Annotated in this window: 78 protein-coding genes and 6 pseudogenes; 47 read left to right on the top strand and 37 right to left on the bottom strand. The window is 54.1% G+C overall.

Annotated elements, in window-relative coordinates; all coding sequences use genetic code 11:
• Positions 1-127: 127 nt before the first annotated feature.
• Positions 128-751 (bottom strand): response regulator, encoded by a 624-nt coding sequence (locus tag AC5S26_RS26465; protein WP_494187950.1) that lies wholly within the window; start codon positions 749-751, stop codon positions 128-130.
• A 990-nt stretch (positions 752-1,741) separates the two neighbouring features.
• On the opposite strand from AC5S26_RS26465, the gene AC5S26_RS26460 reads away from it, so the two are divergent.
• Positions 1,742-2,659, top strand: coding sequence for a sigma-70 family RNA polymerase sigma factor (locus tag AC5S26_RS26460; protein WP_494187949.1), 918 nt, complete (start codon positions 1,742-1,744; stop codon positions 2,657-2,659).
• A gap of 340 nt (positions 2,660-2,999) precedes the next feature.
• On the opposite strand, the gene AC5S26_RS26455 is transcribed toward AC5S26_RS26460, so the two are convergent.
• A complete protein-coding gene (locus tag AC5S26_RS26455; protein WP_494187948.1) occupies positions 3,000-6,134 on the bottom strand; it encodes a sensor histidine kinase in 3,135 nt (1,044 codons plus the stop codon).
• 1,125 nt (positions 6,135-7,259) lie between these two features.
• Between AC5S26_RS26455 and AC5S26_RS26450 the strand changes: the two genes are divergently transcribed.
• Together AC5S26_RS26450 and AC5S26_RS26445 are read left to right on the top strand one after the other, a co-directional pair.
• Positions 7,260-8,348, top strand: coding sequence for a ferritin-like domain-containing protein (locus AC5S26_RS26450; protein ID WP_494187947.1), 1,089 nt, complete (start codon positions 7,260-7,262; stop codon positions 8,346-8,348).
• Positions 8,349-8,952: 604 nt separating this feature from the next.
• Positions 8,953-9,552 (top strand): hypothetical protein, encoded by a 600-nt coding sequence (locus tag AC5S26_RS26445; RefSeq protein ID WP_494187946.1) that lies wholly within the window; start codon positions 8,953-8,955, stop codon positions 9,550-9,552.
• Here AC5S26_RS26445 and AC5S26_RS26440 read toward each other — a convergent pair.
• Both AC5S26_RS26440 and AC5S26_RS26435 read right to left on the bottom strand, forming a co-directional pair.
• Complete coding sequence (locus AC5S26_RS26440) at positions 9,496-10,122, bottom strand: site-specific integrase (protein WP_494187974.1); 627 nt, start codon at positions 10,120-10,122, stop codon at positions 9,496-9,498. The genes AC5S26_RS26445 and AC5S26_RS26440 overlap by 57 nt on opposite strands.
• Before the next feature lie 256 nt (positions 10,123-10,378).
• Entirely contained in the window at positions 10,379-12,637 is a 2,259-nt protein-coding gene (locus AC5S26_RS26435; protein ID WP_494187945.1) for a TonB-dependent receptor plug domain-containing protein, read from the bottom strand.
• Positions 12,638-13,103: 466 nt separating this feature from the next.
• Between AC5S26_RS26435 and AC5S26_RS26430 the strand changes: the two genes are divergently transcribed.
• From AC5S26_RS26430 to AC5S26_RS26415, 4 genes are all read left to right on the top strand, one after another.
• Positions 13,104-13,877, top strand: a complete 774-nt coding sequence (locus AC5S26_RS26430; protein WP_494187944.1) for an ATP-binding protein — start codon at positions 13,104-13,106, stop codon at positions 13,875-13,877.
• Positions 13,878-13,925: 48 nt separating this feature from the next.
• The gene (locus tag AC5S26_RS26425; protein WP_494187943.1) at positions 13,926-15,491 is read left to right on the top strand and encodes a sigma-54-dependent transcriptional regulator; all 1,566 of its coding nucleotides are present in this window, start codon (positions 13,926-13,928) and stop codon (positions 15,489-15,491) included.
• 172 nt (positions 15,492-15,663) lie between these two features.
• On the top strand, positions 15,664-17,988 hold the full coding sequence (locus tag AC5S26_RS26420; RefSeq protein ID WP_494187942.1) for a DUF1800 family protein: 2,325 nt from the start codon (positions 15,664-15,666) through the stop codon (positions 17,986-17,988).
• 9 nt (positions 17,989-17,997) lie between these two features.
• The gene (locus AC5S26_RS26415) at positions 17,998-19,335 is read left to right on the top strand and encodes a DUF1501 domain-containing protein (protein WP_494187941.1); all 1,338 of its coding nucleotides are present in this window, start codon (positions 17,998-18,000) and stop codon (positions 19,333-19,335) included.
• A gap of 799 nt (positions 19,336-20,134) precedes the next feature.
• Here the strand turns inward: AC5S26_RS26415 and AC5S26_RS26410 are convergent.
• Both AC5S26_RS26410 and AC5S26_RS26405 read right to left on the bottom strand, forming a co-directional pair.
• Positions 20,135-20,509: a hypothetical protein gene (locus AC5S26_RS26410; RefSeq protein ID WP_494187940.1), complete on the bottom strand. Its 375-nt coding sequence runs from the start codon at positions 20,507-20,509 to the stop codon at positions 20,135-20,137.
• A gap of 100 nt (positions 20,510-20,609) precedes the next feature.
• On the bottom strand, positions 20,610-21,182 hold the full coding sequence (locus AC5S26_RS26405; RefSeq protein WP_494187939.1) for an outer membrane beta-barrel protein: 573 nt from the start codon (positions 21,180-21,182) through the stop codon (positions 20,610-20,612).
• Positions 21,183-21,287: 105 nt separating this feature from the next.
• Here AC5S26_RS26405 and AC5S26_RS26400 point away from each other — a divergent pair, with 105 nt between their 5' ends.
• From AC5S26_RS26400 to AC5S26_RS26385, 4 genes and pseudogenes are all read left to right on the top strand, one after another.
• Positions 21,288-21,767, top strand: a complete 480-nt coding sequence (locus tag AC5S26_RS26400) for a hypothetical protein (protein WP_494187938.1) — start codon at positions 21,288-21,290, stop codon at positions 21,765-21,767.
• A gap of 867 nt (positions 21,768-22,634) precedes the next feature.
• Positions 22,635-23,555 carry a sensor histidine kinase gene (locus tag AC5S26_RS26395; RefSeq protein ID WP_494187937.1) on the top strand — a complete coding sequence of 307 codons (921 nt, stop codon included), beginning with the start codon at positions 22,635-22,637 and terminating at the stop codon, positions 23,553-23,555.
• Positions 23,552-24,301 (top strand): annotated as a pseudogene (locus AC5S26_RS26390) (LytR/AlgR family response regulator transcription factor). Before AC5S26_RS26395 ends, AC5S26_RS26390 begins: the two are co-directional and overlap by 4 nt.
• Positions 24,298-24,906 carry a hypothetical protein gene (locus tag AC5S26_RS26385; RefSeq protein ID WP_494187936.1) on the top strand — a complete coding sequence of 203 codons (609 nt, stop codon included), beginning with the start codon at positions 24,298-24,300 and terminating at the stop codon, positions 24,904-24,906. The pseudogene AC5S26_RS26390 and the gene AC5S26_RS26385 overlap by 4 nt, the downstream one beginning before the upstream one ends.
• Before the next feature lie 143 nt (positions 24,907-25,049).
• On the opposite strand, the pseudogene AC5S26_RS26380 reads toward AC5S26_RS26385, so the two are convergent.
• The 4 genes and pseudogenes from AC5S26_RS26380 to AC5S26_RS26365 all read right to left on the bottom strand — a co-directional run.
• Positions 25,050-26,334: pseudogene (locus tag AC5S26_RS26380) on the bottom strand (ISNCY family transposase); the annotation flags it as partial.
• Positions 26,335-26,575: 241 nt separating this feature from the next.
• Positions 26,576-27,859: pseudogene (locus tag AC5S26_RS26375) on the bottom strand (ISNCY family transposase); the annotation flags it as partial.
• Between the two features lie 417 nt (positions 27,860-28,276).
• Positions 28,277-28,549 (bottom strand): L-rhamnose mutarotase, encoded by a 273-nt coding sequence (locus AC5S26_RS26370; protein WP_494187935.1) that lies wholly within the window; start codon positions 28,547-28,549, stop codon positions 28,277-28,279.
• A 145-nt stretch (positions 28,550-28,694) separates the two neighbouring features.
• A complete protein-coding gene (locus tag AC5S26_RS26365) occupies positions 28,695-32,051 on the bottom strand; it encodes a TonB-dependent receptor (protein ID WP_494187934.1) in 3,357 nt (1,118 codons plus the stop codon).
• A 243-nt stretch (positions 32,052-32,294) separates the two neighbouring features.
• On the opposite strand from AC5S26_RS26365, the gene AC5S26_RS26360 reads away from it, so the two are divergent.
• From AC5S26_RS26360 to AC5S26_RS26325, 8 genes and pseudogenes are all read left to right on the top strand, one after another.
• Entirely contained in the window at positions 32,295-33,479 is a 1,185-nt protein-coding gene (locus tag AC5S26_RS26360) for a sugar ABC transporter substrate-binding protein (RefSeq protein WP_494187933.1), read from the top strand.
• 134 nt (positions 33,480-33,613) lie between these two features.
• Positions 33,614-33,991: pseudogene (locus AC5S26_RS26355) on the top strand (c-type cytochrome domain-containing protein); the annotation flags it as partial.
• 6 nt (positions 33,992-33,997) lie between these two features.
• Entirely contained in the window at positions 33,998-36,997 is a 3,000-nt protein-coding gene (locus AC5S26_RS26350; protein ID WP_494187973.1) for a DUF1553 domain-containing protein, read from the top strand.
• A 25-nt stretch (positions 36,998-37,022) separates the two neighbouring features.
• On the top strand, positions 37,023-38,570 hold the full coding sequence (locus AC5S26_RS26345) for a DUF1501 domain-containing protein (protein ID WP_494187932.1): 1,548 nt from the start codon (positions 37,023-37,025) through the stop codon (positions 38,568-38,570).
• The gene (locus tag AC5S26_RS26340; protein ID WP_494187931.1) at positions 38,567-39,991 is read left to right on the top strand and encodes a DUF2231 domain-containing protein; all 1,425 of its coding nucleotides are present in this window, start codon (positions 38,567-38,569) and stop codon (positions 39,989-39,991) included. Before AC5S26_RS26345 ends, AC5S26_RS26340 begins: the two co-directional genes overlap by 4 nt.
• Positions 39,992-40,003: 12 nt before the next feature.
• Positions 40,004-41,077, top strand: coding sequence for an NHL repeat-containing protein (locus tag AC5S26_RS26335; RefSeq protein WP_494187930.1), 1,074 nt, complete (start codon positions 40,004-40,006; stop codon positions 41,075-41,077).
• A 307-nt stretch (positions 41,078-41,384) separates the two neighbouring features.
• Positions 41,385-42,215 (top strand): helix-turn-helix domain-containing protein, encoded by an 831-nt coding sequence (locus AC5S26_RS26330; protein WP_494187929.1) that lies wholly within the window; start codon positions 41,385-41,387, stop codon positions 42,213-42,215.
• Positions 42,216-42,354: 139 nt separating this feature from the next.
• Positions 42,355-43,506: an MFS transporter gene (locus AC5S26_RS26325; protein ID WP_494187928.1), complete on the top strand. Its 1,152-nt coding sequence runs from the start codon at positions 42,355-42,357 to the stop codon at positions 43,504-43,506.
• A 115-nt stretch (positions 43,507-43,621) separates the two neighbouring features.
• Here AC5S26_RS26325 and AC5S26_RS26320 read toward each other — a convergent pair whose 3' ends face one another.
• The 7 genes from AC5S26_RS26320 to AC5S26_RS26290 form a co-directional block, all read right to left on the bottom strand.
• Positions 43,622-44,011, bottom strand: a complete 390-nt coding sequence (locus AC5S26_RS26320) for a hypothetical protein (protein ID WP_494187927.1) — start codon at positions 44,009-44,011, stop codon at positions 43,622-43,624.
• A 428-nt stretch (positions 44,012-44,439) separates the two neighbouring features.
• On the bottom strand, positions 44,440-46,563 hold the full coding sequence (locus AC5S26_RS26315; RefSeq protein WP_494187926.1) for an alpha-L-arabinofuranosidase family protein: 2,124 nt from the start codon (positions 46,561-46,563) through the stop codon (positions 44,440-44,442).
• A 371-nt stretch (positions 46,564-46,934) separates the two neighbouring features.
• The gene (locus AC5S26_RS26310) at positions 46,935-48,434 is read right to left on the bottom strand and encodes a family 43 glycosylhydrolase (RefSeq protein ID WP_494187925.1); all 1,500 of its coding nucleotides are present in this window, start codon (positions 48,432-48,434) and stop codon (positions 46,935-46,937) included.
• A 151-nt stretch (positions 48,435-48,585) separates the two neighbouring features.
• Entirely contained in the window at positions 48,586-49,830 is a 1,245-nt protein-coding gene (locus AC5S26_RS26305; protein ID WP_494187924.1) for a sialidase family protein, read from the bottom strand.
• A gap of 116 nt (positions 49,831-49,946) precedes the next feature.
• Positions 49,947-52,064, bottom strand: a complete 2,118-nt coding sequence (locus AC5S26_RS26300) for a glutaminase family protein (protein ID WP_494187923.1) — start codon at positions 52,062-52,064, stop codon at positions 49,947-49,949.
• 113 nt (positions 52,065-52,177) lie between these two features.
• Positions 52,178-53,188, bottom strand: a complete 1,011-nt coding sequence (locus AC5S26_RS26295; RefSeq protein WP_494187922.1) for a family 43 glycosylhydrolase — start codon at positions 53,186-53,188, stop codon at positions 52,178-52,180.
• Between the two features lie 116 nt (positions 53,189-53,304).
• Positions 53,305-56,925, bottom strand: a complete 3,621-nt coding sequence (locus AC5S26_RS26290) for a TonB-dependent receptor (RefSeq protein WP_494187921.1) — start codon at positions 56,923-56,925, stop codon at positions 53,305-53,307.
• Between the two features lie 231 nt (positions 56,926-57,156).
• On the opposite strand from AC5S26_RS26290, the gene AC5S26_RS26285 reads away from it, so the two are divergent.
• On the top strand, positions 57,157-57,801 hold the full coding sequence (locus tag AC5S26_RS26285) for a response regulator transcription factor (RefSeq protein WP_494187920.1): 645 nt from the start codon (positions 57,157-57,159) through the stop codon (positions 57,799-57,801).
• Here AC5S26_RS26285 and AC5S26_RS26280 read toward each other — a convergent pair.
• Positions 57,785-59,812 carry an ATP-binding protein gene (locus AC5S26_RS26280; protein ID WP_494187919.1) on the bottom strand — a complete coding sequence of 676 codons (2,028 nt, stop codon included), beginning with the start codon at positions 59,810-59,812 and terminating at the stop codon, positions 57,785-57,787. The genes AC5S26_RS26285 and AC5S26_RS26280 overlap by 17 nt on opposite strands.
• 128 nt (positions 59,813-59,940) lie before the next feature.
• On the bottom strand, positions 59,941-60,873 hold the full coding sequence (locus AC5S26_RS26275; protein ID WP_494187972.1) for a substrate-binding domain-containing protein: 933 nt from the start codon (positions 60,871-60,873) through the stop codon (positions 59,941-59,943).
• A 196-nt stretch (positions 60,874-61,069) separates the two neighbouring features.
• Between AC5S26_RS26275 and AC5S26_RS26270 the strand changes: the two genes are divergently transcribed.
• Positions 61,070-61,249, top strand: coding sequence for a hypothetical protein (locus AC5S26_RS26270; RefSeq protein WP_494187918.1), 180 nt, complete (start codon positions 61,070-61,072; stop codon positions 61,247-61,249).
• Positions 61,250-62,509: 1,260 nt separating this feature from the next.
• Here the strand turns inward: AC5S26_RS26270 and AC5S26_RS26265 are convergent.
• The 3 genes from AC5S26_RS26265 to AC5S26_RS26255 all read right to left on the bottom strand — a co-directional run bounded on the left by AC5S26_RS26265 (position 62,510) and on the right by AC5S26_RS26255 (position 65,251).
• Complete coding sequence (locus AC5S26_RS26265) at positions 62,510-63,076, bottom strand: DUF1579 family protein (RefSeq protein WP_494187917.1); 567 nt, start codon at positions 63,074-63,076, stop codon at positions 62,510-62,512.
• A gap of 501 nt (positions 63,077-63,577) precedes the next feature.
• Complete coding sequence (locus AC5S26_RS26260; protein ID WP_494187971.1) at positions 63,578-63,742, bottom strand: helix-turn-helix domain-containing protein; 165 nt, start codon at positions 63,740-63,742, stop codon at positions 63,578-63,580.
• A 789-nt stretch (positions 63,743-64,531) separates the two neighbouring features.
• Positions 64,532-65,251, bottom strand: a complete 720-nt coding sequence (locus AC5S26_RS26255; RefSeq protein WP_494187916.1) for a phytanoyl-CoA dioxygenase family protein — start codon at positions 65,249-65,251, stop codon at positions 64,532-64,534.
• Between the two features lie 240 nt (positions 65,252-65,491).
• Between AC5S26_RS26255 and AC5S26_RS26250 the strand changes: the two genes are divergently transcribed.
• Together AC5S26_RS26250 and AC5S26_RS26245 are read left to right on the top strand one after the other, a co-directional pair.
• Entirely contained in the window at positions 65,492-66,889 is a 1,398-nt protein-coding gene (locus tag AC5S26_RS26250; protein WP_494187915.1) for a sialidase family protein, read from the top strand.
• A 3-nt stretch (positions 66,890-66,892) separates the two neighbouring features.
• Entirely contained in the window at positions 66,893-68,113 is a 1,221-nt protein-coding gene (locus AC5S26_RS26245) for an SGNH/GDSL hydrolase family protein (protein WP_494187914.1), read from the top strand.
• 41 nt (positions 68,114-68,154) lie between these two features.
• Here the strand turns inward: AC5S26_RS26245 and hisD are convergent, their stop codons facing one another.
• The 3 genes from hisD to AC5S26_RS26230 all read right to left on the bottom strand — a co-directional run bounded on the left by hisD (position 68,155) and on the right by AC5S26_RS26230 (position 71,630).
• On the bottom strand, positions 68,155-69,480 hold the full coding sequence (gene hisD / locus AC5S26_RS26240; RefSeq protein WP_494187913.1) for a histidinol dehydrogenase: 1,326 nt from the start codon (positions 69,478-69,480) through the stop codon (positions 68,155-68,157).
• A gap of 66 nt (positions 69,481-69,546) precedes the next feature.
• On the bottom strand, positions 69,547-70,722 hold the full coding sequence (locus AC5S26_RS26235) for a glycoside hydrolase family 27 protein (RefSeq protein ID WP_494187912.1): 1,176 nt from the start codon (positions 70,720-70,722) through the stop codon (positions 69,547-69,549).
• A 71-nt stretch (positions 70,723-70,793) separates the two neighbouring features.
• The gene (locus tag AC5S26_RS26230) at positions 70,794-71,630 is read right to left on the bottom strand and encodes an HpcH/HpaI aldolase family protein (RefSeq protein ID WP_494187911.1); all 837 of its coding nucleotides are present in this window, start codon (positions 71,628-71,630) and stop codon (positions 70,794-70,796) included.
• 251 nt (positions 71,631-71,881) lie between these two features.
• Between AC5S26_RS26230 and AC5S26_RS26225 the strand changes: the two genes are divergently transcribed.
• From AC5S26_RS26225 to AC5S26_RS26205, 5 genes and pseudogenes are all read left to right on the top strand, one after another.
• Entirely contained in the window at positions 71,882-72,997 is a 1,116-nt protein-coding gene (locus AC5S26_RS26225; protein ID WP_494187910.1) for a sialidase family protein, read from the top strand.
• 56 nt (positions 72,998-73,053) lie between these two features.
• The gene (locus AC5S26_RS26220) at positions 73,054-74,220 is read left to right on the top strand and encodes a sialidase family protein (RefSeq protein WP_494187909.1); all 1,167 of its coding nucleotides are present in this window, start codon (positions 73,054-73,056) and stop codon (positions 74,218-74,220) included.
• A 33-nt stretch (positions 74,221-74,253) separates the two neighbouring features.
• Positions 74,254-74,868 (top strand): annotated as a pseudogene (locus tag AC5S26_RS26215) (FG-GAP repeat domain-containing protein); the annotation flags it as partial.
• Entirely contained in the window at positions 74,802-75,701 is a 900-nt protein-coding gene (locus tag AC5S26_RS26210) for an FG-GAP repeat domain-containing protein (RefSeq protein ID WP_494187970.1), read from the top strand. The pseudogene AC5S26_RS26215 and the gene AC5S26_RS26210, both read left to right, overlap by 67 nt.
• 15 nt (positions 75,702-75,716) lie before the next feature.
• Positions 75,717-77,132, top strand: a complete 1,416-nt coding sequence (locus AC5S26_RS26205) for an FG-GAP repeat domain-containing protein (RefSeq protein WP_494187908.1) — start codon at positions 75,717-75,719, stop codon at positions 77,130-77,132.
• Between the two features lie 22 nt (positions 77,133-77,154).
• On the opposite strand, the gene AC5S26_RS26200 is transcribed toward AC5S26_RS26205, so the two are convergent.
• The 4 genes from AC5S26_RS26200 to AC5S26_RS26185 all read right to left on the bottom strand — a co-directional run bounded on the left by AC5S26_RS26200 (position 77,155) and on the right by AC5S26_RS26185 (position 84,452).
• Positions 77,155-78,141: a 3-hydroxyacyl-CoA dehydrogenase family protein gene (locus AC5S26_RS26200; protein WP_494187907.1), complete on the bottom strand. Its 987-nt coding sequence runs from the start codon at positions 78,139-78,141 to the stop codon at positions 77,155-77,157.
• Between the two features lie 61 nt (positions 78,142-78,202).
• Positions 78,203-79,261, bottom strand: a complete 1,059-nt coding sequence (locus tag AC5S26_RS26195) for a zinc-binding dehydrogenase (RefSeq protein ID WP_494187906.1) — start codon at positions 79,259-79,261, stop codon at positions 78,203-78,205.
• A 36-nt stretch (positions 79,262-79,297) separates the two neighbouring features.
• A complete protein-coding gene (locus tag AC5S26_RS26190; protein WP_494187905.1) occupies positions 79,298-82,825 on the bottom strand; it encodes a carboxypeptidase-like regulatory domain-containing protein in 3,528 nt (1,175 codons plus the stop codon).
• 361 nt (positions 82,826-83,186) lie between these two features.
• Complete coding sequence (locus tag AC5S26_RS26185) at positions 83,187-84,452, bottom strand: MFS transporter (RefSeq protein WP_494187904.1); 1,266 nt, start codon at positions 84,450-84,452, stop codon at positions 83,187-83,189.
• Positions 84,453-84,603: 151 nt separating this feature from the next.
• Between AC5S26_RS26185 and AC5S26_RS26180 the strand changes: the two genes are divergently transcribed.
• The 4 genes from AC5S26_RS26180 to AC5S26_RS26165 all read left to right on the top strand — a co-directional run bounded on the left by AC5S26_RS26180 (position 84,604) and on the right by AC5S26_RS26165 (position 88,145).
• Entirely contained in the window at positions 84,604-84,972 is a 369-nt protein-coding gene (locus tag AC5S26_RS26180; RefSeq protein WP_494187903.1) for a RidA family protein, read from the top strand.
• Between the two features lie 61 nt (positions 84,973-85,033).
• Positions 85,034-85,942: an aldo/keto reductase gene (locus AC5S26_RS26175; protein WP_494187902.1), complete on the top strand. Its 909-nt coding sequence runs from the start codon at positions 85,034-85,036 to the stop codon at positions 85,940-85,942.
• Positions 85,943-85,952: 10 nt separating this feature from the next.
• On the top strand, positions 85,953-87,050 hold the full coding sequence (locus AC5S26_RS26170) for an alanine racemase (RefSeq protein WP_494187901.1): 1,098 nt from the start codon (positions 85,953-85,955) through the stop codon (positions 87,048-87,050).
• A 36-nt stretch (positions 87,051-87,086) separates the two neighbouring features.
• Positions 87,087-88,145, top strand: coding sequence for a dipeptidase (locus tag AC5S26_RS26165; protein ID WP_494187900.1), 1,059 nt, complete (start codon positions 87,087-87,089; stop codon positions 88,143-88,145).
• A gap of 111 nt (positions 88,146-88,256) precedes the next feature.
• Here the strand turns inward: AC5S26_RS26165 and AC5S26_RS26160 are convergent, their stop codons facing one another.
• Positions 88,257-89,081 (bottom strand): IclR family transcriptional regulator, encoded by an 825-nt coding sequence (locus AC5S26_RS26160; protein WP_494187899.1) that lies wholly within the window; start codon positions 89,079-89,081, stop codon positions 88,257-88,259.
• 119 nt (positions 89,082-89,200) lie between these two features.
• Positions 89,201-90,046, bottom strand: coding sequence for an amidohydrolase family protein (locus AC5S26_RS26155; protein WP_494187898.1), 846 nt, complete (start codon positions 90,044-90,046; stop codon positions 89,201-89,203).
• A gap of 186 nt (positions 90,047-90,232) precedes the next feature.
• Between AC5S26_RS26155 and AC5S26_RS26150 the strand changes: the two genes are divergently transcribed.
• The 7 genes from AC5S26_RS26150 to AC5S26_RS26120 all read left to right on the top strand — a co-directional run bounded on the left by AC5S26_RS26150 (position 90,233) and on the right by AC5S26_RS26120 (position 98,545).
• Positions 90,233-91,591 (top strand): aspartate aminotransferase family protein, encoded by a 1,359-nt coding sequence (locus tag AC5S26_RS26150; protein ID WP_494187897.1) that lies wholly within the window; start codon positions 90,233-90,235, stop codon positions 91,589-91,591.
• A 40-nt stretch (positions 91,592-91,631) separates the two neighbouring features.
• Positions 91,632-92,393, top strand: coding sequence for a glucose 1-dehydrogenase (locus AC5S26_RS26145; RefSeq protein ID WP_494187896.1), 762 nt, complete (start codon positions 91,632-91,634; stop codon positions 92,391-92,393).
• 57 nt (positions 92,394-92,450) lie between these two features.
• A complete protein-coding gene (locus AC5S26_RS26140) occupies positions 92,451-93,905 on the top strand; it encodes a hypothetical protein (RefSeq protein ID WP_494187895.1) in 1,455 nt (484 codons plus the stop codon).
• Positions 93,906-94,049: 144 nt separating this feature from the next.
• Entirely contained in the window at positions 94,050-95,039 is a 990-nt protein-coding gene (locus tag AC5S26_RS26135) for a Kelch repeat-containing protein (protein WP_494187894.1), read from the top strand.
• A gap of 30 nt (positions 95,040-95,069) precedes the next feature.
• Entirely contained in the window at positions 95,070-96,287 is a 1,218-nt protein-coding gene (locus AC5S26_RS26130; protein WP_494187893.1) for a mandelate racemase/muconate lactonizing enzyme family protein, read from the top strand.
• Positions 96,288-97,298: a D-2-hydroxyacid dehydrogenase gene (locus tag AC5S26_RS26125; RefSeq protein WP_494187892.1), complete on the top strand. Its 1,011-nt coding sequence runs from the start codon at positions 96,288-96,290 to the stop codon at positions 97,296-97,298.
• A 92-nt stretch (positions 97,299-97,390) separates the two neighbouring features.
• Entirely contained in the window at positions 97,391-98,545 is a 1,155-nt protein-coding gene (locus tag AC5S26_RS26120) for a S41 family peptidase (protein WP_494187891.1), read from the top strand.
• A gap of 719 nt (positions 98,546-99,264) precedes the next feature.
• Here AC5S26_RS26120 and AC5S26_RS26115 read toward each other — a convergent pair.
• The 4 genes and pseudogenes from AC5S26_RS26115 to AC5S26_RS26100 form a co-directional block, all read right to left on the bottom strand.
• Positions 99,265-100,381, bottom strand: a pseudogene (locus AC5S26_RS26115) (CHAT domain-containing protein).
• Positions 100,382-102,143: 1,762 nt separating this feature from the next.
• Positions 102,144-102,563 (bottom strand): hypothetical protein, encoded by a 420-nt coding sequence (locus AC5S26_RS26110; protein ID WP_494187890.1) that lies wholly within the window; start codon positions 102,561-102,563, stop codon positions 102,144-102,146.
• Positions 102,518-103,267 (bottom strand): AAA family ATPase, encoded by a 750-nt coding sequence (locus AC5S26_RS26105; RefSeq protein ID WP_494187889.1) that lies wholly within the window; start codon positions 103,265-103,267, stop codon positions 102,518-102,520. Before AC5S26_RS26105 ends, AC5S26_RS26110 begins: the two co-directional genes overlap by 46 nt.
• A gap of 81 nt (positions 103,268-103,348) precedes the next feature.
• Entirely contained in the window at positions 103,349-103,990 is a 642-nt protein-coding gene (locus AC5S26_RS26100; RefSeq protein WP_494187888.1) for a hypothetical protein, read from the bottom strand.
• Positions 103,991-106,535: 2,545 nt separating this feature from the next.
• On the opposite strand from AC5S26_RS26100, the gene AC5S26_RS26095 reads away from it, so the two are divergent.
• The 4 genes from AC5S26_RS26095 (at position 106,536) to AC5S26_RS26080 (ending at position 110,713) form a co-directional block, all read left to right on the top strand.
• Positions 106,536-107,546, top strand: coding sequence for a replication protein RepA (locus tag AC5S26_RS26095; protein ID WP_494187887.1), 1,011 nt, complete (start codon positions 106,536-106,538; stop codon positions 107,544-107,546).
• Positions 107,547-108,171: 625 nt separating this feature from the next.
• Positions 108,172-108,534, top strand: coding sequence for a hypothetical protein (locus AC5S26_RS26090; RefSeq protein ID WP_494187886.1), 363 nt, complete (start codon positions 108,172-108,174; stop codon positions 108,532-108,534).
• A gap of 303 nt (positions 108,535-108,837) precedes the next feature.
• A complete protein-coding gene (locus tag AC5S26_RS26085; RefSeq protein WP_494187969.1) occupies positions 108,838-109,272 on the top strand; it encodes a DUF1016 N-terminal domain-containing protein in 435 nt (144 codons plus the stop codon).
• 385 nt (positions 109,273-109,657) lie between these two features.
• A complete protein-coding gene (locus AC5S26_RS26080) occupies positions 109,658-110,713 on the top strand; it encodes a PDDEXK nuclease domain-containing protein (RefSeq protein ID WP_494187885.1) in 1,056 nt (351 codons plus the stop codon).
• A 555-nt stretch (positions 110,714-111,268) separates the two neighbouring features.
• On the opposite strand, the gene AC5S26_RS26075 is transcribed toward AC5S26_RS26080, so the two are convergent.
• Positions 111,269-111,640 carry a single-stranded DNA-binding protein gene (locus AC5S26_RS26075; protein WP_494187884.1) on the bottom strand — a complete coding sequence of 124 codons (372 nt, stop codon included), beginning with the start codon at positions 111,638-111,640 and terminating at the stop codon, positions 111,269-111,271.
• Between the two features lie 566 nt (positions 111,641-112,206).
• Here AC5S26_RS26075 and AC5S26_RS26070 point away from each other — a divergent pair.
• The 4 genes from AC5S26_RS26070 to AC5S26_RS26055 all read left to right on the top strand — a co-directional run bounded on the left by AC5S26_RS26070 (position 112,207) and on the right by AC5S26_RS26055 (position 114,554).
• Positions 112,207-112,497 carry a hypothetical protein gene (locus tag AC5S26_RS26070; protein WP_494187883.1) on the top strand — a complete coding sequence of 97 codons (291 nt, stop codon included), beginning with the start codon at positions 112,207-112,209 and terminating at the stop codon, positions 112,495-112,497.
• Between the two features lie 263 nt (positions 112,498-112,760).
• Positions 112,761-113,204, top strand: a complete 444-nt coding sequence (locus AC5S26_RS26065) for a hypothetical protein (protein ID WP_494187882.1) — start codon at positions 112,761-112,763, stop codon at positions 113,202-113,204.
• Positions 113,205-113,541: 337 nt separating this feature from the next.
• Positions 113,542-113,949, top strand: coding sequence for a hypothetical protein (locus tag AC5S26_RS26060; RefSeq protein WP_494187881.1), 408 nt, complete (start codon positions 113,542-113,544; stop codon positions 113,947-113,949).
• Complete coding sequence (locus AC5S26_RS26055) at positions 113,946-114,554, top strand: hypothetical protein (RefSeq protein WP_494187880.1); 609 nt, start codon at positions 113,946-113,948, stop codon at positions 114,552-114,554. The genes AC5S26_RS26060 and AC5S26_RS26055 overlap by 4 nt, the downstream gene beginning before the upstream one ends.
• Positions 114,555-114,938: 384 nt before the next feature.
• Here AC5S26_RS26055 and AC5S26_RS26050 read toward each other — a convergent pair whose 3' ends face one another.
• A complete protein-coding gene (locus tag AC5S26_RS26050; RefSeq protein WP_494187879.1) occupies positions 114,939-115,199 on the bottom strand; it encodes a hypothetical protein in 261 nt (86 codons plus the stop codon).
• Between the last annotated feature and the right edge of the window lie 144 nt (positions 115,200-115,343).

Below are 115,343 nucleotides of genomic sequence, written 5' to 3'. Positions count from 1 at the left end.
TCGAAGACAACTTGAGGATTAGCAATATGCGAGTCAGCAGGTGGGTGCGGATGAAATTAGAGTAGTTGACCTAAGGTGGCAAGGGTTGTCATGTATTAATTCGGTGCCCTGTCATGGAGCTTTGTCGTTAACCATCTATAAAGCCACGCTTGATAGCGATAGTCACCGCATGAGTTCGATCGTTTGCGCCAAGTTTTGTCAGAATACTTTTCATGTGCCCTTTGATGGTGGCCTCGGATACGAACAACTGCGCCCCGATAATCTTGTTGGAATTTCCGGCCGCGACTCGTCGCAATACCTCGACCTCGCGGTCACTGAGAGCATCTTCCGTTACATGGTCAGCGAGTTCAGCCGCTATCTCGGGAGGTATTCTACGTCTCCCAGCATTCACTGTCCGGATTGTATCCAACAACTCTCTACGCAACATGTTCTTCAGAAGATAACCAGAAGCGCCAGCCTTCAAGGCTCGAAGAGCCTGCACATCTCCTTGGTAGGTTGTGAGCACGATGAATCGGGCGTTGGGAAATTCAGTTCGTATCGCAATCATTGTATCGATACCATTCAAGCCCGGCATTTGCAGGTCCATCAGCGTTACATCAGGACGATGCTGGCGAAACAATTCAATGGCCTCGCGTCCATCAACCGCTTCGGCGACGAGCTCGATGTCATCTTCGCCTTCGATCACGGCCGCAATCCCTTCGCGTAACAAAGGGTGATCATCCACTGCTAGAACTTTGATCCTTCTAGTCATAACGTTACACCTCGTAGCATTCTTCCGCCCTCCGCAATCCTTCCAAAGAGAATCGTGACTGTGGTACCGACAGATTATCTGGTCCGGAACCGTTAGTTTCGACTTCAGTGCGAATCATCGTTGCTCTAGAGATTATCTGTTTGCCGATCTTTTGGGTCGATCGTGCATTCCAAGCAATCCCCAATGTCCGGTCTTTCCGACCGTCAACATTTGCTGGCTCATTCCTATTCCAAATCCCTCCGCAACTCGCCAAGACGGGCGCGCAACGAATGCTCGGAGAATATTTATGACATATGGAAATTCATGGCATTGGCCTTCAATAGATTTCTGAAATTCAACGATACGCTAGGAGCACTGGCCGTTTGGGCGCTCTAAAGGATATGCAAAGACCCCTACTTTCGAGATTGCCTAGATCTCTTGTTGTCGCTAACCTTCCGATGTGCAGAGACTATTTTCTATGTTTCCTGCGGGACTGGTCGGGGTGGCACTCCTCATATTGCGGGTTTCCGTAGCCATAACAATATTGATCAACGCGGCTGAACGCTGGGTGTTGGCAACTTCCTTCTGGATCGTGGTTGGATTAGGATTGGCTGCATTGTCCTTGTTCCTTGGCCTACTAACTCCATACTTGTCGCTAATCTCCGTAGCTCTTCAGATGACTGTACTTGCATCAGGGAGTGGCAATCGCTTTCAGTTGCTCACGTCTATTGTTGGGAGTGGAATCATCTCTGTGCTTGGGCCCGGAGCATACTCCCTGGACTCTCGGATCTTCGGGAGAAGACTTCTGGAGCTGCCCCCTAAAAGGTAGGATGACGGCGGCGCCAAACGTTCCGAGTGATTATGTCAAGCTTTACATCGCTTTAAGGCAAGTTGAGGGAGGTACTCCTTCAGTATCCGAAAGAGGCTGATTTGCCTAGCCTAAATGGGGATTTTCCTTAGGTCGAACAAATCGGATACTCCAATCGAAGCCAATCGTTAGAGGAGGTCCAGATGGCTCAGCTCGAGGGAGTGCAGACCACAACAGCCAATGATTCTTCATTCTCAGCCAATCCGCATCGGGGGTTTACTGCGAAGACTAGTGAGTTTGATGACGGCCTTTCGGCCTTTCTCGCTGTACGTCGCAAGCTATTCGGGACTGCCTACCGCATGCTCAGAAGTGCAGCTGAGGCAGAGGACGTCATTCAGGACGTGTGGTTGCGGTGGCAGACTACAAATCGAAGCGACGTTCTCGATCCTCCGGCCTTTCTGATGACGATAACAATCCGGATGTGCATCAACCTATGTCGATCCGCCCGCTCACGCCGTGAAACATCCGTCGGGACGTGGCTTTCAGAGCCCATAGATAGTGGCGCTGATCCGTGTCAGGGTGCGGAGCGTATGGAGGCGCTCAAGTGCGCTGTCCTGATGCTCCTCGAGAAGCTCCTTCCGGCTGAACGAGCGGCGTACGTTCTTCGAGAAGCCTTTGATTATTCATCCCGTCAGATCGCCGAAGTCCTCCAACTGAAGGAAACAAATGTTCGACAGCTGCTCACCCGTGCCCGTAGACATATTGCTGAGGGGCGTCGAGCTTGGTCAAGTTCGGCAGAGCAACGCAGGCTTTTGGCTGCCTTCGCCGGTGCTGCCGAGAGTGGCAATTTGGCTGAACTGGAATGCCTTTTTGCGCCACATGCCTCTTTTGAGACAAGTGTTGGTAATAGCAGTGACACGAGGAACCAAGATTCCATGGTTAATCAGGAGCACTTTGCGCAAACTCTCACATGGTGTCACAAAACTACAGGGTATTCGGTCTTATCGAGTACAGCAGCCAGTTGTGAGGGCCTGGATGACAATCTTAGCGAAATGGAAATTAGCAATATCGATTTCCTACCTGTATGTGGGTTACTTAGTACAGGCATCGCTTGCGAGTGAGCAAATACACCTGTCTGGCTTATAGGTATTGCCGCAGTCTACCCGGGGCTGTGGCTAAGGCATGCAAACGCAGGGGAGCTGGGTTTTCGCGATTTCTCCAGCTTATCCTTGGTGAAGGAGAATCGCAGACAACTGAGGAACCCTGCGTGTTTGCATTTGAAGATAATAAGCCAAGTGTTACGGAGATAGGCTGACCGCTCGCTTTCGTCGTAGGTAGTTTGCTGGAAGGCTCTTTTAGTCGGAATGCTAAAGGCTCCAAACGAAAGAAGGTACGCACGTCAGGTCCGCCATTTGCACAAAATGACAGACCTGCTTATTGGCTTCCCATTTCAAAGATCCCCTACTCACCTACGCCTAATAGGCGTTTGATCCAGTGCCAACGGACTGTTTTGCCGTAGAGTGTATATGCGATCGCGGCTGGAATCGCAAGCTCAATCTCTGTACCAGCGCCCTCTTGGCTCCAAATCTTTAGCTGCCCGCCGATATTTTGGGTTCGCTCGCGCATGCCGGCCAGCCCCCAATGTCCGTCTTTGCCCCGAAGCAGTAGATCCTGATCAATCCCCACTCCATCATCTCGAACGCTTAGCCGTACACGGTTATGGTCATACGTGATTTCAACCTCGATTTTAGAGGACTTCGAATGTTGAAAAGCATTCGTGAGTGCTTCTTGCCCAATTCCGTATACCTCGTTGCCGACCGTTGGATCGAGTGGTTGCGGTGTCCCTATAACGCTAAGGCTGAAAGGGATTGCATGATTCTGTCTGAGCTCTTCTCCGCATGCAACCAGCCTGGCCTGGAGCTCGTTAGCGGATATCTCATCCTGACGAAGATCACGGACGCGTTCTCGACCCTCGAGTAGAACTCCGTCGGCGCGGTCTAGCACTTTCTCCATCAAATTGCGTGCAGGATGATCCTCAGGAATTGTCTTCATCACGGCTGCAAACCGCAACACTAAGCCCTGAAAGCCTTGCAGGAGCGTGTCATGCAACTCACGGGCGATGCGCGCTCGTTCTTCCATTCGTGCACCGAGGCGCTCATGAACCTGCGCTGTAACTTGTTTCAACCGCAGCAGGTAAAGCAACCACAGGCATCCGGCCAGGGCGACGATGCAAAGAATCCTGAACCATAATGTTTGATCGAAGGCAGGTAACACAACGAAACTTAGGGTTGATCCGTCATCGTTCCAGACGCCGTCGTTGTTACACGCGATCACACGAAATTGATAAGAGCCCGGATCAAGATTCGTGTAGAAAACTTCCCGGCGCGTTCCCGCCTCCTGCCACTCCTTGTCTTGTCCCTCAAGCTTATAGCGAAAGCGAACACGTTCGGGAATAGTAAGACTCGTGGCCGTATAGGCTATTTGCAAATTTCTAGTTCGGGGAGGCAATCTCAAAAATGGGAAAGTGTTATATTTCTTGCCATTAGCAACAACAGACTCAACCCATACGAGCGGGGCCACCGCATTCCGCACAACCCGCTTGGGATCAATCCAAGCTACCCCGTTCGTTGTGGCGAACCAAATGCGACCATCGGTTGTTTGCACGGCTGACGGTGAAGCGAGGGATCCCCTAAGTTCCGCAGTGAACCCATCCAGCAAGCCGAAACTCTCGAATTCCACTTTGCCGGAGTCCAACTGTTGAAGCTGAGCTTCTGGAACATGAATCACTCCCCGCTTTTCAGAGAACCATAGCCCGTCGTCAGGATCGGAAACGATTCCAGCAATGCCGCCGAAGGCGCTGCCATCCGATGGAGTTACTGGCCGAAAACGACTGCCATCAAAAAAATCCAGACCGAATTCGCCGCCAATCCAGATGTTAGTCCCTTTGCCCTGGATAGTCGTGACGACTCCTACGTGAACGCCGTCTTTGCCAGAAAAGATCTTGACTCCATCTTGATCCAACATCGCGATCGTATTCGCGAATCCAAACCATATACGTCCATGTGAATCCGTAAACTCACTGGTAGCGACACCCTGTGGACCACCGAGGCTTTCGAGCCTGGTCCAACCGGACCGTTCCAATCGAAAGGTTCCTGACTCCATAGATATCCACAACCTGCCCGATAGGTCTTGAGTGATAGCTTTGACGCGCGATTGGAGACTCACAGCGATCCCATCTGCTGTCGGCAGTTCGAGTCGGCGCAGCATTCGTCCCCGTCCCGCAGGCACAGCTACACCGTAGTCGTAGGCTACTCCTCGCTGGGTCGAGCCAATCGTATCCACCCGTTCGTCGGCAAGACGGAAGATTGACCACGGCGTCGCGACCCAGACAGAACCACTCGGATCGCGATAGACGCAATCAACGTACCGATCACGCAGTTGTGTAACAATTTTGTCATTCTGAATGTTCAACAGAACCTGAGGTCCAATACCCGCGGCCCAAAGCCCACCTTGGTCACCCGCCGCCAGCGCGCTTGTAGTAAAGGAGTGCAATGATGGGATCGGCAAAGCACCGTGATACGAAATTGGCTGGACGTGAACCGAGACGACAGGACTTTGCCGGAATCGATCTAGGCCGCCGTTCGTGCCGATCCATAGATTGCCCTCACGGTCTTCGAGCACGCAGTTTACGTAGTCACTTGTCAGGCCATTTTGCGGCGTGAACTCCTCCTCCTCAGGACTGTGGAACTGCCATGCAGACGGCCCGCTAACCTTCGGTCGTTGGAGACGATCCGGGTACGGAACTCGACGGATTCCATTTCCGAGAGTGGTAATCCAAAGACTCCCGTGATTGTCAAATGTAATTGCCTGTGACCCAACAAGGATTGCTGGCCCCGACCTTCCGATGTTTTTCCCAGGCAACGGAACGGGGCGTACGCCATAGCCCGTTTCGGCCATCCACAATGTGCCGTCTGATGACTCGGCAAAGCCTCTAACACGAAGGAGACCCTGTACGGCTACCTGAAACTGGTTTCCTCCCTCCACGAGAAAGGCAACGCTGGTTGGCGTGCCCACCCAAACCGTACCGGCACGACTCACGAAAACAGTATTGGCTGGACCTGCGAACCCCTGATCAGTTCCGATCTTTCTCCAGCGTGAACCCTCAAGTCTAGCGAGCCCATCCTTCCCGGCGGCTATCCAAATCGCACCCTGCCGGTCACGCGTAAATGCCAACACTGCACTAGAAGGAAGCCCCTCCGGCTTACCATAATTGGTCACCGTCCCATTCGTAATAAGGCTGACTCCTCCATACCGATAGCCGACCCACAGCCCGCCATCTGGTGTGGCAAATAGAGAGATCACATTGCGTTGCGTAAAGATCAGACCGGATTGCGATTTGAACGGTTGAAATTGAATTCCGTCGAAACGAAATAATCCGGTTGCAGTTCCTAGCCACAAAAAGCCATCTGTAGTTTGGGCCAACGCATGTACCTGGCCCGGCGCTCCCTCGATGTAGGTCCAGCCCGTGTGATAGAGCTGGTCGAGCGCTCGGTCACGGTCGATCCCATACACAGGATTGCAGAAAAACAGACTCACTAAGCAGAACCATAAACTCTGTTTTCTAAACCATTCGCTCGTCTTTTTCTCTGTTTGCTGAGTGCGACCTGTCATAGTGTGGATCGGTTAGGGACTTCATTCTGAATCATCGGATTCATCTTAGCTTTTGTCGGCTGCACTTGATGCCGAAGTTTGGCAGGACGAGAAAAATCCGAGTAGTATTTGACCTAACCGGAATATGATAAATTCCGGTTAGGGACGTCAATTGGAATTTCAACGCCTCGCACTGGCCCCTAGGAAGCGCCTGGCGACGAAGTTGAGTCGAATCGTCTCCGGTCCGCAGGCAGCCTATTCGATTACGATGGCGGGACGCAGAAGACGTATCAACGCATGGTCCAGGCAATGGACCTTTCGATAGGTCGTGAGATCGACGCACCGCGAGAGAAGGTTTGTCGGAAAATACGATCGTCGTCTTTAACAGCGACAACGGTGGGAAGCGATTCTCGGATACGTGGTCCATCACCGGCCGAAAGACGGAAGGAGCTCTGCGCATACCGGCAATCATCTCCTGGCCGGTGAGGCCTGCCTCAAACTTCTCCGAGTTGAACTGCACATTGTCATCATCGAATAGTGAAAAAGCGAGTTATATCCAATTTGTCCTCCATAGTGCGGCGCATCATAAACGACGGTTTATGAGTTCCTCTGAATCGCTCCATAAGCTATGTCACAAACAAACAGAGCGAGAGTCGAATGCATTGGGGAACCGAAACTCAGTTTGAATATCTTGGAAGAGTTGCTGAAGGGAAGCTGAACAGCAGTTTCCTGAAATCGGACTTGGGAAGCTATAAGGCCGTAGTTTCCCAAACGTGACTTTTCGGGCAGTTCGGCAGACCGTTCCGTTCCGTATGTTCCCACTCATCTTCCCCCAATGTTGGTTGCTGAACCATGAATATTCAGTCTGCCAGAGAGCGCCGCTTTGCTTCGGCTGTGTATGGAGGTGCACAGATTGGACCGACACTATCGAGAAAAGCGCAGTTACGAGGCAACCAAATCAGCAGGACAAGAACGAGACAAACACCTAACAACTCCATGACAAGCGAGCTCTAGAGCCCTCGTTAGGGTGTTTCCAGCGAGCCAGCTCATGGCTCGTCAAGGTGAAAACACATGGAAAAGCAAGCACGTATCACGGGAGATCCGCTCAACCGCCGCTCATTTATGAGGGGTGGTTTAGTGGCTGGTGGCGCTGCAGCTATGGGCGTCGGATTGTTGAGCAGTAATATTCCAGCCTTAGGACAGGATTTGGATGACAGAGGGCGGAATCTGAGCCGGGGCGATTCGGCGATTCTTCGATTTCTCGCGGCAGCGGAGCTGATCGAGGCCGACCTCTGGACGCAGTATGCCGAACTGGGAGGCGTGACCGGTAGCTCGATGAACGCCTATCAAACCGCCTTCACCAATCTGGATGGGGACGGCATGCAGTACATCACAAGCAACACGCTGGATGAAGTAAGTCATGCCGACTTCCTGAATGCTTACCTCGAATCCAACGGAGCAGATCCGGTGAACCTGGATGCCTTTCGGCAGTTGCAGGGAAGCAGGGCGACCGGAGCTAAGAATATCGGCCGTCTCACCAACCTCATGCACCTCACCGTAGACACAAGCTGGTACACGCGGTATCGCAGCACCACCAACCCGGACTTGGGCGCGAGCTTCCCACAGGCGCTTAACATCAACAACCGCTCGGCCATCCCGGTCACGGACGCCGACTTCGACAACTCCACACACATTCAGGCCATCGCAGATAGCGCTGCATTTCACTTCGGCTCGATCGAGCAAGGTGGCACAAGCCTCTACGCTGCAATGAGCCAGAAAGTCTCAAGCGCCGAGGTGCTCGAGATAACGCTGGGCATCGGTGGCAGTGAGATCGCTCACTTTCTCGAGTGGGTCGACTTTGCCGGCAACGCCGTTCAAGGACCACCCATCACCGATCAGGGTCTCACCTTCCCTAACTTCAACAATCCTCCTAATCCCCAGCTTCAGACAAACCTGATCTTCCCCATCCCTTGCGAATTCATCAACCCCAAACTGCCGAAATGTGCAGTCATCCGTCCACTGACCGACCAAAACGCTGGTGCGGTGGCTGCGGTGAAGAGTCTCGCCGGAAGCGGGCTTTTCATGGGGCAGTCGAAGCAGTTCTTTGCAACGCTGCAGCAGCTGGCCGTAGAAGCGGATGAAGCAAGACGGTCGTCTTAGTCTGACAGGCAGTCCTCCCCAACCAAACAAGGCTTTGAGCTGCGAGAGTAGCGCCAAACCGGTTGCCCGAAGTTGTCCATCCGGCGACGGAAAAGCAGCAGGGCATTGCGATGATTCGCGCAGCATTTGAGCCTTCTTCGATACTACGGAGGCGTACGCCCCTAGCCACGCTGCGGTGCAGGAAACAAACTAGTGCGGCAAGGAAGACTAGAGCAATGACAAGAAAACATGGGCCCACAATAAGGGCGGCTCGGCAGAAGACTCGTCGAAAATGCTCTATTGTTGCTTCTCCGTTCATGTCTGCAGGGTTGCAGTTCCTTGATTAGATTCACGAACTTCGTGACAAACGGGCTTATCGGCAACTTCAATTGAACTTGCCGATAACCCGACTTTCAAGGAACTCTAATCCCGCGCGACCGATTCCACGCCGAATGCGATCTGTAAATACGGTGCGACCTGTAAAACAGAAGCGCGATTACCGTTACTTACGTGCCGACTGACTGCCCGCAGCTATCGCTCATGGATTGGGGGTTTCTCGTCACTTGAGAAGTACTTCCAGCTTCTTCGGCACTAGCACATAATAAGGGGCAGGGACGCAATGCGTATGGCACGTCAACGTGCCTCCCAGCTCGTAGGTCTGTGTTATCGGATCGGAGTCGAGATGGCGCTTGAAACCTTTGGCGACGTGCGGAAAGAAGCAAAACATGTGATCCGTGGACTTCTACGGAGCCCTGGATTCACGCTCGTTGCTGTTCTGACAATGGCGCTGAGCATCGGCGCGAATACCGCTATCTTCAGCGTGATCGAGACTGTTCTCCTCCGCCCGCTCCCCTATCATGATCCGTCCAGTATCGTCATGCTTTGGTCCAGAGTACCCAGCAAAGACATTCAAAGAAACTGGACTTCCTATCCCGCTATTCTGGACTGGAGGAGCGAATCCCACAGCTTCACGCAAATTGCTGTGCTACTGCTCACTTTGAAGCAGGGTGTCAGCCTCACCCCCGCGAGTGTGTTGCTCGGAACGGTGCTCGGGTTACTCGCCGTGCGCTTTATGAAGAGCCTCCTATATGGCATTACGTCAAACAACCCAGTAACGTATTTAGGCGTCGTGGGCGTCGTCTCCTTAGTCGCCTTAGTAGCCAGCTTTCTACCTGCTCGGAGAGCGGCATCCGTCGATCCGGTTCGCTCGCTCCGCACCGAATAGCAAGAACTGCTGACACAATCGGATGGAGTACATAGATGCTGCTTGCTCTGGGATTCGAGGGTTTGGGATGCTCTTTGAGATAGCCCCCTTCGTCATACCACGCGATTCTGTATAGGAGAAAAAAGTGCGGAGCGTGAAAGAAAACCCAATTAGAGTGCGGGGTTTACAGCCATCAGCGCGCTTAGCTTCAAGGAAGTCACTAACGTCATTGGTCGTGACCTCAGCTAAAACGGCGTGACGTTTTGCAAGCCACCTCAAGAATTGCGCGAGTCTATTGCTGCAGCTAGTTAATGTCTGCTGCGCATATCCGTGAATCTTCAGAAAATCGTCAAATTCTTGGGATGTGTAACCAAAGGGTCCATTGGGAGGGGGAGATTGATCTATGAGGTTGTGAAATCGAAGCCACTTCTTCGCCACATAGGTAAATGTGTAGGTCGATGTTGCTCCAGGAGGCCTCGTCCGTCTCGAATCCGTATCGTTTAGCCAACGTAGGCCTGTTTCACGGATCTCTGCCTTACTGATCAATCTCAGACTCTGCAAATCGAAGAGTCGCACAATATTAAGCAACATTGACGCTACGGCTCTAAGCCGACTAATCTTTGCACCTTGCTGAAGAAGATAACGAAGATATTCCTCACGCTCTTTAAGAAGAGGTGCGCTACGTTGGCGTAAGCGAGTACTTTCGAAGACGAAAATATGATCGATCATTAGGTGCTTTTGCACAAGGCTTCGGTAGCAGTCACTAAGTAGTAGTTCGGATTTGCGAATTGAAACATCATGTTACTACCGACAGTTGAATGGTTTGCTTTAAGCGGATTCTGCCGAGCTAAAACTGATATTCAATTCCCCCATCTGGAAATCGGGGCATCTGACCTTGCTCGAGAATCCCGCACTTTGGACATCTTGGTCTCCATTGATTTGAATAAAAATTGTTGGTTCCTAGAGCGTTTTGAAGTCCAACGTGCCAGGTCATTGTTCCATGGCGGAGGTGTTGATTATTTTCAATCCGAAAATCCAATCTGCTGTAGGCGGAGGCTCTGATAGAGTTTATTTTTGACAAGTCGTAAACGTCACGATTCTGTGAAAAGCTCAATGTCTGGTTGTCGGGTGTATAGGGGCGACCAGACGCGCCGCTGTAGCGAATTGTCGTTAACGTACCCCGACCCATGTTCCAGATTGTGCCAAAGTTGGCGACTATTGGAAGATCGAAATTCCCCTTTCGTAGCACACCATCGAGTCCGCTGTACCAGCTTCGGGCGTACGCTAGTGTGGTGGTCAGTCGAATTCTTGAAGAAGCTCTAGCAGACAGAGAGAACTCGATACCCCTGGCTAAGCCATGTCCCTCGCTGGTCATTGGGAACATCAGGAAAGCCTGCCCAAAGGTGTCTGCGATGTTTGCCATCGATAATTGTGGGTAATTGATGGCAACGGGATAAGCTGAGTATCTCTTTTGATAGAGCTCTAGCGTTGCCTGAATATGCCGATTGTTTGCGACCTCTGTCCCGCCTGTAATCTGCTGGACGTGCATAGGTTTCAGGCGTTGCTGGTTATCAAAATTTAGCAGATAGAGTGTAGGAGGAGCTTGAGCGTATTCAGCATAACCCACATGTACTAATCGACCCTGAATGGGTGTTGCGACCAGAATCTTGGGTGTCCATTCTGAATGCCCTCCGAGTACCCAATGGGTTAGCCTTTGCCCAACGACAACTTTTGTTCGAAACGGAAGCAAAAGGGATGCCTGAGTGTATTCGGCTGTGCTAGCTGTCGTGAATCTTCGATCCAGCGAAGTCTTGTCCATTGGAAGAGGACTTTCACTGTACGGATTCTGCAGACCGATAGGCTGCTCGATCCTATAATTCATGCGATCGAGGCTGGTTCTCACGCCTGCGGTAAGCGTGAGCCACGAAAATACCTGTGTCATCCCGTCGTACTTGAGTGTTGTGATTCCGTCGCTTGTTTTCTCGTTGTAGACAGTCGTGTTCGATTGAAGCTGATCCGTTTGGAGCATTCGTTGTGATTGTTGCGAATTGGCTATGCTCGCGATTCCGAAGGCTCTAGTAGAGAACAGATGTTGCCAATTGAGCCCGGTTGCATTTCTCCAGCCGTGATACTCGATATCAAACGGATTGGTCTCCCAACGGTTTGTTGCGCTCGGGCTAATCTTGATTGAATCGATACCTGTCAACGACAACCCCCACCAATTGTCCTTTTCACTGATTCGATCGCCAGCCCGGATCAGCTCATTTTGGTATATGGGCACGCCGTTCAGTCCAATATCGTCGGTGAATAGGTGGAGCACACTGTGCCTTGCGGAAATTAAAAGTGATCCATCTCGACTCCAAGGTAGAGTTGTGGACCCACCTACTCCGGCCAGACCAAATTCAGCTGTGGAGTGGGCCTCCACTCGACCGTCGGGACGTGTCGATATCTCCAACACAGACGACAGACGCTGATCGAATTTGCTGTCATAAGCATCCGTATGGAGTGTCATGTGCCTGACAGCAGCATTGTCGATCATAGATACAAAACCACCAGTAGTATCTGAGAGCGCAAGTTGGTTGATAGAGGGGATTTCTATATTGTCGATGACAAAAAGATTCTCTGAGGGGTTTCCGCCGCGAACGAGAAAGTCATTTCGTTGGTCATTGTCGGAGACAACACCGGGCAGCATTTGAATGAAGCGCGATGGATCTCCGAACGTGCCGGCAGACGTCCTGATCTCATCCATCGTTATTCGACGCTCAAATCCTTCGTTACTATCTTGCTGGGTATGTGGAGCTTCTACATTGACGGATGATGTGACCATGCCGAATGCGCTTTCAGCAGCATGCGTCTTGGGAAGTTCGTCATTGTGTACCGTCTCCGCTGCAGACGGCTTTGCTGTAAACGGTGATAATGGAATGCCACCTGTTGCAACTCTTACGCCGCAACCGGGCCGATTATTTGATGTTGACTTTGGAGTATCGGCACACAGACGATCGTGTCCATTCATCAGTTTGAGCGGCATCACGGTTTTCTGTGCTCGCGACGGAAACCCATTTAACAAACAGAAGACGATGTGAATCTTGACCAGAGTCGAATGCACGATTTCGCCCTCCCGCTCTCGATGACACGGATATCGGCTTCCCCGCGAATTTCTTGATCTATAGTCGCCCGACCCTTTGCGGGATGATGTGAAGAAGAAATCAAAGAACCAAGATGGGGGCTTGGTAGTCCAAGAACTTCAAACCCTATCCGGAATGCCCTGACCCTACAACTTTTGGGCCATAAGATTCACTTCGTTTCGTTATTGGGTTGTTACCTTGGGGAGAATTTCCCGATCAGATCATCAAATTTTGCCGATAATCCGCGGATAAAGTATTGAATGCGCATTCATGGGAGCTGATTGTGGAGTTCCAGATTGGGACTGAGTACTCACTAAAAGACTTGATCCAAATGGGAACTGGCGTTACTAAAGTATATATACCTAGTAAAAAATTACCGAGTTAAGCGTAAAAATTACGCAACTTGTAGGGAACTTTAGTAACGAACATAAAATCGGGGAGTTTGAGATGCTGGCATCGCAGGGCTGTACGTCTTCTCAGGATCTTTCTATATCCACACTGGAATTGTTCAAGAGACACGATAAACAGAATTTTTGGCAAGAAGAATTGAATGTTGCGGAGGGCCGAGGTTTAGCGCACGACGCGGGAAATATTTTAGGCGCGCTTAGCCTTTATGCGGAATTGTTATCTGGTCCTGGCGTCTTGTTTGAGGAATACCGAGGATATGCGGAAGAAATACGGCTACTAGCTGAACGTAGCAATATTTTGATCGAGCGACTGGCTGGCTATGCGCGAGAACTCGATAGCAGTGTCGACAGTGCGATTCTTCCCCAGGTGGTGAACGACTATAAGGGCCTCTTGGCTCGAATCATTAAGCGCCCTGTCGAAGTCACGATTGGCCCATATTCGTCTTATCCAATTTGTGTCTCGAGCGAAATCATCGAGCGTATCTTGGTGAATCTTGCCAAAAATGCCGCGGCAGTAACACCGACCGCAGGGATGATTTCGGTGAATATCGAAGGCAGCAACAATATGGATGAAGATGGCAGGCATCGCGTTGTTATGACGGTACGAGATGATGGACCCGGTATGAGCAGATCGACTCAAAACAGATTACTTGGTTCCTCCTGGCATCCAAAAACTTATAGGCGTGGGCTCGGACTGCGCATCGTACGTGAATTGGTTGCCAAGTCCGGCGGTTATGTCGATGTTGACAGCTATCCAGGTTGCGGTACGAGGGTTTCGGTGACTTGGCTCGAAAAACGGGCAAACGCGGCATAGGCGGAAATTTTACGAGCAAGATTTAAGTAATCAGAAGGACGGGTATAGATGCTGGTGAAAGACACAGCTAACCGATCAAATCCACTCAAAACATCACAAGGAATCTTGGGGAATGCGGATGACTGCATAGCTAAGGCGAGCCAACGCACGAATGGACTCACTATAACGGAGCCTGCTCCGCTGCATGTTCTGCTCGTTGATGATGATCAGCAAATGCGATCGGCGTGCTGTCATATTTTGCTCCAAAAAGGCGCTCGGGTATCTGAGGCGGGCACACTGGCCGAAGCCGAAATGCTATTGCGAAATCACAAGACCGACCTCCTACTGTTAGATTTGAAGCTTCCTGACGGCGGTGGGCTGACGCTGCTGCAAAAAGCCAAGGTCCTCTATCCAGATACAGCCGTGGTGGTGATGACTGCGTATGCAACAGTCTCTTCCGCAATTGAGGCGATGCGAATTGGTGCTCGAGATTATCTGACAAAACCCTTCGCGCTTGAAGAGTTAGCGTCAGTACTGGAGAGCGCGAGCCAGCGGGTTCACTTCGATCGCGAAAGTCGCTTGTTACGCGAGAGGCTGCGCTCGCAAAAAGATACCGACGGACTGGTAGGGCGGTCTCCAGAGATGGAGAAGCTCTATCGTATTCTTTCGAAGGTCGCGTTTTCGACGCACCCAGTGCTGATCTTGGGGGAGAGTGGCACCGGAAAGGAAGTTGTAGCTCGGGCTATTCATTTCAACGGGCCAAACGCGACAAAGCCCTTTACTCAGGTAGATTGCAGTTCATCCTTTCCACAACTGATCGAAAGCGAGTTGTTCGGTCATGTGAAAGGAGCATTCAGCGGAGCAGATCAAGATAAGGACGGCTTGCTCGCAACAACTGGAGGCGGAACCGTATTTTTAGATGAGATTGCTCAACTACCTTCGGACTTGCAAACGAAGCTACTGCGCGCTCTGCAGGAAAAGGAAGTTCGACCATTGGGAGGATCCCAAGCGAAGCCAATTACGGGACGAGTCCTGGCTTCTACTGGCCGAGATCTTCCGGCAATGGTCGAGCAGGGAAAGTTTCGCAAGGATCTATTCTTTCGATTAAATGTCGTGAACCTCAGGGTGCCTGCACTACGTGAGCGCCGAGCAGATATTCCATTTTTAGTGATCCATTTCTTAGCAAGAATGGAAAAGGAGACCGGTGTCGAGAGGACGTTATCAGACGATTTGCTAAAACTGCTCATTGAACACAATTGGCCAGGTAACGTGCGTGAGCTTGAGAATGCAATCGAAGGAGCGTGTGCGCTAGCAAGCGGGCCAGTGTTGCACTTAAGCGACATGCCTATTTCTTTACAAGACAAGTTAATAGAACGAGGCGAGGAAATAACAGTGGAATCGATGACGGCGGCTTTTCCAACAGAAGCACTTCGTCACTCTCAGGTAAGAAATGGCGAGATCGTACCTATCATGGAAATGGAAAAGCAGGCGATTCTCGAGACAATTCGCCAACTAAACGGCGATAAGATTTTGGCTGCAAAGCTACTGGGAATAGGAAAGACAACACTATATCGCAAACTCAAAGAATATGAGCTGCACGATCATAGTGAAGATCCAAGCTTCTCGATTGTGTAATCGACTCGACAAGGTCTGACGCTCGACAGGCCTAGAGTTCTCCAATGGCTATCTCTCACTATAAATCTATCGACTAAACCTCCTTAAGTCTTGAGAGAGAGCAGTGTCGTAGGCTTCGTCTGATTTCAGGACGGCGTTAATTTCTTTAAAATCTGTGGCCGATATGAGTCGCATGAAGGCTCATATTGGCGACGATGTAGAAATCCGCCATCGATCAAAGCGGTGGTATCAGTTTTGTTTTAGGAACGCATTATGCTTGGCGACTTTGTTGGGAATGATCGGATGCGCTGGAAATTCTTCCAGCTCAACTTCCCTGACTATTTCAGCAAGCAGTGACACTGTTCGCGCCGGCGAAACCAGCATGTTCAAAGTAGAGGGTGCAGACGCAGGTCATGGGCAGTGGTCAGTTGCCGGAGCGGCAACCAATGGAAAAATCGACCAGACCGGACTATTCCATGCACCCGATGTCGTTCCAAAATTAAATTCCATTACTGTGAATTACATCGTAGGAAACAAGTCGTACACGCATTCAATCCAGATTCTTAATCCTATTCCCATTGTGGCAAGCATATCGCCTAGCACTCTTCGCACAACTATCACTACCATCAACATCAGTGGGAGCAAATTCGTTTCTAATTCCGCCATATTGGTCAATGGCAATGTTGTACCGACCGCATTTATAAATGCGGGAAATCTCCAAGCAACCATTGTCATTCCTGAGTCCCAGATTGCAACACTCAGCGTCGCGGTAGGTAATCCTGATCCGGGGCCAATTACAAGTTCGCCGATCGCGGTACCCGTGGCCCTTCAACCATTGTCTATCTCACCGTCGATCATCGCAGGTGGCGCAGTACACCTGACTGTTTCCGGTGTAAATTTCTCGAGCGACATTGAAGCGACTATCGATGATCGAGTGCTTAATATAAGCACATCATCGGACACATCGGTTTCGGCTACTGGATTTCTTCCGCCGTGGCATACAGGTACGGCAAAGATTCGGCTATTTTCGAAGAGAACCTCTACAGATCTAGCAGAGTTTCAACTGCCAATTGCTCAAACGGCAACTCCTTTTGATACGGCAGCACGATTTCTCACACAAGCCGCGTTTGGACCCCGCCCAGATCTTGTCCAACACGTTCAAACGGTGGGCCTGGAATCATTCATCACAGAACAACTATCGATGCCGGTCCAACCGTATAAGGCATCAGACCGTGGAACCATCACCATAATGGAACGGTCAGTTTTAGGGCCGAATCCGTTGCGTCTCCGAGTTGCATGGGCCCTTCAAACATTTCTGATGAGGTCCGGGATCTCCCAACAGGCCACCAATTTTCCTTTTGAACAGAAAATGGAAGCAGACGCCACTGGAAACTTTCGAGATCTGCTAACAGATGTCGCATCCGACGTTTCCATTGCGCAACTGCTTACACTTGCCGGGAATGCGGCGTTCAGCGATCCAAATCAGCATCCCAATCAAAATTTTGCGCGAGAACTTCTGCAACTGTTCACGGTTGGACCTTCAATGCTAAACGAGGACGGAACGATTCAGACGAATCCTGATGGTTCAACTGTTCCGACATATGACCAGGACACAATATTAGATTTGAGTCGAGTCTTTACCGGCTGGAACTATGGTCCACCAGTCGATCCTGGTTACACATTCTACGGCGTGGACTGGAGTGCTCCGCTTGTCGCAAATGAAGGCCAACATGATAAGGGACAAAAACGCCTCTTCAACGTTACGCTGCCCGCTGGTCAAACTACTTCTCAAGACAGGGCTATGGCTCTCGATGCTATCTTCGCGCATCCGAACGTACCGCCCTTTGTGAGCCGCATTCTCATCCAACGTCTTGTCAAAAGTGATCCATCACCCGACTACGTGAAGAGAATAAGCACTGTCTTCAAAGACGATGGCAAAGGCGTTCGTGGAAATCTTGCTGCTGTTGTAAAAGCGATCCTGCTCGATCCTGAGGCTCGGGTAGGAGACAATGCTCCTTCGCCTTCGGACGGATTCTTGCAAGAACCTTATCTATTCGAAACATTTGTGATGAGCATCACTGACTGGTCGAGCACAGATGTTCAACCGTCTTATTTACCTTGTACTCTCACAGAATGCATCTTTTACTCTCCAACAGTGTTTGGGTTTTACAGTCCTTCTTATCGGATCCCGGGGACTACGATCAATAGTCCTGAATTTCAAATGCTGAATGACATCACGATAGTTAATCGTAGCCAATCACTTTGGGGGATGCTCACAGGTCAGCAGGGTGGATTTCCCGCAGTTTCGACATCCTCGTGGCTTTTGAAGAATTTTTCGACAGTTCCAGATCTCGTGGATGCGCTAAATCACCTCGCATATCACGGCCAGATGTCTGAGGATGAACGGGATCTTATTGTTAGCTACTGTGCGGGGCTTCAAGCAAATGATCCGCTTCTACCGGCCCAGTCTGCTATCTTTCTTGCCCTGAATGCCGATAACTATGCGGTAGCTCATTAGGAGTTTGTGATGATTACCCGAAGAAATTTCTTAAAACTCGGTTACCGTGCTGGAATAACTGCCGCTACGATGCCGCTCTGGTCGAATGAGCTGTCCAGGCAGGCATTCGCTCAACTGTCCTCATCGGATTATAAGGCGGTGGTCGTGATCGCGCTCACTGGTGGAAACGATGGAAACAACATGGTTGTTCCAGTGAATGCAACTCAATATCAACAATACAGCCTACTCAGAGGAAAGGTCGCACTTCCACAGGCGTTGCTTCTTCCCCTCTATGGGAGCGAGAATTCACAGTTCGGTGCAGTGGGTCTGCATCCCTCTCTAGTGAATGTGGCAAGCAGGTTCAATCAGAGGCAAGCGGTAGTGGTTGCCAATGTTGGTCCGATGGTAAAGAAGTTCACCAAGTCGGAGTTACTTGGCAATAATGCATTTCAGCCCGAGGCTTTGTTGTCGCACCCTGCAGGCTTAGCACAATGGCAGAGTTCGACTACGAAGGCCCTGCCTGATACTGGATGGGGTGGACGCATCGCCGATATCTATTCTCGAAAATCCGGAAGCCTTCCCCCCGCATTCAGCGCATCAGGAAGTTCTATCTTCACTGTCGGCCGTACTGTTCAGGGTATAGCGGTGCAGGCGCAGGGAACGGGCGCGATTGCGATCCCCTCCGCATTACAAGCGGCATCCAAAACGTTAGCGGAGACTGATACGCAGTCAAGTAATTTTATCGTTTCGCAAGTCGCACGTTTACGCGAATCCTCACTGGCTGAACAGACATTGCTACAGCAGGCGGCACAATCAAAACCATCGTTGAGTGGGAAGTTCTCACCAAGCTCCGTTGGAGCCAGCCTGAAAATGATTGCTGAGATCATCAATGGGCGTTCAGTTATAGGCGCGTCGCGTCAATTGTTCTTTTGTGCTCAGGGCAATTACGACAATCATCAACAATTGGTCACCTCTCAAAGAGCAAACCTGTCTGACCTAGACATCAATTTAGGCGCATTCATGGATGCCCTGGACGAGATGGCGCTGACAAACCAAGTGTTGATATGCACTCACTCAGATTTTAATCGAACCATGCAAAGCAATATAAATTTGGGAACTGATCACGGGTGGGGTAATCATCAGCTTGTCTTAGGTGGAGGAATAGCAGGCGGTCGTATTATCGGAGATTTTCCAGATTTGGATCTGGGAGGTTGCCTCGATTTGGGAACTCAAGGCATTTGGATTCCAACGACCTCAGTTACGCAATTAACGGCGGGAATTGGTTTATGGATGGGATTAAGCGGAGACCAGGTCGACACAGTTTTCCCAGATCTCGCGAATTTCGAGGGCCCACTCGCGTTCCTATAGGGTGATTCCGAATAGTACTAAGCATAGTCTTCACCGTAAGCCACTTGAGCAAGGGGGCGTTCGACGTCGCCCCATATCATTAGCTCCGAGATTGCCTGAGGTCTCCAAGGCAGCAGGTCCCGCAGCCGACACAACTCGGGTGTACTTGTGATGGAGGGCGAGAATATCACGATGACGAAAATCACCTGGGACAATCCGCATCAAGCGACCATATGTCTCGATGGTGGCATCACTGACGTTTTCCGTAATGAGGTGACACTGATCGTAGGAGATTCGGTGGCCGACTCCGAGACAGTCCATCACCAGCTAAGAGAAGATTGTGCGGTCTCCTCGCGGCCTTCCCAATAACGTTGCCGCTCAAACCGCTATCGAATAAAAGTAGATTAAGTTCAAAATCCCGAAAAGTGTTCCTCTCGTTGGTTCGCAACCGAAGAGGCTGGCGGATGTAACTCATACCAAAGTTTGCGTAGAAAGTCTGGAGTGTGATTCGCGGTAATATTTTTCCGCTCAACCAAGTTAAAGCATTCTCTGCATAGGGAGAGCATATTGTTCTCATGGGAAGGATTGAGATGAATCGGGTAAACGGCAAGGGTGACCTCCACGCCGTCCCGATCGCAACCGCGACATCCATAATGATCTCTCCGTAGAATGCGACGTCGCATTCGTGACGATTCCGCTCTCACTGCTCGTGAGAGTTCTCTAGACTCCAAACGGTTCTCAAGATCCTCCACGATGCGACGTTCTTCTCGACCCCGTATGAATTGAGGAACAACAAAGCCGATCAGTGCTACTCCAGCCGCTACCGGCGAGGTTTTGAGTAGCCTCCGCCGTGAAAGAACAGCAGGTAAGCGCCAATAAAGACACACAACTCAGCAAACACCAGCCCGGCTGGCCGCTGCAGCTCTACCTGTTTCTTGCCCTCTGACCACAAGAACCAGATCGTCACAAAACACAACAGCATGGAAATGGCGATTTCGCTTTGAGTCGACAGGAAAGCACCAACAGCAAGAGCTGCCGCAAATGCTGACACATCGAGGATTGTCCTAATCCTCCATCCGGCCCGCTTCCACAACGATAGTCTTCGACGACGCAGGTCCGCTCGCATCCCTAGATACACCAGTATGGGAACAAACAGCACTGCGATCCGTTCCTCCTTTACCATTTCTTCCTCCAACTACGCCCTCATTGCGAGGGGGAATAAAGACAGAGAATTCCCTCCACCATGGAAAGGCTGTCTCGATGGTGGTTTGTTCAGATAACGAGGGAAGGTCAACTCAAAAGTGAAGTGCAGTCCCAACCATGAGGGAGGGATTATTTCTTCCGGTATTCAAGACCTTTGACGTCGTGGCTATATTTCGCAAGTCACCTCTGACACTCCAAAGGCGTGTGAGTCGAAAATCCAATCCGCCGCCATACGCGAAGGCTCCGCTCGTGCGTGAGCTTCCTGGAATAGTGGCGAAACCGAAGCCACCTGCCGCATAAACCACTACTCTTGATGACACGTTGAAGTGGTATCTGATTCCTGGTGTCACGAACAGTTTCAACGTATTCGACTCTCCGCTTTCCGCTGCGGGAATAATCAGCGGAACCTCGACATACAATCTTCCCGCGGGCCTCTCCCAAAACTGCCAGGCGTAATTTACTTGCGCGCCAAATCGCAGGCTCGAACCGGTGTAAGTCGGACCAATCAAGATCCCCAGGTCACTATTCTGAGCATGTGCAGTCAGGCTTGCAACGAACAACAGCATGATAAGTACGAGCTTTCGCATCAACTCCATCGTAGGGAGCGGATGCTCCCACGTCGAGCCATTTCCTATGAGCGGCTGATTTCGAAGGATCAGTGGCACAGCCTCATCCGGACAACGATCTGATAGCCACTCATTCCTCTATAACGACCACTCAGGGTAAAGTGATTGGTGTTTGCGAGGAAGGATTCTATCCTGAGATGACCAATGACCCGTCGCTCAAAGATATGGATCTCCCTCGCTCTTGCATGGAGCCTGCTCCCTGGGCAATCCGCTGCGGCGGCCGACCGATCTTGGAACAAGATTCGATATCAGAGCGGAACGGTTGATGTCAAAGTTAACCCCTTCGACTGGAATACCACCTTAAGAATCAGCGGAGCCCAGATTGAATTGAATTTCTCTGGGAGAAGAAAAATCACTATCGAGGGAAGGTCCGTAACGGTTCTTTCCAGAGGCGACATCGCTTACCGCCGAATCATTGATTTGATCTCTGGGAATGGGAGTTCCCGTCCAGTCCCTCTTTTTGGAATTCTTCAAAGCGATCGAGATCATCTGATCGGGGTTGAGTTCAACGGCTCCAACGGCTCGCATTCTGCTGTTCTTCTTTTGATTCAAAGGGACAGCTATAACGAGGTACTCGGGGCGCTCAGTGAGGCAACCAACCAACCCGTGAAGGAGAGCTTCTAGACAACGATGGGTGTACTCCTTCAATTCGTCACCCTTGTTGTCTTTGCATTCGCTGCCCCAGCGTTTACATTTCTTGCGCTCTCTTACTGGCGACAAGAGCGAAAGAGCAGTCGCCTATTCCAAACGTTCACAATTCTATGTGCCACATTGTTCGCAGCCAATCTTATTGGAACTGTCGTATTCATCGACTATCCATTTGTCTCGATGGCGCGCGGGCTGCTTGTCGGAATCGTGCCTGCAATGATGTTTCACATCATTCTTCAGGAGGAGTTCGACAAGCTCATACCAAGCGCCCTGCGAGCGATTGCGCTGCTGCTCTATCTCGCAGCAGTCCTCATCGCGGTCCTTCCGTTAACAAGCTGGAGAGGTCAATATAGCTCCGCATCTCCAGGTTTGATCGCTATCGCGGCTTCTTTATCCATTGTCGTCCTGGTATTTCATCGTTGTTACCGAACAGCCCATCACAGGCATCACTTCCTGTGGAAAGTAATCGTCTTCGCCATCTTGCTTCTCGCAGCATGGATGTCGGTATTGAGTGAGAATCCCTTCTTCGATCTTCTTCCCGATTACTGCGTCCTTCTATTTTTTTCGGTGCACCTCTACTACACAGAACGTTTGGCCTTTTTTGACGTCTTCATTCGAAGCGGTGCCTTTTTCACCATCGGCGCCATCTTGGTTGCCTTGACCTTGATTGCAGTCCCTTCCTTTCACACGACCTTTGGATATGACTGGCTTCGTGCATGGATTGCGATAGTTGCCCTCATGCCTGTGTGGTTGTTGGCTCCACTCGCATATAAGCGAGTAGGACGGTGGGTCGACCATGCATTAGATCGCAGGTATTCCGTAGCCCGGGCCGAACAATTGTTCATGCAGGCAGTCCAATCGAGCAACACGGAAGAACAACTATCAGACGCAGCGAGAATTGCCGCCCAGGACATCTTTCACTCATCTGCCGAAGTGATGATCGGTTCAACCAAGCCTGATGCTTCTCAGGACGAACTACTCGCACCTATAGGGGATCACGGCTACATCCGGTTGTTTGCCCGCACGAATAGGGTGCCTTTCTTAAGTGCTGATAGACGATTATTGTCATCCCTCTCGACCTCTCTGGATATCGTGCTTCAAAATGTCCGACTCCGAGAACAGGAAAGGGACCGGCAACAGCGTGAACGGGAGCTCGAGGCGCTAGCTACCAGAGCAGAGTTACGCGCCCTTCGCGCGCAGATCGATCCACATTTCCTATTCAACGCACTGAATGCAATTGCCGGATGGATCAGAACGGAGCCGGAGTTCGCCGACGAGACCCTTTCTCAGCTTGCGGAGGTCTTCCGGTACACCCTGCGCAGATCGCAGAAAGAATGGGTTCCCTTGAAGGAGGAGATCGAGTTTGTTGAATCTTACCTGGCCATCGAACGCGCTCGCTTCCGGGACCGGTTGAAAGTGGAGGTATCGGTGAGCTCCGAGGCTTCAAGAGTTTTCATTCCAGCAATGATTATTCAACCTCTCATCGAGAACGCAATCAAGCATGGGATTTCACAGTTAGGCGCGTCTGGTGAGCTATCGGTGCATGTCACAACCTGCGAAGACATGCTCAGAATTCACGTCCTCGACAATGGCCCCGGTTTCCCTCCGAACTTTTCGCTGGCAAACGGCCATTCGGGTCACGGGCTGCTTAGCGTACAGCAGCGTATCGAAGGTTACTTTGCTGAAAGAGGAATTGTGCGCTGGGGGCGGGAAGATGAAAAAACTTTCGTCGCAGTCGAAATCCCAAGAAAGGATCATGAATGATTCGAGTTGTCATTGCCGACGATGAGCTTCCGGCGCGTCAGAGACTCCGGCAGCTTCTGTCATTCCAGTCGCGTTTTGAAGTGGTTGGAGAGGCAGAGTCTGGAACCGAAGTGATGGAACTTGTCGAGGCTAAGAAGCCCGATCTCCTGTTACTGGACATACAGATGCCACATGGAACCGGTCTTGATGTCGTAGCTTGTCTGCCTGCGCCGAGGCCGGCTATTATCTTCTGCACCGCATACGATCAGCATGCGGTCGATGCCTTTGAGCTGAATGCACTGGACTACCTTTTGAAACCCGTGAGCCGGGTGAGATTAGAGAAGGCGCTATCAAAGGTTCCGTCTCCGTCCCCTACTGATGCAGACAAATCACTCAACGAATTGCTTGAACGACGCGATCAAAAATTGTCGCGCTTTCTCGTCAAGAATGCCTCCCGTCATCTGGTCATTCCTGTAGCGGAGGTTTCATACATCGAAGCGGTTGACGGTGTAACCCGCCTGGTCACAAGCGACAACAAGGAGTACTGGCTGGACCCGCCGCTGAATGAGCTTGAGGCACGCCTCGATGAGCAGCACTTCTAAAGGATTTCCCGACGAGCCATTGTCAACCTGAATGAGATAGATTCTGTCCAGCCTCTTCCAGGAGGGAGTGGAACCGCGCTCCTCAAGGGAAGAATCGAACTTGATGTCAGTCGACGACGATTGCGTGATTTACTGGGGCTTCTGGAAGGAACAACCGACAAATGAAAACCGTATCCATTGCTGAGCGTTCTATCGGTGACAATTCAACAGCTCGACGGCGGAATGCTTGTGAGGCAGAGCAAGATATAACGGGATGGAATGTTGAACAGAAGTTCCGTCGCTGCTGGCCGCTTTCACCTGAAGGAATATTCCCTCATACGAGGGCTAATTTCAGCATCTTGAGTTACCTATATGATATCTGCCATATGCTGAAATCGAGTCAGCAAATCATAAAAACTATTTTGTTATGTGGCGGTATTTGCCTTAGCGCTTCTTACGCCCAGCAACCGCTTTCGAAGAGGGCAACCGAGGTAAAAGAGAAAGTTGCCAAATTCAAGCTGAATCACCATATCAGTGTCATTCCTCTTCAGAGGCATGAAGAGTTCGGTTCATTTTTGTCCAGCACTGCCGACGCATTCACGTTTCACGATATAGACCAAAAGATTGATGTCACATTCAAATACGAAGAAGTCAAGAAAGTGGAAAATGGATATGGTGGCTATAACCCCATCCATCATCGTCATGTAGATAAGGACAGAAACCGAATCGTCGCTGCAATTTTTGCTGGCGTTGTAGTTGGATTAGTAGTCGCTCTTGTGGTCAGTATGTAACCAAGATATATAGACTTCCATCTTAAATTTGCCTCTTAGTTTTTCGAAAACGGGACTATCCGAAACTACGAGGGAATTGTGTAGACCGCGTGTTTCGCCGATTCACTCGTTTCGGCCTGTACCGCATATTCTGTCCCATAGACACGGCGTGGACGCTTCTTGTATCCAATCTTCTCACTGTTGGTCATAATAGTGATGGCCGACCTGCGATCCTGTTGGGCTTTAACGATGGAGAGCGCATGTCGGAGCCGTTTGTTCTCAACGATCGGAGTGGGATTCACACGTTGATCCTTGTTGAAGACGTGATAGGGAAGTAGATGACCTTGCCACCGAATCTCCAAGGGCTTCTCGGAGAAGTCGTAGACTTCAACATATCGGCCAGCCAGCCCCTTTGAAAGATCGGTCTGTTCCAGGATGATCTGCTTCCTGTCGTAATGGAACGTCAGTTGTGCTCCAACATAACGTTGTTCACGGTGGCAGAGGATATCACTCAACCTATTTGCTGTGATCTGTAGTGGACGGTGCAGATCATTGGTGTTTGCAGGGGCGACTGCAAACCGCTCATTGAAACGCTTCATGAAATCTGGCAGGAACGCGTTGCCGGTAGCGATATCATTGATTCCAGCCAGTCGCAGTTCTTTTACAAGCCGATCCTGCAATGTGCGATTCACCCGCTCCACTCGGCCTTTAGCTTGGCTGGAGTTGGCGCAAAGGATCTCGATGTTCAGCTCCGCAAGCGCACGTCCGAACTGAGTCATGCCAGGACCACCTTTTGCGTCTCTATTTACGCGAAACACTGTGTGTTTGTCAGAATAGAAAGCAACAGGAGCGCCATGCGTCACAAGGTAGCCGCGCAGGGCTTCAAAGTAGGACTCGGTGCTTTCACTGAGAACAAACTGCAGCTGCATCAGACGGCTTGTAGCATCGTCGATGAAGACCAGCAGGGTGCAAGGTTCACCCCGATCTTCAAACCAGCGGTGATCACTTCCGTCGATTTGGACTAACTCGCCACACTTTTCACGCCGTAGCCACGGCTGATGGAATCGCTTACGTTGTTTCCGTGAAAGCCACATGCCCTCCGCGATCATCCAGCGCTGGAGGGTCTCAGAGCCCAGCCGAATACCATGTTTTTCTGCAAGCACTTCAGCCGCAAAGGGTGGGACCGAAGTCGGAGTAACGCGCCTGGACCAACTCCACCGCATATTTCCGAATCCCGGGGTTATAGCTGCGGTTGGACTCACGACCTCGAGCTTTGTGTGCCATCCCGCTGCCGCCGTCCTGTTGATACCTCGCAAGCAGTCGGTACATCTGGCGTTCGCTGACCCCTAAAAGGGAGGCCGCCTCCGTCACCGTATGCCGTCCCACAAGTACTTCACTCAAAACCTCAATACGCTTCAAATCTCTGGTGCTCATTCTGATCAGGCCCATCCCTTGAACATGACATTTCTAATGGGCGGAACCCTGACATTTCTAAAGAAAGGCCTACAAATTTTGTTGCTGCAAAGCTCAGATGTCCGGACTTGTGCAAAGTAGAAATGTCCGTAGCAGTCGTGCGGTGCGTAATGTGGGAATCGAAGTTCTTTGTCGATTTCCAAGGGCTGTGGGAAGAGTGGGGGACAGTTTCATCGTTCCACACTTTCCATCAGGCCGTCATTTCCACCGCTTCAGATTTTCGTTCGCGTTTAAGATAATTGATCTTCTCACTATTGGTCTTGACCTTTGGGACATACTTTATATCCTGCTGGGCCTTGATGAGGGCGAGAGCATGTCCGAGCCGCTTGTTCTCAACGATAGCGGTGTGGCTGACTCGTCGGTCCTTGTCGAAGACCCGGTAGGGAAGCACCTGTCCCTTCCACCGCACCTCCAGCCTTCCATCCGCGAAGTCATACAGATCCACGTACTGGCCGCTTAGTTCTTCAGACACAGAACTGCGCTCGAGGATGAGCTGCTTGCGGTCATAGGCTAGAGTCAGCTGCTGACCGACATGACGCTGTTCGCGATGGCACAGGATATCGCTGAGTCGGTCAGCACTTAGGGTCAGTCGGCGATGCAGATCTTCCGGCTTCGCTGGTTGAACAGCGAACCTCTCGTTGAAGCGGTTCAGGAACGCCGGCAAAAAGTCGTTGCCAGCCTGCATGTCGCAGACGTTATCCAGTCGCAGCTCCTTCACCAAGCGATCCTGTAGGGTCCGGTTCACGCGCTCGACCCGGCCTTTGGCCTGGCTTGAGTTGGCACAGATGATCTCGATGTTCAGCTCTGCCAGTGCACGTCCGAACTGGGTCATGCCTGCTCCGCCCTTCGCGTCCCGGTTGATGCGGAACACGGTGTGCTTGTCTGAGTAGAAGGCAACAGGGCACCCGTGAGCGTCGAGGTATCCGCGCAGACAGTCGAAGTAGGACGACGTGCTCTCGCTCGGCACGAAGCGCAACTGCATTAGCTTGCCGGTGGCATCATCGATAAACACCAGCAACGAACATGCTGCACCGCGGTCCTCGAACCAGCGATGATCGCTGCCATCGATCTGGATCAGCTCGCCGTAGCTCTCGCGTCGCAGACGGGGCTGGTGGAAGCTACGGCGCTGCTTACGCGACAGCCAGAGCCCATCCTCGACCATCCACTTGCGCAGAGTCTCGCGCGACACCTTGACTCCATCCTTCGTGAGAAGCATCTCCGCCGCCAGGCTAGGACCAAAGTCTGTGTAGCGCAATCGCACAAGTTCGATCACGTACTCGCGGATCCCGGCGATCAGTTGGTTGTTCGAGGTGCGGCCGCGGGCCTTGTGGATCATCGCGCCGCCACCGCCATCGCGGTACGCTACCAGCAGCCGACGCGTCTGTCTGGTGCTCAGCCCCAGAACGGCTGCGGCCGAGATCTCGGTACGTCGCCTTGCCAGAACCTCAGATAAGACTTCGATCCGTTGCAGTTCCTGTCCACTCATGCTGAAAAAATCCAATCTCCGCCTCCGATATCTCTCGGAAGGGTAGTTTGGACATTTCAACTTTGCAGAAACCGGACACTTCTACTTTGCAGCTACAAGTTAACTATACATAACACTCATTATCAGACATATCTTTCTTATATAATTCATATGAAAATAGATGCTCGCATATTTCATAAGTTATGTCTGATAACGTAGCAACGCCTCTTTTCAATTCCCCTCGCATTCACACTCAACCATACTAACTCCGGGATAGCGTTCAGCACCCCGGAGTTTCATCTCTCATACTTTGAGGCGCTAACTTTCTGGGTGATCTCCGGCGGCCGTAATCAGCTTGCATTTGCGACCCCTCTTTAGTCACGTCACTACCGGTCTCAGAAGTTTGGTCCTTTGTCATGTGGAATACCTCCTCCATCATGGCGAAGCGCTCTCCTAATCGCAGAGATGGCACCTGGACGAACAAGTTAGCCATGTCTGCTGCCATCGCTTGTCTACGTCGCTTTTGTCGACATATGTGAGAAAAGAATCGAAAGATGAAACCTTCATATAGAGAACCAACTCCTGATTTCGGCGAAAGATCGAGTACTCGCTAACGCCAGCTGCTCTTAGCTCGGCGATCAGTTCAGGCCAGACTCTGCGATGAGCGTCATCGTACGCTTGCTCACAACCTTCCCGTATGCGTAATTGAAACGCCACCCGTTGCATTTTTCGACCCCCTATTTCCAAGTACAACCTGCAGGGATAAAAGTCGTTACGAAGACTGCATTTCTGAATGGCAGAATCATGATTCCCTTTCGGAGCCTGAAGGCCCATGGAGTGACGATAGCAGCGGTCAATTCATGGGCCTTGTTTAGAACTGGAACCTGCCGCCAACCTGAACAATTCGTGCGGCTCTAGTTGAGGTAATCGAACCAAAACCTGGACCGACCGACGTGTTGGCATATCCGAACTGTGTGTGATTGAACAAGTTGAATGCTTCTAACCGCAGCTGAAGGTAAGCTCTATCTTTTACTGGAAAAGCTTTGAACAGACTCGCGTCCCAGTTCTGGTATCCAGGCTGTTGAATGGAATTGCGTCCGGAATTGCCCGGCGTGCCAAAGCTAGGTTGAACGAAGGCCGCTGCGCTAAACCATTGTGTCGGTGCCTTCCTGCCTGCCGCTGGATCGCCAACTCTATCAGGACGAGACTGGCTGAAGGCACCAATGTTCAGATTGTCGCCTGCCAATGTGGGTGTGCTGAACTGACCGGAGCTGAATGTCGTTATCCCATTGAGCTGCCAACCTCCGACGATGTATTCCACGGGAAGCGGCGCGTTTGCGAGGAACTGTTTGCCTCGGCCGAATGGCAGCTGATACGTGTAACTGACGACCAGCCGATGCGGCACGTTGTAGTCCGAGACTCCACGGTCATATCTAAAGAAGTCGCGGGACAGCGCGGAGAAATCGTCTGTGGTACCGATATCGATAGCTTTCGAAAAAGTATAGGCAACGAGAAACGAATTCCCATGGCTCATGCGCTTTTCAAGCTTCGCTGTGAGTGCGTTGTAATTGGAGCGGCCATAGTTGCTGGCCACCAAAATGAAGCCGTATTGTGGAAACAGGACGCGAGACGAAAGGGGAATCTTCCCCGTCGTGTCGACAGCGCCGATATTCCCGTTGAATCGCTGCGCCAGCTTCTGCCCGCTGCCACCCGCATACTCAAGCTCGAACAAATAATCCGAAGCAAAGGATTGCTGTATATCTAGACCCCATTGGCTGATGTAAGGCGTTCGATTATTTTGATCGAAGGTAAAGATATTGGCATTTGCCGGCGGGAATACCGTCGAACTCGACGCAAATGGATTGAAGATAGAGACGGGAGTCGTCGAACTCGGTGTGTTGCTGCGGGAAGTATAGAAGGGGCTCCCCTGATTCTTGAACTGCTCCTCGTTGAAGTTGTCGGTGGCGTAATAGGTTCCGACACCACCGCGAAGAACTGTATTCGCAAAGAAGGATGGACGCCACGCGAAACCAACTCGCGGAGCAAAGTTGTTCAGGTCCGACTTTACTATCGATCGACGGATTGAAGAACCTGCATACAGGAACTGCCCAGTCGTGGTATCGAAAAACTGGCTACGATTGCGGGACTCGATAGGAGATCCGGCATACTCGTATCGCAGTCCTAGATTCAAAGTCAGAGAAGGAAGAACTTTCCAGTTATTTTGCGAGAAGAAACCGTAATAGGCTGTATGCAAATATTGGGTGGAATCGCCACTCGCAGCCGTGATGGAGTAGGGTTCGCCAAGCAAGAAGTCGCCAAGCCCGATACTGCTCACGCGATTCCCCGCAGCGTTGCGAGTCGAGTACCCGTTGTTATATGCGAGGTTCGGGTTGGACCCGAAATCGGTAATCTGGGTAAAGCTCTCATGGATGTATTGGAGGCCGTTGACGGAAGTCAACTTTCCTTTGGTCCATGTGAGGTTGTCTGAAACCTGGTAGTTCTTGTCATCAGCTCCGATCACTTCGGTGATGGAGCCTACTGGACCGAATCCTGAGATGCCAAAGTTAGGGACGCCATACGTGGCGGCATTCGCATTGTTCGCATACGGTAAGCCGAACAGATCGCCTGCATAATTCGGACCATAGGCGCTTTCTGCATTGCGGAAGGTCGCCGAGTCATTGACCCCGAAGCGGAATTCGTTGACAAGCGTCGGTGAGAACACGTGCGAGTAGGTTCCAGTCCACAGATGATCATTTAGGGGTGCCGTGTTACCCCCGAGCGGATTGATCGCTGGAGCATAAAGGATGTCATTGCTATTCGACCACGTGGCATAAATGCTATCCCGGTCCGTGAACCTATGATCAAGGCGAACATTGTACTGATTGATATTCTGCGTACTCCGCGGTGTACGGATCGTATTGAAGCTTGGAAAGATTACACTGCCAGCGCTTCCGAGGGTGGGGGCAGGAATGAACTGAAGTGCTTTCTGTGCAATCGCGTCTAGCTGTCCCTTTGGGATAACGTTGCCGGCAAATGGCTGGTTAGTTTGGGGATTGATCACGTCAACGCACTTCGTCGACGATGGATTCGTCGCACAGAATGGAGAATTGGTTGGATAGAGTCCCGTGCCGGCACTATCGTCCGCTAAATTGCCTTGTAATTGTGCTACTGACGGGTAGATACCGGTGAACGTTTGACCCTGAATGAGCCGGAAGGCTTCGAAGTTGAACATGAAAAACGTCTTGTCTCTGCCGTTGTAGAGCTTCGGAAGGATGACGGGCCCGCTAAACGTAGCGCCAAAGTTGTTCTGGTTGAGGGATGGCTGATCTGCTTTTGCCTGTTTGGCAAAATAGGTATTGGCGGCATAGGCACGATTGCGGTTCAGTTCGAATAGAACCAGATGGAATGGGTTTGCTCCCGCCAGTAACTCGGTGTTGACGATAGAAGCCGAATGGCCAAACTCCGCGCCGAAAGTCGTTCTTTGGACACGGAACTCCTGGATGGCATCAACCGAGGGACGGATGCCCGTATTGCCGAACCGAGAGTTTCGAGTCTCAATTCCATTCACCAAAAAGCTGGTGTCGCTCTCTCGAAGCCCCGCGAAGGAGACTGTCGTGTCGGTACGCCCGGTCCAGGTGGTAGCCGGCGAGGTGCCTCCGCCCACCGGCGTGGCACCTGTGGTCAGCTGTGTCAGTTGAATAAAATTTCGACCATTTAAAGGCAGCGTCTCTATGCTGGTCTTATTGATGACTTGTCCAACGGATGCACTCTCTGAGTTCAAGAGAGCAGCTTCGCTGGCTGAGACCGTCACGGTTTCATTGCTAGCTCCTACCTGCATTCGCACGTCCAGACTTGTGCGTTGTCCGATGACCACCGTGATATTGTTCAACTCCGTCTTCCGAAAACCGGATTGATTGGCCACGAGCTTGTAGTTCCCAGGCTTGAGTGAACTGAAGACAGCGAGGCCATTTCCATCCGAGTTGAGCTTGATCTGTTGGCCTGTTTCAATCTGGGTAAGTACCAACGGAGCATTTGGGACTGCGGCGCCAGAAGGATCCGTGACTGAAGCAACAATATCTCCGGTCGTCGATTGTGCTAGGCAAAACTGCGGAAGGAAGATCGGCAGACTAGCTACCAGCAATAGCAAAGTAGATCGTGATCGAAGATTGGGTTGCTGTCGCGTTAGCATCTCCCTTAAAGAACTCCATGCGGTTCGTGTGTAGTTCATACTGCCTCCTAGGTTCAGACCGGGATTGTGGGGCTCTGCCCTCTTGTCTGCGAACGACGGACATCCTAGGCAGCACGGTATAAATACTCCACGAGAAATATCCTCTCCAAACCTATTTCGCAATACGAAATAGTTACTAACCGACTTATCGCTATTCTTTCCAGAAACTACTCAACAATTGGTGAACACTCCTCGAATGTCAGGCGTATAGTATTTCGCAATGCGACATATCATGGACCGACGATGACATACTCGAAGAAAGCAACCGCACCCCGCAAGTCGCCGCAGGTTCGTGACAATACCGTGCAGTCCGTGGTGAGAGCATGCGAGATCCTCAAGTACGTACAAGCATGTAAGGAGGACATTAGCCTCGACGCAGTCTGCAAGAACACTGAACTCACTCGCCCCACTGCCTATCGCTTGCTTTCCACCCTCGTGAGTTGCGGCATGCTCGAGAGGGTTTCTAAAAACAACTACAGGCCACTAGAACAGCAGAACCGAAAGAAGAAGCTGCGGTTTGGATATGCAACCCAATCAGAGGAATTCTCTTTCTCAAGATTGGTTTCGGACAGTATCCGGAGCAGCGCCTACCATGCCAAAGTCGACTTACTGGTTCTGAACAACCAATACAGCCCAAAAATGGCGATTCGGAATGCGGACGTATTTGTGCGCGAACACGTGGATCTCGTCATAGAATTCCAGACAAATCACCAAAGCGCCTCACTCATAGCGTCTAAGATTCTTGAAGCGAGAATTCCAATGATCGCGATCGATATCCCGCACCCGGGAGCGACCTACTACGGTGCTGATAATTACAGTGCCGGTATTCTCGGGGGACGGGCATTAGGTCATAGCTGCGTCCAACAGTGGGGAGGTGCTGTGGATGAAGTGGTTTTACTGGAGCTGCCGATTGCCGGTCCACTGCCGCGCTCGCGCATGACCGCCACGCTTGCTGGCATACGTGAGGTGCTGCCCAAATTCCCGGACGAGAAAGCCATCTTTCTGGACGGTAAAGGAAGATTCGAAGACAGTTTAATTGTCATGCGCAAGTATCTGTCCAAGAGCAAATCGAGGAGAATTTTGCTCGCAGCCCTTAACGACCCGAGTTGCCTGGGAGGTTTGCAAGCCTTTGAAGAGTTTGGCCGCTTAGACCATTGTTTGGCCGTGGGTCAAAACGCAAGTATCGAAGCAAGACGTGAGATGAGGCGACCGTATTCTCGTCTCATTGGCTCTGTCGGATACTTCCCGGAAAGATATGGAGAGGCGGTAATTGCCTTGGCCCTGGATAGAGTGCACGGCCGAGAGATTCCGTCTGCCGCATTCGTTAAGCATCGGATGATTACACCTGCCAACGTCGACGTAGCCTATCCGAACGACTCCCAGATCAGTTCTGTAGATACTGATTCGTTACTCTTCAGCAAGCACTAGCAGCATGGCCGGTAAAATGGCAGCGGTAGACCCATTTGCTATCCCCTTGCTGCCTGCTATTTCGCACTGCGGAATTGCGAGTAGGCCGAAAAAAGGTATTGGCAAAAAACAAACGCATAGCATAACGTGCCGTGATGAGATTTAGTCACAATCCTACGTCACGCATGGCTTCGATAAATGCTAGAAACACTCTAGCAAGTTTTATCTGTTTGTCAGCAGTAGCGTGTATTTCTGCCTTGTGCATATTCGAGTCCGGCTGCTTTACTTCTAGTCGAAAATCTTCCGCCAGCCGAAATAGTTCGAGTCTCAATTTCAATGCCGATGTTCAGCCTATCCTGGCAAGTAACTGCTTCAGTTGCCACGGGCCAGATCCGGGCAACCGCAAAGGGGGGCTAAGACTTGATCTCGAGGAGACTGCGCTCAAGAAACGCCCCGGACGGAGAGACGCTATTGTTCCCGGTCATCCAGACCAAAGTGAAATGATTGCCCGCATTGAGTCTAAGGATCCTCATCACTTGATGCCCCAGACCGCCGAAGGCGAAGCCAAGCCCATGAAGCCTACGGACATTGCGATCCTGAAGAAATGGATCGCCGAGGGCGCTCACTACGAACCACACTGGGCCTTCGAGACACCAACCAAGCCTGACCTCCCTAAGGTCAAGGATAGGACGTGGACAAAAACACCAGTAGATTTATTCGTGCTGGCAAAGCTCGATTCGCAGAGCATGCGCCCCTCTGTAGAAGCTGATAAAGCGACTCTGATCCGGCGCGTGACACTCGACTTGACGGGTCTTCTGCCTACGACCGACGACGTCGATGCATTCGAAAAAGACAATTCTCCAAAGGCATACGAGAAGGTTGTCGACCGCCTTCTCGCCAGTCCCAAGTATGGTGAACAACGTGCCCGATACTGGCTCGATTATGCCCGCTACTCCGATACGCATGGCCTGCACTGGGATAACTTCCGCATGATATGGCCGTACCGTGACTACCTGATCAAGGCTTACAACGCGAATATGCCTTTCGATCGTTTCGTGAAGGAGCAGATCGCTGGCGATATGCTACCGGTCACTGACTACAACAGCCTTCTGGCCACGGGCTATGTTCGCGCAGGTATCAGCAGCAATGAGGGGGGGGCGATCCCCGAGGAATTGAGATTCAACCTGGCACGCGAAAGAACTGAAGCTTATGGAGCGGCGTTCCTAGGCTTGACAGTCGGCTGCGCCGTCTGCCATGACCACAAGTACGATCCGACAACGCAGAAGGACTTCTACCAGCTCTCGGCTTTTTTCAACAATATTGATGAAGACGCGTTTAATGGCGACCGGCCGGATTGGTGGCCGATTCTACGGCTTCCAAAGCCAGAGAACGCAGCTGCCTACAATCAACTGCTTGCGCAACGCTCCACCCTCAAGGCTCAATTAGATATCGAGAGGAGTAACGATCAGCAGAAGGTCAACGATTGGATCAATTCCAAGGGTACACCTCAGGCAGTCTCTGATGAGGGCTTGAAACTCCGTCTCCGCCTAGATGAAGGCCAAGGCACATTGATTAATAACAGTGCTCCGCATGCTGCTATCAGGGAGTTTCATACTACCAAGGTTCCGGCGATGTGGGGTGAGACGACGTGGCTGTGGCCTGACTTTCGTATGGATACTAATACTCAACTTCAGTTGGGTCAGACTGGAGATTTTGATCGTGATCAGGCGTTCTCGGTAGGTGGTTGGATCATGCCGCGTCTGGCGGGATCGACAAGGCGTCAACGTCTGAAGGAGTTTCCCGGGCCTGATCCGAATGATCCGAGCCTGAAGGCTGGCAAGATCGACGCCATGAAGGATAAGAAGAGAGGCATGGGCGAACTTATCGCAAAAAGCGATGCTTCGCAGGGTGGTCGTGGGTGGGAGATGTTCTACAATCGTGGAGCCGTTGTTATCAACCTGGTCAACCAGTGGCCAGAAAGAGCGATCAGCGTAAGTGCCGATCCGGCACTTACTCCTGTCGGCAATTGGAAGTACATCTTCTTTACCTATGTCGGCTCAGGCAAAGCCGCCGGCGTTCATCTTTATATAGATGGCAAAGGCGTTCCGACGAAAGTCGAAAGCGACACGCTGGATGGAACCATCCGTACCTCGGCGCCGATGCAGCTTGGCTGGCGCTCGCCCGACGCGGATCCTTTCCGCTTCACCCGCTTCCAGGACGTTCGGCTTTACGCTCGTGCTTTGAGTCCGGCTGAGGCGGCGCGCTTGCCTTACGAGAACTACATCGCAGAGCTCGCGAAGAAGCGCACTTCGCGGTGGAACCTCGATGAGCGTCATGCAGCGAGCCAGTACTACTTCACCTCGATCGATGACAAGGCGAAGGCGCTACAAGGTCAAATCGATAGCATCAATATTCAATTGCAGGCATTGGGGGATACCGACAATCCCTATTCCTTCTCCTTGGTGGCGGAAGAAAAGTCCTCGCTGGCCTATGCGAACGTCCTGGCACGTGGCGTCTATACGGATCGTCAGGAGCGAGTACTGGCGGATACACCGCATTTTCTGCCAACACTTGCCAAAAGTGAGCCGCACAATAGGCTGGGTCTTGCAGATTGGACTGTTAGCGCCCAGAATCCGCTGACCGCACGCGTAACAGTGAACCGAATGTGGAACGAGGTCTTCGGAACAGGTCTTGTTCCATCAACCGATGACTTCGGAATCATGGGACAGCGTCCCTCACATCCGGAGCTTCTCGATTGGCTCGCTGTCGAGTTTCGTGAGAGTGGCTGGAACGTGAAGCACATGTATAAGCTGCTTGTGATGTCAGCTACCTATAGACAAAGTGCGAAGGTATCTCCTGAGTTGCTGGCGAAGGATCCGAACAACATGCTGCTGGCGCGCGGGCCACGCTTTCGTATGGATGCTGAGATGCTGCGCGACATTGCACTTGAATCAAGCGGCCTGCTCGTCGACAAGATCGGGGGTCCCAGCGTGAAGACCTACATGCCTCCTAATGTTTGGGAGACCGTCAGCTATACGCTGAGCGATACATTGCACTACACCCAGGACCACGGCGACGCGCTCTACCGTAGAAGCCTCTATACCTTCTGGAAGCGGTTCGCCATCTCACCCGACATGGAGGCATTCGACGCTCCAGCACGCGACGTCGTGTGTACTCGAAGACAGCGCACCAATACCCCGCTTCAAGCGTTGGTCACAATGAACGATCCGCAGTGGGTCGAGGCGTCGCGCATGTTAGCCGAGCGATCAATCCGGGAAGGCGGTTCGACGGCAGCAGAGAGGATCAACTTCATGAGCCAGACACTGCTCTCACATCCAGCTTCGCCGAAGATGACGTCGACATTACAACGATCTTATCTAGATATTCGCAAGCACTATGGAGCGGACGGTCGCGCAGCAAACCAGTTGGTTGCTGTGGGAGAAAGGCCACGAGACATGAAGATTCCAGCATCAGAGCTCGCCGCATGGACGATGGTGGCGAGCGAGATGCTCAATCTGGACGAAACTCTAAATAAGTAATCAACAGGTTCCACAAGGAAACGCGATGAAACAGCACCCTCTTTGCACCGATACCGAACACAGCCCGACAGTTCTCGATTTACCCATCTCTGACGGTTTGAAAATGGAGTGGGCGGAGCTTCAGACCCGTCGTCATTTTCTAGGAAAGATGGGAAAAGTGATGGGCTGGGCAGCGATGGCGAGTTTGGTTGGCGGTGATGCATTGACTCGTTCAGCTCGCGGTTCGCTGACAAAAGCTCCCGCGCCGTCTCCCGAGACACTTCGTCTTCCGAACTTTGCGCCTAAGGCTCAAAGAGCGATCTACCTCTTTATGTCAGGAGGGCCTCCACAGATGGATCTCTTTGATTACAAACCAAGGCTTGCAGCACTATACGACACAGACATGCCCGACTCCGTGCGAGGGGCCCAGCGACTCACCGGTATGAGCTCAGGACAAGCCCGCTTCCCTGTTGCTCCATCGCACTGGAGCTTCAAGCAATACGGCAAACAGGGCGCGTGGATTAGTGATCTGCTGCCCTACACTGCGCGTATGGTCGACGACATCGCCATCATCCGCTCAACTAATACAGACGCCATCAATCACGAGCCGGCCATCATGCTGATGAACACAGGCAATATGAACTCTGGGAAGCCCTGTCTTGGTGCATGGCTCTCATACGGACTCGGCAGCATGAACGACAATCTCCCGACATTCATGGTGATGATGAGCAAGAAAAATGAGGAAGAAAACAACCAGCCCACATCGTCACGGTTGTGGAGTAGTGGTTTTCTTCCTTCGGAACATGCCGGCGTAAGTCTTCGGTCAGCTGGCGATCCTGTACTCTACCTTAACAATCCCGGCGGGGTGAACAGAGCAGTGCGCCGCAAGATGCTAGATGCGGTGAATGAACTGAATCGTGAAACTTATGAAGAACTAGGCGATCTAGAGACGAACACCCGTATTTCGCAGTACGAGATGGCATATCGTATGCAAACGTCTGTGCCGGAACTAACAGATCTGAGCAAGGAACCCAAAACAACCTGGGACCTGTACGGTGCGGACGCAAAGATTCCAGGAACATTTGCTAATAACTGCCTTATGGCCCGCCGTATGGCTGAACGTGGTATTCGCTTTACGCAGATCTATAAACGAGGATGGGATGTCCACACGCACGCCGTAGGTTTATTGCCAATGCTCTGCCAGGAGACAGACCGAGGCGCTTATGCTCTGGTCACCGATCTGAAACAGCGAGGGCTCCTCGACGACACACTCGTAATATGGTCTGGCGAGTTTGGCCGCACCGTCTACAGCCAGGGCGGACTGTCAAAGGAAGACTACGGACGCGACCATCATCCACGCTGCTTCACAACGTGGATGGCAGGCGGAGGCATTCGGCCCGGCATCACCTTTGGTGAAACGGATGACTTCAGTTACAACGTAGTGAAAGATTCTGTTCCGGTGCGCGACTTCAACGCAACAATTCTCCATAGCCTGGGCATTGATCACAACAAGCTAACGTTCAAATCGCAAGGGCTCGATCAAAAACTAACAGGGACCACGCCAGCGAGGGTAGTCGACGAGCTATTCGCATGAGTCTTGTCACACAGACGGGCCGGCAGACAAAATTGCCGGCCGGGTCTCCTATTGCCCTTTCATCAAGACTATTCTGGATCGCAGGCGGAATTGTGGGTGCACTGCTGCTTTCTCTGCCTTGGGTACTCTATCCCGACGGCCAGACACACGGAAATTGGCAGCAGTTTCTGGGGCGGTTTCATCCACTTGCAGTGCATCTTCCAATTGGTCTTCTGCTGCTCGTCCCGATCCTTGAGATCGCAGGCCGGGTTCGTCCCGCACTACGCGAAGCTGCGGGTGTTGTTCTTTGGTGCGCAGCCGTATGCAGCGTGGGAGCCGTTATTCTAGGCATGCTCCTGGTTCATGGTGGAGGCTTCGCCTACGATGCCGTTCGTCGGCATATGTGGACGGGCCTCTTCCTCACTTTAGGGGTAATGTTCTGTTCGTGGATTCGTTCGTCATGGGCGACCGGGGAAAAGAGCTGGATCTATCCCGTCTCGCTGATTGGCATCCTGCTGCTAATGGCGTGGACAGGCCATGAGGGTGGCACGCTAGTCTACGGCAAGACCTATCTAACGGAATTTGCTCCAGCATTCATCAAACAGCTGCAACCGCATAAAAAATATCCCCCGGTCGATCCATCATCAGTGTATGCAATGCGAATCCAACCGATCCTCGACTCAAATTGTCTGGCGTGTCATAGTGGTGCAAAGATCAAAGGCGGACTGCAGCTCGATACTTACGCCCACCTGATGGATGGCGGTAGCGAAGGTGAAGTGATCAATCCAGGACACCCGGACATCAGCGTGTTGCTCAAACGGATCTCGTTGCCCTCAGAACATCCTAAATTCATGCCCTCTGAAGGTAGGCCTCTGGCTGCCAAAGATATTGAATGGATCAAAGCGTGGGTTCAACAGGGAGCATCACCTGCCGCAATTACCCTAAGAGGCATGGAGGCACAAAGACCCCATGTCAACTACACGATACCGCAAGTAGGCGATTACAGCGCACTGACATTGCAAATGAATCAAATTGAAAAAACACTTGGCGTCCGCCTCGATCGCGTTTCTGCCAAAGCAGCTGACGGGTTGGTTCTGCGCACCATCGACGTTGCACAAACGTTCGGAGATGCTGACTTGGTGAAGCTCGAACCTTTCGCACCATTTATCGTAGACGCCGAACTCGGACACACAAAGGTGACAGGCACAGCCTTTGCCACGCTCTCAAAGTTCAAACACGCACGAGCCATTCATCTCGAAGATACTGCTGTCACCGGACGGGACCTGCAGAAGCTGGCTGGCCTCACCGACCTCCGCTATCTCAACCTCAGTAACACAAAAGTGACCCGCCAGGCACTGGATCAAATATCTTCTGTCAAGACGTTGCAGCACATCTACGCCTTCAATACGCCTGCGCAACCAATAAGCAATCCTATTCAATAAGGAGATACGGCTGTGAGCAACCATTTTGATTCGATAAGCACCTCGGTCGGCCGTCGAAGATTCTGTTTTCTTGGAGCGGCTTCGGCCGTTGCTACATCTATAGGTGGCTCGAATCTCCAGGCACAATCATCAAACTCCTCTTCGGATTCTCCGCGCCTTACAACGGGTAATGGCGAATGGACTTACAACGTTGTCCCTCGATGGGGCGCTCTTCCGGAAGGAAAGAAGTTTGGCGGAACCCACGGCGCCATCGCAACCGATAAAGCTGGAAACATGTACGTCAGCACGCAGAGTGATACTGGCATCCTCGTATACGCCCCAAATGGACAACTCTTTCGACAGATCGCTACGGATTATCCGGAAGTCCACTCGATGCACTATGCGGTAGAGGATGGAAACGAGGTCTTCTACACCGTCGTGCAAAGAGGCACCCCAAAGGAGAATTGGCTATTCCTCAAGATGAAAACAGACGGCTCCATTTTACAGAAGATCACGGCTCCGGCAGAGGCAGGCTTCAAAACTCCCAACGAGTGGCGTATTACCTCTGCGGTGCCCGGACCCGACGGCTCAATCTTCATCGCAAATGGCTATGGTGATTCGCGGATCTTCCGTTTCGACAAACAGGGAAACTATAAGTCGAGCTTTGCTGGCAAGGGAGACGCGGATGGCTTGTGCAACTGCAGTCATGGACTGGCTGTCGATATTCGTTATGACCAGCCTCTGCTGCTTGTGTGCGATCGCGAAAACTTCCGCTTAAGCCACTTTGACTTTGACGGAAAATTTGTACGACACGTGACGCAGCACATGCGCCGCCCCTGTCAAGTTAGTTTTCACGGGGAAAATGCGGTGGTCTCAGAGCTGCAAGGCCGTGTTACAGTCCTAGACAACAACAATGTGCCCGTTGCGTTTCCGGGAGACAACCCCAACAAGTCACAATGGGCAGGCTATAGGCTCGATCCCAACGACATTTTAGCCGCGGTCTTTAGCGCGGCACACGGCTGCCATATAGATATTGAATCCAATATTTATGTCTCTGACTGGAACAAGACCGGTCGCATTACTAAGCTGCAAAGGCACGCTAGCTGAGAGCTTCCAGCTCCGTCATCTTCTGTCGAGCCCACGAGTCATAGGTATTGGGCTGCACAGCTCATCGCCTTCAAAAAAGTCCAATCTCGCGAAAAGGAGATTTCGGTAAGCTTGACGCTTCCGAAGCTGGATATCCCGAAGATGCCTAAAACAATACTTTTCGGGCAGTTCGGTCTCACCTTTCCGGATAGCCGGTTTTTCGGCCACTTGAACTGGAGCACATCAGTAAACAGAAGCCAACTTCTCAGGACTAACCGACAAGGTCCGGTCTCTGCATATTGGCCAAAGACTTGAGCGTCTCCGTAGAATGGACTTTATTGGGAGGCGTCGCGCGATGGCTAAACTGCCCATAGATCGTCGATCGTTACGGCTCTCCTGGAGTGGCGCGGTTGCAGGAACGGAGCTATACGTCGGTAAGGATGTTACGGCCTTCGCATCAGACTGGCATTTTCACGAAGGCTGGCAAGTAGTAGCCGTTAGCAAAGGCGAGCGGCGTTACGGGTTCAAATCGGGCGCCGTCGTCGCTAAGCCTGGACGATTGGTCCTCATTCCTCCTCGGCTAGTCCACAGGGGTTTCTGCCCTGAAGCTGACAGTACCACGTTCAAGATAGCTACACTCCCGGGAGATTCAAGGGGCTTGGTTATGCCCGGAGTTCCGATGGTTTGCTTCACCTCCAAGCCCTTGGAAGTGTTTACGTCATATTTCGAATCGCTCAAAGTTTATGGGAAGCCGCTGCAAGCGACGGAAGGCATCTCCGGGCTGGAAGCAATCTTTCGCGAAAGCACACCTGTAGACACAGTGCAGGTTTCTGTCGCACCGGCCTTCGTTCTCCAACTGGAAGCGTATCTCCTGAGAGATCTGGAAAAGATCCCTTCGCTTGACTCTCTTTCGTTACTGGCAGGAGTCAGTCGTTATCACCTTGCGCACGCCTTTACGAAGCATATCGGCTTGTCGCCACTCGCTTATCACGCGCGAGCCCGACTGATGCGATCACGAAAGCTGATCGCAGAAGGAACATCTCTAGCCGACGCGTCTCTGCTCCTAAGGTTTTCTGACCAAAGCCATTTCGGACGGCAATTCAAGCGGGTTTACGGTATGACACCAGGAGAGTACCAGCAAAGCCTTGTTATGAGTTGAACGTGTCTGAATTGATTATGACATCCTGACCGCAAGATCGTTCTAGATCGCTTCGGCATTCTCCTCTGAAAATTGTTCTTGTTAGAGGCGAGGACGTGGCATGGCTGGTGGAAGCTCAGGATCTGCAGGCGCGAGGCGTATGCTAGCAGTCGCAAGCATTGCGCACGCCCTACATGACGGCTACGTGGACATGCTCTACGTGTTTTTACCGGTCTGGCAGGCGGAGTTCTCGCTCGACTATGCGGCTCTTGCCATCCTTAGGGCCATATATGTGGGAATATTGGCCGCATTGCAAATTCCATCCGCGTACCTTGCGAAGCGTATTGATCCGAGAACGGTTCTTGCCCTAGGAACATTGTTGAGTGCAACCGGCTATGCCGTGGCTGGTCTCTCAGGCGGTCTTGCTGGCTTAAGCGCCTCTTTAGCGTTGGCTGGCGTCGGCGGCAGCACCCAGCATCCACTTGCCTCCGGTGCCGTGTCGCGGGCGTATAGCGAGAGGTCACGCGGGCCGCTGGGCACATATAACTTCGCGGGTGACCTCGGGAAGGCGGCGCTTCCACCATTCATTTCTTTCTTGCTGACCGTGATGCATTGGCGCTCAACGCTCTGGGTGGCGGCGGGGCTGGGCCTGCTCGTTGCAGTCTCCATCCGGTTCTTCATGCCGCCCGTTCCAACCTCTGTAGGCGAAGTGGAAATCGTTGCACCGTCGTACGGGGAGGCAAAGGGCAAGGTGGGCTTCGCGCTGCTCTTTGTGATCGGCATCCTCGATACCGCCACACGAATGGGGTTTCTATTGTTTCTGCCGTTTCTCATGAAGACAAAGGGCGCATCGCTAACGACCGTTGGGTTTGCGTTGTCGTTTGTTTTTATCGGTGGAGCTTTCGGAAAGGCAGCCTGCGGCTGGCTCGGAGAGCATCTTGGGCTGCTGGCAACGGTCCTCGCTACAGAAATCGGTACCGGCATTGCGATCCTGTCGCTATTAATCCTGCCTCTTAGGCCAGGCATGATCCTATTGCCGTTCCTCGGGGTCATGCTCAATGGCACGTCGTCCGTGCTGTACGGCACGGTTCCGGAGCTTGTGGCTCCGCATGGCATTGAGCGAGGCTTCGCCATCTTCTACACGGGCATTCTCGGTTCGAGCGCACTGGCGCCTGTGCTGTACGGTCATCTGGGCGATGTGGCCGGCATCATCTGGGCCATGGTCGCTGCTGCCATTACGGCGCTCGCTGTTGTGCCGCTCATGTTGAATCTCGCACCGCGACTCACGAGAACATCGGAGGTTGTTGAATGAGCATCGTCTCGCAGGCGCGTTACTGCTTCTGTTACCGGCGGGGACTAATAGCTTTCTGAACCTTCTTGACTGCCTTCTTCTTGTCTTTATCTTTCGGCATATTCCCTCACAGTTATTACCGCCGTGTGGCAGCCTTTTTCGCAGTCTTCTTTACGGCTTTCTTAGCAGAATTCTTAGCCGGCGCCTTCTTAGCTGCAGTCTTATTGGTGGCCTTTTTAGGAACCTTAGTCGAAGTTATCTTTTTGGCAGCCGCTTGCGCGACGGGTTTCCTCGCAGTCTTTTTGGCAGGTGCTTTCTGAATAGCCGTCTTTTTTACGACCTTCTTCGTCGGCGTTTTGGTTACGGCCTTCTTGCCTGCAGCTTTCTTCGCCGGCTTCGGAACCTCCGTAGCCGTGGTCACGGCCGTACCAACTGCCGCTTTGATCCCGGCCGCCACATCTTCTGCCATAGCAATTCCATACCCAACCGCCTCACCCGCCTTTTCCAAGAACGTCTTTTCCACCATTTTCAAGTCCCTCAGTCTGTATGCGTTAATGCAGCTACGAATTGTACAGGGGAGCCTCCTTTACGCTGCTTCCCATGATCTAACTGGCAGGCACGTCCCGTTATCCCCGCAAATTGGTCCCATCTAGTTTCGATACGCTGCAGCCGATTCCCTGCCATCTATTATTGCCTGTAAAACTGCTCTGAAATGGTGTGTTTAGCGAATGACTGAGCGGTCCCTTGGCCATTTGGACTTCTCAGTTTCTACATGCACTCTTTGTTTCATGATTGCGAATGCAGTGGTACCCAGACCAGTGCATGGAATCACCTTGCAGCCGCTCACCGCTTTAAGGCGCCGCTATTGAGCAAATTTGGAGCCAGATACTGTCCGCAGGAACGCGCAATTGAGCAACTTGAGAATCGCTACCGCTTGCACAATCTGTCAACCTATCAGCCATTCTCGACGTCGAATTCGTAAACGCTAGCGCTAATAGGCGGAACTTGTACCTTGTTTGGAAGTGACGTCATCGAGCTCTCAACGATCTTAATAGGAGGCTCCTTGCCAGGCTCATTATCCGCCCCTACGCTGGACGCTGCCAGTAACGACAACTTGCCCGTCCCGCGCAGTTTCACCCCGTTTATCTGAGTCGTGAACTCTTGTGCCTGTATCGTTGGATTAACTACCGAAAGAATGAACTTCTTTCGGTCCGCCGAGAAAGCTGCGAGAACGTCCAAAGGATACGTGGGGCTGCCTGTCGGCTTTGTTCCTATGTCAACCCATGCTGTTCCGCTCACCATCGGCTGAGGTGAGTTGCCAGTGAGTTGTACAGGTAGCGCACCGGCGAAGTGAACCCGCATGAGCTTGATCATCAGTCCTGCGGCAGTGTGGCCCACACCGTCCCCCGTTTGATCGGTCACGATCAGGTTGAATGACGAGGTTGGGGTACTTGCCGCCACCATAGCTGAGTGACGGAACATCTCGTGCATAAATAGAGCGCAGCTCATAGGCATCACCATCCCGGTTCGCCGCGTCATTCCCGTTCCGTTCGCGTTGGGGAAGCGGGTTCCCCACTCATCGAAGATGAACTTGATGTTTTTCGACTCCAGCTCCGGCAGCTTCTCCTTATATATCTCCCACGCCTCAAAGGCCTGGCCCATGCGATTCGTCATGCGGCGGGCCTGCGTTTGCAGGGGATCGTGGAGGTCGACAAAGAGCTGGTTCTTTTCGTCGAACGACAATTCAGGATAGGCGTAGGTGTGCTCCGAGATGTGATCGATGTAGTCCGCACCGTTTTTGAGCATCCAGTAATCGTAATCATTGATGCTTTCGAACTTGTACGGCAGGTCATTGGGGAAGGGTGGCCACCAAAAATTCGGGATGAATTGCTTGTTCTCCTGGGTCATCATGGAGAGCTCAGAGGGGGTGGCGCCGGCGGATGTCACCTTGATGGTGGGGTCGACCTTCTTCATCGCTTTGACGATCCGGACGTGCTTCTCGGCATACTGGTGCGCCGCCATGTGGCCAGCCTGCCAGAAGCCATACATTTCATTGCCGATGCACCACAGGCGCACGTTGAACGGATCGGGATGCCCATTGGCCGCGCGCAGTTTACCCATCTGCGAGGTAGCAGGGCCATTCACGTACTCCACTTCCTGGCCCGCCGAATAGTCGTCGCCGTATCCGCTGTCGATCGCGAGATAGGGTTCGGCTCCAAGCAGGTTGCAGAAGGCAATGAACTCGTGGATGCCGACATCGTTGGATTCCCTGCCACGGGGTGGGCGCTTGTCACGATCACCCAGACCATCGCGCCAGTCATACTGAGAAACGAAGTTGCCGCCCGGCCACTTGGCCATGGCATAGCCTACATCCTTGAAGAGACTAACCATTCCAGGATGGAAGCCCTGCACGTTGTCGGAAGGCATCAGGGAAACAGTCCCGATATGGAAGCTGCCGCTGCCTGTTCCCACGATCTCCAGGCGGGCATCCTGCGTATCTACAGGTGATGTGAAGGTCAGCGGGACCTTGCGGTAGGCATGTGTGAGGGAAGGGATCGTGAAAACTTTCGAATCGGTTGCTCCGGTTCCCCACACCAGCCGGACCACGACCTTGGCTCCGGGATCGCCTGCGAGATAGATTCGGCCGACATAGGACTTGCCCTTGCCCAGCCGTATCCCTTCCTGCTGGATTCCGTGTGCTTCAGTCTGATCCAGCGCGATGCGTGGAGTGTGGTCACCGACGAACGGCTCGGCTTTGTCCATCTCCACGGCGGTCGCCAGCCCTACGGGTTTCCAATAGTGCAGCTGAACACGGCCGGAGTTGAAACCCGGTGGCGGGGGCGCAGTGTCGTTAATGGCGCGGAAAAACTTCCTGTCGGTAAGCATTTCGGCCCACACGCGAGTGGTGGCCGGCTCCATGTACCCACCGAACACTAGCGGGTTTACCGGCTCGCCGATCTTTGTTGCGTCTACCGTAACCTGCAAGTCTCCCGACGGCGCAAGCGCTATCATCTTCTGCTGCAGCATCGCGGCGCCCGCCACAGACGCCACCACAAACTCCCGTCGGTTCATTGTCATGTTCTTTCCATTTGCCCTGATCGGATGATTGGTGTTCACGCGGTTCTAGTCGGATCCGATTGTTTCCAACTACGGTGTGTTTCGAAGCGGTTGTCACTTTCGATCGTATGTAACTGCTCGGTCGTGAGTACCGGCCGGAAGCGCAGCGGATATGGACATGCGAGATCCGCACGTGTCAGCTGATGCGCAACTTTCGGAAGCGGAGAAGCCCACTAACCCTACACGGTTAATTCCAAAGCATTCAATATGTCGAAGGAACCAATCTTCTCTAGGACAAATGAACCATAGCCCGAGCAGTGAAGTGATGGATACGTGCACGAAGTGTACGAACGGTACGATTCTTATGGCTTATTTACCTCAGGCAGGTTTTTCTATTCCGCAGACTTTCCGAATACCGTGAACTCCAGAACTGCGAGTGGCGCTTCCGCCGGAATGCCCGGGACAGTGAGGCGCACGAAGCGGCAACGAACCGGTCTGAAATCGTCGAATTCTATAGTGGCGGCGTGCTCGTTGGCGGTGCGGTCCACCACGGTCCGAAACTCTTTGCCGTCCAGCGAGGTTTCCAAGCGGTACCGATATGGCGAAGGGGCGCCGGGCGGCTCTCCGAACCACCGCCGGTCGTGGCCCTCCACGTGAATCTCTCCTGAAGCTGGACGGTGCGGGGCGGCGTCGAAAATGACGCGGGCGGAATCGATCAGGAACTCCTGGTTGGGGTCATCGGAATTACGGGAGCCGAGGTCGAGCATGAGCCAGGGCTTGGCGTCGCCCTCGGCGGGTTCCCACCACGTGCGCACGTTGTTATCAAAGGCGTATTGCGGATCCCGCCCAGGTGCAGCGCTGCTTGCTGCATACGTGTAACGATTGATTGAGACGGCGATGGATTGCGAAGGGGCCGTCGGGTTCAAAACGGCTCGCGGCTCCTCGGATGGACCGTCCACGTACATGTTGCCCTGACTGTCGAAGTCGACCGGATCCATGCCGACACGGCGATCGAAACTGGACCAGTTACGGAACAGGATGGTGTAGAACGCCCATAGTTTCCCGTCGGGCCCTTCCACGACGGTGTGGTGGCCAGTGCCGTTGATCAAGCCATTGTGATGCACCAGCATCGGATTGCGGGGCGCGCAGACAAAACCTCCAAGTGGACTGGTGGAGGTGTAAACGCCAACTGAGTATGTCTTCCATTCGGTGCCCGGAGCGGAATACTGCAGGTAGTATTTGCCCTTGTGCTTGGTCATCCACGGAGCTTCCAGCCAGCTCACGTGGGTGCCTTCATTGTTATCGCCGTAGCGCTCCCACTTGTGCAAGGGATCGAATTTGATCAATTTTACGGGCGCGCCGCGAAAATGAGTGAGATCGTTGCCGTCCAGCTCCACGCCCCAGATACCGTCGACGTGCATCCCTGAGTAGTACATATAGACGTGGCCGTCGGTATCGACGAAGGTCATGGGATCGAACAGCCGCATGGATTTTCCCGACGCATCCTTGATGTCCCCGATGTAGGTCCAGGGGCCCAACGGATTGGGAGCTTTGAAGAAGCCGGTGTTATTGCCGGAGAGATAGACCGAGCCCTTGTACTCGAAGACGTTCGGCGCACTAGGCGTGCGTTGACCGGAGAGCATGGTTACATGTTCGTGCCGCCAAGTGACAAGATCGGCCGAAACCCAAACAATCCCTCCAGACAAAAACAGATAGTACTTACCCTGGAAAGGCAGTACGGTAGGGTCCGCTACGCTGCGCGAGTCTTCGATCGAAAGCGGGTTGACATAGCGTTTTTCCTGTCCGATCGCTGTTCTCGAAAGCAGTCCATAGCTCGCGACCGCAGCCAGAACGAGGAGTTTGACGATGCGGGCAAATCGAATGGTGTGCAAGTGAGTCGCCTCCACAAAAGATCAATCTGCTTACTACTGCTTCCTCGGCTGGCCACAATACCGAAGGGGTCGGACGTAGTCTCCACTTGTTTTGACTGTCGCCCCGAGCCTATGCACCGTGCCTACATGGCCGCCGTTTGCTTCCGAATCGTTACTGCGACGTCCTTTGAGCGTTCGCCATCATCTCTGCCCACGGTTTAGTGGCGAAATACATGCCACATTTATTCAGCGCATAGAAATCCGATGCAAATTCCAAAAGCGCCGCACCGTCTTGTACGGGCATCAGTGCAGACGAGTAGTTCGGACAGGGATTATCGTATGAGATCGGCACTTCGACAGGCGCGGGGATAGGAGTCCATGGGCCGGAACCATCCAGGAGCGCATTCATGAAGAGAACTTTTCCGTTCTGCTGTGCCACGGAGCCATCGGCATTGTGCAAGACTTGACCGACGACCAGGAGGACACCGTTAGGAGAGATTGGCGAAGGACTCCATATGCTCGCCGGCGCGTGCTCGAAGAACTGGCCACTCGCCGTCTCGATTCGCTTGCCAGGGTCGTTTGCATTTCCATAGCTCCAGCCATCCCTGGAAATGCGATAGTAGGCGGCGCACTTCGGACCCGTTTTCGGATCCCCACATATCTCGTAAGACATGAAATAGACGCCGGTCGGAAGCCTTCGCACGATGATCATGCCGGGGCGATCAGCCTGCGTTGTCGTAGCTACAACATCTGAAGAATCCTTCCAGGTCGCACCATCGACGGTGCGAATCTTAGATAGCTTTTGGCTGCAGCAGCTATGGGTTTCATCTGACCAGAACATCACCAGAGCGCCGTCGCGGGAGACTATAAACTCGGGCTCCCACAACCCCCCACTTCCTTTTTCTCCTCTGCCTGATACCGGTGTGGAATGATAGATCCAAGTCGCGCCCTGATCGCTGCTCGTATAAACCTCAATAGCTGGGGTACCGTCCTCTCTGAGATTCCTTGCCCTGGTAGCAACAGGTGCTCCCGGTGGAGGCGGTGTAATTCCAGAAGAGTAGGTCGCTGAATAGATAAGTGTTCCCGCAGAGAGATTGCCTACAGCCTGCGGAAGCTCATAAAGGCCCTCGCAGCACCTGACCCTACTTCCTTCGCGGGCCGGTGCATTCGTGAGAAATGTGAATGTCTTGCCATCATCTTTGCTCAGGAATAGTTTGCCGGTCGTGCTGGCCACGATCCACCCATTCGACGCTGCCGGTCCATGAGCTAAGCGAACAAGCCGGGGATATCCTACGCCTTGCGGAAGCAAAGTACCTGTAGCAGCCCGAAGCGGAAGGCAGCACGCAGCGCAAGCGAAGACGACAATCCTGCAGATTAGCCTGCAACTCATTTTGCCAAGTGACTCTTGTCTTACCATGACTCATCTCCTCGAAGGGGATCAATGACTGTGTATATGGCTGCCAGGCGCACGCTAAGAGAGTTCATAAGCGAGACTGCGTTGCGTAGCGTTCGTGTACAAAAGGGTGTTGCAGCTCATTGCTTCAGTTGCTTAGCAGGCGCCTTGTACTTCGCTTCAATTGCCGGATCCATGAGCGCTTTGATGAAGACACCTCCCACAACGGATCGAGCCTGAAAGCCGATCCGCTTGCCGCTCACTGTGTCATACCAATCCGTGGTGGGCACGCGAGATGGTGTCGCATCCATCCATACAACCAGGCGATGGATCAGGTCAGCAGATTGCGCGGAATCGCGGGTAAGCGTGGCCGTCCAGACTTCCCAATCCAGCTTGGTGAAGGTCTTACGATTATCGAGTGGAAGCCCATAAGCATTCATGTGTTTTGGATAAAAGGCCCACTCGGTTTCTGCTACCGAGTTCGGAAAGAGGTGTAGGCCCAGCCAATCGTCCCACACCAGGTTGTACTTCTGACTCCACGTTACCGGCTGATCAAAGGCTAGTTTGTAGTGGTCACCATCCAGTCCCATCTGCCGCCACTTGGCAGGTAATGGACGAACCACAGATTCATATCGACTAGCCAGCTCAATATCTCCTACACCGCGCGCGATCTGCACGAAAGCTCCAAGAGCTTCAATTGCCTTGATCGATAAATTTGTATTGTGAGCGAGATGTCCCGCAAAATCGTCGGTGCTGAGCTGATTCTCGGGATCCAATCCTTTCTCTTCCAGATAAGCTGCCCACTTTTTCAGCTGCGGCATAAAGCGTCGCGCAAACTCCCAGTTCCCTTCGCTGCGGCCCAACGCGGCAACCATGATCAGGAGGTTTCCACTTTCCTCCACCGGCATCTGGTTTAGTTCGTTCTCCTCGCCACCGCCATACACCTGACCGTTTGCCAGTGGATACGTGCCGAGGTCATGTGGCGCGAATGGGAACTTCCAACGTGGGAGGGCCGCATAGCGCATCAATGGCTCGAGCTGCGCCTCCAAAAGTTTCGGATTGAAGAGCAGGAAGAACGGCGACGAGGGGTAAGTTACGTCGACCGTGTCGATGCAGCCGTTGCTGTCGTTCTCTTTGGAAAACAGCATCGGTGTACCGTCTATATCGGCTACCAGCTTGTGCGCCGCAACGGTCTGCCGGAACAGCAGTGAAGTCATATACGCATAGTCGGCGCCTCCGACCTTGGTCATGTCTTCAACTAGCTTCGAATCGAATTCAACGCCACGTTGATCTAGTGCGGCGTAGTCGCTTTCAGCCTGGTTCAGCATGGCTGATTCGCTCATGCCGGTGTGTTGCCAGTAAGCGCTCAACTTGCGCCCAAGATACTCGATGCTGTAACCGTCGCTGTAACCTAGCAGTACATGCTTCTCAACAGCTTTGCTTCCAACTGAACCAAAAGGCACAGCAACAGCGAGGTGCGCCCCTGAAGCGCGGTTTCCCCTCATAGCTGGCAGTGGCAAACTAAGATCGTCGCTCCCGAAACTTCCTCCATCCACGAAGTGTTGCATGGCATTAGTAGAAAGCTCTGTGACAGCTCCAGCATCCTTGGGCACGCATAGGTCAAAGTAGCCCCAATCGATTCGGATTCGGTCTCCGCTCTGATGAAGCATCTGCTGATCCCGTGTTCCTACGCGCAGTACCGTTAGTGCACCTGCCTGCGCGCGAGTGGCAATTGTGGGTTGCGCTCGATCGTTCACAGCAACCATCGGAGACACATCAAGCAGAAGGTCCACCTTGTGCGACCGACCATCTGTGGAGACGGCAGACCATGAAAGGTAGGTCACCGGTCGAGACATCACGTCGAGGTCCTGGGGGAACAGGGGCGTAAAGAAAGTGACGCGCAGTTCAACACCCGCTGCAGAGAACCGATAGCGCGTGTGCAGCGGGGTAACTTCCAGTCCCGTTTGCTGCATGGCTTCTATAGGAGGCAAACCCCCACGCCCTGGTGGCTGCGCTCCCATCCAGCGAAGTATCTTGCCATCCACCCGCAGCAGTCCTATGAGCGTCTGAATGGCTTCTGACCAATGCATGGTCTGGCTGTCCGTCAGAGTATCGGACATAGACCAGATACTGAGGTAAGGGTCATTGACGATCAGCGGAACAGCCGGCGGACGGTGCGCGGTCTGTGCGCCAGCAAGAATTCCTACGAAAGACATGGCAGCAGCAATGCTGCGATGCCTCCACTGAGATATCTTCACGCGTCTCCTCCAAACAACTGAAGCACTTACTCATGCAGTGAATGTGCGGCACAAAATCCGCGGTTCTTTAATCGAATGCAAGCTAAGCTAGCTGCCACTGGCCTCGCGTACGATCAGAGTCTTGGTAAAACCGCCGAAACGATACCTGGCAGCGCTAATGGCTTGATTGGTCCATCCTTCTCCGGAGCCCCAAAGTTGGGTGTACCGTCGCCGTTCCATGTGAAACGTTGAGCGCGTGTCTCGCGCCGCACAGCGTTCGGAGCATCGCTGGTCTTCGCGGCGTACAGCAGCCACATGCTACCGTCTTTCGCCTTGGCAAAGGTACCGCGGCCCGGGCCGTAGATGCCGTTCGCCGGAGACCACTGAAAGACAGGGTGCGGCGTCTTCTTCCAATTCGTTGGCAGCATAGGATCGCGGCCTGTGAGCGTCAGCAGACCGAGGCAGTACCGTGGTGAGGCCGTGTCACTCGCGGAGAAGACGATGAACGTTTTGCCATTGTGGTACAAAGCCGTAGGCCCTTCATCGACCGGGTAATTTCTGGTCGAGTCTTCGCCCTTCTCCCAGCTCGCTTCAGGATGCGCGATCAACGCTGCCTCTCCCTCGAATTCCATTGGTGCCTTGAGTTTGCGTATGTAGGTGTCATTTGCACCGCTATCCACAGTCACATACATGAGGTAGCGCGATTTACCGGCCACCAGCAGCGATGGGTCGATTGACTGCCTTCCGGTCTCCAGCGGCCCTTTAAAGGTATATGTGCCCAGCACATCGTCCGTGTCGGACTGAAGCACATAGATCTTGTGCTTCTCGCCACGCATTTGCGCAGTGAAGTATACCCACCAGCGGCCGTCCATCTTCCACAGGGTCGGCGACCATGTCTGCGTCATGCCGTCCTTAGGAGTAAAGATGACATGAGCGGTAGCAGATGCAGTGGCTGGCGTCGTGCCGCTCCACAGAGTGATGTCACGGCCGGTAGCTGTCAGCACGTACTGACCGTCACGCGTAACGGGATCGTACGTAATGAACGGATCCGCGTGCGGAAGAATGGGATTAGTCGCCTGAGCAGCAGCAATCCCCACCAGACCGATGGTTCCAAACAAGATCGTTACAACTCTCCGTGCACGCATCTACCGTCCCTGTCTTTTCTCTGGGCTAAATGTTTATGGAAAAAGTGGCGGATGCGCTCGTGCCGCACTGGGACGCGAAGGAAGCAACATCCGCCCGGAGTTTGTCGGAGTCCGTGTTAGAACGCAACGCGGAACTGAATGTTGAGGTTACGCGGTGGAGAATCCGTGGTCGGCGTCGTGCCCTGGTTGATGGTGCCGAAAGTTGCGTTCGTTGGATCGATGACAAACTTCGCGGTTTCTAGATTGAAGTGGTTGAGCACGTTCGAAGCGGACATACGCAGCGTTGCCACGTACCGCTCGCGAATAAGGAAGGACTTCTGCAAGGCGGCGTCGGACATGATGACCGGCTTCATACGAACAGCGTCGGAGTACGTCGGATTGGTCTGTTCGTTGATCTGCGGGGTAACGATCGCCCAATCGTAGTTGGCGGTATCCGTGCCGCAACCGCGATTGACGCTGGCTGTCGTTGGTACAAGCGCTCCGGTAACGGGGGTCTTGTTCGCTACGCAGGTGCCCCATGCCTGGGCCGCCGTGTAGTTCTTCCAGTCTGGCTTGCGGAACTTGTTATGCGGGAGCATGATCGCGTTCGTCGGCAGGGTGGCAGCTTCTCCACTCTGGACCTGCAGGGAGGGTGAGAAATCCCAGCCACCGATGAAGCCGTCGATGATTCGGTTCTCGTTGAAATTAAAGAGGCGCTTGCGGCCGAAGGGCAGTTGGAAAACGCCTGAGACCTTGAAGACCTTCGGGATGCCAAACTGATACACACTGCGTTGCGGAATGTTAAGTGCCTGGCTCATCCAGCCCGTCTGGTAGATCATCTTCGACCAGACATAGCTTGTGTTGAAGGACACACCATGAGACATCCGATAGTTATAGGAGAGCTGTGCACCGTTGTACCAGGAGTAGCCACGGTTCAATGCATTGAGGGTGATCGTGCTGAACTGCGGATGCGGACGGGCGAGTTCGCGCGCCTGGAGTGTGTTGTTTGTGTAGTACGGCGTCCCGCTAAAGGCGGCAATGCCCTTGAACGGGTTGGCCTGCTGCGCGGTACAGACGCTGTTGCTGCCGTTAGCGTAGACTTCGTCGCACTTCTGCAGGAAGCTCCAAGGGGCCTGATTTAAATCCTCGGAAACCCCAAACCCACGGCCACGATTGCCGACATAGGCTGCCTCGAACACACTCGTCTTCGTCACGCGATACTGAACACCCACCGAGAATTCGTGCGCACTGGGTACCTTGAAGTTGCGGTTGAAGACGTTAATGCCGCCGGTCTGTCCGATGCTCGTGAGACTGCCGAGGGAAGAGCCGGAGGGCTGAATGATTCCATTCGGGAACGGGTTGCTGAGAACGTTCGACACAGGAGTAAGACCGCCGTCATTGGAAACATTCAGCGGCGTGGACTGCGCGAAGCCAAGGTTTTGAATCATGGCGTTGTTCTGAAAGTTCGTGTAAAACAGCCCATAGCCACCGCGGACGACAAGCTTGTCGGTAGCCGCATAGGCAAAGCCAAAGCGCGGTTGAAAGTTGTGGTACGTATTTTGGAGTGGACCGCGGGGCGCACCGTTCACATTGGCAAACGTCAATCCGCCAGTCAGACCCTGCAGGGCGCTCGGCATGTTCGGGTCGAAGCCGACGTTCAACCGATCCTTCTTATCGATCGGCGCCGTCAGCAGATCCCAGCGCAAACCCATGTTCAGGGTGAGCTTGTTGTTTATACGCCAATCATCCTGAAAGTATGGCGCCGTATACCAGCTCGAAACCTGGTATACCGAATTGAACGGCGTTGAACCGCTGGACGGAGTTCCCAAGAGGAAGGTCGCAAAACTATCGCCGCTGGTTGCGGTTGCGTTGGCGTTCGTGTAGTCCGTCGTCGTCCAGTCGCTGTTGGACGTGAACGTGAAATTGCCGGGGTTGATGAAGCTGAAGTGAACGAGGCGAACGTCCCACCCGAGGTGCAGGTTGTGTGCACCTGCCTGACGAGTGATGTTGCCTTCCCATGAGTACGTACCGGTATCTTCTACGTTCTGGAACCAGCCGAGTGGGCTGTAGTTCTGGAACGCATATTGACCGAAGAAGTTTGAACTTTGCTGCTGGCTGTTCAGCGAAGAGGGATAACCGAGGCCCGTGAGATCGAAATTTGAGTTATCCGGACTCGTCCACTTCACGCGGAAGAAGGCGTAACCGAAGCGGGCATTGAGGACCGTCTTCGGGCTCATCACATCGACGAAATCGACGAGATAGCCCTTGCTGGTGCGATGGAACGTACCGCCGTTTGCACCCGGACCGGTAACGCCGCCTGCATTGCTGACTTCCGAGAAGTCGGCATTGAACGGGCGCACGAAGAGCTTGTACTTCTCGCCAATGTTGAAGTCAAAGCGCCCGACAACGTTGTGAAAGTGCCAGTTGTAGTAGTTGTTCGGAATACTGAGGTTGCTGGTGCCAGGACGTTGATTGTTCGGGGTCGCTCCCACAGCCGGCAGAAGCCCCGCAATCTTCGCGGCGATGGGATTGATTCTGTTAGCAGGAATGATGTTGTTTGGGAATGGATTGCGGATGTAATGGTTGAAAGTGGGGGACCCGGGGGTCGTGTCGAGGTGCGTGGTTGAAGGATCCGCAATCACGATCGAATTCGCGTATCCGTTTGTTGGGTTGAGCAACTCTCCGAAGTCACCGCTGCGCATGCGGGCAGTCGGATAAGAAAGGATGAGGCTCCGTGGCAACAATTCGCTGTAGTGATCGAAGGCAAAAAAGAAGAACGGCTTATATTTATTCGACTTCTCCATAATCTTAGGGATAAAGATTGGACCGCCTACCTGGAAGCCAAGCTGCGTCTGCGAGTTGAAAGGGGTCGCGAGGTTAGTATGGTTGATCGAGTTGAGGTACTTGTTCTGCGAAGTGTTCGCGTTCCAGTCCGTGCGGCGGAATGAGCTCCAGAACATACCTTTGTACTGTGAGGTACCCGATGCGGTGGTCATGTTGATGGCACCGCCGCTGGTATGACCGTACTGCGCATCGTAATTGTTCGCGCTAACCGTGAACTCTTTGACCGCGAACTGCGGAAGTGTGTAGGCATAAGTGTTGAGACCGAGCTCCGCATCGTTCGGGCTACCGTCGATGAGAAACTCATTGAGGGACATCAGGCCGCCATTGATCTGGAATTGCGACGTGACCGTCCATGGATCTGTATACACGCCCAAGGGGCGCATGAAGACGCCCGGGACCGTCTGGCCGAGCATGACTGGGTTGCCGTTGATGACCGGCATGTCCTGTACTTCTTTCTGCTCGATGCTGTATGCACGGCTGGCCGACTCTGTTTCTAGCAGTGCGGGCTGTTCGGTCACGGTGACCTCGGAGGTCTGCGAACCAACCTGCAGAGTCACCGGGATGCTCGTCGCGGCGTACGCCACAAGCACGATATTGTTGATCTGTGCAGAAGCCATCCCCGGCGCGCTAACGTTCAGGGTGTAGGTGTCCGGCTCGAGGAACTGAAAGATGAACGCGCCTGATGCGTCGGTCTTGGCCGGCGTAGCCGTGTTGGTGCTGACCCTTGTCAGCCTAAGCGATGCCTCCGGCACCATGGCGCCAGAGGTGTCCCTGACCTCCACCGTGATCTTGGCGCGGTAGTCCTGTGCGGCAGCCTGTCTGGGAATCACTCCGATCCAAGCGAAAAATACGAATAAGGCAAGGATGGTGCGCGATCCGTGCATTTGCGCGTACTGCTTCTGTTTCACTTGCATTTGCCTCCTGGGCAGCACCGTACCCATGCGCAGGCATCGCAGCTCATCCACGATGTCGCATTCACGTTTACAACAGTGCTTGGAACAGCGAGAACCCTAGGCCTGTGTCAATACAACTGACAATCAGATGAATCGACCAATCTTTGATAGGACATATGTACTATCAAAGTTATGAGTTGCTTACGGTCACCGAACGGTCGTACCATCCGCAGATCTCTGAGAGGTTCGACGTTGGAGCAAGCTGCGGAAACAGAGCAGATAAGCATTTTGATTGTGGACGATCATCCGGTGGTGCGGCAGGGTTTGCGCGCCATGCTGTCGAGCGAACCCGACTTCGCGGTGATGGGCATGGCCGCCTCGGCTCGAGAAGCCCTTAACCTGCTCGAGCACAAGGAACCCGACGTCGTTCTCATGGACCTTCGTATGCCGGAGATGGAGGGCACCGAAGCTATTGTGGAATTGCGGCGAATCAGACCGAATATTCGTATTCTTGTACTGACGAACTACGGTTCGGATGAATACATCATGCGCGCCACGCAAGCCGGTGCAATGGGGTACCTGCTGAAAAACACACCGCAGGAAGAGATTGTCAAGGCTGTACGTATGGTTTATCGCAGCGAACGCTATGTTCCGAAAGATATTGCACAACGGTTGTTTGAAGCGATCGGACGTGAAGAGCTTAGCCCTCGGGAAATCGAGGTTCTCTCACTTGTTGCACAGGGATGCACGAACAAGGACGTGGCGCAGCGATTGTTCATCAGCGATAAAACCGTGCGCAACCATGTCACAAGCTGCCTGCTGAAGCTCCAAGCGAAAGATCGCACGGAGGCCGTGACACGTGCGATTGAGCGCGGACTTATTAGGCTTCAGGAATAGCGCTTGGGCGCGGGCGACGCTGCTTGAGCCGAGGCAGCATAAGCCACTTGGCGAGATCAAGACGCGGCAACGGAAAAGTCACGTCGACACGAGTTCCGACGCCCGGTGCACTCAGAATCTCTAATGATCCGCTAATATCTCTGGCCCGGTGACGCATGCCGAGAATACCGAATCCTTCCTCTTCCGGAGTCGCATCAAAACCTCGTCCATCGTCCACGATCATCATGGTGGCAGAACGTTTCTCATACCGCACCGTGAATGTGATCGTTGCTGGCATGCCGTGTGTAATCGCGTTCGAGATAGCTTCCTGCCCTATATTGAACAGCACCGCGCGAATACGAAGGCTAAAAGGACGAACAGTTCCCTGTTCTTCTGTATAGACCCGAATATTTCCCCCGGAAAGCTCATAGGTTCTTTCGGCGAGCATCCACAGAAGATCGCCTGCTTCTTCGGTTGAGGCCGCACCGAGCATTTCAATCGTGTGGCTCGCATCTGCATGGCACCGGCTTACCAGGTCTGACGTTGACGCCAATTCATGCGCGATCTCCTCGCGAGAGACACTTGCATTGCGAATGACGGACGTGCGCAGCCCCTGAATTTGGTATCCGATGCCAGCGAAACTTTGAGCCATGGTGTCGTGAATGTCGTGCGCAATACGTTCTCGCTCCCGCGAGATGGCATCTTTCTGCCACTGCCGAAATCGGAAGTACGAAAGTTGTATCGAGCATGCAAGGAGCACGGTGAAAAACGCGACGAATGCAAGATGCCATGGCGTCCACCATGGCGGTCCTTGCAGGACCTGCACATCATCCGACGAACGTAGAAAGATCAGAAAAGGGATGAGGTCCTGTGTGTAGACTTTGCCAAGAACGCACACGCCTCGTAAGCGCACCAAGCTGTTCACACGCAACTTATGCAGCGCTTGCCCGTAGTGGTCCGGATACAGCGCACGGAACGCCTCTCCGCCTTCGGTTAGGTCAAGTACCTGAAATCCGTTCTCTGAATGCACCTCATGCATGAGATGTCCTTGAATTTCAATGAAGCGGGCATCGTAGGCTCCAGAGGCGGCCTGCCATGGAGTGACTGAAAGTGGCGGAGCGGGCGTTCCGGTGGAGATGATGCGCAGTGAGCTTTGAGTGAGCTGCGCACTGTAGAGCAACGGGTGGACTTCACCGGAAATTTCGACACCCTCGCCTACGTTCACAGGCGGCCCTTGCGGATGCTTGATCATCGCGCCACCTGTCGAATCTTCGATGTAGATGTCGGGTTCAGTCAATGTGACCACACCACGCACTAATACGCGTGGCGGCGCATCCCGCCGCAGCCCTGCGAGATCGCCGAGATGCATGCTTGGTATGCGGAGCTGCGTATCTAATTCGCGTGCCGCCGGTTCGATCGGTTCGTAATGGGAGAAGTGCTTCGCGTAGGCAGCTTCCGTGGTGAGCGGCTGAGGATTCATTTCGCGCCCGGCCTGTGTGGCGATCGCATCAAGTTGTGCTTCCGTGCTTTGTGCAACCAAGACATTCCGCCATTGACCTCCGGTTGACAGAGAACGCAGGCCAATACGTCCTGAGGGGACACATTTATTCTCGTGGAGTAAGAGAAACGCAGTTTGATGCGTGGAGAGATTTTCTGCGGAAATGCCGAGCCTGCACCCATACATCACCAGTTGAAGGTGGTACCAAACACGTTCATGCACGCCTCCTGGCAGCGCAACAGGCGAAACTTCGCTCCAACTGTAGTTCGAGCGGCCAGCAATAAGAGTTCCTTCGAGTGCACGAAGGCCAGCGTAGTAACCGTTGTAGGCGTCCACACCAAGATCTTCGTCATTCGACCGGATCATCAGACCCACATCACCACCGCTTTGGTCCAGACGTACATCGGCGCTCAGTGCAACATTTCTCCACTCCAGTGAGCCGCTCATGAGCTTCGCTCCGCGTTCGTCGGAATTGTTGTCAAATACTCCGTTATCGAGAGCCCACACGCCGCCGTAAGACGTCCAGCCATCCATTCGGTCACTGCACAGGTGATAACTGTCGCGGCGTGCGCGCACCTGCGTGATAACAGCGACAGAGATCGAAGCTACGAGGAGAAGTGTTGCCCCTACAGCCAGCAGTCCGGGGTAATGTCTTAGCTTCCTCAGTTGGCACCTCCGTTGACGGCGAGGATCCACTGAATTTCAGGCAAATCTACATTCTGTTTCGTCACCAGCTTCGGCGGGACAAGAATAGTCTCGCCGATGACGGTCCCTTCGCGGCGCTGATGAATCCAATGCATAGCATCGCGCACCATTGTTCTTGTGTCTTTTGCGATGATTGAATCAATTTCACCGGTCCGCACCCGGTAGATGACATCGAAATCCTGCTCGCATCCGATGAGCGCAACCTTGCCTACGAGCTTTGCGCGAGAAAGAACATTGTAGGCGGCGCGTGTCTGGCTAACATTCAGTGTCACAATCGCCCGCAGCGCAGGGTGAGCTTCGAGCAGTTCCTCGGCTGACTCCTCTGCTTCGGTAGACCCGAACGTTGAACGCTGCTCTATAAAACGAATCCTGGGGTCATACCGCTGGAGCTCGTCCTTGATGGTGTCTGCCGCGACAATCGTTCCTAGAAAGTTCGGGTGAACACCGAGAATCGCAACCTCGTTGTGTGTCCCCTTCAGATAGTGGGACACTCGCTCCGCAGCGATGCGTCCTGTGGCGGCGTTGTCGTTCAGCACAAACACCACATTCTCCTTGGGAGAAACGGCCAGTGGATTATCAAGAATCGCAACGGGAATGTTTCTTTCCACAGCGGCGCGTACAGGGCTGATCAAGGCAACCGCGTGATCCGGCACAAGGATGATGCCGGCAACGCCCAAGTTTAGCTCCTTCTCCATGATCTGAATCTGTCGAAGCAGGTCGTCTTCCCGGCTGGGCCCATTCCAAAAGGTATCCCAACCCCACGCACTTGCGATCCTAGCCGCTTCAACATGCGCCGATTCCCAAACTTCCTGTGCAGTCGTTGCAGGGATAATTGCGATCAGGGGGCGTTCCGCTCGGCGACAACCGAGAAGTCCCCAACAGAAAAGCATCATGGCAGCGCACAGGAAACCGCTGCGTGACAAGGCGGTCATCGCACCGATTAGTATGCCACGCCTTGGATGGTGTTTGGCGGTGTAACTTTGATCTATCGGTCCTCCCCGTGAGAAAGCTCTTGCCAGACTCGAGCCCGCTCGTCGCTCATGAGTTTTGAGGATCTAAGCAAGTACCAATGCATTTTCCCAAGCATTGTTCGTCGCCGCCCTCTTCGTCGACCGCGAAATCATGTGGGTCATGCTTGCAGCGAGCGTGCTCTTCGATGCAGCGAACGCCGCCCTGATGGGGCTCAACAGCTTCTTGATAGCGTTCGTCGCTTCCTACCCGGCGGTCGCGTACGTCAACGAACTCGTACACCGGTTCGTGTTCTGAGACCCGGAAGCTGTCTTCCGCCAGTCAGAGTCCTTGAAGTGGTGGACTCAGCGATAACGGCGATCGGAATGCCGTGGATCGCGCTCCGAAGCTGGTTCCTCTCTTTTCACTGGTCACCTAGTTTGTCGTCTGCACGATAACATCACTGCACCTTTCTCTTCGCTTGAAACCCGCTCAGGGTCTGGAGGAGGCTAGCTTCTGCCTCTTCGGCTTGCTTCCGCGCAGCGTCAACGTCAGCCTGAGCCAGCCCACGTGGAAGTTCCTGTGCCATCTCCCGCGGCCCCGCAAGCACCTTGAATCGAGCTTTCGGACCAAATACGTCTTCGCGCTCATATCGGTAATTTCATGATTCGCCGAGATGTCTCTGTCTCATCACATAAATCCCACGAAGGAACTGCTTGGGGATTGCAAACTGTACTGGCGAGCATGGACGACAGTAATTCACAACTGTGGCTGGATTCTTCCCCGACTTGTGAAGAGTATCTAGAGCAGAGCACAAGTGGGAGCCCGACTCGAACGGGCGTCCCTTTTGTGCCGCTCAATGGACCTGATCATGATCTATGAGGATGTGACAAGTACTGTCCTAGAGGTCCGGGACACGTGGCAGCATTGTCACTAAAGTTGTTCGGGCACATTTCTCGAGCGGATGGCCCTCACGGGTGAGCAGTTGGCGAGTCGAAACCCATTCGCCTACTTTCCGGCACGCTCGATAAAGTCGGAGTTATGAACTGGAGAGCCTCCACATGAATTGCGTGACGAGCACTTATGTGTTTTTTCACTACCTTAGGCTTTCACCCTTCCAGAACAGAAGCAGGCGCCAGTCGTGCAGTGAGAATGAAGTCTTGAGCCCATACTCTGTCTTCGTTAGGATTGATTCCAATACTAGCGGCTTGCGTGTATACAGATGGACTAATAATGAGCAGGAAAGATCACACACCGGAGACAAGCACTTACAGAGAAGCTGGGTTATGATCGACGGAGCTCTTTCTGCGAAGTGGAGAGTTTATGAGTGATAACTGCCGGTTCCGCTGCAGTCTTCAGTACGTCCGCGTTTGGCACCTTGCTCAAAACTCTCCGTAGGATCTGTACTTATTCCGTAGGCTGACCGATCATCACTGACCCCTCAATTGGAGCCATCGAAGTCCCTGCTGCCAGCATCTCCGCGGCAACCTCGGCACAGTCCGCATCCTCCGCAGCCAACTGATTCCTAAGGTCCCGTCTTTGTTCCCATGGCCAGTGGCGGCAGATATGTGCTCATAATTATTTCTTCACGTACGTCCGATCGATAAACGTGACCCAGGAATCGCCCTGCTTGAATTCTATGGTGAGATTCAGTCCCCTTTCGGAGGTTAGTCGCCAACTCGCGCGGATGGTGCGCTCTCCCGGCGGGCGAGGAATCTGGAACGGTTTACTTACCATCTGGAGCTTGTCGCCCTCGAAACTGCCGCTGAGCTCCGAGACATTCGTATCCGTACCGCTGAACCACCACGCCCGCCAGAGCTTTTTGTCCGGATCGTAGGCGAGCATGTGTATACCCTCGACGCGCATACTCTCCACGTCCGGTTCGCCGGGCATATTGTGTACGTGCTTCACCTGTACGTAGCGCCCGCTCAGGACCCTCGAGATGGAGAGCCTGAAGGTGATGTCTCCCTTCTTGCCCGCGATTTCTCCGGTTTCTGACTTGGACCACTCACCGAGCATGAAATCCACCATCTTCAACTCGGTTGGTGGTGCGCCCCACGGTGGAGTCGAAGGCTGCTTGGCGTGCTCTTGGGCAATGCCTAGAAATGTGGAGGCACACAACATCGCAACAACGATCGCTCTCATAGAGGTTCCTCTCGGCTCGTCGAACGAGATGTTCGGCAGTATAGGCTCTCCCCCCCTATGAGCGACGACGGCAGATCTGCCCGGAACAGGGGTTGGCACCGTTTATTCTTGAGTAAGGACCTCATCACAAAGGATGCGTCCAGGTTCAAGGAGGCGCATTGGCGTATCGGCCTTCCATGTAACTTTCAATCCGTGCCTCGAAAAGAGCACACCATTCTCAGTGTAGGTCAGAGATTGAAATCCATTGTGGGTTTTCATTGCGATAGCGGTTTGAATTTCTTTCCGCTTCTGGTCGGAGATATCGTCAGGTCCTACACAGAACTCGTGGACTTCCCCCTGTAATCAGGAGCCTCACAGCTTCGGAAACAATGCGTTCCTTTTGAGCGACATTTACGGGCGAGAGCCATACGGAACGAAAGTAACGCTGGGTGCATTTCGATCACCTATTATTATTTGAGAAGACCCGATCAGGCATCGAATCACTTGCTAAAATTTTTAATCTCACATTTTGCGGCGATACTCGCTTGGGGTAACTCCGATGATCTGTCGAAACACTCGAGAAAGTTGGGCATGGCTCGAAAATCCACAGGCAAGAGCAACATCGACTAAGTGCATCGCTTTGTTCTTCATCATCTCCTGAGCCCGCGTCGCCCGGAGTTGTAACAGGTGTAGATGCCCGGAACATTCTTAGGAAATGAACGGAGCTGTACCCGCTCTCAACGGCGAGTGTTTTGAGGTAGAGATTTGCGTCCAGATCCGACTCCATTCGCGCTAGAACACGCTTTAGGCGTGGATAAGATAATCGATTGCTTGATACATGCGGTTCTTCGTTCCTCGTTCCAAAATTGAGAAGACGCAGCGTGAGCGCATAGGTTAAATGATCAAGATAGAGACGACCCGAGATTCCGCCGGATTTAGCTTCTCCTTCATACGTACCGATCAGCAGGAGTGTCAGACTGAAACCACAGAGCAGGCGGAATGTTCGTCCCATGACTCAGACATGTCGCATTTATACGCTGTTATTACTAAACTTATACGACATGCTCCAGCTATATGTCCGATAATGATCGGGCGGCGGCTTTGCAATGCAAAGTCATGACGTTTGAATGACGTCGGTTCTAATGAGCCCACCGGAATAATCTTTTGCAGATTCACCGCAACGACCGGCCCGGGTTCATGTCACACTCAGACTCAATGGAATTGATTTGGTGTCGACATGAGCCAGAAGGCTGCATCGTTCATGAAACCAATTTCAGCTCACTTACGTTAGAGCGAGCATGCTCCCATGAACGCGATACATGTTCGCAGCGATCCTCTTCTTGCCACTTTGTGCCCTTGCTCAGGAGTGTTCCCTTCATCAAAAGTGAGAAAAGATTTGCGCCGCAATTCTCATACGTCAATTCGGTGCAACTTACTGTTTCTAAGCAATATAAATGGAACCTTAAGTTCCGGCCACTAGCTGCTTACGACTGGAAAATCGCCAGAATGCTTAAGGCGGGATGGATCCGTGACGCGGACTCGATCTGACATGTAGATGTATATCAACCCTCGGCGTGGATTAGGAGTGCGATTTGCCTCGCTTCGATGGACCGTCAGACAGTGATGCAGAATGCATGAACCTCTACGAACCGGGACTGGGACCTCCGGTAAAGCCTTCCATCGTGGATTGTCAATGACTCCGAGCGAGTTGCCGACAACACCCGACGGAGCATGTGGCAACATACCAAGCTTGTGGGATCCGGCGATGTGACGGACGCATCCATTTTCGACTGTGGAGTCGTCAAGCGCAATCCATGCGCTGATCATCTCGTAGGGCTCGAAGGGCCAATATGGCATATCCTGATGGGCGGGCACGACCGTGCCAACAAGAGCCGGCTTGGCGAATACCTGGCTTCCGTAGAGGCGCAACGGCTTTCCCAAGATGCTTTCGAGAACACCGATCACACCAGGATTCTTGGCCCCCCGCAGAAAAACATCACTGAACCTATGCAGGTGGAACGCATTTCGGACGCGGGGCGGGTGAGTGTTTGGTTCATAGACGATACCGTCGGCGGGTAGATACTTCGCCCTGCCTTCAATGACACGGTTCACTTCGTCGGAAAGGGTCGCCAATTCTCGTCCGGAAAAGGCGTCTTCGACGACTACAAAGCCGTCGCGTTCAAAGTTGCTTCGCATGTCCGCCATCATATGAGCCCCTCAATCGAAACGGGCCGATTTTTCCCAGTTCGCGACAGGCGATCCAACTCGTTGGACAAAGTGCAGCAAAGCCCTTCGAGATCGAGCCCGTCGACGCGGGAACAATGAGAAACTCGATGGACATCGGAAGCTTCTGCTGATGAGTTGCCGGGCAATAGCGCTGGACGACATTGATTCAGCGAATTCCTGTCAGGCGACCTCAGGAAGAACCAAATACCTATGAAACATCACGCCCCTTCAAGAAGACGATTCGTACGCCAGTCCGGTCTGCTTATCGGCGGTTTTCAGCTCACCTTGTCCATCTCGAAAGCATGGGCCGCCGTGTCCCTGCCTGATGCCGATGCGGCTTCGAGGCCGGTGCACAATACCCCCACAGCACTGCAAACGGACCGCCGCGTGCGGCTTTCCTACGGCGAGGAACGGGTTGTGCTCGACGACGGATTGCAGCCCTCCATGCTCTGCGCGCGCAGGGGAACGCTTATCGTGCAGGCGCAGATATCGAAGAAGGCGCTGTCCCGCAGACGCATCTTCTATCCCTATGAGCTCGCGACCGTCATCTCCCACGACGGCGGCGACACCTGGGCGAGTGCGGCGCCTACAAACGCTAATGAGGTAAATCTCGAAGGCAGTGTTCATGAGTTGAAGGACGGCACCATCATGGTGCTAGACACCTACGTGGTGCCCGGCGACAAGCCCGATAGAGGTGTGGGACAGCTCTATCTTTCTAAAGACGGGTACGCGACGCTACAAGGCCCTATCGACATCAGCTTCCATATCCCGGGCGCGGATTTCTATGCTTCCACAGACGACGGCGGCAGACCACACCCGGCCATGCGGGTGCATCGACGCATCCTTGAACTGCCCGGAGGCGATCTGCTGGTGACCCTGTATGGCTTTCGGAAGGGTGACAATACTCCTTCCGGCTATGCGAAGACGATGATGAAGTCGAGGGTCATGCTATTCCGCTCGAAAGACAAGGGTCGGAACTGGAACTATGTTTCGACAGTTGCCGTTGACCCTTCTGTGGGTACAGAAGGGTTTGGTGAGCCGGTGATTACACGCGTATCGCATGGCCGGCATACTGGCAGACTGATCTGCATGATGCGAACAGGCCATGAACTCTATGAAACGGTATCAGATGACGATGGCGCCACATGGTCCAAACCGATACCGAGGATGTTCGCCGATCGCGACGTAAATAAGACAAGCGAATGGGCAGAGATGTTCAAAGATGTGAAGCGTAATGGGGTGTTGATCTCCCAGGATCCCGTCGAGTTTATTGGAGCGGTAGTCGATCCTGACCTGATCGAGTTGCGAAGCGGCGTGCTGGTGGCGGCCTTCGGTATTCGCATTCCGGCCCGAGCGAACTTTGCCCACCCCGAGCATCCATGGAATGGAAATTACCTGGCCTTCAGTCTCGACCACGGCGACTCCTGGAGTCAAGTTGTGCAACTGACGAGCGGAATCTCAACGACCCAATACATGGCGATCGAAGAAACGCCGGAAAAGGACGAATTCTTCGTGGTGTATGACTTCGGATATTGGGGCAGCAAGGTAGGCAGATATGTGTACGGCCGAAAGGTTAAGCTTGATCTTCTTGAAGGTCCGGTAAAGTAACGCATGATGAAGAAACTGCTTTTTGCCTCGGCATATCTTCTATGTACGGCGGTAAGTATATCGGCTGCCACCGCTACACGAGATGTGTGGATCGGCAGTTGGGCTAACTCCCCCATGCTGACACAGCTGAAGGAAGGGACTGCGAACCGTACGTTTCGATCCGTTGCGCATCTGAGTCTTGGCGGCTCAGCCATTCGCGTCACGCTGACCAACCAGTCCGGCACAACCTTCTTGCGCATCGGTTCGGCACATGTAGCTCTTGCGGCGGGTGCAGGCAAGATAGAATCCGGCTCGGATCATCAACTCCTCTTCAACCATCAGCCCTCTGTAGCGATTCCAGCCGGCAGCTTCGTGCTCAGCGATCCGCTTCCCATAGCCGTAGCCGCATTCGCCGACCTCACCATCAGCGTCTATGTTCCCCAACAAATGGTGGATGCTCCAACCTGCCACCCATGGGGCTTATGGAAGACATATGTCACCGACGGCGATCAAAGTGGCGAGATAGAGCTGCGCGCGGCGAAGACTCAAATCTCTACATGCTTCCTGCAAAGTGTGGCAGTTCGCACGGAGGACAAAAACAGTGTGGCTGTCGTCACTCTGGGCGACTCAATCACAGATGGCGCGTACTCCACGATGGATACCAACCGCAGCTATCCCGATGTCCTCGCGAGGCGCCTGCACGCGAATAAAAAGACTGCTCATATTTCGGTGCTCAACGAAGGGACCTCTGGAGGACGTGTCCTGTACGATGGCCACGGACCTAGCGTTCTGTCACGTTTTGACAGCGACGTATTGGCCCAGCCAGGCGCTCGATACGTTATCTATTTGGAGGGCATAAACGATATCGGCCAAATCCTCAGACCGGAATCAATTGAGAGAGATCTGGTGGTGAACGAGTTGATCTTCGCCGCAACGCAACTTGTGACGCGAGCGCATCAGCATGGCGTGAAAGTCATCGGAGGCACAGTGCTGCCGTTCGGCGCAAAAGATACTCCAAAGACCCCCGAGTGGCTTCGCGTGCGCCAAGTCATCAATCAATACAACGACTGGGTGCGCAACGGTCACGCGTTTGATGCGATTGTCGACTTCAACAAGGTCACTGCCGATCCAGAGGCGCCCGATACTCTGCTTCCTGCCTTTGATCATGGCGACCACACGCATCCGAACGATGCTGGCTACAAAGCCATGGCTGATGCTATCCGCCTGGATGACTTTCTAAGATGAGGGCCCTGCAGCCGCCGTCACTAAGCTCGGTTTCCGTTCGACTATCTATTTGGGGGGTGCTGGTCTACGGCAGAGCCGTAAGGAATATCTCGGCTTCCGTAACGCCGCACACGCAGATTCGCTTGTTCGCCATGGCCGACGAAGCCCTCCAGCGCGCAAAGACGAGAGCAGTAAGCACCAATCAAAGATGATGCCTCATCGGTAGTGACTCGTTGATAGGTACATGTCTTCAGGAACTTGCCCACCCACAGGCCACCGGTATAACGCGCCGCCTTCTTTGTGGGAAGTGTGTGGTTGGTTCCGATCACCTTATCGCCAAAAGCGACGTTTGTGCGCGGTCCGAGAAATAATGCTCCAAAGTTTGTCAGGCGCTCGAAGAAGTAATCCGGATTCGCCGTAAGCACCTGGACGTGCTCAAAGGCGAGTTCGTTCGCAATCCTGACCATCTCGTCGTAGCTTTCAGCCACAATGACCTCCCCATGCTTCTGCCATGACTTACTGGCGATAGCTGCGGTCGGCAAAACTTTGAGTATGCGCTCGATCTCCGCGACTGTCCCCACGCCCAAGCGTTCAGAATTGGTGAGCAGCACCGCGGGGGAGTCAGGTCCATGTTCCGCTTGCCCGAGCAGATCAGTGGCGCACATTTCTGCATCGACAGACTCGTCGGCGATAACGAGTATCTCTGTGGGGCCAGCAAACAAGTCGATGCCGACGCGGCCGAAGAGTTGGCGTTTGGCCTCCGCGACGAACGCATTGCCCGGGCCAACCAGCATGTCGACCGGTGCGATACGATCCGTCCCCAAGGCCATAGCCCCGATTGCCTGAATCCCGCCAAGGCAGTAGATGTCCGTTGCTCCGGCCAGATGTTGTGCTGCAACGATCGCAGGCGCGGGCTTACCCTGGAACGGCGGAGCACAGGTGATGATGCGTGAAACACCCGCCACACGAGCCGTGATAACGGACATGTGCGCCGACGCGAGGAGCGGATACTTTCCACCGGGCACGTAACAGCCGGCCGAATTGACCGGTATGTTCTTGTGGCCGAGCACGACTCCCGGCAATGTCTCCACTTCAATGTCACGGATGGTGTCGCGTTGATGACGCGCGAAGTTTTCGACCTGCGCCTGAGCAAACTGGATGTCCTCGATTGCCTGATGTGGCAGTCGCGCGATGCATGCCCCAATCTCATCAGGCGACAGACGATAGTCGTCGCGATCCATTCCGTCGAAACGGACGGCAAGTTCACGGACGGCCTGATCACCGCGTTTCTCAATATCGCCAAGGATTGCTTCGACAGTGTCACGGACGTCGCTGGCTGCCGATTGGACGGCCTCCGGTTCTGCGCCGCGCTTGAGCCAGATTGCCATATTTCACCTCCGAGTGCGGTGTTCCGTCAACTTTGAGTTTGCCTTACCGTAGTTCCCTGCCGTCCCTTATCGTGTTAGCCGCAGCAGGATAGCGCCGTGTCCAGGAAGGTTGAAGGTTGTGGGCCCGGAGGGGACGTGCGTCTCGGTTCCTGCCCAAACATCACGCATCTTTGCGCGATTGAACCCCAGCTTGCCAAGATCGACGGTCGCCTTCATCGGTCCGGGATGCCGATTGAATATACCTATCGCTGCTCCTCCATCAGCCAGTGGGCGTTCCCAAATCTCGACGGGCCCTTCAGCCTTCACCCGATCGCCCTCTTTGCCAGCGCGGTCCTGGTCGATTGCGATTAAGTCCCGATTGGTCAGCAACGCCTTCGTGTCAGGCGTCATCTGCGTGAGGTCATTGGTCGCGATCAGGGGCGCTGCAAGAATGGCCCACAGACTCACCTGAGTGCGGTACTCTTCGGTGTTCATGCCACCGTTGCCTACTTCAAGCAGGTCGGGATCATTCCAGTGCCCGGGGCCGGCAAACTTCGCCAGACCGGCCTGGCCGAAGCCAATCTCTGCCATGCTCTTGTAGTTGTCAAATACATCCTGCGTCGTACGCCAGAGGTTGCCGCCGACACTCGCACCCCACTCCCATACGGCGTCGTTGCCGTACTGGCAGAGACTGAAGACTATCGGCCTTCCGGTCGCCAGCAGGGCTTTGTGCATTTTGATGTAGGAATCCACCATCAACTTGTTCGCTGCTTCGGCTGAGCCCAGGGTTTTCATCGGCACGCGCAGCCCACAGAGATCGTACTTTACGTAATCGATCCCCCAAGCGGCGTAGGTCTTTGCGTCCTGCTCTTCGTGTCCGTAACTTCCCTCATACTTCTCGCAGGTCTTCGGCCCAGGTGAAGAGTAGATACCGAGCTTCAGTCCCCTGCTGTGCACAAAGTCGGCCAACGCCTTCATGTCCGGGAATCGCGCGTTCGCGTGGATGTGGCCCTCGGCATCCCGCTCGCCTTCCCAAGTGTCGTCGATAGTCACATAGATGTAGCCCTCATCGCGCATGCCGGTGGAGACCAGCGCCTCGGTTTGAGCTCGCACTGCCGCGTCGTCGATCTTGCCGTGGTAGTGGAGCCAACTGTTCCATCCCATCGGTGGCGTGGCTGCCAACTGAGACTGGCCACTCGCCATCACCGTACCGGCCGCCCATGCTGCCGCAGCGCAGCACATTACGACAGTCTTCTTGATCATCTGCAAAACCTCCAGCTTCAACGCATCGCATGCGAAACGCAGAGTGACCTCTGCTAATATCGCTATCGGTTTTAGTAGGGCCGCACGAAACCTGCTGCGTCCTCAGATGAAGCCTCACCTGGCGCAGCGTCGGGACGGGCAACCTCGCGAAAACTCTCAAACGATTGTCGAAAGCCATTGACGAGTGCTCCATGGTCGCCGCCAGCCGTAAACATCCGCGCTCCCAGATCTACGACATGCTGTGCGGCGGCTGCCGAACCGCTGGTCGTTGCCCACCACTTTCCATGCCGTTGGCAGGCCTCGTTGACCTTTACCATCGCCTGCTCGATCAGTGGATGATCGAACTGCATGGGAACGCCATAGCTGAGAGAGAGGTCGCCTGGACCAATGAACAACATGTCATAGCCGGGTACTGCCGCAATGGCGTCGATCTGGTCGATAGCCTCCTTATCTTCAATCTGAAACGCCAAAAACGTCTCGCGGTTCGCATGTTCGAGATAAGGCAGGATCGGGTCGAGTCCGTAGTCGCAATCGGCACCGGCGCCATCCAGACCGCGTTTGCCGAGCGGTGGAAAGCGGCACCACTCCACCCACTGCCGCGCTTCCTCTGCAGACCGGACGTGAGGAATCATCAGCCCGTTCGCGCCGAACTCCAGCGCCTGCATGGGGCTGTGATACCCTGACTTTTCGATCCGCACCATCAGGTCGATTCCGGCTAGCCGGCATGCGCGCGATATTCCGTCCACGAGCTCGAGGCCGAAGTCGCGATGTTCGAGATCGAGCCATATGACGTCGTAGCCGATCGATCCGATGACCTCGGCCAGCCAGGGATCCCTGACGCGGCTCACTCCGGCAACGCGAACCAACTCTCCACTACGTAACAGCTTCAAAACTCGACTTGGCGTCAACGCATTCCCCCTTACAACGGCCGTCTGCCGCTCTTCGAAGAATACAGCGGGCCTGGTACGCCATTCCGGCCCCGGATTGGGTTAGCTGCCTCGCGTCCAATGTATTGGATTCCCATGCCGCGGGAACGCGTAACGAAGACGCCGATCGTCATACACTTTGGCTGACGATCCCAGAAATTTTTCGAGGATCTCGAAAGGGTTCCAGGCAGCGCGGGATATGTTAGCCAGCGAAGCCCTAACGAGGAGTGGCGATGAAGCATCATGCACGTAAGTTCTTCGGCCTGGCATTAGCAGTCCTGGTCGGAATCCTGAGCACCGCAACATCATGGGCGCAGATTACGCCACGCATCGAGAAGCGCGTGGTCGTGACCGTGGGCGCGGGCTACTTCCCGGTGCTAATCCGGCTCAAAACCGGTCGGCTGCTCGTCGTCTATCGCTCCAATGCTCCGCACATCAGTGTTAGGGGCGAGCTTTCAGTCTCATGGTCCGACAACGACGGCAAGACCTGGTCGTCCTCGCTTGTGGTTGCTTCCGGCGAAAACGATCATCGTAACCCGGCGATGGTGGAGCTGCCGAACGGTGATGTGCTGCTCGCCTACTGCATCATGGACGGCTACGATCCAACAGGCCGCAAGTTCATGCCTAGTGTGAAGGGCATCGATCCGCGATCCGCCAAACCTTTGTGGATGATTCGGTCACGCGACCACGGCGCCACCTGGAGCGCTCCCCAGGAGATCGCCGGCACTCGCTCTCTGGCCGACCAAGGCGAGATGCTGAACGTCTTCGGCAAGATGAGTGTCGTGCCCGATGGAGGCATCCTGCTGTCCGTCTACACTACGCCGAGGGATCATCACACTACCTTTGAGCGCATCCTTCACTCTAACGACTCCGGCCACACATGGAGCCTTCTCTCCACGCTTGGGAGAGATGTGAACGAGACGAGCATCCTGGCGCTGCCCGGAGACAGCGTGCTCGCGGCGATGCGCACGAACAAGGACCAGAAGTTGCTCATGACCCACTCCTTCGATGGTGGCAAGACGTGGGACACACCCGTCGCTGTCACCGCACCCAACGAGCATCCCGCCGATCTCATCCAGTTGCAGAACGGCGACCTGTTGTTGACTTCCGGCGAGCGGAACGCACCGCATGGAGCGGTGGCTATGCTGAGCCACGATGGAGGCAAGACGTGGGATCCCAAGACTCGCATGGTGCTGGCCGATGACGCTCCGCTGTTCGATTGCGGCTATCCCAGCTCCGTGCAACTTCCCGATGGGCGAATCGTCACGGTGTACTACAAGGTTATGGATGCAGCCACTGCACCTGCTAGCGCGAGCCTCAACGCCGTCATTTGGAGGCTTCCGAAATAACTGTCACTTATTACTCGCATTTCATTTGAATCTCCTCCGTGATAAAGGAGAAATTATTGAACAGGCGCAAATTCACTCGCAATGCGCTCCTGGCAGCCGGCGAGCTCACGCTGCGGAGCCCGTCCCACCAACTCTTCGCTGCATCGATATGGCCGCACCGGGACAAGAAGCTAACGGTTCACGTGGGCAAGACAGTCGAGATCACGCGCGCGAAAGAGCGCTGCTGGTTTCCATCGCTCTACCAGTTCGGGAACAAGGATCTCATCGTAGACATGTCCCTTCACGCCGACAGCACCCATCCTGAAGGCGGCTTCCGCGAGGCCTACTGCATCTCACACGACGGCGGCGCAACCTGGACCGAGCGATATCCGGTAAACACGTTCCGCGGCGTTTGGGCCGAAATTCCCCACCCCGACAATAGCGTCTGGACAATCTCCGCGCACACCATAGGCAACGAGAGCGATCAGGACTTCCTCTTCGAACGGACGCAGCTCTTCGACCATCGGACAAGTGACAATGGTTCCGGTATCAGGATGGACAAGCGTTTCGACATCAAGCTGCACATGTCCGCTCCCACCCAGGGACTCATGTTTACCGGCACTATTCTTCCCTCGCGAGACGGAGGGCTGTTGACCTGCGTCTACACCAGAATCCAGGCTGCACCCGAGTACTATCACGTCTCATGTGCCCACTCGAAAGAGAACGGCCTCACCTGGCGTGAAGGTACCGTCATCGCTTCCGTGCCTAACCAAGACCAGCCGCTCCCGGGCATGGGCAAAGATGGACCCTGCGAAGCCGGCATCGTGCGCCTTCGCGACGGACGACTCTTCGTCATCTATCGCACCGGCAGCGACGGCTACCTCGGCGTCGCATGGTCCTCCGACGAAGGCTGCACCTGGACGCCACCCTCTCTGATTCCGTACAAGGGAGTGATGCCTCGTGTGCGCCTGCTTAGCAACGGCATTCTCGCGTGCAGCACAGGGAGGCCCGGCCCAGTTACCATGCTGTTTAGTCTCGACGGCACCGGCAAGACGTGGTCGAACGCGACGCCCATCTTCTCCGACATGAGCACGCGCTACACGGAGTTCCTCGAACTTGCTCCTGGCAAGTTATTCGTCGTTTACGATAGCGTGCCCTACGGCTGGAAAGACATTCCGTCAACCGATGAAAAATCCCAGAACGTGATCTACGGAACCTACGTGGACGTCGAATTGCATAAGTAACCGGGGCTCAGTAGTCTTTAGCGAGGATGCACTATGAAGACCAGGGCAACCGCGGTCTGCCTGTTGGCTCTGTTGGCCGGCGCTTCGCTGACGGGGCAGGACAAAGACAAGGGTATTGTTCAGTCCGGCTTCGAGGCCTTCTCGCATGGGACCTTCGGCAACGGCGGAGAGAACCTCTACGTCTCCCGTTCCGGCACCCTTCAGACCGTTAATCAATGGGACATCAATCGTGACGGTTACAACGATGTGCTGCTTAGCAACGATCACGACATCGACGAAACAGTAGATGCCTTCGTCTACTGGAACCAAAGCAAAGGCTTCAGATCCCTGATGCCCGAGCTTTGGCAGCGTGGTCCACTCGCGCATGTGATCTTCGATCTGCAGGACAAGCAAAGCGGCATGACCCGCCTGCCCACCATGGGCGGCGGGCGCGCGGCTGTCGCAGACTTGAACAACGACGGCTATCAAGACATCGTTTTTTGCAACTACATCCACAACACACCGGGCAACCATAGTGCCTGCATCTATTGGAGCGGCCCCGATGGTTACAGGGCGAACCACAGGAACGAGCTGCCTACCAACTGGGCCTATGGGGTCGCAGCGGCAGACCTGAACGGCGACGGCTACCCCGATTTGGTCTTCGCCAACGAGGGCGCGGAAGCAGGCATCGAGAATCTCGCGCCGGACAAGGGACTCAGTTCCTATATCTACTGGGGGAGCGCAACCGGCTTCGATCCCGTGCGCCGTACACTGTTGCCTACCCACGGCGCGCGCGATATAGCCGTTGCGATATTGACCACGACGGATACCGAGACCTCGCCTTCATCAACAACAGCCCCTCGGGAAAGAGCGTGGAGGTGTTTCTCGGCAGTGCGAAGGGATACTCCGGTAAAGCGCTCGAGACGGTTCCACTGGAGAATGCAACTGCGATCCGCGCCGCCGACGTGAACGGCGACGGATTTGCCGATCTCCTGGTGGCGACCTCGACCACATTCTCAACTGCGCCCGGTGCGATCGGCAAACGGACAGGCAAGACTCAACACAACGTGTATGTCTTTCCCGGAAGCCGTGACGGCATCTCTCCCGAACGCAAGATTTCTCTACCCGCGCTGGAGCCGAATGACATCGTTGTCGGTGACTTCAACCGTGACGGCTTTGCCGATATAGCCATCGCCAACAACAGCGACGGTGTATCTTCGGTAGTGCCTTCCTATATCTATTGGGGATCAGGCGAAGGCTTCGACGCGAAGCGTCGCACGGAACTTCCCACGCTCAGCGCAACCGGAGTCGTCGCGGCGGACATTAACGACGATGGTTTTCCTGATTTGATCTTCTCAAACTACAACGACGGCAAAACCTACGATGTCCCTTCGTATATCTACTGGGGTAGCGCGACAGGCTATGCTCCTTACATGCGCTCTGAGATCCGGGGCTTTGGCGCAGTCAGCGTCATCGCCTCGGACCTGAATCGCGACAACTAGCCGGACATTGTGCTGGTGAACCAGAACAGCGGCGGCTTCGGCGGGAACGATACGAACGTCTTCTGGGGCAACCCGCATCACTACTACTCATCGGCTTCGATGGCCAGTATCCCAGGTTTTGGAAGCTATGGCACTACTGTCGCCGACTTCAACAACGATGGCTATGTCGACATGGTGCTGGACGGCTCCTATCACCACGGAACCTGGCTGTACTGGGGCGGCCCTCAGGGCTTCTCCGTTGACCATCGCATGACGTTACCCATCGACGTCGCTTATACAAGTGCAGCTGCCGACTTCAACCACGACGGCTACATCGACCTGGCATTCGGTGGCGTAGAGAATGGCAAACCAGTCGCCTATGTCCTGTGGGGCTCCGCCAATGGCTACTCGAAGGACAGAGTATCCATCCTGCCGGTTAAAGTAACCCGTAACGCAACCATTCGGATCGCCGACCTCAACCACGACGGCTACGTCGACCTGATCTTCACCGACAACTACTTTGGCGAGATGCAAATCTTTTGGGGCGGTCCCAACAAATATTCGGGGTCTCGGAGCTGGACCGTCGATCTCGGTATCGGCGGAGTGCTTCAGTTGGCCGATCTGAACGGCGACGGCAATCTCGACTTTGTCGTGACCGGTAGCTTCGACCCCAAACGCAAATCGCGCGACACCTTCAGCCGTGTTTACTGGGGCAAATCCGACGGGACGCCGTCACTCGAGAACCCGGTCGAACTGGAGGCCTACCAGGCCGAAGATTGCTCCATCGCCGATTTGAACCACGACGGCTATCTGGACCTCGTCTTCTCTAACTACATGTCCGACAGTACGCGGTCGCTTCCGATCTTTATCTACTGGGGTGGCAAGGACGGCTATAACAATGCGCGTCGTACGGACCTGCCGGCGGAGTCGTCCGCAGGTGTCCAAACGGTCGATCTCAACAGCGACGGCTATCCGGACATCATCGTCCACAATCACGTCAAAGACGGCCGCCATACGATCCCTTCCTACATCTACTGGAATAGCCCCGATGGCTTCGACCATGATCGCCGTACCGAACTACCCGGCTTCGGTCCTCACTTTACGCAGCAGGTCGATCCGGGAAATCTCTACACTCGAAAGATGGAAGAGGAATACATCTCCACTCCATTGGAGATACCGCCAGCAGCCCACTTAGGTCGTCTAGCGTGGACGGGAGAAGAGCAACACGGCTCGAAGTTAAAGTTCCAGGTCCGCAGCGCCCCCGACAAGCAATCCCTAAGGAAGGCGAAGTGGACCGGGCCGGACGGGCCAGGATCTTTCTACCTGCAAAGCGGCACAGTGCTGTCAGGAATCGAGGATCGCAGCCGGTGGATACAATACCGCATCCTGTTTACATCGCCCGACGCGGCCTCCTGGCCATCTCTCACGCAGGTCGCATTCGAGCCCAGATGAGGTCAGATCAGTCGGTGCTTCATCATACTTTCGCAACACCGCTCTTAACCATGGCTTCATCCATTCGCGAGCGCAAAGATTCAATTTCCCAAGCCTGGCGATGCAGCAGCTCGAGCCACGTCTTCCTCTGCTCTTCGGTTTCGCCGTAAAAGCCGGTGACTGTGGCATCGCTGCCAGCTGCAGTCGCCGCTCCATCGCGGTCTGCCTGCTCTCGCAGTGCGACAGGGACCTCCCGCCCGGATGCCAACTCCGGCATCACGCGCTGCATCGCCCGAGCATATAGAGCGGCTCCGCCGGTGATGTCGATCCAACGAAACGGACCACAGAAAGACGCCCATAGTCCCGCTGCATTGCGATACGAGCGGTCGATGGTCGCCGCGTCGGCAACTCCGCTCTCAAGCAGATGGAGCGCCTCGCGATACATCGCATATCCGAGACGATTGACGATGAAGCCGGGAAGATCACCGACGACGCTCGGCTCCTTGCCCAGAGTCTTCGAGAAGGCTTCCATGCCTTGGAGCACGACCGAGGAGGTCTGTTCGCCGCCGATCAACTCCAAAAAGCGAGTTGCGAAGGCAGGCTCAGCCCAATGCATACCCAGCACCCGTTCCGGGCGAGTAAGGCCGCGCTGCAGCTCCGTAATCGGAAGCGCCGACGTGTTGCTAGCGAGGGGAACTTCCGCGCCGACGATGCTCTCCAAATGCTGCAAAAGCTCACGCTTTACTGCGAGCTGTTCGGAGACGCTCTCGATCACAAGCCCGCACCCTGAGAACTCATTGAGCCCGGCGGCCCACTGAAAACGCCTGCGCCAGTCTGCGCAGGACGCTGATAATTCAGGCCGATGCTCCGCGATCTCCTTCATCACCTTCTGCAGGTACTGCAGCACCTCTTTCTGCGTGCCCAGTTCGCGGTCGTAAACGACGACCTCCAATTCATGAGCCAGCAGGCAGGCAGTAATGCCTCGCCCCAGCAGTCCGAGGCCAACCACTCCAACACGGCGAACTTCCATCTGCGTATCCTGATTCCCCATTTGTCTTCACTTCCAGAAAGTCCTTCGTGCGGCGTCTCTCTCACCAGAGAAAGACAGCAGCAGCCAGAGACTTATCATGCGCCAATGCCATCTCGTATCCGTCACGCATCGAATCTGCCGGTATACGATGCGAAATTACCGGGGCAAAGTTGAGCCGCCCGTCCGCCAGTCGAACCAGAATATCCTCCAGGCTGCGCCGCAGATTGAAACGAATCTCCTCCGGTGCGCACTCTACACGCGGAGCGAAGCCGGCACCGGCTATCGTAAGTTGCTTTCCATAGATCCAATGCGCATCGAGCGGGTTGAAGTTGGGATGCGGCTGGGCACGTCCGGGAAAGCCAAGCAGAGCAATGCGTCCCTCCCGCGCTGCGGCCTCTAACGCTGTACGGTATGCGTCCCAGCTATTGGCGGTCAGCACAATAACATCCGCGCCTCGTCCTGCAAACATACTCGAAGGATTCAGATTATCCGCATCCCATGTCTTATGAGCCTGCATGGCCTGCGCCAGTTCCATCCGTCGTGGATGATTGGCGATCGCCTCGACCTGGGCTCCCAGCGATGAAGCCAGCGCCACCGTGCAGAGCCCGATGACGCCCAGACCGATGACCAGGACGTTTTCCCCGGGCAGATAGTTCACCTTGCGCAAGGCTGCCGCGCCAAGATGTGTCAGATAGGTAAGCGATGCCTGTTCCGCGTCCACGCGGGGATCGATCTTGACCAATAGATCGCTCTCTTCAGCTACATAGCCTGAGCAATGCGGACGCGTGCTGAAGACCCGATCCCCCACGTCGAAGCGCGTAACGCCGGCTCCCAACTGCACTACGACACCAACGTTCGAGTATCCAACAGCGCGTGGATAGGAAGGCGCATTGGGCAGCTCTTCGGAGCGGCCGTCGTAGTTCGCCAGGTCTGTTCCTGTCGATAGAGCAGTGACCTGGGTTCGCACGAGGACCTGGTGGGAGCCAAGCTCTTCTACAAGATGCTCGTCGACGAGGCGTAGATCTCGTGCTCCATACAGAATCGCTTTGCGGATGGAGGAAAACTGCATAAGCGCGGAAGACATTGTCCTGATGTTCACCGTAGCGCGAAGACACGTCAAGAGAGAGCATGGCTCTCCCTTGACGCTTTCGATCAACTAGAAGTCGAATCGAAGGGAGCCGTTCAACTGACGTGGATAGGTTTGGGAGCTGGTAATGACTCCGAAGTTCGCCGCGTTAAGGTTCAGGCCGCCCGGATTGTGGTAGTTCGGGTGATTGAAGACGTTGTACGCCTCCAGGCGTAGGGTGATGAAACCCTTCTCTCCCAGTAGAAACCGCCGCTGGATTGCAGTGCTGAACACCTGTTCCGCTGGTCCAGCGATCACGTTCTTACCTTCATTGCCCCAAGGGATCGCCATGGTGGTTCCCGTGCCGGAGACGATGTGGTTGAAGGCTGTTGGATTGGTTAGCTTCGTCGGATCCGAGATAGCGGTTACACCCTGGCAGGGGTTGGCGGGATCGTTGATTGCATACGCTGCCGAGCTGAGGCTCTCTGAATTGGTGTGGGCTCCTGTGCACCAAATCGTGTTCGCAAAGGCGGTCGTATCAAACCATTTCTGAATCGTGCGTTTGTTTTTGGGTAGGTTCGGGTTATGGAGCAGGTACGGGCGCTGGCCGGAGCCGCCGGTCGTTCCAACGTTGAGGGGCGTGCCACCAGAGGTCGTGACCGTCATGGGCATGCCGCTCTGCAGGTTGACGATACCGCTAAGGTCCCACTGGCCTATGATCGCACCGACCAGCTTCGGATTTTCCAGCTTTGGAATGCGATAGATAAAGGTCGTTACCCAACGATGCCGGATGTCATAGTCCAGCGGGCCGTAGTCATAGTCGGGGTTGTACGGCGTGACCAGCACCTGATCGTTGCCTGTGCCCGTACCCAGAGTCTTTGAGTAGGTGTAGTAGGACTTGAACTGTAGGCCATGCCACGTCTGGAGTTCAAAACTCACGAAGCCTCCGTTGTAGTTGGTGCTAGCGGCCTGCCCGTAGTTGTAAAGCGACGTTCCAAAGTTAGGAAAGGGCTGCCGGTTTATCAGGCTGATGGTGGTAGAGACCGCTGGAGCCTGATTGATGTTATAGATCTCGGCGAAGTGCTTCGTGTTCGCGCCCAGGTAGCCTACGTCGACGGATGAATTGTGCGTTGGAGAAAACTGGACGTCCATGGTGTACTTTTGCGAATAGGGATCGGGCAGATTCCGCTGCAGGTAAAACGGAACGAAACCCTGACTGGTGAGAGCCGCCTTAAAACCGCCGCTGGGATCGGAGGGAAGACCCACCGTGGGACACCATCCATTATGATTGTTATCGATGCAGAACGGAGCCCCTGTTGAAATGCTTGGGGTAACGTCGTTGGTATTGGTCGTGCCGTTCAAGGGAGTGTTCCCCATCACCGGGATATGGTAAATGCCATAGCCGCCGCGCCACACGAACTTCGGATTGACTTGCAGCGCAAAACCAAAGCGGGGATCGAAGCTCTTCCAGTAGATCATCTTATAGACCTGATCACGTGGAACATACGCCCAATGCGGGGGCAGGCCATTCGTGAAGCCATAAGACTGACTGGCAAAGGTCGAGCTACTTGGAATAAGCACTGTTCCAGTCGTGGGGTCGAAGTTCTCAGTCTGGTCACGCTCTACGTGGTACGGCGTGAAGATGTCGTAGCGAAGACCCATATTGATGGTCAGATTCTTGAGCGGGCGCCAATCGTCCTGCACGAAAGGCATGATGTAGTGCGTACGCAGCCCGACTCCATTAGGGGTAAATACGTAGTTCGCCACCACGCTGCTCGAGAGTCCAAGCAACATATCCGGGACGCCGTCAGCAAGAGTGGCGCTGGTCGATGCACTGGTCGAAGTTCCGGCAAACGATAGGTTGCCACCTCCTGATCGGCCTCGATTCTGCCAGAAGCGAATCTGCTCGTACTCGCCACCGACCTTGAAGGAGTGATTGCCATGTTGCCAGCTCAGCATTTCCTGTGCCGAGTAGTTGTTTTCCTTCAAACGGAAGGGGGAAGCAAAAGCGGTTACCAGCTGGATCGGAGCAATGCTGGTGAGCGAAGCAGGGCTAATGCCCGGGGGGCCCGTGGCACCGGCAACAGGCCAGCCAGGAATAACTCCGCTCAGAAAGTTCGATTGATTGGCGGTGACTTGCGTCAGGACGAAGCGTGTATAGGCGATACGGGCGGTGTTTACCATCGTCGGCGAGATGACGCGGAAATAGTTGACACCGCTATTGATCCCGTCCTGCGCCAGCGTGGTCTCGGTGATGTCCTGATTCAGGCCCGAACCGAGAAGGCCCTGATTCTGTCGAAGGAAGTGCAGATCGATAGAGTCCTTCGGCGTTAGAGTCCAGTTGACCTTAGCTGTCTCCCAATCGGCGTTCAGGCTACGCGGGACCTTCTGCTGATACGACCTCGCGCTGCTCGTCGGATTATTTGGGTCGGGATAGAGCTTTAACAATGACTGCGCCGTCGCACTGACATAGGACATCGGGATGCAGTTGTTTCGAAATTGTGTACGGGCAGCCGTGGAACCGTAAGCCACCGAGGTGGGGTCATAGACAGATAGACCGGCGAACTTGCCGCCGTTCGCATCCGTGGTTGGCCCAAAGTAGTAGCCGTCGCAGCCGGCAGCTGCCGTCGGGGAAACGGGAACGATTCCGTACTTTGCATACTGGCTATAAGGAATCTTCTCCGACCTCGCCGGAACGGTGTATGCCGTCAGCGTTGTCTGAAGCTGCTTCAGACCCTCGTAGCCACCGAAGAAGAAGAGCTTATCGCGGACTATGGGGCCACCGAGATTGGCTCCATATTGGTACCGGTGATAGGGGAGCTTGGCCAAAACCGTGGTGTAATTTTTCGGCTGCGCGTTGGCAGCGTCATTCTGGACATACCCGTACACCGAGCCATGGAATTTATTCGTGCCCGACTTAATGGACATATTCAGGATTGCGCCAGAGGCACGGCCTTCGTCGGCGGGGAACTGCGCAATCTGGATCTGGATACCGGCGGCCATATCCATAGGCGGACGGGCTGCAATGGTTCCACTAAACTCCATGTTGGTAGCTACACCGTCAAGAAGGAAGGAGTTACCAACCGGAGGTGTGCCCATGGCTACGACTTCCGCGCCGGTAATTTGGCCCACGCGGCCGCCCGAGTTGGGGCTGGAGGCGTCATAGTTGCCGCCGGTCACGCCCGGGGCAAGCGTCATGAGCCCGACAATATTGCGGTCGAGACTGGGCAGGTTAAGCAGTTCCTCGGATGTGACCTGGGAGGAGACTTCCGCCGATCCGGTTTCGAGCAAGGGGTTGGCAGCCGTGACCTCAACGGTGACCGCGTCGCTTCCTGCTTTTAGCGAGATGTCGGCGCGCACAATAGCCTCAATAGCAACAGGAATCTGTTCGGATCGTGCCTTGGAGAATCCCTGCTTCTCAGCGCTTACCTGGTAGGTGCCCGGCTCAAGTTGCGAGACGCGGTAAGTGCCGTCGGAGGATGTCCTGGTCGTGCGGCTAGTACCCCGCTCCACGCTCATCACTGTGATGGTCACGCTCGGGACAACGGCGCCCGACGTATCGGTGATCGTGCCAAAGAGACTTCCGAGGGTTGACTGAGCACGGCAGGGCAGGAGCATGACAAGCAACAGACAAAGCAAACAGAAAGTCCGGGCAATGAACACTTGTGGGGCAAAAGCGCACATCATGAACACGCTCCTGGTTGTGTAGTTGCATGAGCGTAACCGTGCAGAAATATGATGTCGATAGCTCGGAACCGCGAAACGCTCCGCCCGTCCGATGGATTGGACGCACAGCCCGTAGAGAGCACGTCACGCGTCCGCCGCGGATGCGGAGGCTTACGGGGCGCGATGGCTTTGGCAATCGCGTAAAAATAGTTCAAAATTTGCTATGATTTTAGGCCATGAGGTGCGTTTGTACGCTGCAATGAGCTCTTTAGCAGCATCAGCAAACCCAAGCTAAAAGCATTGCTAAGCCTCTTTAGCTTGGGAGCATGTCGACCCTGGTGGCCGACATGTTCCATGCCCGCCAGGCCAGGACTAGACAACAGCCGGCAAGCAGCACCACCGCGGCGAGGCAAGCGATCGCCACCGTCCAACCAAAGCAGTGCTGTAGAAAAATGGTTCCCAGGATACCCGCCCCGCCGGCAACGCTGTTGGCTAGATTGAACAGGCCGAGGCCAGTTGCCTGCTGCTCTTCGTCCACCGCCTCGCAGAGCGCTGCCACCTCGCTCGCGGCACCCAGTTGAATGCTGAGCGAGTACACAAAGATTGCAACCGACGTCACTTGCGCAGAAAGAGGCAGCAGAAAGGTCAACAGCACAGGCGCAGCTAACAGTCGAGTCACAATCAACAATGTAATGCGCCGCCGCAGGTTCGTACGCGCCAGCCGGTCCGAAATCATGCCGCCACTCAGCGCACCTACAATGGCGGCGCTCTGCATGGACGCAGAACTGGCGAAGCTGGCTCCCGTCAGGCCCATTCGAAAGTGTTCGTGAAAAAACAGCGGCAGCCAATTCAACAGGGACCACGACACCACGGCGATCAGCATCGACGCGGCCGCGATCCAAAGATAGACAGGCTGCCGAAAGAGCGCTCCCACGTCGAAGAGAAAGGCTTTTTGCTGCGTACCTCTGCGCTGCTGCCGCAGCGGTCCCTCTGTCACCACCAGCCAGCACACAAAAGCCAGCACCAGACCAATCCCGCCCAAGACCACAAAATCGCTGCGCCATCCAATCCGCTGCCCCAGGGCGGCCGCCATCGTGCTTCCCCCGACCACACCCACATTTATTCCGCAGATGTGGATTCCCACGGCAGTCGCTTTCGTATCGCGATCGTGATGATCGGACAGCAGAGCATACGCTGCAGGAAGATAGGCACACTCCGCCAGGCCCAGGATTCCGCGCAGTGTCAGCAGCGAGGATGGGCCGATAGCCAGCGAAGTCAGCATCATCACCAGGCTCCAACAAACGAGGCTGACAACCAGCACACTGGAGCGGCTCTTGCGGTCAGCGAGAGAACCGGCAAACGGAGAACCGAATGCATAACTCCACAAGAACACTGTCCCAACACCCGCGAGGGCGTAATCGGAGAGATGAAGGCTCGTACGCAGCAGCGGAAAGACAGACGACACCGCTGAACGGTCGGCATAGTTTAGAGCCGCCGTGAAGAACAGCACGATCGTCACTCGCCATTTCGGCATGAGCCAGAAAGCCGTCTTGATGCTGGAGAATCGTTGCTGTTCCATGGTCTACCTTCAGTCTTACCTCATATTCACGAATAGCGCGGCAGCATAATTGCCACATGGTAGCCTGATCTCCTCTCCATCCAATGTGTTGGACAATTTGCCTCATTCCGAAAGATTCACGCTCGCATCGTTGGTATCGTGGTCAACAGCCATGAAGTTTCTGCTCACGAGTAGCACGTTCCCCTTCAGCACGGCGGTAATCCACTCCGGCGCCACTCTGGAAACCGTCCTTACGCCCATCCCACCGGGCGAGACGAAGCCCGTCGCAGGCGGACCAGGCGCCGAGTTGCGTGAGATCTTCCGGCAGCTCGACCAGGTAATGCAACTTGCCGGCGTTAGCAAAACATCGATCGTCTCCTGCAGGCTCTACCTGCAGGATGTCCTGCGCGACATCGCGGAAGTAAACCTCGTTTACGCGGAGTACTTCGGGACACACCCGCCGAACCGGCGCGCCTATGGCGTCACATTGCAGGTCGGTATGCTGGTTGAAGCTGCCTTTGTCGCAGAAATGGAAGCCTGACCATACCTCAGATCATGGGTTGGACATGAAACAGCGTCTTTTGAAATCTCTCGATGTCTCTATGCCCCAGATCGCTCTGGGGACTGTCGAGCTTGGTCTGCCCTATGGACTCGGCAACGATGGGGAGGCGAAGCAGCCGACGTTCGAGCAGGCGGAGCGGCTCGTTCATGCCGCGCTTGATACGGGAATTCGCTTCATCGATACGGCACGCGCTTACGGCAACAGCGAAGAGATCCTCGGCCGCTGCCTTGCTGGCCGTCGCGGCGAAATGATTCTCGCGACAAAGGTCGGCCCGCTGTCTCTCGAAGGACAGAGCGACGCTGACCTTGCCTCGACCATCGCTGCATCCGTTGAACAGAGTCTGCGTGCACTGCGGATAGATTGCATCGACTGGCTCATGTTGCATAGCGCTTCTCTGACGCATGTGCAGCAATTGGAACGGTTGCTGGGACCTATCGAGACCCTCCGGCAGCAAGGCAAGGTCCGTGCGTTCGGTGCGTCCATCTACGATGATGCACTGAGTGCCAGCCTTGAACAACCCAATTTCACCTGCCTTCAGGTTGCTGCCAGCGCTATCGACCGTCGGGTCGAAAGCGCGCTGGCACAAAGCCCCACTGAGAATAAAGATTTTGTCATCCGCTCTGTTCTGTTGCGCGGAGCCCTCACCGAGCGTTACCACGCTTTGCCGAAGTCCATGCAGCCGCTGCGCAATGCGATTGCAAATCTCGATCTCCTGGCTGCGGACGCAGGTATCTCTCTCACCGAACTGGCCTATCGCTATGCGGCGGAGTTCGATGGCTTGATGCTTGTCGGCACCGCCAGCGTCTCCGAATTGGAGCAGGCTATCAACTTTGTCGAGCGTGGGCCACTCAGCAGGGAGGTAACTGCGGCCATCCGCTCAATGGATTGCCTTGAGGATCGGTTCCTCAACCCAGCGCAATGGCCTAAGTTCGAAGGATCAACGGCATGATGAGGAAGCAATGAATATCGACGAATTGGAGACGCCCGCGCTGTGTGTCGACCTGGACAAGCTGGAGAAAAATCTGGCACGCATGGGACACTACGTACAGCAGAATGGCCTCAAACTGCGCCCGCACGCCAAGACCCACAAGATCCCCGAGATAGCACGCATGCAGCTCGATTCCGGTGCGTACGGCGTCACTGTTGCCAAAAGCACTGAAGCTGCCGTGATGGCGGATGCCGGAATCGATCATCTGCTGCTCGCCTATCCAGCATACGGTAAGAAAAAGCTCAATCGCCTTACCGAGCTCGCGCGCAAAGGAACACATCTCACCATCGCTATTGACGACGCCAGCACTCTGGAACCACTGGCGGCCGCCGCTGCAGAGGCTGGCGTGCACTTTGACATTCTCGCTGAACTGAACGTGGGTATGAACCGTTGCGGGCTCGCAGACCCCGAAAGCATCCTCGCTTTGGCGCAGAAGATCGACAGCACTCAGGGTGCTCGCTTCGCAGGCCTCAATCTATATCCAGGCCACATCTGGGCAAAGCCCGACCAGCAGCAGGAGCAACTACGGCTCGTGGACGAGCATGTGTCCGCTGTCATCGAGATGCTCTCTGGCCATGGTCTCGCCTGCGAGGTGGTCAGCGGCGGAAGCACGCCGACCGCATTTCAAAGCCACTACGTGAAGAGTCTTACCGAGATTCGACCAGGGACGTATGTCTTCAACGACCGCAATACGCTGGACGCCGGAGCCTGTACCCTCGATGACTGCGCGCTGCATGTGCTCGTGACTGTGGTCAGCACCGCGGTGGATGGATGGATCGTCGTCGACTCCGGCACCAAGACCCTGTCGAGCGACCGTCTCATCTCCGGTGCGCAGAGTTTTCATGGCCTTATCGTTGAAGATCCTGCGATGCAGCTCGAACGGCTCTCGGAAGAGCATGGCCAGATCAACCTCGAACACGCTCAAACGCGGCCGCGTATCGGCAACCGCCTCTCCATCGTTCCCAACCACGTCTGCGCCACAGTGAATCTGCATGACCGCATCCGGTTTCATCGCAATGGAGAGGTGCTCGGCTCGTGGACGGTCTCCGCGCGCGGCTGCGTGCGCTGAGCATTACATAGAACTGTAGAAAGAAGGGTCATCGACATGCTCCTGATCGACGCACATCTGGATCTTGCCTGGAACGCGCTGGGATGGAATCGCGATCTCTGTCAGGAAGTCAGCGCCATTCGTGACGCGGAGCGCCACATGACCGGTAAAGGCCGCGGACGCAACACAGTCTCTCTGCCCGAGTTGCGCAAAGCCGACATCGGGATCTCTGTCGTTACCGTGCTTGCACGTGCGAACGCTACGGGCAAGCACTCAATCGACTTTCGCAATCAAGACATTGCAGCTGCCACCGCGCTGGGACAGCTCGCCTACTATCGCCTGCTGGAGCGCCGCGGCCTTTGCAACATAATCGAGGACCTGTCCGCACTCGAGCGCGCGTACACCACCTGGCAGGCCAAGCCCGATACCGCTCCCTTCGGCTTCATCCTGAGCATGGAAGGCGCGGACCCTATCGTCGATCCCAGCCATGCCGAGGCGTGGTATCGGGAAGGGTTACGCCTCCTCGGTCTCGCCCACTACGGCCCCAGTGCCTACGCGTATGGAACCGGCAGCGAAGGCGGCCTTACCCCCGCCGGCCACGATCTTCTGCGCATCATGGAGGATCTCGGCATCCTGCTCGACCTGACCCACCTTGCCGACGAAGCTTTCTGGCAGGCGCTCGACAAGTATCGCGGTCCAGTGCTCGCAAGCCACAACAACTGCCGCAACATCACGCCTGGTCAGCGCCAGTTCTCGGACGATCAGATCCGCGCCATCATTGAGCGCGGAGGCGTCATCGGCGCCGCGTTTGATGCCTGGATGATGGCCCCGGGCTGGACTGAAGATCGTAACGGCCGTTCGCCTGTGCTCATCGAGACGGCCGTCGACCATATCGACCATGTCTGCCAGATCGCCGGCAACGCGAGCCACGTCGCCATCGGCAGCGACCTCGATGGCGGCTTCGGCACAGAACAATCACCCGATGACCTAAACACTATCGCCGATCTGCAAAATCTGAAGCCAATTTTCGCAGCACGAGGGTACAGCGTGTTAGACATCGAGGGCATCTTCCACGCGAATTGGATGAACTTCTTCCGCCGCAACTGGAAGCGGTAAAGCAAATCTTCTTCCGTGAATACCGTAGTCTTTACTTGTCGGTTTCCTGGAGGAAAGGGTACTGGCCGATTTCTCCGCCTCATCATGACAGGAGATTTCCTCGAACTTTCCTCAGTTGGGTCGCAGTTCCTCGGTAACGGCCACGATCTCCGGAAACGCCGCGTCCTGCATCGACTCCAGAACGGCCTCGCGAATGGAGCGCGCCGCCGTCTTCACCTCAGCAGCCAGCGTCGGGATCCGCTCCGGCGTAAGCTCGGAGACGCTTCCCGAGATACTTACGGCGGCGATGGGACGATAGTCCGCACCGATAATGGGTACTCCGATGCAGCGCATCCCCAGTTCATCTTCTTCGTCGTCCAGCGCATATTGCAGCCGTACGACCTGATCGAGGTCGGCCAGCAATCTCTTTCGGCTACACAGGGTGTTGTCGTTCTTCCGGGCCAGCCCATATCGCTTGATCACATCCTCGCGCTCAGCCTGGGATAGATAGGCGAGGATCGCTTTCCCGATTCCTGTACAGTGCAGGTCCATCCGTTTGCCCACCCAGCTGGCCAGGCGATGTTCGTTGCTGTCCAGCTTGGCGATTACCATAGCTTCTTGATGTTCGTAAATCGCGAGGTGCACGCCCAATCCCGTCTTCAATCGGAGAGAAAACAGGAAAGGCGTCGTGCGTTGGCGCAGTGCGAGATTCTGCAGTGCGGCGTTCGCGACAGTGAGCAGCTTGGTACCGGCCATATACCTGCCGCTTCGACTGTCCTTGCGTACATAACCGCATCTCTCCAGCGTGACCAGCAGATAATGCACAGTGCTCTTGGAGAGCGCGCAGGTCTGAGTAAGGTCAGTAAGCGAAAGACCGTGCTTCGATTCAGACAGCAGTTCGATGATTTTCAGTGCGTTGTAAAGAGCGGGAACGGTTCTTGTCTTGAAAGCCGCCATGAGATCCCTCCTGATCTACGCGTCGTGAGGTCGAAGATGCTTATCCAAAAGCCACAAGCCTTCTGCCACCACGCACGGCGCCGATGCCCTTCCGATTTTGCAACTATTCATCCTGCTGCTCAGCGAACTCCCAGGATCTTCAAGGTGTCCTGATTGAACATCGCTTCCATTTCATCCATATTCAATCTTGGAAGCGCCGTTCCCTCCAGCATATTATTAAGCGAACGCATGCCCTTCAGACTAGCGTCCACGGTCGTATATGGATAGTCGCTGCCGAACAGAAGCTTCTGCCAGCAGCCATACTCCTGCAGCAGCATCAGCGAATGATAGAGCTGGAAGGGGCGATAGTGCAGCGCCGAACAATCCGCATAAACATTGGGGTGCTTACGGATCGTGACGATGCACTCACCTTCCCATGGATGACCCAGGTGCGCCATCACGATCTTCACATCCGGAAAGCGCAGGGCGACCTCGTCCAGCAGCCTCGGTAAGGTACAGCGCAACGGAGCCTTGTTCACAAACGTCGTTCCCGTATGCAGCACCACAGGAAGGTTATTCTTCGTTGCATAGCGCCATAGGTCATCCAGTTCAGGATCTGTGGGGGCAAACCCAGCGTACATCGGCAGCAGCTTGATGCCCTTCATACCTAGGTCCTGGTGGCCATGAATCATCTCGTCGCGCCATCCCGGCTGCGTCGGGTCGACGCATAGGAACGCGGTCAGGCGATCCGGATGCTCCTCGGCATACGCCGCCACTTCATCGTCGTCGATCCAGATTCCCGAAAGCCGCGCCTTGCCCCCGAACACAATCGAATGGTCCGCCCCAGTGGCCGCGGCGGAGTACTCCTCCCAGCGCACCGTCAAGTCCACTTCGACACCCTTGCGCGCCTTCATGCTCTCTTCGCGAAAGGCGGCCGTAAAGTGTGCCGGGTAACGCTGATAATGGCTGTGCACATCGACAATCATGCGGGTCTCCGTCTCCTGGGTGCTTGTCCACTACAGTGGATATTTGTCACCGTAGCACGTGGAACAGGTTACGCGTACATGAAATCGATCTATCTGGATCAACGTTCGTCCACCCCGTTGGATATCCTCCAGCGCCAAAGATTGGAGTGCCGCATATCGTATGCGTGGCCTCCTTATAATCGCCGCATGTTTTCCAATCGCCACCAAGCCTCTTCCCGTATTTTTGAGCATAATCTGCGCTACATTCCCGGTGGCGTGATGTCTCTCAACCGTAAGGTCGAGCCGGCGATCAGCTTCACGCGAGCCCTCGGCTCCCACATGTGGGACGCGGAAGGAAACCGCTATATCGACCTGCACGCCGCATTCGGTCCATACCTCTTAGGCCACAACCATCCTGCGGTGAACGACGCCGTGATGAAGACCATGCGTGATGCCATGAGTCTCTACGGAACCGGTACTACAAAACAGGAAGGCGAACTAGCCGAGCTGATCTGCAGTAATATCCCCTGGGTTGAGAGTGTTCAGATCCTTAACACCGGCAGTGAGGCTACCGCGCAGGCCATTCGCGTCGCTCGAGCTTATACCGCGCGTGATCACATCATCATCATGCAGGGCGGATACAACGGCTGGCACAACGACGTCGCCTGGAACCTCATGTCGTCACTCCAGCAGCTCGGGCCGCGGCGGTCTCCCGGCGAGTATCCAAAGGTCCCCATGAGCGCCGGCATCCCCAATGCACATCGCGACCTCATCCATGCTGTCAATTTCAACGACCTCGACTCAATTCGCCTCGTCTGCCAGCAGTACCCCATAGCGGCCGTCATCATGGAGCCCGTGCTCCAGAACATCGGTATCGTCCCTCCGCGGCCTGGTTACCTCGAAGGTATCCGCAAGCTCGCTGATGAATTCAACTTCGTACTCATCTTCGATGAGGTAAAGACTGGCTTCCGGCACGCCTTCGGAGGATATGCGGAGCGTTCCGGTGTTATCCCAGATCTGGTTGTTTACGGCAAGGCCATCGCCAACGGCTTTCCCATCGCCGCGCTCGGGGGCAAGCGTCGCATCATGGATCTTTTTGCCGATCCGGACCTGAGCCGCCGCGTTCTGCTAGCTGGGACCTACAATGGTCATCCCGTCCCGGTGGCCGCAGCCATTGAGACCATGAAGCTCTTGCTAGCCAACGACGGTGAACTCTATCGCGACCTCGAGAAAAAGGGCGCGGCCATCGAGAGTGCACTGCGCAGTATCGAATCCGACGCTGTCCAACCCATGGTCGTCTCCCGTATCGGGTCGGCGTTCTGTCACTACTTCATGGATCATGTGCCGGTGGATTGGCATGACATCCTGGAGCACCACGATTTCAAACGTGATATGGCCCTCCGCCTCGACCTGATAGACAGAGGTGTCTACGCCTTTCCTCTCGCCGCAAAGCAGCTGTCTCTCTCTGCTGCCCACACAGACGCGGACGTGGAACAGGTGATCAACGCGATGGTAAATCTTCTTACTTCAGGGAAACAATTCCGTGATTTCGTTCCGACTGCGTAATCGTATTTAACTCTGTCTTGGGCGTGAGGAGCAGCAAATCATGAGACTCAAGGATAAAGTCGCCATCGTTACCGGCGCTGGTAGCGGCTTTGGCGAAGCCATGGCGCGACTCTTCGCGCAGCAAGGCGCGAGTGTGGCAGTTGCGGACATACGCAAAGATGCGGCAGATCGCGTCGCATCCAATATTGCGGAGTGCGGCGGAAGTGCCTTCTCCCTCAGTGTAGATGTGGCCAACGGGCCCCAGGTGGAAGAGATGGTTCAAACCACCCTGCGGCATTTCGGTAAACTCGACATCATCGTCAACAATGCGGGCACAACGCATAAATCGCAGCCCATGCTCGAAGTTGATGAGGCCACCTTCGACCGCGTGTTTAACGTGAACGTCAAGAGCATCTTCCACACGGCAAAAAGCGTCGTGCCCATCTTTGAACAGTTCGGCAGCGGAGTTATCCTCAATATCTCCTCAACTGCCGCAGTGCGTCCACGTCCTGGCCTGACCTGGTACAGCGGCTCAAAGGGAGCGGCCAGCATCATCACCAAGGCGATGGCGGTTGAACTGGCTCCGAAAAATATTCGCGTCTGCGCGCTGAATCCAGCGATGGGTGTAACAGCTTTGCTCTCCGACTTCCTCCCCGGCGGTGTCGACACTCCCGAAACACGCGCGAAGATTATCGGCACAATTCCGCTAGGCCGCTTGGCACAACCGCAGGACGTCGCACAAGCAGCCTTGTTCCTTGTCAGCGACGAGGCCGCATTCATCACAGGCGTGTGCCTTGAAGTGGATGGCGGTCGCTGCATCTGATCAGGCGCTTCCTCAAAATAGCTAGCTACAGCGGAGCATCGAAGGAGAACTCTTTGCATGAAGCGCACCTTCACCTACACGGCCCTTGTACTCGCATTGATCACCGCGATCTCCGCGGCACAGCAGTCCTCCGAACCGCTGAAGATCGGCAGCCACGTTCAGCTCTTCGTAGACGACTACCTTGTTGAATCCATGCGTGACGTACAGCTCGTGCTGCAGAAGCCCCAACCAGCCGGCATCGCTATCCGCTTCGACAAGCCCTGGGAAGGTAATACAAGCGCTTACTTTACCGTCTTTCACGACGGCGATAAGTATCGTCTATATTACCGTGGCGCTTCCGAACCGAGCTATGTGCGTGCGTCCGCGTTGAAACCTGGCGAGACCGTACCCCCCATCCACAGGGCCCTGACCTGTTACGCGGAAAGCGCTGACGGCATCACCTGGACTAAACCGTCTCTGGGTCTGGTGGACTTCAACGGTTCGCGCGATAACAACATCGTGCTTGACGATCCCGAAGCGTCGAACAACTTCAGCCCATTCATCGATACCAATCCGAAAGCTCCAGCCTCGGAGCGATACAAGGCCATTGGAGGTGACAGCCCGAAAGGCCTGTTTCTCTTCTCGTCGCCCGACGCAATTCACTGGAAGAAGATGACAGAGAAGCGCGCCATCACGGACGGCTATCTCGATTCGTTGAACGTTGCTTTCTGGGACCCGCTACGCGAAGAATACGTTGCCATCTACCGCGCCTACATGATGGGTATTCGCACCATCAAGCGTGCGACGTCAAAGGATTTTTTACAGTGGACGCAGGGCGAGCTAGCGGATTACGGCGACGCGCCCCTCGAGCAGCTCTATACCAATGCCACAACGCCATACTTTCGCTCCCCCCAGATTTACCTCGCGTTTCCCAAACGATATGTCCCTTGGAATCATGCCTTCCCGGATGACCCGCGCCACGACGGCGTCTCAGAAGCGGTCTTCATGTCCAGTCGCGACGGCTTGCACTGGGATCGCCGCTTTATGGAAGCTTTCATCCGTCCAGGCCGTGATCCTCTTGACTGGGTCCATCGTGATCACATGATCGCTACCGGAATTCTGCAGACTGCGCCTGATGAGCTCTCTATCTTTACGGAGCGCCACTACACGTTCCCTAGCGCTTACCTCGAACGAATGACGTTGCGGCTGGATGGCTTCGCTTCCGTACACGCCGGATACTACAAAGGCACCTTCACCACAAAACCGCTGGTCCTTGACGGCAGTAAACTGGTGCTGAACTACGCGACATCCGCCGTAGGCAGCATTCGCTGGGAGATCATCGATAGTAACGGCAATCCCCTGCCCGGCCTCGGCGTCGATCAAACCCAGCCGCTCAGCGGAGATGAGATCGAGCACGTGGTCCAGATTCAAAATCCCAAACATAAGCCCGCCTCAGGTCTCGAGAGCTATCCGCTTCGTCTGCGCTTCATTATGCGCGACGCTGACCTTTACTCTCTTCAAATCCGCGATTGACCCATATTATTGTTGCGTAACTTCGTCTCCTCTGCGCCTTCATGGTTTCCGTTGCGCTTGCCTTCGTTCTCATTCTCGATCTCGTTCATCGGCAGAAATCCAATTCGCTGGACACACTACAAGGAATCGGTCCTTTCGCGTCGAATGGCTGCGCAAACGCGTGCTATCGTTCTGCCAATGCGATTGCTGATTGTTCTTCTCCTATCGGCCGCAGAACTTCTTGCCATGGTGGTGCCCGTGCTTCTCTGGCACGAAAAACATCTCATGCCGGAGGGTGTCTCCGGAGGAACATCTGCCGTGCTCTCCGGTCAGCTGATCTACGCCGGCGGTACAACATGGCGCAATGGAGTAAAACACTGGTTGTCGGATACGCTCGTCTATGATCTCCACAAGAATGCGTGGACCCATGGTCCATCTCTGCCCGAGCCCCTTGCCTACGGCGCCTTTGTAAGCACGTCTCAATCGCTGGAGGTTCTGGGCGGAGCAAGCGACGCCGGCGTTTCACGCAAATCATGGCGGATCGACAGCAGCTCAGGGAAATGGATCGCCACCGGACAGCTCCCGTCAGGAAGCTTGTTCGCGACCGCAGCAATCCTGCACGGAGAGCTGTACCTGCTGGGCGGTTGCGAAGACACAGACCTACGTCTTTGTAGCTCCTCAATCTGGCGTCGCAACCACTCCGGCACATGGGCAAGAGTAAGCGAAATGCCGAACGGTGCGATTGCGATGTCGGCAAACGCCAGACTTGGCAACCAGGTTTATCTCTTCGGCGGCTGCTCGCCTCAATCTCCTAGCGGCGTCCGCAATCGCAACGAGGCTCTTCGCTACGATCCGCAGAAGAATCATTGGACGGTCTTGCGTTCCCTGCCTATCGCGGCCAGAGGCATGACGGCGGTGCCTCTCAATGCCCACGAACTGTTAGTTGCCGGCGGATACACCGACTCCGCTTCGGGATTCTCAGATGCTGCATTCATCTACGACACAGTCTCTGATCGATACACACCCGCAGCTCCCCTCCCGCTACCTGCGATGGGGATGGAAATGGTCCCGTACGAAAACTCCATCTGGGCGCTCGGCGGTGAGGACAAACCGCGCCACCGCAATAACCGTTTGTTCGAAATCGAGCTACCCTAGCTCGCGCCAGCCAAGCACTGCGAGGATTCTATGACAGTGAAGATCACAGACGTTCGAACGGTACTATTGACCGGCCCCAGCACTGGAGATCCGTTCCTGCGCGAGATACGGAAAAGGCGTAGCGTGGCCTTCGTCGAGATCATCACGAACACCGAACATACAGGTCTGGGAGAAACCTACGCTGGCTACTTTCTTCCGGAAGCCGTCCCACAGGTGGTCGAGTTCTTCAACCCCATTCTCATCGGACAGACCGTCGATGATATCCCTGGACTCTGGCGACGCATGTATCACTGCGGAAATTTCTGGTGCCGTGTCGGTCTCGGGGCCTCCGTTCTCGGAAGCATCGAAGCAGCCTTATGGGATTTGAAGGGAAAACTAGAAGGCGTTCCGGTCTACCAACTCCTTGGCGGCCGACAATACGATCGCCTCCCGTGTTATGCGACTGGCGGTCCCAGTAACTATCCGGAAGATCGGCTGGCGCGCAAACTTGACCACTATCTCTCGCTTGGATTTCGCGCCATTAAGTTGGGTGTTGGGAGAGCTATCGACGGAATCTCGTCCGTCGACGAGCATCCCGGGCAAACGGCTGAGTTCGAGGCCACCAAGATGGCGTTCGCTCACAGACACGCCGGCGACGGCGTCTCCTTCATGCTCGACGGACATATGGGCAACAGCTCCACAAAGACGTGGAAATTGGAGACTGCTCTGGCCGTGGCCAGGGTTCTCGAGCCATTCCACCTAACCTTTCTCGAGGAACCGCTTCACTACACCGACCTCGACGGCTATGCTGCCCTGTCTGCAGCAAGCGCCACGCCTATCGCAGGCGGCGAGTGCCTTACCGCCCTTTGCGAGTGGCAAACCTTTATCGATCGAGACTGCTTCCACATCGGCCAGCCGGATGCCTCCTATCTCACCGGCCTCTGTCAATTCATGGAAGTGGCGGCAGCCCTTCACACCCGAGATCGCCAGATCGCGACACACTCGTGGGGAGCAGCTGGCTCTCTCATGCAAAACATCCATTGCGGTTTCGCCGCGCCGAACACGTTGATCCTAGAGGTGCCTCCGGACTTCGGCCCGTTACACAGCGAACTACTAGGCGTTAGCTTCGTGATGGAGCAGGGCTATGTGCTGCCGCCTGAGCAGCCGGGTCTGGGCATCCGACTGACAGACGACCTCAAGAACCGGTTCCCGTTCGTCCCGGGAAGCGGCGAGTTCAACAGCGTCCCTGGAAAGGTCCTGGAAGCCTGAGTGGTTCGCATTCTCGTTGATGTTCCCGTGGAAGAATTCGGCATCGCCAGTCTGCGCGAAATTTTCGGCGTCGACGTGTGCCTCGTCCCCTTTTCCGAGAACGCTCGTGAACTCCCCCTCGACGTCATTGAAGACGTTGATATTCTTTTCTGTACTCATCCACCCTCCAACTTCAGCGAGATGAAGCGCGTGCGCTGGATTCAGATCGCGTCTTCGGGCTATGCGCAATTGCTTCCTTTCGACTTACCCTCGAAGCAAGTCCGCGCAACGAACGCGCGTGGTTGCTTCGACGTACCCATCTCGGAATGGAACATCACAATGATGGTGAATCTCCTCCGCGATGTTCCGCGGATGCTTCGAAACCAGAACGCACACATCTGGGACCGCTCGGTGAGGTTCACTCGCGAAGTGCGGGGGATGACCTTGGGATTGTGGGGATATGGCGGCTTGGGGCGGGAGACCGCACGTCTGGCAAAACTGATGGGGATGCGAGTCCACGTAATGGCCCGCCATGGCGTACATTCAGCCCCTAACCTCTATCGCGTACCAGGCACGGGAGACCCCGAAGGAACTCTACCGGATCGCGTATTTTCAGTCGAGGACGCACAACAGTTCCTGAGCGAGCTGGATTTTCTGATCCTTGCCATGCCGCTTACGCCGATGACGGATGGACTGGTAGGTGAGAAGGAACTCCAAGCTCTCCCGCGTTCAGCATTCGTGCTAAATCCCGCGCGTGGTCCGATCATTCAAGAACAAGCCCTGCTGCGGGCATTGCGGGAAGGATGGATCGCTGGAGCAGCGCTCGATACCCACTACCAGTACCCATTACCTCCCGATCATCCTCTGTGGAGCTTTCCTAACGTTATTCTTACGCCCCATATCTCGGGTACCAGTCTGCCCCCAATATTTCGTACGCGAGTCTGGGACCTATTTCTGAAGAATGTTCTCCTCTTTCAGCAAGGCGGGGCTTTGCTAAACGAGTTGACGGGCGCCCAGCTAAGAGGCGGCTGATGGAGTTACACCCGCTATCAGGTCTGATCTCGTGAATGAAAGCAACAAGCCATCCTGACAAATGACTAACCGACAAGGAGAGAGACGATACAATGCAGGCGAGAGAGGATAACAGTAGCGGCAATAGGCCTCCTCAGAAAAAGCGCGAGAACGCTCAGAGCTCAGCCGCGATCAAGCTACTGTCTGTTGCTAAATTGCAGGCGCTGGTCTACGTCCTCTTCGCATGTCTGCCAGGACATTCGCAGCAGAAAAAGAGTGACGACCTGTTCACCGGTACCACCTTTAAGGATGTAGACCTGAACGGCATGAAATTGCGCGTGGGCAATCCGGTCGAAGTCACCTCGCAGCTCGGTTGGCACATCGTCGGGTCAAAGTGGGATCGGTGGACGTTCGTGCACATCACTCCCTTTCTTGCACTGTTCCCTAACGGAGATCTCCTTGCAACCTACGCAATGGATCCGGACACCCAGCAGAACCCGCAGTTCAGCAGCGCTTACCAGATCTCTCACGACGGCGGCCGTACGTGGGGCATGCGCTATACCACCTTGATTCAGCACATTCCCATGATCTTCATTCCTGCCCCCAATAACTCACTAATCGCTTTGCCGTCAGAGATCGTGGGAACAGGACCGCAACCCGATCGCAACTTCACCGGTCCGTTGTTGACCTTCCAGAGGGGTGGCAAGCGTGTTCTCATGGAAGAGGACGGCTTCCGTGTAGTCGATTGGCCCGAGCCCGTTGATGCGGCTTCCAATCCTCAACCGAAAGACAACTGGCATCGCACCATTCACTTCACCGGCAGCTATCTGAGATTAGGCAGCGAGCTGCTGGCAACCGTCTACTGGCATCCACACGGAGCAAAATTCCTTCAACTGAGCCTGGCATCTTCGAAAGATGGGGGCCATACCTGGCGCTTAGGTGCGAAGCCCTACGATGGCCGAATCGTGCTGCTCGTTGACCGCCATACCGCGAGCGCCGCAGAAATGGTTGCAATCTTTGCAAAGGAGAATAAGCTAGCTACGATTGTCGGTGAAAAGACAGCTGGACGATTGGTGTCTGCAACCTCAGTGAAGGTTGGACACGGTTTCAGATTGGCTTTGCCGACAGGTGCCTATTACACGTGGACAGGAACGGTCCTTGAGGGCAGTCCAATCGAACCTGATGTTTTTGCAGAATTTTCGTGGAAAGAGCGGCGAAATGGTGAGGACGGGCAACTTCAAAAAGCGATCGGACTGCTAAATGGCTAGATGTTTAGCCATGGAGAGCAATATGCGCATTTCTGCTGCACTTTTTTATCTCGGTCGCTTTAGCCGTCCAATTGCAGGCACAGAGTGGGGAATCCCCGCGTTTCGCACAGTCCATTCCGATGCCAACGAATAGAGCTGAGGATTCGTATGCCATCTACTCACAACTCCTCACAAGTGGACCCATAGAATGGCGCGAGGCGAAGAGAACGCAATGGCTACTCAACGACACCGCTCGCGCATTGCCCTTAGGTCAAGCGTGCGATCCAGGCACCAAAGAGGAACCCACTCAGATGAATCACATAGATCCGTGGTGGCGCCGGAAGGGAGGCAAGCCGAGTGGAGTGAGGTCTTGGCTGATTTTGATGAGCATTGTCATGACGTCGTCAGATTAGATCCGAGTAGTTTCAAGACTAAGCTTCCGATTCACCTATTAGACGCTGACGATGAAAAGCGTTTTAGGGAGAATCCCCTCAGACCGCCGGAAGAATTGGCTGATGGTGCAGGTCTTCATGGTTTCAGCGAGGTATTCTTCAATAGAACTCACACATTTGCCCTCGTTTCTCAAAGCATGTGGTGCGGCATGTTATGTGCAAGTTGGACGTGGGGTCGCACTAGAACGTCGCGAGGGCCATTGGGAGCAACTCCCGTGGGTGCGAACGTCGGTGATCTCCTAAAAATATGTTTGGCCGTTACGCTCTTGAGATGCAGGCTGTTAGATATCATAGCTTCCCGTTTGGATCTCCCACGACTTGAAAGCTCGCCCAGTAGTACGGTGGCAAACCCTCCTCCAGTAGCTCGACCTTTGCAGCGCGGAGAGCATCGACTTTTCTCTCATGCCTTGCTAAATGCGAGTAAAATTCTGCCATCAGATGTTCGGTGGTCTGGTCTTCAAGCTCCCAAAGGCTTGAGACAACGGTGTCCGCTCCAGCTTCGATGAATGCATTTACCAAATTTGCAATCCCCGCCTCTCCTACCGGACCGACACCGGTATCACAAGCTGAAAGAGTAACCAGCCTTCAGATGAAGTCCGCGAATCTCTCTCACCTGCAGTAACCCATCCTCAGTGCTGTTTTGTGGTTCTGGCGCGAATACCAGCGCAGATCTATCCGGGTAGTCCAGGTCCGCATAACCGTGCAATGCCAGGTGTACGACCTGAGAGCTTTCCATGGACACCTCCTTGAACCGAGACTCCGTGGCGTCGGCACCTAAAAGGATGGTGCTCGGATGCGGCAAGTCCTCTGCGATTGTCTCCACTTCCCTCTTGCTGTTGGGAAGGGGAACAAACTGGCTTCGTGTGGGTCCATTGATGGCTCTGACAATAGGGTTTCGGCCCTCGCCGGACTGAGTCCAAGCGGCAACACCGATGTACGGCATCACAACCGCTTCCTTGCTTTCGCTGCGTCTAGCTAGCAGCTCGTAGACGGTAGACGATGGAGCTACGTCGACAGTGTGAGACTTCACGACGTAAGCGGAGCCATCATCAAGCGCTGAAAACGGCAACAGATGCAATGAGCCATCAGGGATTATTACGAGGTCTGTTTTCTCTTTGTAACCCTTTATCGGCCGTAGCAGCTCAGAAAAGAGATGCTGGGCAAGTTCTCGATCTTCCTTCTTATCGTGGATTTCCTTCCGATATCGGTTTGCATCGGCCTCGATCGTTCTCCTAGATGGCAGCTGATAAGGTGTAACATTCCCCCGGGTGACGGCAAAGGCGTATGAACTGGGTTCCGCAAGAACGTATTCAACCAGCAGCGTGTCCGCGGGTAAGCCACGCTGTAATTCAGCCAATTGCACCGGATGTTCGATGGTTTGCTGAGTCAACGCGCTTGGACTCATCTTCAATTCAGTGGCGTAGATTGTCGAAGTGATTGCTGCGCGTTTCTCTGGATCGTCGGTATTGATCAGGGAGATGTTTAGTCTTGTCAGTTCCCTTTCCTCTTGTGTTGGAAGATGAGCAGGATGGCTAGTGTGATGTTCAATTGCCTCTGTTTCAATGCGTCCTCGCACTCTTTCCAGCATTTGCAATGCTTCGTCGTAGCGTTTCTGGTTACAGAGCGACGAAAAATAGCCTGAATAAACATTACTCATCTCAGCCAACAAATAGCGCTCGATGTTGGTTGTGGCGGCATGCTGAATCATCACATCAACAAGAGCCACACTTTTGCGATAAAGAGTGTCCGCTTCCTTAGCGTGCCCCATCTTCTCTGTGATCTCAGCTTTGATGGCGAGATTTCGTGGAACTAGATAAAGCTCGTCTGCGATATGGGTGTTGGCGGCGATCGCACTGTTTATCGCACTTAGCGCCGAAGGAAGGTCGTTTATGTGCTCATATGCCTGGGCCAGAACCCCCCCGGCGTCTGTGATGCCGCGATAGTTGTCGGTACTTTCAGAAAGCTTGATTGCGTTTCTGTAGTCAGAGATCGCGGCACCCCAATCGTCCATGTCGCGATGGATCGACCCTCGGGAGAGGTAGACCTGTGATTTGTGCTGTTCGTATGGAGTGCCTTGAAGGCGAGCGAGCGAAGCATTTGCGAGCTCAAGTGCAGAATCGTACTTTTTCAGCCCCGCCAAGGCGTCAATCTTCGCATAGATTGCGATGGTGGGATAGGCGAGTGATGGGTTCGACGTTGCAATTGAGATCGCCTGATCGAGCGGCATCAGAGCTTCCTTGAAGCGATGCAGTTGAACAAGCCCCGCTCCGAAGACACTTGCGTATCGCACAGTGGCGGCGGGATCGTGTTCTACCTTCGAAAGCCCCCATGCTGTTACAACCTGCTTCTTCGCCGTGTTGGTGTCGCCCAGGATGAAGGCTGCAATTCCCTGCTCCCCTTCTGCCCTTGAAGCCAGCTCCAAATGACCACGTTGCAAAGCGAGCCTTTTTACCTCCTTCCACGTGGATCGCGCTTGCGCCGCGTCGTAATTGGTCTCAAGCATTCCTCTGATAGTAAGGATACGAAGCTTTGTTTCTGGGTCTTGTGCCTGGGGTTTCTCCAGGTCTTGTGTGAGTCCTAGGATCTTTGCCGGTACGCTGCCTGATTCATCGGGCGGGATTTGGCTAACCCTCGCATACAGAGCTTCGGCGGGTCTATGTTGCGAGGTAAAGAGCTGCTCGGCCCTGAGGAACAATGGCTGAGCGTCCGTCCAACGATTGCCCCAAGCAAGTGTATCGGCCCTGTCTAACAGCCCATCGGCGGACTCAGGAGGTGCGGAGCTGTGATGATCTGAGATCAGATAAAAGTACGTGGCGCCTAGAACAAGACCTGCAACGCTCAAAGCAAGAACAACCTTCGTGGCCCCACCGCCTACCGACATGGAGCTATATTAGCGAACGGCGTATTTTTTGGATTGCTATACGTACTGAATGGCACGCCGACATTACGCGTCCCGATTCATCGAAATTTATAAAAACTCGCGATTGAAATCGCGACTGCGGGACGTGCCAAGTTTGCAGAAGCTGATTGCAACCAAAATGGGCGTATTTCCGACCTTGACGCTCCGGGACGCGTAGGGTTCGATCATGCTAAGCGACAGCAAAATACGAGGAATCCCGCCAACTTTTGATCGACGGGATACCGCACACTGACCGCACACCACTTTCCTAATCGGCGATGCCAAAATAGAGCTTCAAGGCATCGCTTACGAGGGCATCTTTTGTAAGAGGGATGCCTTTCGCTTTAGCTCCGAAGACCTTCTCGTGAACCAGTCTGCTGAGAGAGGAGTCCACCCGGACGTTTAACGGGGTCTTATGGCCAGAGGGCTCGAAACGTGCAGTGAGCCGGTCGAAGTTGGAGGTCTTGACTGTCAGCTTGCTTCCCTTCTTCGCGGAAACCTCGGCATTGTCGGGTGTCCTGACGTGCTCACTAAGATCCACGGTTGTTTCGGTCTCGGCCTCTACGAGCTGCGGTTTAGGTGGCGCAGGTGGCACCAGGGCCGGAGCTGGATCTCCCAGTACCGCAGCTGCCATCTCTGGACTTACGCGGTTGCGGCTGATAGTGCGGGTGAGTGGGTTGTCAGACATTTCTCGATCTCCTTTGCGAGCGCTATGTAATCGGCGCGCGCCTTATCGATGGCGGTGCGCTCAGAACTTGATTTTGCTTGATATTCCTGGACGGTTACGCCATAGGCGACGCTCTCAGAGATCACATTTCGCTGCATGATTTCGGCTTCCAGGACAGTCAGATTGATGCCTTCATTGTCGAGGAGATCAAATGCGCTCTCACGGGCAGTCCTGCTCATCCTCTGCCCTACTTTCTTTTGGTTGATCGCGACGGCTATCTGTAGATCCGGCTTAACCGCACATAGGTCAACCAGCAACGACTGAAGCCGTCGAGCTGCTAGGAAGTCTGTCGGCATCGGTTGCAACGGAACCAGCACAAAGTCCGCCAGCAGAGCTGCGCTACGTGAGATTCTGTCACGCTGGTCGCTAGCTGCGCCCTTTGATTGCCCGCCGGGTGGACAGTCAATAACCACGTAATCAAATCCGGCTGGATCCGCGAGTTCTGGGAGTTTAATGTGCAGCTGAGGATGATCCATAGACAGCACAGCGAATGGCATCTTGGGCGGATCGGATTGCTGCATCCAGTCAGACATGCTCTGCTGCGGGTCAGCATCCACAGCAAGAACCTTTCGTCCCAGCTTGTGAAGCGCCCCGGCAAGATTCACGGATGTCGCAGTTTTTCCTGCCCCGCCTTTCTGGTTGATTACGGCGATGTAAGTCGGCATAGGTTCACAGTAGCAAGACCTCTGTCTCGCGGGAAGTGTATGATGAGGTTCATCCAACGGCCGTACTAGCAAGCAAACATGCTAGGTTGCTAGCAAGCTTGCATGCGAGTCATCCTCGTCGTCGCGAACCATGTCGGCCTGAAGAATAGATTGGATCGAGGCTATAAGGTCCGACTCGCCAGCTGAGATCCTGCTTTCGAATCCGGCCGCATCATTCGCGATCGCGAGACCGAGTTCGTAGAGAAGTTGACAGGCTGCCACGGACATCTGTTGTGCCGGACCGTGTGGGACAGCAATCGTGATCCGGCCATGCTCGATTCGGATGGAAGAGGGAAGGGAAGTGCAGTTCGCGCTAAGGACCTTTTCGACTATCGGAAAACTGATCGGCGGCTTGTTCTCTTTCGAGAGTGCATCGCGGATGGCTCGGACCTCAGCCATGCTTCGAGATAATTCTTCGCTGGTATCCCTATGACGTTGGAGCTGCCAGGACTCTTCTTTCGCCGTGGACTCCGTCCACCGAATCAGGGAAGTACGATTCACGAGAAACCCTGACCCTCGTTTACCCTTAGCTGCCCCTGCCTTGGTCATGAGGTCGATGGCCGCCCGACGCTGCAGCTGATAAAGCTCCTCGATCGCCGACCGATCCAGTTCCTGGGACTTCATCCGGAGGAGAACCTCGAGAATCTCGTCCGCTCGCGGCAACCATGAACGAGGCTGAGCCATATATATATAGTCTACTTCTCTGATATCGCTTGTGATTGCGCAAAGGGCTAACTAGATCTGGAAGTCGTACCGATATTTGTCTTATTCCGTATCACTGCGTAAGCACCTGTCACGCTTTCGATCATGATTTCATGGACGAACCCTATCCACGTGCGAGGCAAGTCGCTGTCACGCTCAGGAGCAACGACCTTACGGAACCTGACCCAAATATGCCTCAGCCTATATTTAGCTCGATTCAATATATTTGCCCAGCACAGCATATCGGCGGGCTAGAAGGGGATTTTCTCGGAATCAGGATCGACTGGAGCAGAAAGGGCAACATATAACAGTGTTGGAGCCAAGCTCAACGGACGCACCACGTATAAGTATTGATTATCTTCGGGGTAAGCAACGCCAGCCGCTTCGAGACAGCCTAGGCGAAAGGACACTCCAAAGATTTCGTCTGTGAAAGGGCAGCAAACTGAGCAGATCGAAACGACAAGGAACTTGCCAGAAGGTGCCAGGCTTCGTGCTGCTGCTTCACGACCGTCCTCTTGGGCCGGCCCGGTGCAAACGCGATCTGAAGATCACATAGTCTTCATGACAGGTCGGGAGTACGGTCTTTTCTAAGAATCCTCGGTCACCGCAAATGCAGGGAGGCGCGGCATGAAGTTTTAAGGTACTCGCAGACTGCGCAGCATCAGCTTTGATTTGTGAAGAGATAAAACTTCATCCTGATAGAGTGCTCACACCGTATCCGCCTTTCTGAATCCGGATAGGCTTTCAGGCAAACATCCCTTCCGAAACGCTCGGCCAGATTTGCGGTAAAGGGTGATCAGATCTACGGCGTAGGATAGCTGTGCTAGCATGCTAGCATGTTAGCAAACATTCTTTCTTTGTAGATCAAGCACTTAAAAACCACGAATTTGTACGGCCCCAGAAGAGTGAAGCGTCACAATTGAGCCTGGCTAATCAAAATTGCCTCCGTGGTGGATGCGATTAGTTCAAAAATTGCAATCGTGGGAGTCGTCTGATTGAAACTGGGTACGGGGCTCCCTGCATGAATGAACGGTCCAAATGTCCCTTCTGAGTCTAAACTCGTCACAAGTCCGGGTGTAAAACTATATCTCTATATTTATCATTGGTTTATACGAATTTATATAAGTATCAGTTCGGGTATGATGGGTCGGCGATGAAAGCACCATCGGCCCTCGGTGGCGATAAACTTGCAGACCGCAAAACATGGTATCCGCCGGGGTTTCGATCAGTTAACGCATAAGGGGATCCTTCTATCCGTTCAACCTTACCGGGCAGGGAAGAAGAGTATGGAGTTGAGCTTGCTCGAGTAATAGAGGAACCTGCCCGTATTTCCAATACTGACTGATTCGCAAGGTATTGGCACTACTCGACCAAATGGATAAGTAGCGCCGGACGAATGGAAAAGACTCGAGCATCCTAAACAATATCCGCAAGAAGCCGAACTTTTTCCGGAATCGCCGCCGGATTGCAGGAACCTCGACCGGTATTTGGATCGCCGAGATACCAGTGCCGAGAAGGAAAGACGCGGAACTCCGCTTTATCAAAAGAACACAAGTTGTGGAACAAACCTTCGGATCCGGGTCAGTCAGCCTGTAGTCGTCCCGGATCCTGTTCACGAATGCACTGTTTGCAGAATTTCTTGGTTAAGAACTCGCCGGTAAACATGAACCGTAACAAACATAATATGCTCTGTAAATGCAGCTATATATACACCATTGTTAATGTCACGAATTAAGTTATCAAAGCCATCCCTTGCTCCCTGACGTATCAAATGCTGGGCATCAATTCGCCGCGGGTTACGAAAAAAAACAAGGCCTATAACGTCCAGGATTATCTCGACAAGCGCTCTGGTCGGTCCTGAAGGTTGTATCTTGCCTGCAAGGTCCACCCCCCGCCATCACCAAAGAAGGCAAGAAGCTGGCTGCTGAATCCGAGTCCCACTCATGCCCTCAGAGTAAGTACTAGTACGACCTCTCCGAAAAGCCGCAGAATCTCCTGGACTAAATCGGGGAAGGGAAGGTTCATGTTTCTTGTACTCGTCGGAATCCTCCACGAATAGACACGTCTGCTCTCTAGAGAAGTTTCTTCTCAGGTTGTCCTCATATCTCTGACTAGAAAGCCAAATTATGAGGCTCCAGGCACTAGAGGATTTGGCCGTATTTTACTGATAAATAGTCGTTTATATACGATTCGACGTCCGCAATTAAGTGTTCCTCGTAAGGTTCTCAGGGGTCTGTGCAATTCAATAGAGGATTTAGGACAATCTTTCTATGTGCCAACGAATGTATAGTTAGTGAATAAATATACGCCTTATGGGCTGTGTGGTCGGACCATACGCAACTGCGAATTAGTTCTTCTGGCGGGAATTATGGTTAAAAGCTTGGAGCGACCAGCGGCTACCACAACCGTCTACGGATGTAAACCAAGTATCTATTGTGGTTCGTTTTCGATTTTCCACTTCAGGCCATCCGAACCGGCAGGTTAGAGTTGAGGTACGCTCTGGCCGCTTGCGACCACTCATTAACTGATGGCATCAACTCGAGACTCGACAGTCCGGAGACCGAAGAAACCGGCCGGCTCCGAGCAGGAACGAACTTCTCAGATCTGGCAGCCCCGTCGCGGTGATCCGCCATCCGCCAATAAGCTGGACGAGCTGATCGCGGCCCAGAGGGAAGTAGCCGAACGGGACGTTTGGGACGCCGGCATGGTTCGTTACGCCGGGCGCTGTTTCATCCAGGCCAATCTACCCCACTCGATTCGGACCATCGATCCATATAAAACCTTTGTTCGGCGCAATGGGAAGATGACCCTTCAGATCAAACCGGACGCCCGGCTGGGTATGCCTTCTGGGTCTGTCCCTCGGCTTATCCTCTTATGGATCGCCAATGAGGTTCGCCGGACCGAAAACCCCCGGATTGTTCTAGGTGACAATCTTAGTGAGTTCATGCGAGGTCTCGACCTGATACCCACCGGGGGGAGATGGGGAACTGTCACTAGGCTCCGAGATCAGATGTTGCGGCTCTTCAATGCTGATATCAGATTCACATTTGACATTGCGGAGAACTCGAAAGGGAAGCTCCTCGGGATCCAGGAATATGATCTCTGGTGGCGCCAGCCGTCCGACCCTGAACAGTCCGATCTATGGGTTTCCTCCATTCTCCTGACCGGTCCACTGTTCGACGAGCTGTTAAAGCACAGCGCACCCGTCGACATGCGGACCATCAAGGTTCTTCGCCGGTCGCCAATGGAGCTGGACATTTATTGCTGGCTGACCTACCGGATGCTCACCCTTCACCGGCCGCTGTTTCTCTCTTATAAGGAACTGCGGGTCCAGTTCGGCGCCGAGTACAAACGAGCCCAGGACTTCAAGGCAAATGCGGACAAGGCACTCTGGTCAGTTCTCAAAGAGTACCGAAGCGCACGAGTACAGCCGGATACGAAGGAGAGAGGGGAAATGGGTTGGCGGCTGCTGCCGAGCCCGCCTCACGTTCGTCCGGATCCCAAAATGATCGCATCTTATAGCAAGAACGAAGATTAGTTACGCATAAGAACTCACCTGGCAGGGGAGTGTGCAATGAGAGTGATGCACACTTTAAAGAAGATTTTCCACGCATAGGAACTCACTTTTGGACTAGCCCTTTCGTGGCAATTTGATGATTCCCACACATAAGAACTCACCCGGGGTCTGATTCCCACGCATAACAACTCCCCGGTCGACGAATAAGAGCTCACTTTTCACGCATAACAACTCACAGTTTTGTCTATAAACGTAACCAAATAAAAGGGATACCCACGCCCCTTTAAAGCCTTTAATCCTTTCCTTTAATAGTACTAAATCCCTGTAATAGAGGGATCCCTCTAACAACTACGCACGGAAGCAGGGAAGCAACAACCCTACTGCCAAGGATCTATTACTTGCCGTCGATGCCGTACCATACCACTCTGACGTTCGAGCCGAGCCGCTACTGGAAGTGGTCAACCACTCTGAATTAATGCAAAGCCCTCACACTTTTCGCTATACCAACGTATATCTAGCTGTATAGCGCACCCGGCTTTAACGGATTGTTCGTAGGGAACTGGCTTTTGTTTCTGATAGATTGGTGTTGATGGGTAATGCGCTATATATCGAGCAATATTCATGGAGTTAGTGCTAAAATTTGCGCATGGATACGCCATTCGAACTGAAGCCCGCAGGCCCCACCATCGCCGACCTGGTTAGTGGAGAAGAGCTGATCCGTCGTATCGTCAAGTCAGCGAACTCACGCCGAAACCGCAGACCTGTTCTGGAGGCTTGGTCGTTCCGTATTGAGAAGAGCCTCCACGTCGAGCTGAAGAGAGCCTCAGACAAGCTCGAGCCGCTAGCCATGTCTGATGTTGTGAACGGCCTGCTGGAGGTTTTTCTGCCAGTTATCCTGGCCCAACGACAGTCGCCAGGGGACAGGGTGCTGAAGGATCCAGATCAAAGGGCTGAATTGACAGGCATCCTGGAGGCGCTTACGAAGCTCCTCCAAACAGCAGAGAGGTAGCCAGATAGCGTCCACACACCCGGATCTTTAGCAAGTATGTCTTGGCAGGACACCGGAATTAAGTGGGTGATGCTCCTCGATGGATTTGCCCCGCGCGCTATCTGTTGAAAAGTTTGACCAAACGGAAAAGATACCCTGGACAGATCCAAATCGATATTGATTAGTTCATAATCGGGAATGTATTGATTTAATTATTGCTTCTAAATGACCGAAAAAAATACACTTATTAACTAATTGTTAGAGTAAACGAGTGGCAAGCGAACTGCGGCGATCGGACGGGTTGGATGAGACTGTTTTTGGCTTCTGCGCCATATCCGTGAAGTTATTCAAGATTCCAAACAGAGGGTGATCCGCGAGGTCGACCTCGTTCAGATGCATACTTGCTGGGAAATCGGTCGTCATATCGTCGAATTCGAGCAGGGGGCTCCGCGTGCAGGATATGGCAAGCGGCTCCTTGAAAACTTATCCTCGCCGCTCACCGCAGAGTTTGGAATGGGGGTTCGATGCCTCGAAATCTTCGCTATAAGCCTTCCCAATTGTGGCTCATTGGGTCATGAATTGAGTTGGACTCACTATCGCACCCTTCTCAGAGTAAGTGGTAACCCAGTATCTGTTGACAAATCAGCACGAAGCGTCTCGATCGCGAACGTCTCGGGGCGTACACGTATATATCGAAGTTATCTATTTCCCGGGCGATCTTTCCCTGCGTGTATTCAAATTTGCTCAGTTCGATTGTGAACTTGCGCTGGAGAGTGGGGGCCGACCACGAGAGCTTCCCCGCCTAACGCCTATTAAACTCTCATACTCAGGAAGCAAGGCTTACATATCTCGATTCGGACGCTTGAGGGGCAACCTTCAAAACCCCACGCAAGTCCATGTCTCGACACCCATTGGGTTCTGCCTGCTGCACCCGAATGAGCTTATTTAAGCATCTTATAATGAGACACTTATCCGCAAAATGCGACATCATCCATAGTGGGACAACCTATGCTATCGTCAATTTTGCAGCAATTGCTGCAAAATTAGCTAATGCATCAAAACGGAAGACGCAGTCGATATCGGATGGCGTGGAAACAAAGCAGAATAGCTCGCCATCCTCAGAGACATTATCGCGGTGAGCTTCATGGTTGAACTGACGGCTCTGCCATCGGGCTACCCAGCGCTCCTCGAGGAATTGAAGGCAAGAATTAGAGCAGCGCAGGTTCGCGCCGCTCTGACCCTCAACCAGGAAACTATCCTATTGTACTGGTCCATTGGGCATGACCTCTCCTCCCGCTTCGCGGTCGAAGGATGGGGAACCAAGGTGGTAGACCGGCTCGCCAAAGACCTTGGAGCGGAGTTTCCGGGGGTGGAGGGCTTCAGCCTTCGCAACCTTCGGTATATGCGATCGTTTGCCGAAGCTTGGCCTGATCCTCAAATTTTGCAGCTTGCTGCAAAATTGCCTTGGGGTCATCACATGGTCCTACTCGACCGTCTCAAAGACGAGCAAAGCCGGGAGTGGTATCTCCGCGCCTCTATCGAGCATGGCTGGAGTCGTAATGTTTTGACCCACCACATCTCCACGCAGCTGCGGGACAGAGAAGGGAAAGCTCTTACTAACTTTTCCCGAACGCTTCCAGCCGAAGATTCAGATCTAACCCGTCAAATCCTCAAAGATCCATATTCGTTTGAGTTTCTGACCCTTAGTTCAACCGCTAAAGAGCGGGAGCTTGAGCGTGGGCTCCTCAAACATCTTCGCGATCTTCTTCTGGAGCTTGGCCGCGGGTTTTCCTTCGTCGGCAGCCAGGTACCGCTCGAGATCGGAGGCGAGACCTTCTACCTTGACCTCCTTTTTTATCATCTTCGGCTGCACTGCTATTTCGTGATCGAGCTGAAGACGGGAAAGTTCAAGCCGGAATGGACGGGCAAACTCAACTTCTATTTGTCTGCCGTGGATGATCTGTTTCGCAATGGACCGGATGCCCCAACCATAGGACTGCTTCTTTGTGAGACCAACAACAACGCACTAGCCGAATATGCCCTCCGTGATGTAGCCAAGCCGATCGGCGTCTCGACCTACCGTGTGACCAGAGAGTTACCCGGGGCTGTCCGAGACGAACTGCCCACGGTGGAAGATCTGCAGGCAGTCGTGGCCAAGCTCCGCTCAGAGATGGAACAGCTAAGACAGGAGCGGGATTAATAACTTCTTCTCGGCACAAGGAAACGGATTGTCGAAGCAGGTAGGCTTGGGGAAGGATGTAGGAAAATGAAGCGCGTCTGCTCTACGATACGTACGCCGTCCCTGATCTTTGTTTCGTTTTAAACGATACTGTGGGTGAAATATATTTCTACAATTTGCGATGCTCTGCAGAAGATAAGACCCGGGCGTATTCGCTGACCACTCCGCCGGTGAAGAACATCAGTTCACGGGTATTGTGGATGTGGCGCGATGGGCAATCGCCACTGCTTTTGAATAAAGCAGCGTCCGCAAATGAGATCCATCTTGACTACAAAGTTGTGTGGGGTCCTGTGCTCTTGGCACACCACTAAGGGTTCGTCGCAGTACTAAATCCGAAGCCTTTGCTTCTCAGATCGCCTCTCTACTCGCGAATCATCATAGCCGATCCGTTCGATGATAACTCGTGACCAGGTCAAGTCTGAATGCTGGACAGGCGAAGAGAACCTCCAGAATGAACCACCCTTCAGACTTGTTCAAAGGTGGATGAGCCCTCGGCTCATCCACCCAGACCGACGACTACTCGTCGTCGGCCCCGTCCGAGGGATCATCAGCGGCCTCGATTTTCGAGAGCCGTTTCATGCTGATGGCGTGGATCTCGGCGATCCGGTGCTTGAAGGTGGTCTCGTTGACCTCATCCTCTACTTCGCGATACCGGAGAATGCCTTCCAGGGTGATGAGCTGCCCCTTCTGGAGAGTCTTGGCGAACTTCGAGAGATTCCTCCAGGCATAGACGCGGTGCCATTCGGTGCGGGTGTCGTAGTCGCCTTTGTCGTTCTTCCAGCTCTCCTGGGTTGCGATGTTGAGGACGACGAACTCGCGGTTGTTCTGGGCGGTTTTGGCTTCTGCGTTCTGTCCGAGCCGGCCGATGAGGATGACTTTGTTGAACAATGATGTATAGCTCCGTTTCTTTTGGTTTGTCCGCTGTCTGCGGTACATGCTTGCCCAACGGGTGTGCCGTCGCGACCCACTCCCTCGGCGACTGGATGGAATCTGCGGAAGGGGATCACAGCTTGCCGGGGGGAAGGAGTCCGCACCTTGCAGAGGCGCGTAGCGGTTTCTGGGAAGGAGAGCGTGCGTCCGAAGGGCGAGGGTGTTTTGAGCGCGGCACGCTGAACGCAGACAGATAGACAAACCGGAAGGGAAGTCCGCCCTGTTCAACAGCCTTACCTTATGACGCGAGCTGCAGAAAGCCAGCTCAGAATACGGCGGCGCCGCGCTTTGCAAAGCTGGAATGGCAAAGGAGTTGGAGCATCCGCACCTCATCGCCCTGTCGAGGCACTCGTCTTCGAAACGCTCTTCATATGTGAGCCGCCCGCTCGAAGAACTCGGCTCCCTGAAGAGGAAGTCCTCTCAAAGCACGAGACAACACGACTTCTGACTAGAGAGGTTGGCTGCCAATTTGACTAAGGCTTATCTGGATTTACGTCGAGGAGTGCTGCGACCAAGTACAACAGATGTGGCAACAAAATGTCGTCGCGCCCTTGTACACGTCAGGGATGACCGTTCCTGAGCACATACTTCTCTCTTCACCCTACCGCTTCGTCATCATGCCGCTCGTCGAGTGCATTCTTAAGCTTGAGCGCGACTATCCCGATCGCCAGATCGCTGTCCAGGTTCCTGAACTCGTCGTCAAATACTGGTGGCAAACTCCGCTCCATAACCAGAGATTCCAACTTCTTAAACTGCTTCTTCTTGTTCGAAGGAATGAGCGCACTATGGTAATCAACATCCCTTGGTATCTGTAACTCAGATTGGCAACTAGAGCCTGGGCCTGCCGACCAAGACCAAACCGATCTCCTGCGTGGTCAATCAGAGGACTCTGATATTCCTCTTTCTTGCGGTCGCACCAGCGCTACCAACTTGTCACAATCAGCATCACACTATCGACCACTCAACGCGATGAGGCAAGTGCCGTGCATCGATCAACCTTCACTGATTGGCTGCTATCCGACATTCGCCTTCCCGAAGCGGTCGAGGAACATCCAGGACACCAACACGTCTGCATGTGATGTGCCTCACTGGCGTGGATTACTTCTCCACCCTTGGTTACCAACCTGGGATCGCCTTTCTTGCGACTGGTCTGCTCTCTCCCGTCGCCACTCTGGTTCTCGTCTTAGTGACACTCTTTGCGGCTCTTCCTCTCTATAGCCGTGTCGCCGGAGCCAGCCCGAACGGCCAAGGCTCTATCGCGATGCTGGAGCGGCTTTTTCCCAAGTGGGGCGGCAAGGTATTCGTTCTCGTCCTGCTCGGGTTCGCTTCCACTGACTTCATCATTACTATGACGCTCTCCGCCGCCGACGCAGGCGCCCACTTCGTTCATAATCCATACGCTCCCACTTGGTTGCACAGTCAGATGCTCGTAACCCTTCTTCTTCTCGCGGTGCTCGGAGCCATCTTTTTGAAAGGTTTTAAGGAGGCTGTCGGCATCGCCGTGATCCTCGTCGTGGTCTAACTGCTCCTTAATGCGGTGATCACTCTCTTCGCGATCAATGCGATCTTTCACCACACGGAGGCTATTTCACAGTGGAAGAGCGCTCTCTTCGCGCAACATCCCAGTGTTCTGGGTATGCTCGGTGTGTGCCTTATTCTCTTTCCAAAGCTCGCTCTGGGTCTCTCAGGCTTTGAGACGGGGGTAGCCGTGATGTCTCTGATCAAGGGCGAAGACCTTGATTATCGAATTCGCAATACCCGCAAGCTTCTTGCCACCGCAGCCGCAATCATGAGCATCTTCCTCATGGCCACTAGTTTCGTCACTACGCTGCTCATTCCAGCCAAAGCGTTTGCAGAAGGTGGCCCAGCAAACGGCCGTGCCATGGCTTATCTCGCGCATCACTACTTGGGCGACGTCTTTCGGTTCTCTCTACGACATCTCCACTATTCTCATCCTCGCTTTCGCCGGAGCCTCAGCGATGGCGGGCCTCCTCAACATTATCCCCCGCTATCTCCCCCGCTTCGGCATGGCACCGGAGTGGGCTCTTGCCTCGCGCCCTTTGGTCCTCGTGTTCATGTCGGTCGCGGTTCTCGTCACACTTCTCTTTAATGCAGATGTCGACGCTCAGGGCGGCGCCTACGCCACCGGCGTTCTCGTCCTCATCACCTCCGCCGCCGTCGCCGTCACCATATCCTTATGGAAGGAACGTTTACGCTGGGTTTATCTCCTCATCACCGCCATTTTCCTGTACACACAACCATCGTGAACATCTACGAGCGACCCGAAGGTATTAAGATATCCTCGTTTTTCATCGTCACGATCATCGGGGTCTCGCTTCTGTCGCGTGCCCTGCGGTCCACTGAGCTTCGCATTACAGAGATCGAGCTCTCCCAGGAAGCTCGCGACCTACTGCGGGAAGACGAAGATCACGTCATCCGGGTCATGGCTCACACACCCAGACCCAATCTCGAGGCGGAGACTGCAGAAGAGCTCGACGCGGTCGATCGTTTTGTTCGCGATCGTTACGGACTCACTCCGAATAAAAGTATTTACTTTGTCGAGGTCATCCGCACCGACGTTTCCGAATTTCAGCACACCCTCTGGGTCGACGGCCGTCGCGTTGGCAGGAACAAGGTCCTCTATGCCAAGAGTCCCGTCGTCGCGAACTCCATCGCGGCTCTTCTCATTGAGCTTGAGCGGCGCACCGGGAACATTCCGCATGGTTATTTCAAGTGGAAGGAAGGGAATCCCGTTTTCAACATGATTAGGTTGATCTTCCTCGGAGAAGGCGATACGGCCCCCGTGACGCACGAGGTTCTCCGGCGCGCCGTCCCTGACATCAGACATCGCCCAATAGTCCACGTCAGCTGAGCTTCATTACCAGACATAGGCAACGAGTTGGGGATTACGTGCACGTTGGAAGTGGGTAAAGTCTCACGTGCTCGCGTATCGGCAACAGAACAAGATGGTAGGGTTTAGACAGTTGTCCTCCATTTTTGATGTTGTGTTTCGGCCGGATAGTTAAGCAGACTTTCGGTAACTCGGGTTTACGTTTTGTGCCGGGAACAGGCTTTACAAGCCCTTGCGGGGAGAGTGGCCCTGGTTCTGGGGTATGGCAGCGATTCGCTACAAAATGGGCCATTTGGGCAACGCAGGTCCAACTCTGCATTGTTGGAAGTGAATTCGTAGTTGCGAGGCGCCGCCGTTCATGGCATGGCGATTTTGCATCAAGAAAGCAACGCGGCCGCACCTTTACTAACCATCGATGAACTGCGTGTCTACGGTGAACAACAAATCCGGGCATAGCTGAACCCGCTTGTCAAAGAAAATCGCTAGCCGCGGTCTATCGGTAAAACATAGCAGCAGTCCATAGTCATTAAAAGTGAAGTTGTCAGCAAACAGTTCAACAGCTCCTGAAGTTTGTTCATCGCGGATCGACTGTAGGAAGGAATCGACAATGACTGCTGGATTTGGTTTGACAACGCACGTTTCAGTTTGTTGAAAGATACGGGGCATCTTGATACTCCTGCTTACAAGTTGGCATAACTATCAAGCTAGCCCGCTTGATGGCTGGTTTTGATTAGTTCCCCGGCACGTTCTCCGATGATGACGCATGGTGCCATGGTGTTACCGGTAGTCACGCGGGGCATGATAGACCCA

The sequence above is a fragment of the Edaphobacter sp. FHG110511_03 genome, assembly GCF_059115365.1.
This window is presented reverse-complemented; position numbering and strand designations above follow the sequence as displayed.

Bases quoted from the DNA above. Each gene is read 5' to 3' on its own strand.
- AC5S26_RS26100 (WP_494187888.1), bottom strand. From the start codon at position 103,990: ATGGCTCAGCCTCGTTCATGGTTGCCGCGAGCGGACGAGATTCTCGAG.
- AC5S26_RS26170 (WP_494187901.1), top strand. From the start codon at position 85,953: ATGAATATCGACGAATTGGAGACGCCCGCGCTGTGTGTCGACCTGGAC.
- AC5S26_RS26185 (WP_494187904.1), bottom strand. From the start codon at position 84,452: ATGGAACAGCAACGATTCTCCAGCATCAAGACGGCTTTCTGGCTCATG.
- AC5S26_RS26325 (WP_494187928.1), top strand. From the start codon at position 42,355: ATGCTAGCAGTCGCAAGCATTGCGCACGCCCTACATGACGGCTACGTG.
- AC5S26_RS26255 (WP_494187916.1), bottom strand. From the start codon at position 65,251: ATGCGAAGCAACTTTGAACGCGACGGCTTTGTAGTCGTCGAAGACGCC.
- AC5S26_RS26420 (WP_494187942.1), top strand. From the start codon at position 15,664: ATGAAGGCTCATATTGGCGACGATGTAGAAATCCGCCATCGATCAAAG.
- AC5S26_RS26265 (WP_494187917.1), bottom strand. From the start codon at position 63,076: ATGAGAGCGATCGTTGTTGCGATGTTGTGTGCCTCCACATTTCTAGGC.
- AC5S26_RS26370 (WP_494187935.1), bottom strand. From the start codon at position 28,549: ATGCAACGGGTGGCGTTTCAATTACGCATACGGGAAGGTTGTGAGCAA.
- AC5S26_RS26110 (WP_494187890.1), bottom strand. From the start codon at position 102,563: ATGTCTGACAACCCACTCACCCGCACTATCAGCCGCAACCGCGTAAGT.
- AC5S26_RS26365 (WP_494187934.1), bottom strand. From the start codon at position 32,051: ATGAACTACACACGAACCGCATGGAGTTCTTTAAGGGAGATGCTAACG.
- AC5S26_RS26140 (WP_494187895.1), top strand. From the start codon at position 92,451: ATGAAGCGCACCTTCACCTACACGGCCCTTGTACTCGCATTGATCACC.
- AC5S26_RS26425 (WP_494187943.1), top strand. From the start codon at position 13,926: ATGCTGGTGAAAGACACAGCTAACCGATCAAATCCACTCAAAACATCA.
- AC5S26_RS26165 (WP_494187900.1), top strand. From the start codon at position 87,087: ATGCTCCTGATCGACGCACATCTGGATCTTGCCTGGAACGCGCTGGGA.
- AC5S26_RS26105 (WP_494187889.1), bottom strand. From the start codon at position 103,267: ATGCCGACTTACATCGCCGTAATCAACCAGAAAGGCGGGGCAGGAAAA.
- AC5S26_RS26385 (WP_494187936.1), top strand. From the start codon at position 24,298: ATGAAAACCGTATCCATTGCTGAGCGTTCTATCGGTGACAATTCAACA.
- AC5S26_RS26305 (WP_494187924.1), bottom strand. From the start codon at position 49,830: ATGGTAAGACAAGAGTCACTTGGCAAAATGAGTTGCAGGCTAATCTGC.
- AC5S26_RS26445 (WP_494187946.1), top strand. From the start codon at position 8,953: ATGGCACGTCAACGTGCCTCCCAGCTCGTAGGTCTGTGTTATCGGATC.
- AC5S26_RS26275 (WP_494187972.1), bottom strand. From the start codon at position 60,873: ATGCTTTTCTGTTGGGGACTTCTCGGTTGTCGCCGAGCGGAACGCCCC.
- AC5S26_RS26360 (WP_494187933.1), top strand. From the start codon at position 32,295: ATGACATACTCGAAGAAAGCAACCGCACCCCGCAAGTCGCCGCAGGTT.
- AC5S26_RS26225 (WP_494187910.1), top strand. From the start codon at position 71,882: ATGAAGCATCATGCACGTAAGTTCTTCGGCCTGGCATTAGCAGTCCTG.
- AC5S26_RS26080 (WP_494187885.1), top strand. From the start codon at position 109,658: ATGGTTGAACTGACGGCTCTGCCATCGGGCTACCCAGCGCTCCTCGAG.
- AC5S26_RS26155 (WP_494187898.1), bottom strand. From the start codon at position 90,046: ATGATTGTCGATGTGCACAGCCATTATCAGCGTTACCCGGCACACTTT.
- AC5S26_RS26395 (WP_494187937.1), top strand. From the start codon at position 22,635: ATGCAGGCAGTCCAATCGAGCAACACGGAAGAACAACTATCAGACGCA.
- AC5S26_RS26130 (WP_494187893.1), top strand. From the start codon at position 95,070: ATGACAGTGAAGATCACAGACGTTCGAACGGTACTATTGACCGGCCCC.
- AC5S26_RS26065 (WP_494187882.1), top strand. From the start codon at position 112,761: ATGTGCCTCACTGGCGTGGATTACTTCTCCACCCTTGGTTACCAACCT.
- AC5S26_RS26345 (WP_494187932.1), top strand. From the start codon at position 37,023: ATGAAACAGCACCCTCTTTGCACCGATACCGAACACAGCCCGACAGTT.
- AC5S26_RS26070 (WP_494187883.1), top strand. From the start codon at position 112,207: ATGTGGCAACAAAATGTCGTCGCGCCCTTGTACACGTCAGGGATGACC.
- AC5S26_RS26145 (WP_494187896.1), top strand. From the start codon at position 91,632: ATGAGACTCAAGGATAAAGTCGCCATCGTTACCGGCGCTGGTAGCGGC.
- AC5S26_RS26315 (WP_494187926.1), bottom strand. From the start codon at position 46,563: ATGACAATGAACCGACGGGAGTTTGTGGTGGCGTCTGTGGCGGGCGCC.
- AC5S26_RS26235 (WP_494187912.1), bottom strand. From the start codon at position 70,722: ATGATCAAGAAGACTGTCGTAATGTGCTGCGCTGCGGCAGCATGGGCG.
- AC5S26_RS26430 (WP_494187944.1), top strand. From the start codon at position 13,104: ATGCTGGCATCGCAGGGCTGTACGTCTTCTCAGGATCTTTCTATATCC.
- AC5S26_RS26465 (WP_494187950.1), bottom strand. From the start codon at position 751: ATGACTAGAAGGATCAAAGTTCTAGCAGTGGATGATCACCCTTTGTTA.
- AC5S26_RS26095 (WP_494187887.1), top strand. From the start codon at position 106,536: ATGGCATCAACTCGAGACTCGACAGTCCGGAGACCGAAGAAACCGGCC.
- AC5S26_RS26160 (WP_494187899.1), bottom strand. From the start codon at position 89,081: ATGGCGGCTTTCAAGACAAGAACCGTTCCCGCTCTTTACAACGCACTG.
- AC5S26_RS26150 (WP_494187897.1), top strand. From the start codon at position 90,233: ATGTTTTCCAATCGCCACCAAGCCTCTTCCCGTATTTTTGAGCATAAT.
- AC5S26_RS26400 (WP_494187938.1), top strand. From the start codon at position 21,288: ATGACCCGTCGCTCAAAGATATGGATCTCCCTCGCTCTTGCATGGAGC.
- AC5S26_RS26135 (WP_494187894.1), top strand. From the start codon at position 94,050: ATGGCTGCGCAAACGCGTGCTATCGTTCTGCCAATGCGATTGCTGATT.
- AC5S26_RS26330 (WP_494187929.1), top strand. From the start codon at position 41,385: ATGGACTTTATTGGGAGGCGTCGCGCGATGGCTAAACTGCCCATAGAT.
- AC5S26_RS26090 (WP_494187886.1), top strand. From the start codon at position 108,172: ATGGATACGCCATTCGAACTGAAGCCCGCAGGCCCCACCATCGCCGAC.
- AC5S26_RS26460 (WP_494187949.1), top strand. From the start codon at position 1,742: ATGGCTCAGCTCGAGGGAGTGCAGACCACAACAGCCAATGATTCTTCA.
- AC5S26_RS26200 (WP_494187907.1), bottom strand. From the start codon at position 78,141: ATGGAAGTTCGCCGTGTTGGAGTGGTTGGCCTCGGACTGCTGGGGCGA.
- AC5S26_RS26440 (WP_494187974.1), bottom strand. From the start codon at position 10,122: ATGTTGCTTAATATTGTGCGACTCTTCGATTTGCAGAGTCTGAGATTG.
- AC5S26_RS26295 (WP_494187922.1), bottom strand. From the start codon at position 53,188: ATGCGTGCACGGAGAGTTGTAACGATCTTGTTTGGAACCATCGGTCTG.
- hisD (WP_494187913.1), bottom strand. From the start codon at position 69,480: ATGGCAATCTGGCTCAAGCGCGGCGCAGAACCGGAGGCCGTCCAATCG.
- AC5S26_RS26175 (WP_494187902.1), top strand. From the start codon at position 85,034: ATGCCCCAGATCGCTCTGGGGACTGTCGAGCTTGGTCTGCCCTATGGA.
- AC5S26_RS26180 (WP_494187903.1), top strand. From the start codon at position 84,604: ATGAAGTTTCTGCTCACGAGTAGCACGTTCCCCTTCAGCACGGCGGTA.
- AC5S26_RS26350 (WP_494187973.1), top strand. From the start codon at position 33,998: ATGCCCCAGACCGCCGAAGGCGAAGCCAAGCCCATGAAGCCTACGGAC.
- AC5S26_RS26120 (WP_494187891.1), top strand. From the start codon at position 97,391: ATGCAGGCGAGAGAGGATAACAGTAGCGGCAATAGGCCTCCTCAGAAA.
- AC5S26_RS26450 (WP_494187947.1), top strand. From the start codon at position 7,260: ATGGAAAAGCAAGCACGTATCACGGGAGATCCGCTCAACCGCCGCTCA.
- AC5S26_RS26245 (WP_494187914.1), top strand. From the start codon at position 66,893: ATGATGAAGAAACTGCTTTTTGCCTCGGCATATCTTCTATGTACGGCG.
- AC5S26_RS26320 (WP_494187927.1), bottom strand. From the start codon at position 44,011: ATGGTGGAAAAGACGTTCTTGGAAAAGGCGGGTGAGGCGGTTGGGTAT.
- AC5S26_RS26290 (WP_494187921.1), bottom strand. From the start codon at position 56,925: ATGCAAGTGAAACAGAAGCAGTACGCGCAAATGCACGGATCGCGCACC.
- AC5S26_RS26280 (WP_494187919.1), bottom strand. From the start codon at position 59,812: ATGGATGGCTGGACGTCTTACGGCGGCGTGTGGGCTCTCGATAACGGA.
- AC5S26_RS26340 (WP_494187931.1), top strand. From the start codon at position 38,567: ATGAGTCTTGTCACACAGACGGGCCGGCAGACAAAATTGCCGGCCGGG.
- AC5S26_RS26250 (WP_494187915.1), top strand. From the start codon at position 65,492: ATGAAACATCACGCCCCTTCAAGAAGACGATTCGTACGCCAGTCCGGT.
- AC5S26_RS26415 (WP_494187941.1), top strand. From the start codon at position 17,998: ATGATTACCCGAAGAAATTTCTTAAAACTCGGTTACCGTGCTGGAATA.
- AC5S26_RS26190 (WP_494187905.1), bottom strand. From the start codon at position 82,825: ATGCTCCTGCCCTGCCGTGCTCAGTCAACCCTCGGAAGTCTCTTTGGC.
- AC5S26_RS26050 (WP_494187879.1), bottom strand. From the start codon at position 115,199: ATGCCCCGTATCTTTCAACAAACTGAAACGTGCGTTGTCAAACCAAAT.